Origin of the sequence: Lutibacter oricola (genome assembly GCF_900106565.1) — a bacterium.
Taxonomy (GTDB): domain Bacteria; phylum Bacteroidota; class Bacteroidia; order Flavobacteriales; family Flavobacteriaceae; genus Lutibacter; species Lutibacter oricola.
Map to the genome: position 1 here is coordinate 173,014 of NZ_FNNJ01000003.1, position 115,343 is coordinate 288,356.

The 115,343-nt window shown below is 29.6% G+C and carries 113 protein-coding genes (2 of these 113 only partly in view); 50 read left to right on the top strand and 63 right to left on the bottom strand.

The genetic code is table 11. The features are described 5' to 3' along the window. From eno to BLU40_RS08490, 5 genes are all read left to right on the top strand, one after another. Nucleotides 1-916: the 3' portion of a phosphopyruvate hydratase gene (gene eno, locus BLU40_RS08470; protein WP_090122335.1), read on the top strand. 374 nt of this gene lie to the left of the window's left edge; 916 of the gene's 1,290 nt are visible here — the last part of the coding sequence; the start codon falls outside the window, past its left edge; the stop codon is at nucleotides 914-916. A gap of 176 nt (nucleotides 917-1,092) precedes the next feature. Further along, a complete protein-coding gene (locus BLU40_RS08475) occupies nucleotides 1,093-2,379 on the top strand; it encodes a citrate synthase (protein WP_090122339.1) in 1,287 nt (428 codons plus the stop codon). Between the two features lie 82 nt (nucleotides 2,380-2,461). After that, nucleotides 2,462-3,376, top strand: a complete 915-nt coding sequence (locus BLU40_RS08480; RefSeq protein ID WP_090122342.1) for a dimethylarginine dimethylaminohydrolase family protein — start codon at nucleotides 2,462-2,464, stop codon at nucleotides 3,374-3,376. A gap of 1 nt (nucleotide 3,377) precedes the next feature. Beyond that, nucleotides 3,378-4,313: a citrulline utilization hydrolase CtlX gene (ctlX, locus tag BLU40_RS08485; RefSeq protein WP_090122344.1), complete on the top strand. Its 936-nt coding sequence runs from the start codon at nucleotides 3,378-3,380 to the stop codon at nucleotides 4,311-4,313. A gap of 29 nt (nucleotides 4,314-4,342) precedes the next feature. Continuing rightward, the gene (locus tag BLU40_RS08490; protein WP_090122345.1) at nucleotides 4,343-4,765 is read left to right on the top strand and encodes an RrF2 family transcriptional regulator; all 423 of its coding nucleotides are present in this window, start codon (nucleotides 4,343-4,345) and stop codon (nucleotides 4,763-4,765) included. A gap of 58 nt (nucleotides 4,766-4,823) precedes the next feature. Here the strand turns inward: BLU40_RS08490 and BLU40_RS08495 are convergent, their stop codons facing one another. The 5 genes from BLU40_RS08495 to BLU40_RS08515 all read right to left on the bottom strand — a co-directional run bounded on the left by BLU40_RS08495 (nucleotide 4,824) and on the right by BLU40_RS08515 (nucleotide 10,131). Beyond that, a complete protein-coding gene (locus BLU40_RS08495) occupies nucleotides 4,824-6,629 on the bottom strand; it encodes a hypothetical protein (protein WP_090122347.1) in 1,806 nt (601 codons plus the stop codon). 172 nt (nucleotides 6,630-6,801) lie between these two features. Next, a complete protein-coding gene (locus tag BLU40_RS08500) occupies nucleotides 6,802-7,536 on the bottom strand; it encodes a head GIN domain-containing protein (RefSeq protein ID WP_090122349.1) in 735 nt (244 codons plus the stop codon). 91 nt (nucleotides 7,537-7,627) lie between these two features. Beyond that, the gene (locus tag BLU40_RS08505; RefSeq protein ID WP_090122351.1) at nucleotides 7,628-9,385 is read right to left on the bottom strand and encodes a PspC domain-containing protein; all 1,758 of its coding nucleotides are present in this window, start codon (nucleotides 9,383-9,385) and stop codon (nucleotides 7,628-7,630) included. Then, the gene (locus tag BLU40_RS08510) at nucleotides 9,378-9,722 is read right to left on the bottom strand and encodes a PadR family transcriptional regulator (RefSeq protein ID WP_090122353.1); all 345 of its coding nucleotides are present in this window, start codon (nucleotides 9,720-9,722) and stop codon (nucleotides 9,378-9,380) included. The genes BLU40_RS08505 and BLU40_RS08510 overlap by 8 nt, the downstream gene beginning before the upstream one ends. Nucleotides 9,723-9,753: 31 nt before the next feature. After that, nucleotides 9,754-10,131, bottom strand: a complete 378-nt coding sequence (locus BLU40_RS08515; protein ID WP_090122354.1) for a DUF4870 domain-containing protein — start codon at nucleotides 10,129-10,131, stop codon at nucleotides 9,754-9,756. 156 nt (nucleotides 10,132-10,287) lie between these two features. Here BLU40_RS08515 and BLU40_RS08520 point away from each other — a divergent pair, with 156 nt between their 5' ends. Further along, nucleotides 10,288-10,749, top strand: coding sequence for a DUF4442 domain-containing protein (locus BLU40_RS08520; protein WP_090122356.1), 462 nt, complete (start codon nucleotides 10,288-10,290; stop codon nucleotides 10,747-10,749). Nucleotides 10,750-10,751: 2 nt separating this feature from the next. Further along, nucleotides 10,752-11,552, top strand: coding sequence for a TIGR00266 family protein (locus BLU40_RS08525; RefSeq protein ID WP_090122358.1), 801 nt, complete (start codon nucleotides 10,752-10,754; stop codon nucleotides 11,550-11,552). A 41-nt stretch (nucleotides 11,553-11,593) separates the two neighbouring features. Here BLU40_RS08525 and BLU40_RS08530 read toward each other — a convergent pair whose 3' ends face one another. The 4 genes from BLU40_RS08530 to BLU40_RS08545 form a co-directional block, all read right to left on the bottom strand. Further along, the gene (locus BLU40_RS08530; RefSeq protein WP_090122361.1) at nucleotides 11,594-12,235 is read right to left on the bottom strand and encodes a hypothetical protein; all 642 of its coding nucleotides are present in this window, start codon (nucleotides 12,233-12,235) and stop codon (nucleotides 11,594-11,596) included. 2 nt (nucleotides 12,236-12,237) lie between these two features. Beyond that, a complete protein-coding gene (locus tag BLU40_RS08535; RefSeq protein ID WP_090122714.1) occupies nucleotides 12,238-12,732 on the bottom strand; it encodes an RNA polymerase sigma factor in 495 nt (164 codons plus the stop codon). A 113-nt stretch (nucleotides 12,733-12,845) separates the two neighbouring features. Next, nucleotides 12,846-13,547 (bottom strand): DUF4369 domain-containing protein, encoded by a 702-nt coding sequence (locus BLU40_RS08540; RefSeq protein ID WP_090122364.1) that lies wholly within the window; start codon nucleotides 13,545-13,547, stop codon nucleotides 12,846-12,848. Nucleotides 13,548-13,600: 53 nt separating this feature from the next. Beyond that, a complete protein-coding gene (locus tag BLU40_RS08545; protein WP_090122368.1) occupies nucleotides 13,601-14,920 on the bottom strand; it encodes a DUF819 family protein in 1,320 nt (439 codons plus the stop codon). 155 nt (nucleotides 14,921-15,075) lie between these two features. On the opposite strand from BLU40_RS08545, the gene BLU40_RS08550 reads away from it, so the two are divergent. Further along, the gene (locus BLU40_RS08550; RefSeq protein ID WP_245729922.1) at nucleotides 15,076-17,217 is read left to right on the top strand and encodes a S46 family peptidase; all 2,142 of its coding nucleotides are present in this window, start codon (nucleotides 15,076-15,078) and stop codon (nucleotides 17,215-17,217) included. A 28-nt stretch (nucleotides 17,218-17,245) separates the two neighbouring features. Then, nucleotides 17,246-19,414 carry a S46 family peptidase gene (locus tag BLU40_RS08555; protein ID WP_090122375.1) on the top strand — a complete coding sequence of 723 codons (2,169 nt, stop codon included), beginning with the start codon at nucleotides 17,246-17,248 and terminating at the stop codon, nucleotides 19,412-19,414. Nucleotides 19,415-19,609: 195 nt separating this feature from the next. Here the strand turns inward: BLU40_RS08555 and BLU40_RS08560 are convergent, their stop codons facing one another. The 3 genes from BLU40_RS08560 to BLU40_RS08570 are packed head-to-tail and all read right to left on the bottom strand — an operon-like array spanning nucleotide 19,610 to nucleotide 20,882. Continuing rightward, entirely contained in the window at nucleotides 19,610-19,786 is a 177-nt protein-coding gene (locus tag BLU40_RS08560; protein ID WP_090122377.1) for a type II toxin-antitoxin system antitoxin, read from the bottom strand. A 42-nt stretch (nucleotides 19,787-19,828) separates the two neighbouring features. Next, on the bottom strand, nucleotides 19,829-20,002 hold the full coding sequence (locus BLU40_RS08565; protein WP_090122380.1) for a DUF4177 domain-containing protein: 174 nt from the start codon (nucleotides 20,000-20,002) through the stop codon (nucleotides 19,829-19,831). A 19-nt stretch (nucleotides 20,003-20,021) separates the two neighbouring features. Further along, a complete protein-coding gene (locus BLU40_RS08570; RefSeq protein WP_090122382.1) occupies nucleotides 20,022-20,882 on the bottom strand; it encodes an SPFH domain-containing protein in 861 nt (286 codons plus the stop codon). A gap of 116 nt (nucleotides 20,883-20,998) precedes the next feature. Here BLU40_RS08570 and BLU40_RS08575 point away from each other — a divergent pair, with 116 nt between their 5' ends. Beyond that, on the top strand, nucleotides 20,999-21,784 hold the full coding sequence (locus BLU40_RS08575; protein WP_090122385.1) for a S1/P1 nuclease: 786 nt from the start codon (nucleotides 20,999-21,001) through the stop codon (nucleotides 21,782-21,784). Here the strand turns inward: BLU40_RS08575 and BLU40_RS08580 are convergent, their stop codons facing one another. The 3 genes from BLU40_RS08580 to htpG all read right to left on the bottom strand — a co-directional run bounded on the left by BLU40_RS08580 (nucleotide 21,785) and on the right by htpG (nucleotide 25,408). Then, nucleotides 21,785-22,624 (bottom strand): RluA family pseudouridine synthase, encoded by an 840-nt coding sequence (locus BLU40_RS08580; RefSeq protein ID WP_090122388.1) that lies wholly within the window; start codon nucleotides 22,622-22,624, stop codon nucleotides 21,785-21,787. It abuts the gene before it with no gap. A 96-nt stretch (nucleotides 22,625-22,720) separates the two neighbouring features. Beyond that, on the bottom strand, nucleotides 22,721-23,395 hold the full coding sequence (locus BLU40_RS08585; RefSeq protein WP_090122391.1) for a hypothetical protein: 675 nt from the start codon (nucleotides 23,393-23,395) through the stop codon (nucleotides 22,721-22,723). A gap of 123 nt (nucleotides 23,396-23,518) precedes the next feature. Beyond that, a complete protein-coding gene (htpG, locus tag BLU40_RS08590; RefSeq protein ID WP_090122393.1) occupies nucleotides 23,519-25,408 on the bottom strand; it encodes a molecular chaperone HtpG in 1,890 nt (629 codons plus the stop codon). Nucleotides 25,409-25,544: 136 nt separating this feature from the next. On the opposite strand from htpG, the gene BLU40_RS08595 reads away from it, so the two are divergent. After that, complete coding sequence (locus BLU40_RS08595) at nucleotides 25,545-26,234, top strand: nitroreductase family protein (protein ID WP_090122395.1); 690 nt, start codon at nucleotides 25,545-25,547, stop codon at nucleotides 26,232-26,234. A 68-nt stretch (nucleotides 26,235-26,302) separates the two neighbouring features. Here the strand turns inward: BLU40_RS08595 and BLU40_RS08600 are convergent, their stop codons facing one another. Next, nucleotides 26,303-28,720, bottom strand: a complete 2,418-nt coding sequence (locus BLU40_RS08600) for an alpha/beta hydrolase family protein (RefSeq protein WP_175454761.1) — start codon at nucleotides 28,718-28,720, stop codon at nucleotides 26,303-26,305. Between the two features lie 310 nt (nucleotides 28,721-29,030). Here BLU40_RS08600 and BLU40_RS08605 point away from each other — a divergent pair, with 310 nt between their 5' ends. Beyond that, on the top strand, nucleotides 29,031-30,038 hold the full coding sequence (locus BLU40_RS08605) for a 3-oxoacyl-ACP synthase III family protein (protein WP_090122716.1): 1,008 nt from the start codon (nucleotides 29,031-29,033) through the stop codon (nucleotides 30,036-30,038). Here the strand turns inward: BLU40_RS08605 and BLU40_RS08610 are convergent, their stop codons facing one another. From BLU40_RS08610 to BLU40_RS08620, 3 genes are all read right to left on the bottom strand, one after another. Next, on the bottom strand, nucleotides 30,039-31,010 hold the full coding sequence (locus tag BLU40_RS08610; RefSeq protein ID WP_090122399.1) for an early set domain-containing protein: 972 nt from the start codon (nucleotides 31,008-31,010) through the stop codon (nucleotides 30,039-30,041). Beyond that, complete coding sequence (locus BLU40_RS08615) at nucleotides 31,007-31,981, bottom strand: pepsin/retropepsin-like aspartic protease family protein (protein WP_090122402.1); 975 nt, start codon at nucleotides 31,979-31,981, stop codon at nucleotides 31,007-31,009. Before BLU40_RS08615 ends, BLU40_RS08610 begins: the two co-directional genes overlap by 4 nt. Nucleotides 31,982-32,099: 118 nt before the next feature. Beyond that, on the bottom strand, nucleotides 32,100-34,472 hold the full coding sequence (locus BLU40_RS08620) for a TonB-dependent receptor (protein WP_090122404.1): 2,373 nt from the start codon (nucleotides 34,470-34,472) through the stop codon (nucleotides 32,100-32,102). Between the two features lie 108 nt (nucleotides 34,473-34,580). Here BLU40_RS08620 and BLU40_RS08625 point away from each other — a divergent pair, with 108 nt between their 5' ends. Next, the gene (locus BLU40_RS08625) at nucleotides 34,581-34,943 is read left to right on the top strand and encodes a CoA-binding protein (protein WP_090122406.1); all 363 of its coding nucleotides are present in this window, start codon (nucleotides 34,581-34,583) and stop codon (nucleotides 34,941-34,943) included. Here the strand turns inward: BLU40_RS08625 and BLU40_RS08630 are convergent. The 7 genes from BLU40_RS08630 to pyrR all read right to left on the bottom strand — a co-directional run bounded on the left by BLU40_RS08630 (nucleotide 34,940) and on the right by pyrR (nucleotide 39,467). Further along, nucleotides 34,940-35,254, bottom strand: coding sequence for a DUF7677 family protein (locus BLU40_RS08630; RefSeq protein ID WP_090122409.1), 315 nt, complete (start codon nucleotides 35,252-35,254; stop codon nucleotides 34,940-34,942). The genes BLU40_RS08625 and BLU40_RS08630 overlap by 4 nt on opposite strands. Nucleotides 35,255-35,486: 232 nt before the next feature. Further along, entirely contained in the window at nucleotides 35,487-36,257 is a 771-nt protein-coding gene (locus BLU40_RS08635; RefSeq protein ID WP_090122412.1) for a response regulator transcription factor, read from the bottom strand. A gap of 111 nt (nucleotides 36,258-36,368) precedes the next feature. Then, on the bottom strand, nucleotides 36,369-37,277 hold the full coding sequence (locus BLU40_RS08640; RefSeq protein ID WP_090122414.1) for a ribonuclease Z: 909 nt from the start codon (nucleotides 37,275-37,277) through the stop codon (nucleotides 36,369-36,371). A 2-nt stretch (nucleotides 37,278-37,279) separates the two neighbouring features. Next, nucleotides 37,280-37,639 carry a T9SS type A sorting domain-containing protein gene (locus BLU40_RS08645; protein ID WP_090122416.1) on the bottom strand — a complete coding sequence of 120 codons (360 nt, stop codon included), beginning with the start codon at nucleotides 37,637-37,639 and terminating at the stop codon, nucleotides 37,280-37,282. Nucleotides 37,640-37,654: 15 nt separating this feature from the next. Continuing rightward, complete coding sequence (locus tag BLU40_RS08650; protein WP_090122420.1) at nucleotides 37,655-37,987, bottom strand: hypothetical protein; 333 nt, start codon at nucleotides 37,985-37,987, stop codon at nucleotides 37,655-37,657. Between the two features lie 3 nt (nucleotides 37,988-37,990). Next, a complete protein-coding gene (locus BLU40_RS08655) occupies nucleotides 37,991-38,923 on the bottom strand; it encodes an aspartate carbamoyltransferase catalytic subunit (RefSeq protein WP_090122424.1) in 933 nt (310 codons plus the stop codon). 4 nt (nucleotides 38,924-38,927) lie between these two features. Continuing rightward, nucleotides 38,928-39,467 carry a bifunctional pyr operon transcriptional regulator/uracil phosphoribosyltransferase PyrR gene (gene pyrR, locus BLU40_RS08660; RefSeq protein WP_090122718.1) on the bottom strand — a complete coding sequence of 180 codons (540 nt, stop codon included), beginning with the start codon at nucleotides 39,465-39,467 and terminating at the stop codon, nucleotides 38,928-38,930. Nucleotides 39,468-39,601: 134 nt separating this feature from the next. Between pyrR and BLU40_RS08665 the strand changes: the two genes are divergently transcribed. From BLU40_RS08665 to BLU40_RS08685, 5 genes are all read left to right on the top strand, one after another. Then, nucleotides 39,602-40,999: a tetratricopeptide repeat protein gene (locus BLU40_RS08665; protein ID WP_175454762.1), complete on the top strand. Its 1,398-nt coding sequence runs from the start codon at nucleotides 39,602-39,604 to the stop codon at nucleotides 40,997-40,999. A 31-nt stretch (nucleotides 41,000-41,030) separates the two neighbouring features. Next, on the top strand, nucleotides 41,031-41,960 hold the full coding sequence (locus BLU40_RS08670) for a polyprenyl-phosphate transporter (protein ID WP_090122426.1): 930 nt from the start codon (nucleotides 41,031-41,033) through the stop codon (nucleotides 41,958-41,960). 8 nt (nucleotides 41,961-41,968) lie between these two features. After that, on the top strand, nucleotides 41,969-42,994 hold the full coding sequence (locus BLU40_RS08675; RefSeq protein ID WP_090122427.1) for a DUF368 domain-containing protein: 1,026 nt from the start codon (nucleotides 41,969-41,971) through the stop codon (nucleotides 42,992-42,994). Next, nucleotides 42,984-43,733 carry a shikimate dehydrogenase family protein gene (locus tag BLU40_RS08680; RefSeq protein WP_090122429.1) on the top strand — a complete coding sequence of 250 codons (750 nt, stop codon included), beginning with the start codon at nucleotides 42,984-42,986 and terminating at the stop codon, nucleotides 43,731-43,733. The genes BLU40_RS08675 and BLU40_RS08680 overlap by 11 nt, the downstream gene beginning before the upstream one ends. 117 nt (nucleotides 43,734-43,850) lie before the next feature. Then, complete coding sequence (locus BLU40_RS08685; protein WP_090122430.1) at nucleotides 43,851-45,821, top strand: DUF349 domain-containing protein; 1,971 nt, start codon at nucleotides 43,851-43,853, stop codon at nucleotides 45,819-45,821. Between the two features lie 48 nt (nucleotides 45,822-45,869). Here the strand turns inward: BLU40_RS08685 and BLU40_RS08690 are convergent, their stop codons facing one another. The 7 genes from BLU40_RS08690 to rsfS form a co-directional block, all read right to left on the bottom strand. Then, entirely contained in the window at nucleotides 45,870-46,484 is a 615-nt protein-coding gene (locus BLU40_RS08690; RefSeq protein WP_090122432.1) for a YceI family protein, read from the bottom strand. Between the two features lie 17 nt (nucleotides 46,485-46,501). Continuing rightward, nucleotides 46,502-46,783 (bottom strand): acyl-CoA-binding protein, encoded by a 282-nt coding sequence (locus BLU40_RS08695; protein ID WP_245729918.1) that lies wholly within the window; start codon nucleotides 46,781-46,783, stop codon nucleotides 46,502-46,504. A gap of 1 nt (nucleotide 46,784) precedes the next feature. Then, nucleotides 46,785-47,435 (bottom strand): phosphatidylserine decarboxylase family protein, encoded by a 651-nt coding sequence (locus BLU40_RS08700; RefSeq protein ID WP_090122435.1) that lies wholly within the window; start codon nucleotides 47,433-47,435, stop codon nucleotides 46,785-46,787. Nucleotides 47,436-47,437: 2 nt separating this feature from the next. Then, nucleotides 47,438-48,253: a phosphatidate cytidylyltransferase gene (locus BLU40_RS08705; protein WP_090122437.1), complete on the bottom strand. Its 816-nt coding sequence runs from the start codon at nucleotides 48,251-48,253 to the stop codon at nucleotides 47,438-47,440. Between the two features lie 3 nt (nucleotides 48,254-48,256). Next, nucleotides 48,257-48,844 (bottom strand): LUD domain-containing protein, encoded by a 588-nt coding sequence (locus BLU40_RS08710; protein ID WP_090122439.1) that lies wholly within the window; start codon nucleotides 48,842-48,844, stop codon nucleotides 48,257-48,259. A 67-nt stretch (nucleotides 48,845-48,911) separates the two neighbouring features. After that, complete coding sequence (ftsH, locus tag BLU40_RS08715; RefSeq protein ID WP_090122442.1) at nucleotides 48,912-50,885, bottom strand: ATP-dependent zinc metalloprotease FtsH; 1,974 nt, start codon at nucleotides 50,883-50,885, stop codon at nucleotides 48,912-48,914. A 34-nt stretch (nucleotides 50,886-50,919) separates the two neighbouring features. Next, the gene (gene rsfS, locus BLU40_RS08720) at nucleotides 50,920-51,291 is read right to left on the bottom strand and encodes a ribosome silencing factor (RefSeq protein ID WP_090122446.1); all 372 of its coding nucleotides are present in this window, start codon (nucleotides 51,289-51,291) and stop codon (nucleotides 50,920-50,922) included. 86 nt (nucleotides 51,292-51,377) lie between these two features. Here rsfS and BLU40_RS08725 point away from each other — a divergent pair, with 86 nt between their 5' ends. Then, a complete protein-coding gene (locus BLU40_RS08725) occupies nucleotides 51,378-52,115 on the top strand; it encodes a biotin--[acetyl-CoA-carboxylase] ligase (protein ID WP_090122450.1) in 738 nt (245 codons plus the stop codon). A 14-nt stretch (nucleotides 52,116-52,129) separates the two neighbouring features. On the opposite strand, the gene BLU40_RS08730 is transcribed toward BLU40_RS08725, so the two are convergent. After that, nucleotides 52,130-52,519, bottom strand: a complete 390-nt coding sequence (locus BLU40_RS08730) for an orotate phosphoribosyltransferase (protein ID WP_090122452.1) — start codon at nucleotides 52,517-52,519, stop codon at nucleotides 52,130-52,132. Between the two features lie 16 nt (nucleotides 52,520-52,535). Further along, nucleotides 52,536-53,177 (bottom strand): orotate phosphoribosyltransferase, encoded by a 642-nt coding sequence (gene pyrE, locus BLU40_RS08735; protein WP_090122454.1) that lies wholly within the window; start codon nucleotides 53,175-53,177, stop codon nucleotides 52,536-52,538. Nucleotides 53,178-53,184: 7 nt separating this feature from the next. Between pyrE and BLU40_RS08740 the strand changes: the two genes are divergently transcribed. Beyond that, a complete protein-coding gene (locus BLU40_RS08740) occupies nucleotides 53,185-53,766 on the top strand; it encodes an NUDIX hydrolase (RefSeq protein ID WP_090122721.1) in 582 nt (193 codons plus the stop codon). 92 nt (nucleotides 53,767-53,858) lie between these two features. Beyond that, complete coding sequence (locus BLU40_RS08745; RefSeq protein ID WP_090122456.1) at nucleotides 53,859-55,481, top strand: SulP family inorganic anion transporter; 1,623 nt, start codon at nucleotides 53,859-53,861, stop codon at nucleotides 55,479-55,481. Nucleotides 55,482-55,530: 49 nt separating this feature from the next. Here the strand turns inward: BLU40_RS08745 and BLU40_RS08750 are convergent, their stop codons facing one another. The 4 genes from BLU40_RS08750 to BLU40_RS08765 all read right to left on the bottom strand — a co-directional run bounded on the left by BLU40_RS08750 (nucleotide 55,531) and on the right by BLU40_RS08765 (nucleotide 61,159). Next, nucleotides 55,531-57,711 (bottom strand): xanthine dehydrogenase family protein molybdopterin-binding subunit, encoded by a 2,181-nt coding sequence (locus BLU40_RS08750; protein WP_090122459.1) that lies wholly within the window; start codon nucleotides 57,709-57,711, stop codon nucleotides 55,531-55,533. Between the two features lies 1 nt (nucleotide 57,712). After that, nucleotides 57,713-58,171 (bottom strand): (2Fe-2S)-binding protein, encoded by a 459-nt coding sequence (locus BLU40_RS08755; protein ID WP_090122462.1) that lies wholly within the window; start codon nucleotides 58,169-58,171, stop codon nucleotides 57,713-57,715. Nucleotides 58,172-58,299: 128 nt separating this feature from the next. Continuing rightward, on the bottom strand, nucleotides 58,300-58,884 hold the full coding sequence (locus BLU40_RS08760) for a pseudouridine synthase (RefSeq protein WP_090122464.1): 585 nt from the start codon (nucleotides 58,882-58,884) through the stop codon (nucleotides 58,300-58,302). Next, nucleotides 58,871-61,159, bottom strand: a complete 2,289-nt coding sequence (locus BLU40_RS08765) for a type IA DNA topoisomerase (RefSeq protein ID WP_090122465.1) — start codon at nucleotides 61,157-61,159, stop codon at nucleotides 58,871-58,873. The genes BLU40_RS08760 and BLU40_RS08765 overlap by 14 nt, the downstream gene beginning before the upstream one ends. Nucleotides 61,160-61,292: 133 nt before the next feature. On the opposite strand from BLU40_RS08765, the gene BLU40_RS08770 reads away from it, so the two are divergent. Further along, on the top strand, nucleotides 61,293-61,772 hold the full coding sequence (locus BLU40_RS08770) for a hypothetical protein (RefSeq protein ID WP_090122466.1): 480 nt from the start codon (nucleotides 61,293-61,295) through the stop codon (nucleotides 61,770-61,772). A gap of 1 nt (nucleotide 61,773) precedes the next feature. Here the strand turns inward: BLU40_RS08770 and BLU40_RS08775 are convergent, their stop codons facing one another. Together BLU40_RS08775 and BLU40_RS08780 are read right to left on the bottom strand one after the other, a co-directional pair. Then, a complete protein-coding gene (locus BLU40_RS08775; protein ID WP_090122467.1) occupies nucleotides 61,774-62,565 on the bottom strand; it encodes an alpha/beta fold hydrolase in 792 nt (263 codons plus the stop codon). A gap of 68 nt (nucleotides 62,566-62,633) precedes the next feature. Beyond that, on the bottom strand, nucleotides 62,634-63,452 hold the full coding sequence (locus BLU40_RS08780; RefSeq protein ID WP_090122468.1) for a DUF1853 family protein: 819 nt from the start codon (nucleotides 63,450-63,452) through the stop codon (nucleotides 62,634-62,636). Nucleotides 63,453-63,578: 126 nt separating this feature from the next. Between BLU40_RS08780 and BLU40_RS08785 the strand changes: the two genes are divergently transcribed. The 7 genes from BLU40_RS08785 to BLU40_RS08815 are packed head-to-tail and all read left to right on the top strand — an operon-like array spanning nucleotide 63,579 to nucleotide 68,757. Then, a complete protein-coding gene (locus tag BLU40_RS08785; protein ID WP_090122469.1) occupies nucleotides 63,579-63,914 on the top strand; it encodes an arsenosugar biosynthesis-associated peroxidase-like protein in 336 nt (111 codons plus the stop codon). Between the two features lies 1 nt (nucleotide 63,915). Beyond that, a complete protein-coding gene (gene arsS / locus BLU40_RS08790) occupies nucleotides 63,916-64,971 on the top strand; it encodes an arsenosugar biosynthesis radical SAM (seleno)protein ArsS (RefSeq protein ID WP_090122470.1) in 1,056 nt (351 codons plus the stop codon). Nucleotides 64,972-64,986: 15 nt separating this feature from the next. After that, on the top strand, nucleotides 64,987-65,487 hold the full coding sequence (locus BLU40_RS08795; RefSeq protein WP_090122471.1) for a rhodanese-like domain-containing protein: 501 nt from the start codon (nucleotides 64,987-64,989) through the stop codon (nucleotides 65,485-65,487). Further along, entirely contained in the window at nucleotides 65,477-66,079 is a 603-nt protein-coding gene (locus BLU40_RS08800) for a TIGR04282 family arsenosugar biosynthesis glycosyltransferase (RefSeq protein ID WP_090122472.1), read from the top strand. Before BLU40_RS08795 ends, BLU40_RS08800 begins: the two co-directional genes overlap by 11 nt. Beyond that, a complete protein-coding gene (locus BLU40_RS08805) occupies nucleotides 66,072-66,884 on the top strand; it encodes a purine-nucleoside phosphorylase (protein WP_090122473.1) in 813 nt (270 codons plus the stop codon). Before BLU40_RS08800 ends, BLU40_RS08805 begins: the two co-directional genes overlap by 8 nt. Further along, complete coding sequence (gene arsM / locus BLU40_RS08810; protein WP_090122474.1) at nucleotides 66,884-67,852, top strand: arsenosugar biosynthesis arsenite methyltransferase ArsM; 969 nt, start codon at nucleotides 66,884-66,886, stop codon at nucleotides 67,850-67,852. The genes BLU40_RS08805 and arsM overlap by 1 nt, the downstream gene beginning before the upstream one ends. 23 nt (nucleotides 67,853-67,875) lie before the next feature. Beyond that, nucleotides 67,876-68,757 carry a sterol desaturase family protein gene (locus BLU40_RS08815; RefSeq protein WP_090122723.1) on the top strand — a complete coding sequence of 294 codons (882 nt, stop codon included), beginning with the start codon at nucleotides 67,876-67,878 and terminating at the stop codon, nucleotides 68,755-68,757. On the opposite strand, the gene BLU40_RS08820 is transcribed toward BLU40_RS08815, so the two are convergent. The 4 genes from BLU40_RS08820 to BLU40_RS08835 form a co-directional block, all read right to left on the bottom strand. After that, nucleotides 68,754-70,019, bottom strand: a complete 1,266-nt coding sequence (locus BLU40_RS08820; RefSeq protein WP_090122475.1) for a POTRA domain-containing protein — start codon at nucleotides 70,017-70,019, stop codon at nucleotides 68,754-68,756. The two genes, BLU40_RS08815 and BLU40_RS08820, sit on opposite strands and share 4 nt — an antisense overlap. Then, nucleotides 70,019-70,759: a hypothetical protein gene (locus tag BLU40_RS08825; RefSeq protein WP_090122476.1), complete on the bottom strand. Its 741-nt coding sequence runs from the start codon at nucleotides 70,757-70,759 to the stop codon at nucleotides 70,019-70,021. Before BLU40_RS08825 ends, BLU40_RS08820 begins: the two co-directional genes overlap by 1 nt. Before the next feature lie 99 nt (nucleotides 70,760-70,858). Then, nucleotides 70,859-71,725 (bottom strand): hypothetical protein, encoded by an 867-nt coding sequence (locus BLU40_RS08830; RefSeq protein ID WP_090122479.1) that lies wholly within the window; start codon nucleotides 71,723-71,725, stop codon nucleotides 70,859-70,861. A gap of 30 nt (nucleotides 71,726-71,755) precedes the next feature. Beyond that, nucleotides 71,756-72,472: a DUF547 domain-containing protein gene (locus BLU40_RS08835; protein ID WP_090122482.1), complete on the bottom strand. Its 717-nt coding sequence runs from the start codon at nucleotides 72,470-72,472 to the stop codon at nucleotides 71,756-71,758. 160 nt (nucleotides 72,473-72,632) lie between these two features. Here BLU40_RS08835 and BLU40_RS08840 point away from each other — a divergent pair, with 160 nt between their 5' ends. From BLU40_RS08840 to BLU40_RS08865, 6 genes are read left to right on the top strand one after another with little or no spacing between them, the layout of a single operon-like run. Further along, on the top strand, nucleotides 72,633-73,931 hold the full coding sequence (locus BLU40_RS08840; protein WP_090122484.1) for an NAD(P)/FAD-dependent oxidoreductase: 1,299 nt from the start codon (nucleotides 72,633-72,635) through the stop codon (nucleotides 73,929-73,931). A 9-nt stretch (nucleotides 73,932-73,940) separates the two neighbouring features. After that, entirely contained in the window at nucleotides 73,941-75,353 is a 1,413-nt protein-coding gene (locus BLU40_RS08845) for a 4Fe-4S binding protein (RefSeq protein ID WP_090122486.1), read from the top strand. A 4-nt stretch (nucleotides 75,354-75,357) separates the two neighbouring features. After that, nucleotides 75,358-75,819 carry a toxin-antitoxin system YwqK family antitoxin gene (locus BLU40_RS08850; protein WP_090122489.1) on the top strand — a complete coding sequence of 154 codons (462 nt, stop codon included), beginning with the start codon at nucleotides 75,358-75,360 and terminating at the stop codon, nucleotides 75,817-75,819. Beyond that, nucleotides 75,819-76,505: a glycosyltransferase family 2 protein gene (locus tag BLU40_RS08855; protein WP_090122492.1), complete on the top strand. Its 687-nt coding sequence runs from the start codon at nucleotides 75,819-75,821 to the stop codon at nucleotides 76,503-76,505. The genes BLU40_RS08850 and BLU40_RS08855 overlap by 1 nt, the downstream gene beginning before the upstream one ends. Then, on the top strand, nucleotides 76,505-77,995 hold the full coding sequence (locus BLU40_RS08860) for a cellulose synthase family protein (protein ID WP_090122493.1): 1,491 nt from the start codon (nucleotides 76,505-76,507) through the stop codon (nucleotides 77,993-77,995). Before BLU40_RS08855 ends, BLU40_RS08860 begins: the two co-directional genes overlap by 1 nt. Before the next feature lie 10 nt (nucleotides 77,996-78,005). Beyond that, nucleotides 78,006-79,361: an MptA/MptB family glycosyltransferase gene (locus tag BLU40_RS08865; RefSeq protein WP_090122495.1), complete on the top strand. Its 1,356-nt coding sequence runs from the start codon at nucleotides 78,006-78,008 to the stop codon at nucleotides 79,359-79,361. Here the strand turns inward: BLU40_RS08865 and coaD are convergent. Together coaD and BLU40_RS08875 are read right to left on the bottom strand one after the other, a co-directional pair. Then, nucleotides 79,342-79,797 (bottom strand): pantetheine-phosphate adenylyltransferase, encoded by a 456-nt coding sequence (coaD, locus tag BLU40_RS08870; RefSeq protein WP_090122496.1) that lies wholly within the window; start codon nucleotides 79,795-79,797, stop codon nucleotides 79,342-79,344. The genes BLU40_RS08865 and coaD overlap by 20 nt on opposite strands. A 1-nt stretch (nucleotide 79,798) precedes the next feature. Continuing rightward, a complete protein-coding gene (locus tag BLU40_RS08875; RefSeq protein WP_090122499.1) occupies nucleotides 79,799-80,779 on the bottom strand; it encodes a D-alanine--D-alanine ligase in 981 nt (326 codons plus the stop codon). 167 nt (nucleotides 80,780-80,946) lie between these two features. On the opposite strand from BLU40_RS08875, the gene BLU40_RS08880 reads away from it, so the two are divergent. The 3 genes from BLU40_RS08880 (at nucleotide 80,947) to BLU40_RS08890 (ending at nucleotide 83,115) form a co-directional block, all read left to right on the top strand. Continuing rightward, a complete protein-coding gene (locus BLU40_RS08880; protein WP_090122504.1) occupies nucleotides 80,947-81,537 on the top strand; it encodes a PASTA domain-containing protein in 591 nt (196 codons plus the stop codon). Continuing rightward, nucleotides 81,537-82,559, top strand: a complete 1,023-nt coding sequence (locus tag BLU40_RS08885) for an RluA family pseudouridine synthase (protein ID WP_090122508.1) — start codon at nucleotides 81,537-81,539, stop codon at nucleotides 82,557-82,559. The genes BLU40_RS08880 and BLU40_RS08885 overlap by 1 nt, the downstream gene beginning before the upstream one ends. 175 nt (nucleotides 82,560-82,734) lie before the next feature. Next, on the top strand, nucleotides 82,735-83,115 hold the full coding sequence (locus tag BLU40_RS08890; RefSeq protein ID WP_090122512.1) for a hypothetical protein: 381 nt from the start codon (nucleotides 82,735-82,737) through the stop codon (nucleotides 83,113-83,115). 272 nt (nucleotides 83,116-83,387) lie between these two features. Here the strand turns inward: BLU40_RS08890 and BLU40_RS08895 are convergent, their stop codons facing one another. Further along, entirely contained in the window at nucleotides 83,388-83,939 is a 552-nt protein-coding gene (locus BLU40_RS08895) for a hypothetical protein (protein ID WP_090122516.1), read from the bottom strand. Nucleotides 83,940-84,191: 252 nt separating this feature from the next. On the opposite strand from BLU40_RS08895, the gene BLU40_RS08900 reads away from it, so the two are divergent. After that, entirely contained in the window at nucleotides 84,192-85,376 is a 1,185-nt protein-coding gene (locus BLU40_RS08900) for a carboxypeptidase-like regulatory domain-containing protein (protein ID WP_245729919.1), read from the top strand. A 17-nt stretch (nucleotides 85,377-85,393) separates the two neighbouring features. Next, nucleotides 85,394-85,801, top strand: a complete 408-nt coding sequence (locus BLU40_RS08905) for a DUF2721 domain-containing protein (protein WP_090122522.1) — start codon at nucleotides 85,394-85,396, stop codon at nucleotides 85,799-85,801. On the opposite strand, the gene BLU40_RS08910 is transcribed toward BLU40_RS08905, so the two are convergent. Next, nucleotides 85,802-86,203 (bottom strand): hotdog domain-containing protein, encoded by a 402-nt coding sequence (locus BLU40_RS08910; RefSeq protein ID WP_090122524.1) that lies wholly within the window; start codon nucleotides 86,201-86,203, stop codon nucleotides 85,802-85,804. It lies immediately after the preceding gene. 106 nt (nucleotides 86,204-86,309) lie between these two features. Between BLU40_RS08910 and BLU40_RS08915 the strand changes: the two genes are divergently transcribed. From BLU40_RS08915 to BLU40_RS08940, 6 genes are all read left to right on the top strand, one after another. Further along, the gene (locus BLU40_RS08915) at nucleotides 86,310-86,939 is read left to right on the top strand and encodes a CatA-like O-acetyltransferase (RefSeq protein ID WP_139170936.1); all 630 of its coding nucleotides are present in this window, start codon (nucleotides 86,310-86,312) and stop codon (nucleotides 86,937-86,939) included. A 79-nt stretch (nucleotides 86,940-87,018) separates the two neighbouring features. Further along, complete coding sequence (locus BLU40_RS08920) at nucleotides 87,019-87,672, top strand: VOC family protein (RefSeq protein WP_090122530.1); 654 nt, start codon at nucleotides 87,019-87,021, stop codon at nucleotides 87,670-87,672. A gap of 25 nt (nucleotides 87,673-87,697) precedes the next feature. After that, a complete protein-coding gene (gene yaaA, locus BLU40_RS08925) occupies nucleotides 87,698-88,456 on the top strand; it encodes a peroxide stress protein YaaA (protein ID WP_090122533.1) in 759 nt (252 codons plus the stop codon). A 317-nt stretch (nucleotides 88,457-88,773) separates the two neighbouring features. Further along, a complete protein-coding gene (locus BLU40_RS08930) occupies nucleotides 88,774-90,171 on the top strand; it encodes a type III PLP-dependent enzyme domain-containing protein (RefSeq protein WP_090122536.1) in 1,398 nt (465 codons plus the stop codon). Then, on the top strand, nucleotides 90,164-91,102 hold the full coding sequence (speB, locus tag BLU40_RS08935; protein ID WP_090122541.1) for an agmatinase: 939 nt from the start codon (nucleotides 90,164-90,166) through the stop codon (nucleotides 91,100-91,102). The genes BLU40_RS08930 and speB overlap by 8 nt, the downstream gene beginning before the upstream one ends. Beyond that, nucleotides 91,095-92,069: a deoxyhypusine synthase family protein gene (locus BLU40_RS08940; protein ID WP_090122725.1), complete on the top strand. Its 975-nt coding sequence runs from the start codon at nucleotides 91,095-91,097 to the stop codon at nucleotides 92,067-92,069. The genes speB and BLU40_RS08940 overlap by 8 nt, the downstream gene beginning before the upstream one ends. 62 nt (nucleotides 92,070-92,131) lie before the next feature. Here BLU40_RS08940 and BLU40_RS08945 read toward each other — a convergent pair whose 3' ends face one another. Beyond that, a complete protein-coding gene (locus BLU40_RS08945; RefSeq protein ID WP_090122544.1) occupies nucleotides 92,132-92,467 on the bottom strand; it encodes a DUF2853 family protein in 336 nt (111 codons plus the stop codon). Nucleotides 92,468-92,544: 77 nt separating this feature from the next. Then, nucleotides 92,545-93,969 (bottom strand): L-serine ammonia-lyase, encoded by a 1,425-nt coding sequence (locus BLU40_RS08950; RefSeq protein ID WP_090122548.1) that lies wholly within the window; start codon nucleotides 93,967-93,969, stop codon nucleotides 92,545-92,547. Between the two features lie 233 nt (nucleotides 93,970-94,202). Here BLU40_RS08950 and dnaK point away from each other — a divergent pair, with 233 nt between their 5' ends. From dnaK to BLU40_RS08965, 3 genes are all read left to right on the top strand, one after another. Next, nucleotides 94,203-96,107, top strand: coding sequence for a molecular chaperone DnaK (gene dnaK, locus BLU40_RS08955; RefSeq protein WP_090122551.1), 1,905 nt, complete (start codon nucleotides 94,203-94,205; stop codon nucleotides 96,105-96,107). Nucleotides 96,108-96,225: 118 nt separating this feature from the next. Continuing rightward, nucleotides 96,226-97,176, top strand: a complete 951-nt coding sequence (locus tag BLU40_RS08960; protein ID WP_090122555.1) for an NAD(P)H-dependent flavin oxidoreductase — start codon at nucleotides 96,226-96,228, stop codon at nucleotides 97,174-97,176. A gap of 98 nt (nucleotides 97,177-97,274) precedes the next feature. Next, on the top strand, nucleotides 97,275-97,751 hold the full coding sequence (locus BLU40_RS08965; protein ID WP_090122558.1) for a hypothetical protein: 477 nt from the start codon (nucleotides 97,275-97,277) through the stop codon (nucleotides 97,749-97,751). 27 nt (nucleotides 97,752-97,778) lie between these two features. Here the strand turns inward: BLU40_RS08965 and BLU40_RS08970 are convergent, their stop codons facing one another. Next, nucleotides 97,779-99,215 carry a hypothetical protein gene (locus BLU40_RS08970; protein ID WP_090122560.1) on the bottom strand — a complete coding sequence of 479 codons (1,437 nt, stop codon included), beginning with the start codon at nucleotides 99,213-99,215 and terminating at the stop codon, nucleotides 97,779-97,781. A gap of 128 nt (nucleotides 99,216-99,343) precedes the next feature. On the opposite strand from BLU40_RS08970, the gene BLU40_RS08975 reads away from it, so the two are divergent. Beyond that, nucleotides 99,344-100,633: an NAD(P)/FAD-dependent oxidoreductase gene (locus tag BLU40_RS08975; protein WP_090122562.1), complete on the top strand. Its 1,290-nt coding sequence runs from the start codon at nucleotides 99,344-99,346 to the stop codon at nucleotides 100,631-100,633. Here BLU40_RS08975 and BLU40_RS08980 read toward each other — a convergent pair. The 11 genes from BLU40_RS08980 to uvrA form a co-directional block, all read right to left on the bottom strand. Next, nucleotides 100,630-101,526 (bottom strand): TIGR01777 family oxidoreductase, encoded by an 897-nt coding sequence (locus tag BLU40_RS08980; RefSeq protein WP_090122565.1) that lies wholly within the window; start codon nucleotides 101,524-101,526, stop codon nucleotides 100,630-100,632. The two genes, BLU40_RS08975 and BLU40_RS08980, sit on opposite strands and share 4 nt — an antisense overlap. 65 nt (nucleotides 101,527-101,591) lie before the next feature. Beyond that, the gene (locus tag BLU40_RS08985) at nucleotides 101,592-102,497 is read right to left on the bottom strand and encodes a hypothetical protein (protein ID WP_090122566.1); all 906 of its coding nucleotides are present in this window, start codon (nucleotides 102,495-102,497) and stop codon (nucleotides 101,592-101,594) included. A gap of 4 nt (nucleotides 102,498-102,501) precedes the next feature. Then, nucleotides 102,502-103,758, bottom strand: coding sequence for a hypothetical protein (locus tag BLU40_RS08990; RefSeq protein ID WP_090122568.1), 1,257 nt, complete (start codon nucleotides 103,756-103,758; stop codon nucleotides 102,502-102,504). 167 nt (nucleotides 103,759-103,925) lie between these two features. Continuing rightward, complete coding sequence (locus BLU40_RS08995; RefSeq protein WP_090122569.1) at nucleotides 103,926-104,492, bottom strand: 2-oxoacid:acceptor oxidoreductase family protein; 567 nt, start codon at nucleotides 104,490-104,492, stop codon at nucleotides 103,926-103,928. 6 nt (nucleotides 104,493-104,498) lie between these two features. Further along, nucleotides 104,499-105,272 carry a thiamine pyrophosphate-dependent enzyme gene (locus tag BLU40_RS09000; protein ID WP_090122570.1) on the bottom strand — a complete coding sequence of 258 codons (774 nt, stop codon included), beginning with the start codon at nucleotides 105,270-105,272 and terminating at the stop codon, nucleotides 104,499-104,501. Further along, on the bottom strand, nucleotides 105,226-106,353 hold the full coding sequence (locus BLU40_RS09005) for a 3-methyl-2-oxobutanoate dehydrogenase subunit VorB (protein ID WP_217633393.1): 1,128 nt from the start codon (nucleotides 106,351-106,353) through the stop codon (nucleotides 105,226-105,228). The genes BLU40_RS09000 and BLU40_RS09005 overlap by 47 nt, the downstream gene beginning before the upstream one ends. 14 nt (nucleotides 106,354-106,367) lie before the next feature. After that, nucleotides 106,368-106,598: a 4Fe-4S dicluster domain-containing protein gene (locus BLU40_RS09010; RefSeq protein WP_090122574.1), complete on the bottom strand. Its 231-nt coding sequence runs from the start codon at nucleotides 106,596-106,598 to the stop codon at nucleotides 106,368-106,370. Between the two features lie 193 nt (nucleotides 106,599-106,791). Next, complete coding sequence (locus BLU40_RS09015) at nucleotides 106,792-109,242, bottom strand: alpha-ketoacid dehydrogenase subunit alpha/beta (RefSeq protein ID WP_090122576.1); 2,451 nt, start codon at nucleotides 109,240-109,242, stop codon at nucleotides 106,792-106,794. A 158-nt stretch (nucleotides 109,243-109,400) separates the two neighbouring features. Continuing rightward, complete coding sequence (locus BLU40_RS09020) at nucleotides 109,401-112,211, bottom strand: gluzincin family metallopeptidase (protein ID WP_090122579.1); 2,811 nt, start codon at nucleotides 112,209-112,211, stop codon at nucleotides 109,401-109,403. A 10-nt stretch (nucleotides 112,212-112,221) separates the two neighbouring features. After that, entirely contained in the window at nucleotides 112,222-112,932 is a 711-nt protein-coding gene (locus tag BLU40_RS09025) for an LOG family protein (protein ID WP_090122583.1), read from the bottom strand. Between the two features lie 49 nt (nucleotides 112,933-112,981). Then, on the bottom strand, nucleotides 112,982-115,343 hold the 3' portion of the coding sequence (gene uvrA, locus BLU40_RS09030; protein ID WP_090122587.1) for an excinuclease ABC subunit UvrA. The gene runs 464 nt beyond the window's last position; the window shows 2,362 of its 2,826 coding nt (coding positions 465-2,826); its start codon lies beyond the right edge, outside the window — the gene reads right to left on this strand; the stop codon is at nucleotides 112,982-112,984.

Consider the following 115,343-nt stretch of genomic DNA (forward strand, 5'->3'; position numbering starts at 1 on the left):
AGAAATGCCGTTATACCGTTACGTTGGTGGTGTAAGTGGAAACACTTTACCAGTTCCAATGATGAACATAATTAATGGTGGATCTCACTCTGATGCTCCTATTGCATTCCAAGAGTTTATGATTATGCCTATTGCTGCTAAAAACTTCACTGAAGCTTTAAAAATGGGTAGTGAAATATTTCATAACTTAAAATCTTTAATTCACGGTCGTGGTTTAAGTACTGCTGTTGGTGATGAAGGTGGATTTGCTCCAACTTTTGATGGAACTGAAGACGCTATTGAAACTGTATTAAAAGCAATTGAAAATGCAGGTTACAAGCCAGGTGATGAAGTTAAATTAGCTTTAGACTGTGCTTCTGCTGAATTCTTTAAAGATGGTGTATACGATTATACTTTATTCGAAGGAGATAAAGGTGTAAAAAGATCTTCAAAAGAACAAGCTGAATATTTAGCTGAATTATCTGCTAAGTACCCAATTATTTCTATTGAAGATGGTATGGACGAAAATGACTGGGAAGGTACTAAATACCTTACTGAGTTAATTGGAGATAAAGTACAATTAGTTGGAGATGATTTATTTGTAACTAATGTTGAGCGTTTAGCAAAAGGTATTGAAGAAGGTATTGCTAACTCAATTTTAATTAAAGTAAACCAAATTGGTTCTTTAACTGAAACTATTGCAGCTGTAAATATGGCTCATAATGCAGGTTATACTTCTGTAATGTCTCACCGTTCTGGTGAAACAGAAGATAATACAATTGCTGATTTAGCTGTTGCATTAAACTGTGGTCAAATTAAGACTGGTTCAGCTTCTCGTTCTGATAGAATGGCGAAATACAACCAATTATTAAGAATTGAGGAAGAATTAGGAAGCGTTGCTTACTACCCTCAAGAAAAAGCTTTTAAAGTTTTATAAAAAATAACTATATATTTTTTTTAAAAGCCGAGTTTTTACTCGGCTTTTTTGCTTTTATAATAATATATAGCTAATTAGCAAATGAAAAGGTAATTTCTTTTTAAATAAGGTTAATTTTGATTAAATTCGCTATAGCTATAAATAATAATTAACAATCAAAAATATACATTTAAACTATGTCAAAAACAGCAATATTAGAAATTGATGGTAAAAAATATGAATTTCCTGTAGTAAAAGGATCTGAAAATGAAGTAGCCATTGATATTAGTACTTTAAGGTCTGTTACAGGTGGTGTTACAACTATCGATGCAGGATTTAAAAATACAAGCTCTTGTAAAAGTGCAATTACTTTCTTAGACGGAGAAAAAGGTATTCTACGTTATAGAGGGTATGCAATAGAAGAACTTGCTGAAAAAGCTGATTTTTTAGAAGTATCTTATTTATTGATTTTTGGAGAGTTACCTACAAAGGCACAAAACGACAAATTTCATAGAGATATTCAAAAACAATCTTTAGTTGATACTGATGTAAAGAAAATTTTAGATGGTTTCCCAAAAACAGCTCATCCAATGGGTGTTGTTTCAGCTTTAACTAGTGCATTAACAGCTTTTAATGCTAAAAGTGTAAATGTTGATTCTGAAGAAGAAATGTACGATGCTGTTGTTAAAATTTTGGCTAAATTACCTGTACTTGCTTCTTGGGCATACAGAAAAGAAGAAGGATTGCCATTAGAATATGGTGATAGTTCATTAGGTTATGTTGAGAACTTCTTAAAAATGATGTTTGATTTACCAAATGAAGAATATAAATCAAATCCTGTGATTGTTGAAGCTTTAGACAAGTTATTAATATTACACGCAGATCACGAACAAAACTGTTCAACTTCTACAGTTAGAGTTGCAGGTTCATCTCACGCTGGTTTATTTGCGTCTATATCTGCAGGTATTTCTGCTTTATGGGGACCATTACATGGTGGTGCTAATCAAGCTGTAATTGAAATGCTTGAAGCTATTAAAGAAGATGGTGGTGGATATGAAAAATATATTGAAAAAGCAAAAGATAAAAATGATCCTTTCCGTTTAATGGGATTTGGGCATAGAGTTTATAAAAACTTTGATCCAAGAGCAAAAATAATTAAAGTTGCTGCAGATGAAGTTTTAGCTGATTTAGGAATTGAAGATCCAGTATTAGATATTGCTAGAGGTTTAGCTGATGTTGCTCTAAACGATGAATACTTTAAATCTAGAAACTTATATCCAAATGTAGATTTCTATTCTGGAATTATTTACCGTGCATTAGGTATTCCAATTCCAATGTTTACAGTTATGTTTGCAATTGGTCGTTTACCAGGTTGGATTGCTCAATGGAGAGAAATGAGATTAAACAAAGAACCTATCGGAAGACCAAGACAAGTTTATGTTGGAGCTACTGAAAGACCTTTTGTTGACGTAGAAAAAAGATAGATAAAATAGTATATAAATAGAATATAAAAACCTCGTATTAATTTACGAGGTTTTTATATTTTAGACCCCTAATTTTAAAAATATGATAAAACTAAATGTTCATAATGAAACCTCACGCTTAAGAGCAGTGGTGTTAGGAACAGCTATTAGTAATGGATCTACACCAACTATTGAAGAGGCTTACGATCCAAAATCTATAGAACATATAAAAGCAGGAACGTATCCTTTAGAGAAAGATATGGTTTTAGAAATGGAAGCTTTAGCTAAAGTTTTTGAAAAGCATAGTGTAAAGGTCTATAGGCCAGAAGTTATTGAAGATTGTAATCAAATTTTTGCTAGGGATATTGCATTTGTAATTGGTGATAAGCTAATAAAATCTAATATTTTACCAGATAGAGAAAAGGAAATTGATGCTATTCAATATATTATTGATGAAATTTCACCAGAAAATATTATTTCAACAACTGACGATGTTCATTTTGAAGGTGGTGATGTAATGTTATGGAACGACTATATTTTTATTGGTACTTATAAAGGTAAAGATTACTCAGATATTATTACGGCAAGAACTAATATGAAAGGAGTTGAATTTATTAGAAATTTATTTCCAAATAAAATAGTTAAAGAGTTCGATTTATCAAAATCAAATACCGTAGCTCGTGATAATGCCTTGCATTTAGACTGTTGTTTTCAACCAGTAGGAAAAGATAAAGCTATAATTCATAAAGAAGGTTTTACAAGTGAGCAAGACTATAATTACCTAGTAAATTTGTTTGGGAAAGAAAACTTGTTTCATATAAGCAAAGATGAAATGTATTATATGTTTTCTAATGTGTTTTCAATTTCTGAAGAAGTAGTTGTTTCAGAAAAAAACTTTACTCGTCTTAATAATTGGCTAAGAGAATGTGGTTTAACTGTTGAAGAAGTACCATATGCCGAAATAGCTAAACAAGAGGGATTATTACGTTGTTCAACTTTACCTTTAATAAGAGATTAATATGAAACAAATAACAAATAATATTTTAATGGTTCGTCCTGTTTCATTTAGAATGAATGAACAAACAGCTGTAAATAATTATTACCAAAAAGAGTTAGAAAACCTTAATCCAGAAACTATTCAGTTTAAGGCATTGCAAGAGTTTGATGCTTTTGTAGAAAAACTTAGAAGTGTTGGAGTTAATGTAGTTGTTGTAAATGACACTAAGGAAAATGATACGCCAGATTCTATTTTTCCAAATAACTGGATGAGTTTTCACGCAGATGGTACTGTAGGTATTTACCCAATGTTTGCTGAGAATAGAAGGCTTGAAAGAAGGGAAGATGTTTTTGAAACGCTAGAAGAAAACGGTTTTCAGATAGATAATTTTGTAGATTATACTTCTGCGGAAGAAGAAGAACTATTTTTAGAAGGAACAGGAAGTTTGTTATTAGATAGAGTTAATAAAAAAGCTTACTGTGCATTGTCTCCAAGAGCAGATGAAGATTTATTTATTGAATTTTGTGAAGATTTTGAATATTCGCCAGTTTCATTTATTTCGAACCAAACAGTTGGAGACAAGCGTTTACCTATATATCATACAAATGTTATGATGGCTTTAGCTGAAAATTTTGCTGTTATTTGCTTGGATAGTATAGATGATAAGAAAGAAAGAAAAAACATTGTTAAACATTTAAAAGAAGATGGTAAAGAGGTTATAGCTATTTCTGAAAAGCAGGTTAATTGTTTTGCAGGTAATATGTTACAACTTTTGGGAGCAAATAATGAACCATATATGGTAATGTCTCAAGCTGCTTTTGATAGTTTAAATAAAGATCAATTAAACAAGATAAATAAGCATTGTAAAATTGTTTCAAGTCCGTTAGATACTATTGAAACTTGTGGTGGTGGTAGTGCAAGGTGTATGATTGCAGAAGTTTTTCTTCAAAAGAATTAAAAATCATATAGAATTTAGTACTTTTATATATGCTATCAAAGAAAACAAAATACGGCCTTAAGGCATTAAGCTATTTGGCAAAACAAGAACCTAATAAACCTGTATTAATATCAGAAATTTCTGAATCTGAGAATATTTCAAAAAAGTTTTTAGAGAGTATTTTATTAATACTTAAAAAAAATGATTTTCTTGGTTCTAAGAAGGGTAAAGGTGGTGGATATTTTTTATTGAAATGTCCAACCGAGATTAAAATTTCTTCAGTTATTAGAGTTTTAGAAGGTCCTATAGCAATGTTACCTTGTGTTAGTTTAAATTACTATGAAAAATGTGATGATTGTAAAACTGAAGCAAAATGTAGCTTAAATAGATTAATGGCTGAAGTTAGAGATAGCACATTAAAAATATTGGAAAATAAAACGCTTGCCAACTTTCATTGTGGAGAGGATGAATAGCAAATAGATATTATTAAAATAAAAAAAAAACACTGCCCGAGAGCAGTGTTTTTTAGTTTTATACCTTTTCAAAAACAGGAACTTTAATTTCGAAAAGATCACTTTTCAATTTTTCAAGTTCTGTTAGTAACACTTTATTGTTAATTTCGAAATAGTCTTTAGTAGATGAAAACATGTTTTCATAGTACGCTATACCATTATTTAAATTAGTTTTAAAAGTCTTTAAGTATTTTTCATTTTTAAATGTTAAAGTATCTTTAAACTCATTAACTTTATTAGAAAAATAATCTACATACATAGATAATTCTTTAATAAACATATGTGGTCTATGCGTTACTTCAATAACATTATTTTTACCGTAAATGTGACCTACCATTTCTTTTAAAGAAACTTCTTTTGTATAATAAGCCATATTTGGACCAGGACATATTGCTACTCCTTGATCTTCTCCCTTACGTTCTACACCATATTCAATTAATGATGAATTAGCAAGACCTTCACATAAACAAGTTTTATCTGTTATTTTAGTGAATTTCTCGTTGTAAGTTTCTTCGTCTAAATTTTCTGCTTTTAATTCTTCAATTCTTTTCGATTGCATTTTTTTAGAAGCAGTACAAATAGGCATCCCTTTTTCATCTAAGCTTAATGCTAAGAATTTTTTTGGACAAGGACTTCCAGGTTTACCATTAGCAATTTTGGCGTTTCTAATTTGATCGTTAGAGCTACCTTTTAAGCTATTAAAAGGAACTCCAAGAGGAGAAACATTGCTTAAGAATAAATCTTTTTCTTTAGCTTTAATAAGTGTTTGAAGCGTATTAGGCTCAACAGTTGTTGCTTCAGGAACCAATAAAAATGGTGTTCCCCAACCAACAGAATCTACATTGTAGTTGTCTAATAAAAACTCATGTTCTTTAGAGTTTCCAACACCACCTTGTACTGTTACACTTAAATTTAAGTCGTTTGGAACCGTTTTTCCTTTGCTTTCTAGTGCGTTTTTAAGAATTCCAAAAACATCAGTTTTTAATGCTTCCTTATTCTCTTTAAACTCCTCTAGAATTGGGCCAATTAAGTACCCATCTGAAGCAAAAGCGTGGCCACCACAGTTTAGGCCAGATTCAATTCGATATTCAGAAACCCATAAACCTTTTTTAGCTAAAAACTTACCTTGGATAATAGCTGATCTATAGTCACTTACTTTTAAAATTATTTTCTTTTTAAGGTATCCTTCTATATTTGGAAAAAAGTCTTCAAAAGCTTCAAAATAACTATATAATCTTGGGTTCATACCGGCCGATAATATAATTGAAGATTCTAAATTACTATTTGCAAAACCTCTTAATGCTGCATGAGCATCATTAAATTCTGTTCCTAGTTTTTCTTTACCTTTAAAATTAGCTTTGTCAAGTTTTGTCATAATATTCACGTCAATACTTCCAGGAGTTAAGTGATTGTGAATCCAATTATGGACTTCATCTTTCAACTTGTTATCATGTAAAGTTTTTGTGAAATTTTGTTTAAGCTCAGAAAAATCAGGAAGCATTTCCATATATTTCTCTAACTCACCACTTTTAGTTTCAAAACTTTGTTTAAGATTTTCGAACTTGTCTTTTACTATAGTATCTACTGTGTTTAAATACGAAGTAATACGCTTAGCTCTATAATCTTCAACTTTGTTTGAAATTCCTTTAAAAGGAAGTTCAAATTTGTTTGAATAATATTCATTCATTTTTTCAATGATGACATCGTCAACAATTGAAATAACAGATGAAATACCATACTTTGCCACCTTTATTGGACTATCTAAGGTAAAAGAAAGTCCCATAACCGGTATATGAAAAGTATGCGGATTATTTGTTTTGGGCATAATATATATATTAGTTATTATTTTAGTCTATATCCAATTGAGACAAAAATAGTTAAGTAAAACAAATAAACTACTTTTCTTACCAATATTTAACGTATTTGTTTGGTTTAGTAATAAAAAAGCCAGCTCAAATTATTGAACTGGCTTAAACAATTTAATATATAAATTGAAGTTAGCTTCCTGATACACTTCCTCCTGAAGAGGTTTCTTTATTAACTTCTGAAGGGTTTCCTTCAAAATCAATATCACCACCACTACTTGCTTTAGCGGTTAATTTTCCAGTTACGTTAACATCTATATTTGCACCACTACTTACTTTTGCATAAGCATCCGTAGATTTTAATTCGTCTGCATCTATAGAGCTTCCGCTACTTGCCTTTGCAGAAAATGTTTTTGTTTTTCCAAAGATATCAATATCTGCACCACTAGAACAACTGCTGTCAACATTATTAGCATCTATTGTAGCTCTTATAGAACTTCCACTGCTAGATTTTAACGTAATGCTTTCTGAACGAATTGTATTTTCAGTTTTGGCATATGCTCCGCTAGAAGTTGAAATAGCCGCAATGTTACTTGTTGTTAAGTATACGTTTCTAGCTTTAGCTTTGTACACATTTTTGTCGAAGTATATTTTTAATTCGTTATTGTTTACTTCGGTAACTAATAAGTCCATAATATTCTCATCAGCTTCTACTTTAACAGTTGTAGTTTCTCCTTGAGTTAAATATAAGTGAATACCTTGTTGTACTTTAATGTTTTCAAAATTAGAAGAAATACTTCTATCTTCTGAAATTACATTTCTGTTTCCTTTAATTCCTGTAAATCCTTCAACCATACAAGATGTGGTTGTAAAAAGAGTTAGAATTAATAATGTAATAAATACTGTAATTTTAGTTAATGTGTTCATAGTAAGGTTGTTTTGTTGGTTCAAAAGTATGCTATGTTATAACGTTTATATAATTTAATTTGATGAATTGTAGAATTTTAATGCTGAATTGTTAATCTATTGTAATTCCAGTTTCATCTATATTAACTTCGGCTTTTTTATTTTTGTCGTTGACCTTTATATTAATACCATTTTCATCAATTTTTAAATTGAATTCATCCTGCTTTTTTTTGTAATCTTCACCAAAAATAGCTGGGTTACAGTCTAAACATTCAAGCCCTTTTTCTGTCATTTTATAATATTGTTTTGGCATATCTCTATCGTATATGTTCTGTACATTATCAATATCATTTAAAAATGTTTTGGTAGACTTGTCTAAAAATATAATTGAATTTTTAGGTAAATAAACCGTAATATCAATTTGTTGATTTTTGTATTTATTTTTGTATTCAGATAAAAAATAACCGTTTAAATTTAAATTAGAGTCAGTAAGTTTAAATTCATACTCTATTGATTCTGCATCGTTATTAGCGGTTAATCGATTAGACCCTTGCGACTCTTTTCTAATTTTTACAAATGCCGTATTGTTATCAGTTGATTTAATGTCTACATAAATTCTATTAGAATACAGCTTTTTAATATCGTTATCAAAAACAGTTTCAAAATTATATTGTCTTCTTAATTCTTTTCTGTTCGAAAGGTTTTCATCACCAATCATTTTAATATTTAAAGTATCTGTACTAACTAAGTTTAAATCTTCAGTTTGTTTATAAACTCCGTTGTGAGCAGTTTGTGTAGCAAAGTTTAAACCGGCAAAACCTAAACCTAATAATGAAATTATCCAAATACCTAAAAGTGATAGTTTTGTGGTTGTGCTAAATGATTTAATATTGTTAGATAAAATTTTTAACCCTAATAAAAATAACACTACAAATGGTATTGCTACCGCAAAAAATAAAAATAAAGCTAATAACCAACTTGGTAATACAGAGTCCATCATAAATGGAGGTAAATCTATAAATGCTGAAGAGTCGTTAAAACCTCCGCCAAAATCGAACAAACCAATACTACCTATAGAAAGTAAAAGTAGCACTCCAATTATAATCATTACTGAAGAAATTAGAATTAGTATAGCTCCAATAAATTTACCAAACACATTAAATATTGCAGTAATTATTTTAGCAATAACGTCTATTAACTCTTGAAAACCCGATTTGGCTTTATTTTGAATATCTTTTTTTTTTATTTGATCGGTTACATTGTTAACACCATCTTTAATATTTTCAGAAACATCGTTAAATTCTTCACGAATTTTTTTCTCAATGTTAGAAATATTAACTGGTTCACCTTTCATTTGTAACTTTTCTGTAGTTGTTTCAGCAACTGGAATAAGTATCCATAATAAAGGATAAATTAAAAATCCAACACCAAAACCAAAAGCTATTACAAGCCATATAATACGCATCCATATTACATCTTGGATACCAATATAATGAGCTAAACCAGCGCAAACACCACCAAGAAACTTATCTTCACCGTCTCGAAACATTTTTTTACTAGTTGTTCTTTTTCTGTAGATTGGTTCATCTTCAAAAATTTCTTCATCAACTAAATAATCTTCAGGTTTACCCATAATTTTGGTAACCTCTTCAATATCACTTTCGTTAACAACTTGTCTAGCATCCTTAACTCTTTCAGAAAGTAGTTCGCTAATTCTATGCTCAATGTCATTAATTATTTCATCTCTACCTTGAGGATCGTCACTTAAAGATCTTCTAATTGCATCTAAATATCGTTTTAGTTTTTGATATGCTATTTCATCAATATGAAAGAAGATGCCTCCTAAATTTATGTTTATAGTCTTATTCATTTTCAGTTGGTTTATTGGTAGTTACAATGTTTACAGCTTGTACTAAATCGCTCCAAGTTGTATTTAATTCTTTTAAAAATAGTTTTCCAGTTTCGGTTAATGCATAATATTTTCTAGGTGGTCCAGATGTTGATTCTTCCCAACGGTAGCTTAATAAACCTGCATTTTTTAGTCTAGTTAGTAAAGGATAAACAGTTCCTTCAACAACTAATAATTTTGCATCTTTTAATTGCGATAATATTTCAGAGGTATAGGCATCTCCATGTTGTAAAATGGATAAAATGCAGAATTCTAAAACTCCTTTTCGCATTTGTGCTTTTGTATTTTCAATCTTCATAAGTTGATGTTTTTATTATAAAAGCTAATTGCTACTTTATAAATTCTATAGTTAGTGGGTATTTAAAAAATTCGTTTCTATTTGCTTTAATAGCGGCCTGTAATATTAAAACAAAGCGAATAATACCTAGAATAATTACAAAAGATATACCTCCAAAAACTCCTGTAAAACTAGGTAAGTGAAATAAGGCAATAGAACCAATACTTAAACCAACTACAAAATTGTATAGTAAAAAACTTAAGTTAAAGTTTACTGCTTGTTTACCATGTGCATCTAAATTTGCACTTTCATCTTTTTTTAATTGCCAAAAAATTAATGGTATTAAAACTCCTCCCAAAGGAAATACATAACTAGCAAAAGCTGAAATATGTATTAAAAATGCGTTGTTCGATTCTGTTTTTGTTGTCATAATAGTGTATAACCTTTTATTGTTCTATGCAAATATATGTATAAAAAATAGTATTATGCAAAACATAGTACTGTAATTTAACAATTTATTAACAAAATAATTCTTTTTTAAAGATTGAAAAATTTGAGTAAATTGTAGTCTAAAAAAAACTACTAAATGAAAGTAACAGTAAGTAAATTAAATAAATATTTAATGTTTAAACTGCCTTCTGCATATTTATGTGGAGTTAAGTTAAAAGCGTTAAATGATGCAAACGCTAAAGTAACAGTTCGTTATAAATGGATTAATCAAAACCCGTTTAGATCTATGTATTTTGCAGTACAATCAATGGCTGCAGAGCTTAGCACAGGAGCTTTAGTTGTAGCTAAAATACAAGAGAGTAACCAAAATATTTCTATGTTAGTTACACATCATGAGGGAACATTTACCAAAAAAGCTGTTGGTAAAATTACTTTTGTTTGTGAAGATGGTTTGTTAATAAATGAGGCAATTAAAAATACAATAGAAACTGGTGAGGGACAAACTATTGCAATGAAGTCTATAGGGAAAAATGAAGAAGGTGAAACAGTTTCAGAATATAAATTTGAATGGGGTATTAAACTAAAAACAAAAAAATAATTATGAATGCACACGAGATAGATTATAAAATTAATGGTGAAGAAATGCAATATGTGGAGATTGAATTAGATCCACAAGAAGGTGTAGTTGCAGAAAGTGGTAGCTTTATGATGATGGATGATGGTATTAAAATGGATACTATTTTTGGAGATGGTTCTAATCAAGAAGAAGGAATTTTAGGTAAGCTTTTTTCCGCAGGTAAACGATTATTAACTGGAGAAAGCTTATTTATGACAGTTTTTTCTAATATTGGTCAAAATAAAAAGCATGTATCGTTTGCAGCTCCTTATCCAGGGCAAATTATACCTATAGATTTAAGTGAATTAGGAGGTAAGTTTGTTTGCCAAAAAGATGCTTTTTTATGTGCTGCAAAAGGTGTTACAGTTGGTATAGAATTTTCTAAAAAATTAGGTCGTGGTCTATTTGGAGGTGAAGGTTTTATTATGCAAAAGTTAGAAGGCGATGGTTTAGCATTTGTTCATGCAGGTGGAAATATGAGTAAAAAGGTATTAAAAGCAGGTGAGGTTATAAAAGTTGATACAGGTTGTGTGGTCGGTTTTACTAAAGATGTACATTATGATATCGAATTTGTTGGAGGTATTAAAAATACTGTGTTTGGTGGTGAAGGCTTGTTTTTTGCTACCTTACAAGGGCCAGGAACTGTTTATGTACAATCGTTACCATTTAGTCGTTTAGCAGGAAGAGTATTGGCATTAGCACCTCGAACTGGAAACAAATCTAGAGGAGAAGGAAGTATTTTAGGTGGTATTGGAGATATATTAGATGGAGATAATAGAATCTAGTGCAATAAAAAAAAAAGCCGAAGCATTTGCTTCGGATTTTTTTATATCTCTAGCGACGCTAGTTCTTTATAATTCTTTTTTAATCGTCTTAATAATATGCCATATACAACTCTGTAAAACAAGCATAAGAGGGCTACCATTATAATAAAAACAATTATTTGAGTAACTAACATAATGTTAAACATAAGTGCTTCGTTAACGTTTTTAGTGTGCTCTGGGTCAACAAGCTCCATTAATATTTCACTGTTAGAAAACATAACTATATTAAAAATTATAGTTAATATAACATACAGTCCAATATTGTAATAAATGTAGTAATTAACAGTTTTTCGAGTTTTTAAAATCTTCTTCATTAAAACTTTTGTATTATCAATTACAGATATTGATTTAAAATTTTTATAAAATAAATATAAAAAGACAGCAACTACAATGTAGTGAATAACTTGTGAAACATGTAAAAATGTTTTTAAATGAAATTTCTCATAAATTTCAATATAACTATCTGGCACAAGTAAATTAAGTAATGCCCAAAAAGCAAATTCAGCAATACAAATAATAAAAATCCATTTTACTATTGACGATGACCTTTTATGAATCATCTTATATATTTCGTCAAAACTTAATGTAGGGTATTTTGACTCTTGTTTTTTCCAGTCCTTTTTCAGTAAATCTAATTCGTCCATACCTAAGGATTTAATATTTTTTTAAGTCGTGTTTTAATTCTATTCATTTTAACACGAGCATTTACCTCTGAAATACCAATTGTTTCTGATATTTCTTTATAGTTCTTATCTTCTAAATATAAAAAGACAAGCGCTTTGTCAATATCTGATAATTGATGAATAGCTTTGTACATAACTTTTAGTTGCTGCTCTTCAGTATCATCATAATCAGTTGCTTCAATTTTATGTAAAACGGTGTCAAAATCTTGAGTTTTAACTGTTCTTTTAGACTTTCTGTATAATGTAATAGCTGTGTTTAAGCCAATTCTATACATCCACGTACTAAGTTTCGAGTCTCCTCTAAATTTTGGATATGCTTTCCATAATTGAATGGTTATTTCTTGAAATAAATCATTGTGAGCGTCTTGGTTTGTAGTATAAATTCTACAAACTTTATGTATTATATTTTGGTTCTTTTGAAACTCAGATATAAATTTATGTTCAAGCTCTTTGTTCACGGTTAGATTTAATTTCAATTATAGGTATACTTACTTATAAAAATGTTACACTTTTTATTAAAAATAAAAAAAGCAACTCTTAGTGAGTTGCTTTTAAAGTTATTTTATTGTTGCTATTTTTTTTCAAGTTCTTTTATTCGTTCTATAAACTTATTAAGTTCAATACCATATTTAGATTTTTTCATTTTTTTTGATAATGATTTATTTATGGTATCTAAAAGTTTTACGTTGGCATAATTTAATTGTGACAATGCAAGAAAAGGAGCAATTTCATTTTTGTTATGCGTTAAAGCATAATTAACAGTGTATAAATACTTTCTACGAGTTAAACTATTTTCTTGTTTTTCAATATTAGCTACTACATCTAAACTATCTGCTTTGTGAGCTTCAAACCTAGCTTTGATTAAATCAAGTTGCTTATCGCTAAATTTTTTAATCATTTGGTTATGCTCTTCTAACAATTCTTGGTTTTTAGATCCGGTAATTTTAGCTGAAGTAGTAAATTTGTCTAGTTTTGTGTTTATAGTAATTTCACCTTTTTCACCAAAAAATGAAAGAGATTTACCCTCTAAATTATCTAATTGAATCGCATACATTTCAGGGCTATCTACGTTATCTACTAAAGTAAAAACACTTTCTCCGTTTACTTCAACAGAATCGATACTTACTATAATAGAGTCGTTAAACTTTTGTAAATAAACAGTTCCTTTTTTTAATCCATCAATAGTTCCTGTAACTGTCATATTACCCGATTTATTTCTTCCACAAGAAAATAAAATAGTAACTAAAACAATACAACTTATTAGTTTTTTCATTCTTTATTATTTATAAAGCAAATATCAATCAAAAAATCCATTAATAAAAGAAATTATACAGCAACTATTTCCGAAACAATTCTCATTAATTCGGCAGTTAACATAGCTCCGTAAGTTCCAACAACATAGCCAAAAACAGCTAATAATACACCCACAGTAGCTAAAGATGGGTGAAAGGCTGCTGCAACAACAGGTGCTGATGCCGCACCTCCAACATTTGCTTTACTACCAATTGCTAAAAAGAAATATGGAGCTTTAATTAGTTTAGCCATAATTACAAGTAATAATACGTGTGTAGCCATCCATACTAGTCCAACAACTAACAAACCAGGATTGTCTAATATTTTAGTTAAATCCATTTTCATACCAATTGAAGCTACTAAAATGTAAATAAATACACTTCCTATTTTACTTGCACCTGCACCTTCATAAGTTTTTAATTTAGTAAAAGATAAAATAATACCTAAAAAAGTAGCAATACTAATCATCCAAAAGAATTTTGAGCCAAAAGATGACATTGCTGATTTTGGGTTTGCAACAGATTCGATGTTTTCTTTTAAAAAGGTAGACATACCTTCAGCTCCCCAATGAGAAATTCCAACTACGGTAAAAGCAATTCCTAAAATAACCATAAGGTCAGTTAATGAAGGGTTTCTTGAAATTTTAGCACCATAGCTAGAAACTTTTTCTTTTAACTCTTCAATAGCAGATGTATCTGCCTTTAACCATTTGTCAATTTTCTCTTTTTTTCCAATACCAAAAAGTAAAATAGCCATCCAAATATTAGCAACAACAATATCAACAATTACAAAACTTGCATAATTTGCTTGGTTAAATTTATAAATTTCTAGCATTGCAGCTTGGTTTGCACCACCTCCAATCCAACTTCCTGCCAATGTTGCTAAACCTCTCCAAACAGCATTAAAATCGGCACCTCCAACAGTTTCAGGAGAAACTAAAGACACTAATAAAATAGCAATAGGTCCACCAATAATAATACCTGCTGTACCTGTTAAAAACATTATTAAGGCTTTAGGTCCCAAGTTGAAAACAGCTTTTAAATCAATACTCAATGTCATTAAAACCAATGCGGCTGGTAAAAGAAATCTACTGGCAACATAATATGCCTGTGATTTACCTAATACTTCAATTAATTCTCCTTGTTCATTTTCTATTCCCCATTCAGGAGAAATAATTCCTAAAGTAGTAAATAATGCAGGCAACATATAGGCCATTAATAATGCAGGAATAATTTTATAAAACTTTTTCCAAAACTTGTTGTCACTATTTGAAGTGTAAAAAACAAAACCAAGGCAAAGCATTAATATTCCAAAAACAATTGTGTCTTGTGTAAAAAAGGGTGTAGTATCCATAAAAAAATTAGATTTCGGCTAAAATACATTTTTTTAGGAAGTTTTTAAGATTAAAATTTTTAGGTTTATGTATCTTTGGAAGATTAAAAACTTATCAAATGAAATTTATAAAAATTTACTTTTTATTGGCACTAGTTATAGTTTCTTGTAATACAATGCAAGACACTACGAAAGTTGCTAAAAACAAAACTCAAAAAGTTGATACTCGTGAAATTCAAGGAGGAATGTGGATTCCATCATTATTAAAAGGAATGAATGAAGAGGAAATGAAACTTTTAGGTAGCAAAATGACTGCTGAAGATATTTATTCGGTAAATAATTCAAGTTTAAAAGATGCTATTGTGCATTTTAATGGAGGTTGTACTTCTGAAGTAATTTCTCCAAACGGATTGTTACTTACAAATCACCATTGTGGTTATGGTGTAATTCAATCACATTCTAGTGTTGAACACGATTATTTAAAAGATGGTTTTTGGGCAAAAAGTTATGCTGAAGAATTACCAAACGAAAATTTTTCGGTAACATTTATTAAAAGAATAGATGATGTAACTGAGGCTGTTTTTGTTGGTGTTACTGATGAAATGGATGAAGCTGCCAAACAAAAAATAATTAGCCAGAATATTGATAAAGTTGCAAAAGCAGCTCAAAAGGAAACTTGGCAAAAAGCAAACATAAAATCTTTTTACAAAGGAAATCAGTATATATTATTTGTAACGGAAGAATTTACAGATGTGCGTTTGGTTGGTGCGCCTCCAACATCTATTGGTAAATTTGGTTCAGATACAGATAACTGGATGTGGCCAAGACATACTGGAGATTTTTCTATGTTTAGAATTTATGCAAATAAAGATAATAAGCCTGCAGATTACTCTAAAGATAATGTTCCTTATAAACCAGCGCATCATTTACCAGTTTCTTTAGACGGAGTTGAAGAAGGTGATTTTACATTAGTATTTGGTTTTCCAGGAAGAACAAATGAATATTTACCAGCTGTAGCAGTTGATCAAACTGTGAATGTTTTAAATCCTGCTAAAATTGAAGTACGAGAAAATGCTTTAAAAATTGTTGATGGATTTATGAGAGCTGATCAAGCTGTAAAAATTAAATATGCTTCAAAATATGCTTCAATTGCAAATTATTGGAAAAAATGGATTGGTGAAAATCAAGGAATTGAAAAATCAAAAGCAATTCAAAAGAAAAGAGATTTAGAAACAGAGTTTTCTAAAATTGTAAACGAAAAAGAATTAGTAGGTTACAAAACGTTATTGTCGGATTTTGAAACTTTATACAAAGAAGTTGAAGCTGTTTCTTTAGCTAGAGATTACTGGATTGAAGTTGCCTACAGAAATACAGAATTATTAAATGCATCGTTTAGAGCATTTCAATTAGAACAAGCATTTTTACGTGGTGGAGATAAAGCATTTGAAAGTGCAAGAACATCATTATTAAATAGATATAAAGGTTTTTATAAAAACTATAGCGCAAAAGTAGATAAGCCAGTTTTTGAAAAATTAGTCAGTTTATATGCTAAAAAAGCTCCTAAAGATTACGTTCCTGCTTCTATGCAAAATGTAAATATTTCAGAAATTACAAATAATATTTATACAACATCTAAATTAACTAGCTTGGTTGGTGCTGAAGAATTATTAAGCGGTACACCAAAAGAAGTTATTGAGAAATTAAATGCTGATGCTGGATATAAATTTGGTAAAGATTTACATAGTACTTTCTACTTTAAAATAGAACCAAAATTTCAAGAAGCGAATTTAAAAATTGCAGCAGTTCAAAAAGAATATATGAAAGCTTTAATGGAGGTATTTCCAAACAAAAGATTTTTTCCTGATGCAAATAGTACATTGCGTGTAACTTACGGACAAGTTAAAGGTTATGCTCCAAAAGATGGAATGCGTTATGGAAATACTACTTACTTAAAAGGTGTAATTGAAAAATTTGTTCCAGGAGATTATGAGTTCGATGTACCTCAAAAATTAATCGACTTATACAATGCGAAAGACTATGGACAATATGCAGATAATGGTAAAATGCCAGTTTGTTTTATTGGAACAAATCATACAACTGGAGGAAACTCTGGAAGTCCAGCAATTGATGCTGAAGGAAATTTAATTGGATTAAACTTTGATAGAGTTTGGGAAGGGACAATGAGTGACCTTAATTACGATGCAGATATTTGTAGAAATATTATGGTAGATGTTCGTTATGTTTTATTTATTGTAGATAAATATGCTGGAGCAACTAACTTAATTAATGAAATGACTTTAGTGCATCCAAAAAAATAGAATTCAAACAATTATTAATTATATACAAATGAGAAATTTTAAATCGTATTTATTACTTGCTATTGCATTTATTTCAATTAGTGCATTTGCTCAAGTAGATACAAAAAAAATCCAAGGAGGAATGTGGATTCCTTCTTTGTTGGAAGGAATGAATGAAGATGAAATGCAGTTACTAGGTAGTAAAATGACTGCAGAAGACATTTATTCAGTAAATAAATCTAGTTTAAAAGATGCTATTGGGCATTTTGGAAATGGTTGTACTTCAGAACTAATTTCTTCAAAAGGATTGTTACTTACAAATCACCACTGTGGTTATGGTAGAATTCAATCACATTCTAGTGTTGAACACGATTATCTTAAGGATGGTTTTTGGGCAAAATCTATGGAAGATGAATTACCAAATGAAGGTTTAACAGTTACATTTATTAAAACAATTAATGATGTAACTAGTGAAGTTATGGCTGGTGTAACTGAAGATATGGATGAAGCAGCTAAAGCTAGTTTGGTTAATAAAAACATTCAAAAAATTACTAAAGAAGTACCTAAAGAAGAATGGCAAAGTGCTTATATTAAAGAGTTTTATAAAGGAAACCAATATTTAATATTTGTTGTAGAAACATTTAAAGATGTTCGTTTAGTAGGAGCACCTCCAACATCTATTGGAAAATATGGTTCTGATACAGATAACTGGATGTGGCCTAGACATACTGGAGATTTCTCAATGTTTAGAGTATATGCAGATGCTAATAATAGACCGGCTGAATATTCTAAAGATAACAAGCCTTACAAACCGGCTTATCACTTACCAATTTCTTTAGATGGTGTTGAAAAGTATGATTTTTCTATGGTATTTGGTTTTCCTGGAAGAACAAATGAATATTTACCTGCAGTTGGTGTAGACCAAATTGTAAATAAATTAAATCCTGCAAAAATTGAAATTCGCGAAAATGCATTGGAAATTATCAATGAGTTTATGAGAGCGGATCAAGCAATAAAAATTCAATACGCATCTAAATATGCAAGTGTTGCAAATTATTGGAAAAAATGGATTGGAGAAAGTCAAGGTATTCACCAAACAAATGCTATTGAGTTAAAACGCGAATTAGAAGCTGATTTTACAAAAGCTGTAAAGGAAAAAGATTTGGTTGGTTATAGTACTTTATTAGCTGATTTTGAAACATTATATAAAGAAATAGAGAGTGTTTCTTTAGCTAGAGATTACTGGATCGAAGTAGCATACAGAAATGTTGAGTTATTAGGAAATACATTTAGTGCATATCAATTAGAGCAGGCTTTTACTCGTGGAGGTGAAGCTGCTTTTGAACAAACTAGAACTAGAATATTAGATAGCTATAAAGGAAAATTTAAAAATTATAGTGCTAAAGTAGATGAGCCTGTTTTTGCAAGGCTTGTTAGTTTATATGCTGAAAAAGCTCCAAAAGAGTATGTGCCGGAAAATATGAAAAATGTTGATATTAATACTCTAACTAAAGATATTTTTGCATCTTCTAAATTTACAAGCTTACAAACTGTTGAAGAATTATTAAGCGGTTCTGGTGAAGAGGTAATGAAAAAATTAAATGCTGATAAAGGATATGCTTTTGGGAAAGAATTGCATACTATATTTTATACTCAAATTGAGCCAAAGTATCAGCAATTAAATTTACAATTGGCAGCTGTTCAAAAAAAATATATGAAAGCCTTAATGGAAGTTTTTCCTAACAAACGTTTTTTTCCAGATGCTAATAGTACGTTACGTGTAAATTATGGTAGAGTTGAAGGATACCAGCCTAAAGATGGTGTTTTCTATACCACTTCAACAACGTTAAAAGGTGTTATGGAAAAATACAAAGCTGGAGATTATGAGTTTGATGTACCTCAAAAATTAAGAGACTTATACAAAGCTAAAGATTATGGTCAGTATGGAGAAAATGGAACTATGCCAGTAAACTACTTGTCTACAAACCATATGACAGGTGGAAATTCTGGAAGCCCAATAGTTGATGGTGAAGGAAATATGACAGGTTTAGCATTTGATACTACTTGGGAAGGTACAATGAGTGATTTATATTTTGATGCTGATATTGTACGTAGTATTGCAGTAGATGTACGTTATGTTCTTTTTATTATTGATAAGTATGCAGGAGCAACTAATTTAATTGATGAAATGACTTTAGTTCACCCAAAGAAAAAATAGAAACGTTTTTCTGAACTTGATTTAGAATCTCAACAACTTTGAGTTTTTTTACAAAAATTAAAAGTTGATATAAAAAACAAAAAAGCCAAACGTTAACGTTTGGCTTTTTTTATATCTTGTAATTTTGAATTGAGTGAAACAGATTGAAGAATCTATATTTTAAGATCTTTTCTTTGTTTTGACTCATGTTTTTATTTATTCTTTAGTATCCGTATCTTTTTTTGTTGGTAGTCTTTTAGCTTCTTTTAAACATTTATTTAGCATCCATTCTAATTGGCCGTTAGTGGAACGAAATTCATCAGCTGCCCATTTTTCAACAGCTTTTAGCATGTCTTCGTTTATGCGTAATGCAAAAGCTTTCTTTTTTGCCATAATTAGTTTAAATATCGTTTACAAAAGTACTAATACTTTTAATTATCCTCTATTTTTATTTTTTTCTAAAACAGCTTTAGTAAAATGCCCACTTTGATTAAAAGCTACACTTATAACTCTCCAACCTTGTGATGCATGTTTGTTAAATAAATCTTCCAAAACTGCATCTCCAGTTTTCCAAATACTTTCGGGTTTTATAATTTTATATTCGTACATATACTTATATTAAATAATTCTAGTGATTTAAAGTTCCTGTGTTTACTATTGGTGCTACATCTTTATCAGAACAAAGAACAACCATTAAATTACTCACCATTGCAGCTTTTCGTTCTTCGTCTAATTCAACAATATTATTTTTGTTTAGTTCTTCTAAAGCCATTTCAACCATACCAACAGCACCTTGAACTATTTTATGACGAGCAGCAATAATTGCAGTTGCTTGTTGGCGTTTTAACATAGCGTTTGCTATTTCTTGAGCATAGGCTAAATAACCAATTCTTGCTTCTAAAACTTCAATGCCAGCCATTTCTAATCTTTCAGAAAGCTCTTTTTCTAAAGCTTCGCTTACTTCATTCATACTTGCTCTTAAAGTAATTTCTTCGGCTTTACCTTCATCTTGAAAATTATCATAAGGATATAAACTAGCTAGTTTTCTAACAGCGGCATCTGATTGTACTCTTACAAAATTTTCGTAATTATCAACATCAAAAGCAGCTTTAAAAGTGTCTTTAACTTTCCATACAGCAATGGTGCTAATCATAATTGGGTTACCTAATTTATCATTAACTTTAACGCGTTCACTATCAAAATTACTGGCTCTTAATGAAATTCCTCTTTTATTGTAAAGAGGATTGGCCCAATAGAATCCATTTTCTTTTACCGTACCTATATATTTACCAAATAAAAGTAGCACTTTACTTGTGTTTGGGTTTACAAGAAAAAAACCTCGAATTGTAATTGCTGCTAAAACTACACTTAGAATCATAAACAGTACGGATTTGTTTAATAATCCTACAATTAACCCTACTATAAATAAGATTAATACGAATAACATGAGATAACCATTAGATACTTTTATTATTTTTTCTTCTGACATAATTAATTATTTATAGTGATATTAAAATGATATCATAAAGATATGTATATTTTTTTGGATAATCCAAGAGAAAGAGCAACTTTATTTTTATCTTAGCAGAAATTAATAAAAGTAAAATGAAAAAATATATACACGTTTTTATTGCTTGTTTTTTAGTAACACTAGCAGTTAATGCAACAAATAAAAAACCAGATTGGGGGCAAACTGGTCACCGTACTATTGGTGAAGTAGCTTCAAGCCACTTAAAAAATAGTGTAAAGCGAAAAATTAAAAAAATATTAGATGGGCAAACGCTAGTGTTTGTTTCTACTTACGCTGATGATATTAAGTCGGATAGATCTTATAGCAAATATTATTCTTGGCATTATGTAAATAAACCTTTTGATGTTAAGTATGAAGATGCGGAAAAAAATCCTAAAGGTGATTTAGTAACTGGAATTGAAGAATGTAAATCGGTTTTAAAAGACAAAAATGCGTCTAAAAAGGATAAAGCATTTCATTTAAAAATGTTGGTGCATTTAATTGGTGATTTGCATATGCCTTTACATGTTGGAAGAAAGGAAGATAAAGGGGCTAATGATATTCAAGTTCAATGGTTTGGAAATGGATCTAATTTACATAGAGTTTGGGATTCGAATATGATTAAAAGTTATGAGATGACATACTCGGAAATAGCAAAAAACATGAATGAATTTTCGAAAGCTCAAATTAAGGAAGTCGAAAAAGGAAACGTTGTAGATTGGGTTAATGAAACGGGGGATTTAGCTAAAGATATTTATGGTAAAGTAAAAAAAGGAGATAAATTAAGTTATAGGTATATGTATGATAACTTTAGTTTAGTATTGTCTCAATTACAAAAAGGTGGTATTAGACTGGCCAAAGTGTTAAACGAAGTTTTATAATTAATTAGCGTTTATAAATCTATCGATTTCTCTATTTATTAACGTAATAAATTTATTAGGTACATCTATTTTATAGTGTACCTTTTTTTGTGTTTTTGGGTGAAAGAATTCAATTTCAGTAGCATTTAAAAACAAACCTTTTCCTTTGTGTAAAGCTTCGGCAGTTCCATATAGTTTATCACCTAAAATAGGATGCCCAATTGAAGCCATATGAATTCGTATTTGGTGCGTTCTACCAGTTTTTGGATATACTTTTAAAAAGGATAGTTTACCAAATTTTAGTGAGTTTGTCACTTCGTTAATTTCAAATTTTGTTGTAGAAAGCTTACCTTCAATAGGCGTAGAAATATCTTCATTTTGTGTTACTTCACCAATAACAAGTGTACTATAAGTTTTTTGAATGGTTTTATTTTTAAACTGCTTATCTAATTCAATTTGTGCAGTTTTAGTTTTAGCTATAACTAATATTCCAGAGGTTTGGTTATCTAGCCTATGTACTGGCGTTGGCCAACTTAAAGCATCAATTTCAGTACTTTTAGTTAGGTTAAAAGGTAAAGCGTTATAAATAGTTTTAAATTGATTGCCACTTACAGTAATTCCTGCAGGTTTGTTAATTATAGCAATAGATTCATCTTCAAAAACAATGGGTAGATTAAACTCATAAACTTTTGGTTTATTAGTTTCATTTTCAATTAAATCTATAGTTTGTCCAGAAACCACCCAAGAACCAGTTTTAGCAGTTTCATTATTTATTTTGAAGAGCCCTTTTTTAATAGCTTTTTTAATTCCACTATTGGATGGAATGTACAAATTAAAAGCCTTTGGAGCATAATCTTGCATTCTAATATTGCTAACTCCTTTAGGAACCTTATGTGAATGTGTAATTTTAATAGCGTTATTATTTGTTGCTAAGGTAAAGCTAATAAATGAAATTTATTATTGTTTTTGAATAACACCTATGGTAGCGGTAGCGTTTGTAGTTAAATACCAGTTTTTTGCTGAAAGTTGATTTCCTTTTTCGTCATAAACTCTTAATTCAGCAGTATTGGCACCAGCCATACCTTGGTTCATTGCTTGAAAGTCTATTCTATTATAACCTTTTTCTAGCGTAACATAAAAAACAAAACTACTAGCTTTTAAAGCAACGCTAGAGCCAATATGTTTTTCGTTCAGGTAAATTTTAATAATATCACCATCAATAGCAGCGTGATCTCTACATTCAACACGAATAACTTTAGAATCTGTTGAAATAGTACCTAAACTCATACTACTTTTTAATTTTTGATGCGTAACATCTTTATTATTTAAATACTTACGGCCAATAATGTCTTTATCTTCTGGTCTTTCTTCTAATAGAAAACCAGAATGATCTTCACTTTTGGTTTTATTAATAGTATTAGCAATTGCTTTTTTATCAATTTTTGTATCTAAATTAAAATTGAAGTTGGTATTGTTTGGTGTTATTTTTTTTGTTGAAGTTTTGGCTTGAAATTGATTGGTACTTTTTGTTCCAGTAGTAGCGTTGTCAAACTTTTTTGTTTGAGAATATCCAAAAGATGTTACAAAAGTAACTATAACCAATAATATTATATTTTTTTGAAATGTGTTCATTTTCAATTTTAACTTACAAATAAAATGCCAAAATGTATTTTAATAGGTTGTAAAAATAATAAAAAAGCTTCAACCTTGGTTGAAGCCTTTTATAAATGTATGTTAAACCTTAAAGTTTAAGGATTATTTTACCATTTGAAAACTACGTTTAATAAACTCAGTTAAATCTTCACCTTGTAATAAACCTTGCGAAAGCTTAGCTAAATCAAAAGCTTGTTGAATTAAACGTTCTTGTTTCTTTTTAGTTTTAGTGTTTAAAATTTCACTAACTAATTCATTATTAGTGTTTACAACCAAGTTGTATATTTCTGGAAAATTACCCATTCCCATCATTCCACCACCACCTGTAGCTTGCATTTCTTTCATTCTACGCATAAACTCAGGTTGTGTAATCATAAAAGGATTTGCGTTAGAGTCCATTGCTTCTAATTGAACAGTGTATGTTTCTTTAGGAATAGCTTCTTCAATAATTGGTTTTAACGTTTCTTTTTCTTCATCGGAAAGTTTACTAATTACATCTTCATCTTTTTTAATTAAGTTGTCGATATGATCAGAATCTACACGTACAAATTGAATGTTTTCTTTACTACCTTCTAATTTTTGAATTAGGTGAGATACAATTGGAGAATCTAATAATAGAACTTCGTAACCTTTTGCTTTAGCAGCATCAATGTAACTATGTTGTGCTTCAGCATTAGATGCGTAAAGAACAATAGTTTTATCATCTTTATCTGTTTGTGCAGGTTTAATTTTTTCTACTAACTCATTAAAAGTAAAATACGTTTTATCTACAGTTGGGTACAATGCAAACTTGTCAGATTTTTCGAAGAATTTTTCTTCAGAAAGCATTCCGTACTCGATAATAACTTTAATATCGTCCCATTTAGCTTCAAAACCTTCACGATCATTTTTGAATAAACTTGTTAATTTATCTGCAACTTTACGTGTAATATAGCTAGATATTTTTTTAACAGCACCATCTGCTTGTAAGTACGAACGAGATACGTTTAATGGAATATCTGGAGAGTCAATAACACCACGCAACATTTGTAAAAAGTCTGGTACAATACCTTCAACATTATCAGTTACAAATACTTGGTTTTGGTATAATTGAATTTTATCTTTAGTTGGATCTACACTTTTACTTAATTTAGGAAAGTATAAAATACCAGTTAAGTTAAAAGGGTAATCAACATTTAAGTGAATATTAAATAAAGGTTCTTCAAACTGCATTGGATACAATTCTCTGTAGAACGTTTTGTAATCTTCATCATTTAATTCGCTAGGGCTTTTTGTCCAAGCTGGAGTTGGGTTGTTTACAATATTATCTACAGTAATTTTTTCAGCCTCAGCATCTTCAGCAGCACCTTCTGGTAATGGTAAAGTTTCTTCCTTAGTTCCAAATTTAATTGGAATAGGCATAAATTTATTGTATTTATTTAAAAGCTCAGTAATTCTGCTTTCTTCTAAAAACTCTAAAGATTCGTCATCTACGTGTAAAACTATTTCAGTACCTCTTTCAGTTCTGTCAGTTTCTTCAAGTGTATATTTAGGACTTCCATCACATTCCCAACGTACAGCTTTTGCATCGTCTTTAAAAGATTTAGAGAAAATTTCAACTCTTTCAGCTACCATAAATGAAGAGTAAAAACCTAAACCAAAGTGACCAATAATTCCAGAATCTTCAACTTTATCTTTGTATTTTTCAACAAATTCTTCAGCTCCAGAAAAAGCTACTTGGTTAATATATTTTTCAACCTCTTCACCGGTCATTCCAATTCCTTGGTCAATAATTCTAATTTCTTTTTTCTCTTTATCAACTTTAATTTCTAACATTGGGTTTCCAATATCTCCTTTAACTTCACCTAAAGTAGAAAGGTGTTTTAGTTTTAAAGTTGCATCAGTTGCATTTGAAATTAATTCGCGTAAAAATATTTCGTGATCAGAGTATAAGAACTTCTTAATAATAGGAAAAATATTTTCAGCCGTTACATTAATATTTCCAGTTGCCATATTTATATATTTTTTAATTTATTATTTACTGTTTATGCTTAGTCAAATAAAGTACCAAACTTATAACTGTGACATTATGGCATATTGGATTTTCAATGTAAATCTTTTTACTATTTTTAGCTTTTAATAAAAGAACATGGATACAACCGATTTTATTACCATTGATGGTTTTAAGCATATAAGGCATCAGCAAGAAGTTTTTTCTGAAGAAGAAATGATAAAGCGCTCGCAAGATTATTTTAATTACAATACTAAAAGACGTTCAATTAGAGATTTTTCTAATAAGGAAGTGCCTATTGAAGTTATTGAAAATATTATAAAAACGGCCTCTACAGCACCTTCAGGAGCAAATAAACAGCCTTGGACATTTTGTGTTGTAAAAAGCGCAGAAATAAAAGCACAAATTAGATTGGCTGCGGAAGAGGAAGAACGCAAAAGTTATAATGAAAGAATGAGCGATGAGTGGCTAGATGATTTAAAACATTTAGGTACCGATGCTAATAAACCTTTTATAGAAAAAGCACCTTATTTAATTATTGTTTTTAAAAGACCTTATGAAATTGATGAGGAAGGTAATAAACATCAAAATTATTATGTGAATGAATCGGTAGGTTTGGCTTGTGGTATGTTAATTTCTGCAGTTCATAATGCTGGTTTGGTAACTTTAACACACACTCCAAGTCCAATGCGTTTTTTAGAAAAAATATTAAAAAGACCTAGTAACGAACGCGCATTTTTATTGTTGCCAGTTGGTTATGAGGCAGAAAAAGCATACGTGCCAAATATTAAAAGGAAGGAACTTGAAGAAATTATGACTCTTTATTAAATACAAATTATATACAATTAAAAAAGGCAGCTTTAAGCTGCCTTTTTTAATAAATAAAATGTTACATATTATTTACTTTTTTTGTTTTTTACGTGTTTTTCTAACCAAGTATCTTGTTCCCAAAGCATATGCAAAACAGATTCTTTAGCTCTATATCCGTGGCTTTCTTTAGGTAGCATAACTAATCGAACCGGAGCGCCTAATCCTTTTAAGGCATTAAAATAACGTTCACTTTGCAAAGGATACGTTCCTGAATTATTATCAGCTTCTCCGTGAACAAGCAATAAAGGTGTTTTCATTTTATCTGCGTGCATAAAAGGAGACATATTGTAATAAATTTCAGGTGCTTCCCAATAGTTTCTTTCTTCACTTTGAAAACCGAAAGGAGTAAGTGTTCTGTTATAAGCACCACTTCGAGCAATACCTGCAGCAAATAAATTTGAATGGGAAAGTAAGTTAGCCGTCATAAATGCTCCATATGAATGCCCACCAACAGCAACTTTTTCACGATCAATATAACCTAAATTATCTACAGCATCAATAGCAGCTTTAGCATTAGAAACAAGTTGCTTAATAAATGTATCATTAGGTTCTTCATCTCCTTCACCAACAATAGGGAAAGAGGCATCGTCTAAGACTACGTAACCTCGAGTTACCCAGTAAATAGGAGAACCATACCAAGGGTAGGTAAACTCATTGGAATTAGAAGTGCTTTGTCCTGCACTACTTTTGTCTTTGAACTCTTCAGGATAAGCCCACATTACCATAGGGTATTTTTGCCCTTCTTTAAAGTTAGTTGGTAAATACAATGTTCCAGATAATTCTAAGCCATCTTCACGTTTATACTTGATTACTTCTTTATGTACATTTTGAATACTTTTGAAAGGGTTTTTAAACTGAGTAACAGGCGTTAAATTATTTTTCTTTTTAATATTTCGTATATAGTAATTTGGATATTCGTTTTTAGATTCAATTCTAACAAGAATTTCACCTTTTTTCATATCTACAGCATAAGAAATATCTTCAATTTTATCAGTTAATGAAGATTGGTAAAGCCTAACTTTTTTAGAAGATTTTAAATTTACCTTATCAATAAAAGGAAATTTACCTTCTTTACTAAAACCGTCACCCATTAAAAAAGCATTATCACCAACTAAATCAAGAACGTATTTACCATATTCATTTCTTTTTGAAACGAAATTTCCAGGGTCATTATATTTGTCTTGATAGTTTCTATCTGAAATAATTTTAGGTTTAACAGTATTTTTTGATGGATTGAAAAGGTATGTTTTTGTGTTTCTTGTATTCCACCAATAATCGTGAGCTATAGCTGTTTCATTATTTCCCCATTCAATAGTATAAAAACGTCCTATTGTTTTTAATAGAGAAGTTCCTTTTCCTTTAAATGGAGCATCTACTTCAAAAACTTCATCTCTAAAATCAACTTCTTTTGCTGGATCTCCTTCATCTAAAGCTTCACACCAAAATAGTGTTGAAGGCTTGTCATCTCTCCAAGAAACATTTCTTTTTCCTTTTCTAGTTGACATAAATCCTTTAGGTAAATCTTCTATTAAAGGAACTTCTAAAAATGTATTTATTAATTTTCCTTGAGAGTTGTAAATAGTTGTTTTTGAAGGAAATCTACTATAAGTTACTATGTATGAAAAAGGTTTATTAATGGTTGTAGCCATTACATATGTTCCATCAGGAGAAAATGAAATGTTTCTAAACATATCGCTTTCTTTCCAAAGTTTTGTATTACCATTAAGGGATATTTTATATAATTCTGAAAGTGTTAATTGTTCAAAATTATGCTCGTCATTTTTATTTTTTAATAAATCTTGATAGGTTCTATTTTGTGCTTTTTTCCCTAATTCACTTATAGATATTGTTGGCCCAGTTGGAGTCGCTGTTTTAGTGTCTATTAAAGGTTTTTTATTTTTTGAAATAGTCTTTACAAGCAGAGATTCACTATTTTTAAACCAAGAGAAAGGTTTGCCTATGTTTGCATTAAGGTTTGCTTTGGATATTTTTTTGGCAGATTTTGTTTTGATGTCTAACACCCAAAGTTCAACACCATTACTTACTGTATTTGTAAACGCCATTTTTTGTTGATCTGGTGACCAAGTGAAATAAGCAAACCTACCATTTAATGGTAAGCCACTAATTTCTTGTTCCCTTTCATTTCTTTTTAAACTAATTTTTACATTAGTATAATAACTTTGTCTACTTCCAATATTAGTAACAGGATTTATTCTAAGACCTCCCAAACGCATTTCGGTTTCAGATAATTCTTCAATTGTTTTATAGTTACTTCTGTATAAGTAAACAATAGTTTCTCCTTTTTTATCTATTCTAATTGATGGAGCTAAAGGAGCTTCAGCCAGTTCTAAAATTTCATTTGAAGGTTTTTGATAGGTCAAATTTTCTTGGGCAAATAAAATTCCTCCCCAAAAAAGCGCAATGACTAAAAGTAGATTTTTCATAATAATTAAGTTAGATTTAATTGAATTGTTATCAAAGCTATTAAAACTTGATTTTATAGTTACTAATATAATGTTAAAAACATTAAAAATAATAATGGAACAAACTGATTATGAGTGGTTTTTTTATTGTTGTAAATCGACAACTTATTATAAATAGCTTGTGTCTCTAATATTACAGGTAAAAGTATAGATAAGTGCTAAAAATGTATTAAATTCGAGGGAAATAAATATTGAAAGATTACTAATTATTGTATTGTTAAAATATATAGTTTTTAGTATGTTTGATTATAATAAAGTAAAATTAACATATATGTATAATTCGAGAATTACAGGCCTTGGTTACTATGTGCCAGATAATGTTGTAACAAATGATGATTTAGCCAAGTTTATGGACACTAATGATGAGTGGATTCAAGAAAGAACTGGTATAAAAGAAAGAAGATGGATAAAAGAAGGAAGCGATGATTCTTCTTCAGTAATGGGAGCAAAGGCTTCTAAAATAGCTATAGAAAGAGCAGGTTTAACTCCTAATGATATTGATTTTATTGTTTTTGCAACATTAAGCCCAGATTTATATTTTCCAGGTGGAGGTGTTCAATTACAAGAAATGCTTGGAATGAGAACAGTTGGAGCATTAGATGTAAGAAATCAATGTTCTGGTTTTGTTTACGCCTTGTCTGTTGCAGATCAGTTTATTAAAACAGGAATGTATAAAAATGTTTTAGTTGTTGGAGCAGAATATCATTCTTCAGGATTAGATAAAACTACTAGAGGTAGAGGAGTTTCAGTAATTTTTGGTGATGGTGCAGGAGCGGCAGTATTGTCAAGAAGCGAAGATCCAAAAAGAGGTATTTTATCATCTCATTTACATTCAGAAGGAAAACACGCAAAAGAATTAACAGTTTTAGCACCAAGTGCTAAACATTGGGTTCCAGAAATTTTAGAAAGTAATGATGAAAATGATGAGTCTTATTTCCCTTATATGAACGGTACTTTTGTATTTAAAAATGCAGTTGTTCGTTTTTCTGAAGTTATAATGGAAGGTTTAAAAACCAATGGTTTAGAAGCAACTGATATTGATATGTTTATTCCGCATCAAGCAAATTTACGTATCACACAATTTGTTCAAAAGAAATTTAGATTAAGCAACGATCAAGTACACAGTAATATTCAAAAATATGGAAATACTACGGCAGCATCAGTAATTATAGCTTTATCTGAAGCTTGGGAACAAGGTAGAATTAAAGATAATGATGTAGTTGTACTTGCTGCTTTTGGTAGTGGGTTTACTTGGGGAAGTGTAGTAATGCGTTGGTAATTATTTAATCATAATTACGGAGTTGATATTACCGTTTTCATCAAATTCTTTAACAGAATTAAACGGATCGGTAATCCAATTACCATCTACAATATACTTGTAGTGGTGTTTCCCAGATTTTAATAACATTGAAAATGTCCAGCCCTTTTGGGTTTTGGACATTTTTATTTCGTCTTCATTCCAATTATTAAAGCTACCACATAAAATAACTTCATTTGCTTCTTTACAATCATATAAATTAAAGGTAACTTTTTTACTTATATTTAGTATTGAATTTTTTGTGCCGTGCTCGTTATCTTTAAAATTTTTATTGTCAGGATCTGAAATCCAATCTCCATCAACAATAAATTTATATTCGTATATATCTGGTTTTAACTCTAAATTTAAAACCCAATCATCTCCTTGTTTTTTCATTTGAAAAACACGTTCATCCCATTTATTAAAAGTTCCTGAAAGAATTACTTTTTTTGCATTTGGGTAGCCTTTTAATTTAAATTTTGCATTTCCATTTTCTTTATGAAGAGATGTGAAAAGTTTTAAATTATAAACATATAATGGACGACCATCTTTTGAAGCAGGAATACTATTAATATCTTTTTTTGAAGGCTCAGCCCAATAATACTCATTAACAACAAACTTAAATTCCCAAGTAAAATTATTTGAAAAATTATTAATCTTTTTTCTTAATTCATAAATGTTTTCACTAACCTTCTTCATTTTCCAGTTTTTCATAGACCAATTATTGAAATTACCAGAAACTCCTACAGATTTAATATCTATATCTTCAAAGTTTTTAAATTTCCCAAAAAAAGGAAGCGTTTTTGAAGCTCTTTTATAATCTCTCTTGTCAAAAGTGAAAACAATTTCATCTCCATCTATTTTATAACCTTTTAATTCTTTAGTTTGAGAAAAAGAATGAAGGCTTAAAATGACTAAGCATATTGTGATTATATGTTTTATGGTGTTTTTCACATTCTAAATTTAGGATTATTTATAAAATAAAGCTTTTCTTTTTTATAATTAATAATAGTTCTTTTTCGTTTTAGAAATTCGTACCCTATAATACCATCTAAATTAGTGCCAAAGGCATTGTTCATTTTAGATAAATTCGTAATCATTGTTTTCATGGGACCTACAAAAACAGTTTCACTTAGTTTTAGTTTAATTAATGTACCAGACATAACTTCAATTTTTTTTGAACTAGCACCTTGTAACATTAATCTCTTTTTAGGTAAAAACAATTTATAAACTTTTTTGTTTAAGTTTTTATTTAATTGGTTGTATTCTGCTCCGGTATCTAAACCAAAACGTAAATTTTCTCCATTTACGTTAGAGTGTACAACAATAGTATGTTTTTTTAATTTAAAACTTACACTATCTGCAATTTTCTCTGCATAAACTTTATTAAATAGTTTATTACCCTTTTTATCAACTTTAGTTAATGTAATTTGGTTTAGGTATAGGTCTATAAATATTTCGTAATCTTTTAAAATGTTATAACCAATGATACCTAGAATCTTTATTTTTTTACTTTTTTCAATATGAGATAAATTGATAACGTCAGACGATTTATTTTTTAAGCTAAAGTGTTTTAGATTAAATTCCTTTAGCCTTTTTTCAACAGGGTTGTCTAAAGTATTTAAAACTCCAGAAGTTGTACCTTTTTTCTTTAAAGGTTTATATTTAATGGGGAAATGAACACTATTTAGTATTAAAGTTTCAGAACCAGTGTCAAAAATAAAATTACCTTTTTTATTTTGAATTTGAGCTTCTATAATTAATAGATGATCTACAATTTTTAGGGGAATCCTAACAGTGTGTTCATTTAAATATTTACTATTTGGAAACGTTATATCGTCTTTTTTACTTGCAAAAAGATAACAACTATGAACTAATATAATAATTAGTGTAAGTAATATTTTTATGTTGTTTTCTTTTTTCATTAATTGTTATTACAAAAAGCCTCTAATGTTTAGAGACTTTTTTATTTAGGTTATTATGGTTGGTTTGGCGAATAATTCAAACAATTATAATAATGCTTTATTACTTTTTGTTGGTGTTTTAGAAAAAACCACCACCTCCGTTAACTTCGTTATTATCTCTTCTTTTTCTATTTCGGGTTTTATTTTTTCCACCTCCAAATCTATAGTTAAATCCTATGTATGCATTTTGACTTTCCCAAAAGAATTCTCCTGTGCTTGGGTATGGTTTTTCTGAATCGAAATTAAAACTCATACTTTCAAAAATATCGCTAACTCTTGCAGTTACAGTTCCTTTTCCTTTTAAAACATTTAAGCTCGCACCAAAATCAATTTTCCACATTGGTTTAATATCCCATTGAATTGTTTGAACATTTCCTCTATACATACCAAAAAGTTGAAATTTTAAATTTTTAGACGCACTAAAATTATTGCTCATTCTTGTGTTCCAAGTTGTTGAGGTAACTTCAATGTTTTCTGTGCCAATTACACCTTGATCTTTTACACTGTATAAATCGAAACTTATATTTGTTCTCCACCAGCTATTTATTTTATAGTTTGAAGATAGTTCAACACCATATGAGCTATTTCCATCTGCATTTGCAAATGTTAATATAGTTTTGTTTGGGTCTGTAGGGTCTTCGAAGAAAAAACGTGAAATATTATTATTAATATCTCTATAAAAAGTACCAACTGTAACGGAACCATTTTTAAGCTGTTTTGTGTAATTTACTTCAAAAGAGTTGGTAAATTGAGGGTCTAATTCTGGATTTCCAAATGATGTAATTGTTGGTGTGCTCCATTCTCTAATTGGATTAACTTGCCCTAAATTTGGTCTGTCAACTCTTCTGCTATAACTAAGTTGAAATTGATTTTTTTCGCTTGGATTATACGTTAAAAATGCTGAAGGATATAAGGTTGTGTAATCATCTTCATATATTTTTGTTCCATTTTGTATAGCATCAACTTTATAATTTTCTAACCTTGCTCCAACTTGCATTGTTAATTTATTAAACTTGTGGCTGTAGTTGGCGTATAATGAGTTTATATTTCTATCGTATTGATAATCAGAGTTGTCAAAACTAGTACTTACATAGTTGTTATCTGTTTTTCTAATTCTAGTTTCAACGCCTAATTCTAGTTTTCCCTTTTCAGAAATTGGGTTGGTGTAATCTATATTAATTGTTGTACTTGTTCTGTCATTATCAACAATATCATTGTAGCTAGATAAAACAGCAGGATTTCCTATTGAAGTATTAAAAATTGAATTTTCGTCTCCGTTATTTTTATTGTAGTTAACTTCAAATTCAAGGTTATGATCTTCTTTGTCGAATTCAGTTTTATAATTTAAGTTATAAGTTTGAGATCTATTTTTGTTTATAGCTATGTTTTCTTGAAGAATATTATCAAAATCGTTATTGTTATAAACAACCGTAGAGTTTGAATTTGCATCGCCATCATATAAATTTTGTGTGGTAAATACAGATAATGTGTTTTTATCGTTAATATAATAATCTACTCCAGCTTTTATAAGGTGAGACTCGTTATCATTTAGTCCAACAAAATCTTGGGTGCTGTTGTTATCAAATCTAGAAACGCCACCATTATTACTGTTTTTACCTTTGTTAAAACCATAGTTTACAAAATAGTTAAGTTTCCCTTTCTTTAAATTCATATTTACTGAAGTATTGTAACGTGTATTTTTTCCGAAGGTAATACCTGAATTTATTGAACCATTAAAACCTAAGTTCGCATTTTTATGTAATACTATATTAATAATACCACTCATTCCTTCAGGGCTATATTTTGCTGAAGGATTTGTAATTAACTCTACACTTTTAATAGAAGTTGAAGGAATTTGTTTTAGCAATTGTTCTGTACTAATATTTGTAGGTTTACCGTCAACTAGTACTCTAACATTATCGTTTCCACGTAAACTTAAACTTCCAGTTTGACTATCTACAGAAACAGATTGTACATTATTTAACAGTTCAGATGCTGTTGCTCCAGCTGAAGTTAAATCTTTACCAACATTAATTACCTTTCTATCTATTTTTTGAGTTACCGTTGAGGTTTCAGCAATAATTTCAACTTCATTTAAAGATGTTGCTTCTTCAACAAGAGCAATAGTACCTAAGTCGACTCTAAAATTTGAACGACTTAACGTAACTTTTTTATGAACTGTTTTATACCCCATAAATTGAATTTCTATAGTAGTTTCACCTTCGGGTAATTTATGTATTGAAAAAAGACCTTCTTCGCTTGTAATAGTTCCATTAATAGTTTTGTTGTTAGTATCTTTTATTACAATAGAAACATAAGGCAATGCTTCATTTGTTTGTTGGTCTATTACCTTTCCAGACACAGTTCCAGATTTTGGCCCCGTATTTGAAGGAAGTTGAGCAAATGCAGTAAGTGAAATAAATAAACTGCAAATTAATAGTATGTTTTTCATTAGTTAGTAAATTTGAATTATTTGATTTTGTAAGTTTTGTTATGTTTAAAAGACTTTATAATGTAACAGATGTTACTCAGTTTAACATACTTTAACTATTTTTAACATATGAATAAGAAAACACTAGTTATTGGGGCATCAGAAAACCCTAAGAGATATTCTAATATTGCAATTAAACGGTTAGAAGATAATAATATAGAAGTTAAGGCTTTAGGTCGAAGAAAAGGAAGTGTAAATGGTATTGATATTGTTACAGAAAAAATTAATTTCGAAAATATAGATACTGTTACAATGTATGTTGGACCAAAAAATCAACCAGAGTTTTATAATTATATAATTGGGTTAAACCCAAAACGTGTACTTTTTAATCCTGGAACTGAAAATGTAACATTTGAAAATTTATTAACTGAAAATAATATTGAATTTGAAAGAGCTTGTACTTTAGTTTTGTTAGGCTTAAATGAGTATTAATTGTGCAACTCTAGTTCCCAGCATTCAAAAGCTGGTTCTACATTATACGTGTAATCTATTGCTTGTCTAATTTGTTGAGAGGCGCGTTTCATTGCATGCTCGTGATTTAGAACAATTCCATTAGCATCCATTTCAATATTATTCATGTAAATAGCAATTATAAGTGACATGTTAGAAGCGTCATTGATTAAAACTTCCTTATAAGCTATATCAATATCTAAAATATCACCAACTCTAAACTGAAGTGTTCCATTGGTGTAATAATACACAAAAAGTCTTAAGTGTTTTATAAAATCATTACTTAACTTCATAGTTGTAGTTTAATTTAGGGGCTTAATAATAAGGAGGTGAATTAAATAATAACTGGGGCGACAAATTTGTATTTATGTGTAAATAAAAACTAATGCGGGAATGCAAACGTCTACCCCAATTAAAAAATTGCAAAGATTCTCACTAATCACAGTCAATTTCCCAAAATCCTATATTTAGATTTTGTTAAAGTACTCTGTTCAATATTATATTACAATACTCAAAATGAGTAATTTAAATCAAATTAATGTTTCCTTTAAAATAGCTAATTAGCTCACCAGTAGAGGCTAAGTTGAATTTTTTTAAAATATTTCGCCTGTGGGTATCAACTGTGTGTCTACTAATATGAAGACTTTCTGCAATTTCTTTACTTGTTTTTTTAACTAAAAGCTGTCTTATAATATCTCGTTCGCGATTACTTACTGCACCTAATAAATTTTTGTTTGAAATATTATTAAAGTACAAAGTTTCATATTCGTTTTTGTCATTTAAATATTTTGCAGAAGCGCAAATATCCATTCTAATTTCATCTTCAAGAACGGTGTAATGTGCTAAACCAACAATAGGTTTGTTGGTTTTATCAAATTGAATTGGTGTTGTATTTTGAATAATTGTTACAAATTTACCTTGGGCATTTTTTATTCTATAATTCCAAGTATAACTCATTTTAGATCTTTTATCAGGGTCTAATTCATTCATTGTAAAATTCATTAAGCCTTGTAGGCATTGTAGCCAAAGATTAATATCATTTTCGTGGTATCTAGACCAAAAATAGTCCATTCCACCTTTTAGCATGTCTTCATTTTTTAGACCAGTACAAGCAGTAAAATTTTTGCTAATATATTCGAATTGTTTGGTTACGGTATTAGTAATACAGAAGAATGTAGAATTGTATGGATAGTAATAATCTAATTCGATTATTTTTTTAATATGCTCTTCAATTTCAACTTGAGGAAATGTTTTAAAAATCTCTTCATAAACAGAGTTAATGGAAAATGTATTCAACGTTAAGATAGGTTAGTTAGTTCTATAAATATAAAAATATTTATTTTAATAGAAAATCCCCAAATCTTAGCGTTTCAGTTTTGACATGTTAACTAGTTGTAAGATAAATGTTTAGATGTCGAATGTCTTACCGGTATCTGCAAGTAAAGTGTTGTTGAAAGTTGTTTTAGCCTCAGTTTTAAAATCTTCTGTGTTTTTATAGCGTCCACTATAATGTCCAATAATAAGCTGTTTTACATTTGCTTGTTTGGCTATTTTTGCAGCTTGTAAAGCTGTTGAGTGTTTAGTTTTTAAAGCCAAATCCTCTTTGTCATTTAAAAAAGTAGACTCGTGGTATAAACAAGTAGAATTCATAATTACATCAACAATTTCAGGGAAATATGAAGTATCACTACAATAAGAATAACTTTTTGGAGCAGGCGGGTCTAGTGTTAATTCACTGTTTTTAATAACATTTCCATTTTCTAAAACGTAATCTCTTCCATTTTTTAAATTTTGATAATCGCATACATCAATTTCTGGATATTCTTGAATAGGTCCCATGTTTAATTTTCGTTCTCCAAGTTTTTCTTTAAAAAGAAAACCATTTGTATAAACTCTATGGTCTAGTGGTATTGTATGAACTTCAACTTTAGTGTCTTCAAATATTAATTCACTTTTTTTAGAAGTTAGTTCGTGAAAAATTAATGGGTAATTAGTCCAAGAATTTGACAACTTTAATTGTAGCGTAATAACTTCTTTTATCCCTTTTGGTCCATAAACGTGTAATTCAGTTTCTCTATTTAATAATCTAAAAGTAGAAATTAACCCTACTAAGCCAAAAAAATGGTCACCATGTAAATGAGAGATAAATATGTGTTTTATTTTAGAAAATTTAACGTGATATTTTCTTAATTGTACCTGAGTTCCTTCACCACAATCTATTAAAAAGTTATGATTTTTTATTTCTAAAAATTGAGAAGTTGGGTGGGCGTTTACTCTAGGCGTAGCAGAGTGACAACCTAATATTGTAAGTTTCATGCTTATTTAATAACCATTCTTTTTGAAACAATTTCATTACCAGTTTTTAAAGAGTACAAGTACATGCCTTTGGTTAAATTGTTTCTAGTGTAGGTAAATATGTTTTTTCCTTTTCTAGCAGAAATTTTTTCAACAAACACAGTTTTTCCAAGTAAATTTTGAATAGTAAATACTACAGTTTGTTGTTTTGTAGATTTAAAACTAATATTTGTTCTAACATTAAAAGGGTTAGGGTAGGTTGTTATTATTGTAATAGAACTTGTTACTTTTTGCTTATCCACCAAAATATTATTATCACTAGTTTGTTGGGCAAACAAATGAGTTGAAATAATAAGTGTAATTAGTAAAAGTAATTTTTTCATCAATAAACGTCTATTTTAAAATCCTAAATCTCTTTCTATCGCTTCCATATCAATAGTGTCTTCAGCTTCGGTAATAGTTGGTACTACTATTAATTCTTCTGGTAAATCATCAATATCCAAGTTGTCATATATAAGCACAAAACTTGTGCCATTTTGTTTGTGAACTTCACTTAATTTCAAAAATAAAGCTATTTCTTCAATTTTAATGTTAAGGTTTTCTGAAAAATCAATTATTAGATGTTCTTCTTTTAATGAATTTAACTTGCCTTCTAGTTGTGTGTAAAACTCATTTACCGAGTTACTTTTAGGCGTAATAATTGTATATTTTTCTTTTTTTGAAATATTCATATGTTATTTGTGTTCTATTTGTTGAGCCAGTAAATAAATAACTGCCATCCTAACTGCAACTCCATTTTCAACTTGGTTTAAAATAATGGCTTGGTCAGCATCGGCAACATCACTAGTTAATTCTACACCACGGTTTATTGGCCCTGGATGCATTATAACAATTTCCTTGCCAAGAGAGTCTAGTAATTCTTTGTTTATTCCAAAAAGTTGAGAGTATTCTCTTGTTGAAGGAAAATAATTAATTGCCATTCGTTCGTTTTGAACTCTTAAAACGTTGGCAACATCGCACCATTGTAAAGCTTTCTTAATGTCGTATTCGACATCAACACCTAAGCTTTCAATATATTTTGGTATTAATGTTTTTGGGCCGCAAACTTTTACGTTTGCTCCTTGTAATTTTAAAGCGTAAATGTTAGATAGTGCTACACGAGAGTGTAAAATATCTCCGACAATTACTACGTTTTTACCTTCTACACTACCTAATTTTTCTCTAATAGAGTAGGAGTCTAATAAAGCTTGTGTAGGATGTTCATGAGTTCCATCTCCAGCATTTACAATTTTGGCATCTACATGTTTAGATAAAAAATCGCAAGCTCCAACGTTTGGATGTCTCATAACAATTAAATCAACTTTCATAGATAATATATTATTAGCTGTATCTATTAAAGTTTCTCCTTTTTTTACTGAAGATTGGCTTGCTGAAAAGTTGATAACATCGGCAGATAATCTTTTTTCGGCCAATTCAAAAGAGAGTTTTGTACGGGTACTATTTTCAAAAAATAAATTAGCAATAGTAATATCTCTTAGAGATGGTACTTTTTTAATTGGTCGGTTAATAACTTCCTTAAAATGATCGGCAGTTTTAAAAATTAACTCAATATCCGCTCTATTTAAGTGCTTTATACCTAATAAATGTTCTACGCTTAATTGACTCATTTTCTTAATCGTTTAAAATATATACAGCATCTTCACCTTCATTTTCTTTCCAATGCACGGTTACTCTTTCTTCGTTTATTACATCTACTTGTCTTCCTTTATATGTAGGTTGAATAGGTAAATGTCTGCTAAACCTTCTATCTATTAAAACTAGAAGCTCAACATTAGAAGGTCTTCCGTAAGATTGTAAAGCTGTTAGTGCAGCTCTAATACTTCTTCCAGAATATAAAACATCATCAATAAAAACCACGTTTTTATCTTCAACAATAAAATTAATGTCTGTTGAATTAGCAGATAAAGGTTCGTCCCTTCTTCGAAAATCATCTCTATAAAAAGTGATGTCTAATTTTCCCAATTTTAAATTGTTTATAGCATACTCTTCTTTTAAAATAGTTATTAAGCGTTCAGCTAAATAAATACCTCTTGGTTGCAGCCCAATTAAAACTGTATTTTCAAAATTGTTGTGATTTTCAATTAATTGACAGGCTAACCTGTGCAATATAATTTCAATTTCTTTAGAGTTAAGTAGTGTTTTTTTACTCATTGTTGTACCAAACATTGTTTGGAAAACAAATATAAAGCATTTTGTTAATTAATTTGTTAAAAAGATTTAGAAGTTATTAGAAAATTACAAATGAGTTGATGTACTTTTATTGAAGTTGAAATATTTACCCTTATATGTCATTAACGCCAAGAGAAAATAACATATCGCTTGCTAAATTCGAATCCATGTTGAAAACCAATAACGTGTATTTTTTCGACTCTGTTGAGTTTGAAGAAATTATACATTATTACATAGATTCGGGTAAAAATTCGCTAGCTAAAAAAGCGATAAAATTAGGTTTAAAGCAGCACCCTAATTCGGTGATACTTAGATTGCTTAAAGCTGAGGTTATGATTTTTGATGGAGAACTAGACAAGGCGTCTGTACTGTTAAAAGAGGTGCATGCAATAGAACCTACAAATGAAGAGGTTTACATTCAACAAGCCACAATTTTTTCAAAAAAAGATAAGCATAAAGAGGCTATTGATACTTTAAAAATTGCACTTAGTTTTACGGATGAAAAAGCAGATATTTTGTCTATGATTGGAATGGAATTTCTGTTTTTAGATAATTTTGACGATGCAAGATTAAGTTTTGCAAAGTGCCTTGAAGTAGATTTTGAAGATTATTCATCTTTATACAATGTAATTTATTGTTTTGATATGGAAGGCAAGCATACCGAAGCTGCTGAATATTTAAACAACTATATAAATAAAGATCCGTATAGCGAAGTTGCTTGGCATCAATTAGGGCGACAATATTTTGTATTAGAAAAATACGAAGAAGCATTAAAGGCTTTTGATTACTCAGTACTAATTGATGAGCATTTTGTTGGCGGTTTTTTAGAAAAAGCTAAAACATTAGAGCAATTAAAACGATATGAAGATGCTATTGAAAATTATAAAGCTACCATTGAGTTAGACGATCCAACTTCTTTTGCTTTTTTAAGAATAGGAGAGTGTTACGAGAAATTAAATAATAATATTTTAGCAATAAATTATTATAAAAAAGCTGTTCATGAAGATCCGCTTTTAGATAAAGCGTGGATTGCAATTACAAATATTCTATTAATTGAAAAAAAGTATACAAAAGCATTATATACTATTAATAAGGCCATAGAAATTGATGAGCAAAATGCATTGTACTGGAGAAAGTTTGCTCAAATAAATTTAAAATTAGAATTATTCGAAGAAGCCATAAAAGGGTTTAAGGAGTGTATTAAAAATAAAGATTTAAGTCTTGAAGTTTGGGTAGGTCTTGCAGATGTTCTTTGTTACGTAGGTAAGTTTGAAGAAGCCTTAAAGACATTGTTGGAAGCCAAAACTTATTTTACGGATTTTGCCGAAATAGAATATCGATTAAGTAGTATATATTTTATATTTGAAAATACTCATAAAGGTAAATTGCATTTAATACATGCAATAACTATAAATTATAAATTAATCTCAATTATTAAGGAGCAATTCAATGCTGTTTATTTGTTAGATGATGTGCAACAGATTATAAAAGAATTCAAAGAATCTTCTCTATAAAAATATTACATTTGTTTTTAAACTAAAACAAATGGGAAAAAGAAAATTTATTCATTATTTAATAATTTCTTTAAAAGGAATGGCTATGGGAGCTGCGGATGTAGTTCCAGGTGTTTCAGGAGGTACAATTGCTTTTATATCTGGTATTTACGAAGAATTACTTACTTCAATAAGTTCTGTAAATTTAAAAACTTTAAAGCAATTTAAAACAGGAGGAATACGAGCTGTATGGAATGCTGTAAATGGAAATTTTTTAGCATCATTATTAATAGGAATTTTTATAAGTGTAGTTTCTTTAGCTAAAATAATATCGTGGCTATTAGAAAATAAACCAATAATGGTTTGGTCTTTCTTTTTTGGATTGGTGTTGGCAAGTATTTTATATATAGGTAAACAAATTACTAAGTGGAATGTGTTGACCTTTGTTTTTTTAATTGCTGGGGCATTAGTTGCATATTATATTACAACTTTAGAACCAATGATTTCTGAAAATTCATCACCACTATTTATGTTTTTGGCAGGAGCAATTGCAATTTGTGCAATGATTTTACCCGGTATTTCAGGATCCTTTATTTTAGTTTTATTAGGTGCATATAAGCCTGTTTTAGAAGCAATACATGATAGAGACTTTAAAACAATTGCAATTTTAGGTGCTGGAGCAGTAGTTGGGTTACTTACATTTTCTAAAATTTTAAAATGGTTATTTAGTCATTATAAAAATTTAACATTAGCCATATTAACTGGTTTTATTTTAGGTTCATTAAATAAAATATGGCCTTGGAAAGAAACCCTAACTTGGAGAACAAATTCTCACGGAGAAAAAGTCGCTTTTAATGAACAAAGTGTGTCGCCATTTTCTTTTGAAGGAGATCCTCAGTTGGTATATGCTATAAGTATAGCTGTACTTGGGGTACTAGTAATTTTAGCATTAGAAAAAATAGCAAACGTATCGAATAAGTAAAATTAGTAATGGCAAGAGAAAGAACTTTTCTAGATAAATTTTTCCTTTTTGTGAAGGGATTGGCTATGGGAGCTGCAAATAAGGTTCCTGGAGTTTCTGGAGGTACGGTTTCTTTTGTACTTGGATTTTATGAAGAAATGATTTATTCATTTCAAAAAATAAATTACAAGGCTGTTTTATTATTGTTAAACGGAAGGTTTAAAAGTTTTTATTATTATGTAAATGCTCCGTTTTTGTTACTTGTTTTTGCTGGTAGTACTTTTAGTTATTTTAGTGTTTCATTAGTTTTAGATTATTTATTGACGCATTATGAACTCTATGTATGGAGTACCTTTTTTGGAATGATTTTAGGGTCGATCTACTATATTTCAAAAGAATTTAATGATTGGCGTACAAAAAATATTATATCAATTTTAATTGGAGCCATAATAGGTATTGCTATAAGTTTTATGAATCCGGCAAAAGAAAATGATAACCTTTGGTTTGTTTTTGTTTGCGGAATAATTGGTGTTTCTGGTATGACGTTGCCTGGCTTGTCAGGCTCATTTATATTAATATTAATGGGTAATTACGTACTTCTTTTAGTAGATTCTGTTGCAGAATTGTTTAAAACTATTACAGAAGTTGTAACAGGAGATTTTAGTTTTCAAAATAATGCAGAAAGAGTACAGTATCTTAAAGTAATTGCAACTTTTACTGCTGGTTCTGCTTTCGGTTTGGTAATTACATCGCATATATTAGGTTTTGTATTAAAACGTTGGCATCAAATTGTTACAGCTGTAATAATTGGTTTTATAGCAGGATCCTTAGGTATAGTTTGGCCTTGGAAAAGAGAGGTTTATAAAATGCAAGATGGTATCAATTTGTTAGATGCTAAAGGAAATAAAGTAATAGAAAATTATACAAGATATTTTCCAGATTTGTCAATTTCAGAAACTTGGATAGCCGTACTTTTTGTTTTAGTAGGTGTAGGTATAATTTTATTAGTTGATAAATATGGTGAAGACCAAAAAGAATTTATAAATGAAAAATAATAGAACAAAATTTGGGTTATTAGGGAAAGATATTTCCTATTCATTCTCAAGAAAATATTTTACTGAGAAATTTGAAAAGTTAGGATTAACTAATCTGAAGTATGTGAATTTCGATTTACCCGAAATTGAAGAATTTCCATTTATAACATATCAAAAAGAAGATGAGTTTGGTGGTATTAACGTTACTATACCTTATAAAGAATCTGTAATGAGGTATATGAGTGAGATTGATGCAGATGCTAAAGAAATAGGAGCTGTAAACACAATAAAATTTACAGAAGATAATAAAATGGTTGGCTATAATACAGATTATTATGGTTTTCAAAAAGCCATAGAACCTTTATTAAAAAATCATCATAAAAAAGCCTTAATCCTTGGAACTGGTGGAGCATCTAAAGCTGTTTTATTTGCCCTAAAAAATAAAGGGATTGAATGTAAATTTGTCTCTAGAAGAATTTCAGACAACAATTTTCTTTATTCAATTTTAAATAAAGAAATTATGGAAGAATATACAGTAATAGTAAACTGTACGCCTTTAGGGACACACCCAAATGTAACTGAAGCACCAAACATTCCGTTCGAATATATAACAGATAAGCATTTATTATTCGATTTAATTTACAACCCTGAAAAAACTAAATTTTTAGCTGAAGGAGAAAAAAGAGGAGCAACCATAAAAAATGGTTTAGAAATGTTAGAACTCCAAGCTGAGAAATCTTGGGAAATTTGGAATTTATAAAAAGCTTAGTGGTGTACGCAACTTATTATTGTAAAATGTATCTAATATTTACATAGTTATTGCATATATTTACTAGCAAAACAACAATATAATTAATTGAACCTTAAACATTTTAATATGTTAGATGAAACAAATGAAGTGCCTTTAGAAGAAACAAATGATTCGACACTTCCAACACCTGATAAAACAGCGCCTGTAATTAAAGAAAATGCTGAAATTAGTAACGAAGAACCTGTAAAAGAGGTTGAAGCTACTGATACAGTTGAATTTAATGATTTGGTTGAAGAAAAAGAAACTTCAACAGAAGACAAAGCAATTATTGAAATAGAAGATAAAATTGCTGAATCTTCAGAGCAAACAGCGCACGATAATGTAGAAATGGTGGATTATAGTTCTTTTTCTTTAGAAGAATTAGTTGAAGAATTAACTACGCTAATTAAAGATAAGCCAGTACAAAGTATTAACAATAATGTAAATAAGATAAAAAATACATTTAATGTTAAGTTTGGTGCACTGTTAAAAGCTGAAAAAGAAAAGTTTTTAGCTGAAGGTGGTAATATTATTGATTTTCAATATAAAAATCCAGTAAAAACTTCGTACAACAGTATATTATATGACTTTAAAATAAAAAGAAACGAGTTTTTTGCTAGTCAAGAAAAGCAATTAAATGAAAACTTAAAAAATAAGTTAGAAATTATTGAAGAGTTAAAACATTTAGTAGATACCGCTCATGGTGGTAATATGTATAATAGTTTTAAAGTTTTACAAGATAGGTGGAGAGCAATTGGTCCTATACCAAAAGCTAAATATAACGATGCTTGGAAAACGTATCACCATCATGTAGAAAGATTTTATGATCTTTTACATATTAGTAATGACTTAAGAGATCTGGATTTTAAACATAATTTAGAAGAAAAAATAAAACTTGTTGAAAGAGCTGAAGCTCTAGATAAGTTAGTAGATATAAATGAAGCGTTTAAAGAACTTCAAGTTCTTCATAAGCTATGGAAAGAAGATGTTGGGCCCGTTTCTCGTGAAAATAGGGAGGCAATTTGGAAAAAATTTAGCGATGCAACTAAAAAAGTGCACGATAAAAGACACGAATTTTATAGAGGTTTAAAATCTAAGTTTGAAGAAAACATAGATAAAAAGTTAGAAGTTGTTGCAAAAATTGATGCGTTAGATACTACAAGAAACAAATCTAGAGCAGATTGGCAAAAAAGTATTTCTCAAATAGAAGCTTTAAGAGAACAATTTTTTGCAATTGGCCAAGTACCAAGAGCAAAAAGCGATGAAATTTGGAATAAGTTTAAAAACGCAACTAAAAAGTTTAATAGTGCTAAAAACAAGTTTTTTAAAGATGTAAAAAAAGACTATTTAGACAATTTAAACAAAAAGAAAGCTCTTATCGAACAAGCCAACGCTGTTAAAGATAGCGAAGATTGGGATATGGCAACGGATATAATGAAGAAAATTCAGTCTGATTGGAAAAAAATTGGACACGTACCTAGAAAATATTCTGATAAACTTTGGAAAGAGTTTAAAGATGCTTGTAATCATTATTTTGATAGACTTCATGACAAGCAAGATGAAGGAAATAAAATTGAAATTGAAGTTTATAATAAGAAAAAAGAACTTATTGCTACAATAAAAAAGGAAGTTGAAGGTAAAGTAGAGTTTACTATAGATACTTTAAAAGGGTATGTAAATGACTGGAAAGCGTTAGGTAAAGTTCCTTATGATATGAGACATATAGAAGGAAAGTTTAACAAGCTAATTGATAAAATTGCAGAATCGAACTCAATGGATAAAGAAACTGTTGAAATGGTTAAGTTCGAAAACTTAGTAAACGGTTATTTAGAGCAAAAAAACTTTAGAAAACTAGATTCTGAAGCAATGTTTGTTAGAAAGAAAATTGATGAATCTGTTAAAGAAATTCAACAATTAGAAAACAATATTGGTTTTCTTTCTAATGTTACAGAAGACAATCCTTTAGTTAAAAATGTAAGAGTACAAATAGAAGGTCATAAAGAAACACTAGCTATTTGGAAAACAAAGTTAAGTTACTTAAGAAAATTAGAGTACTAAACTGAATATGAATAAAAAAAAAGCCAGCTAATTTAGCTGGCTTTTTTTTTATTCATATTTTAAATAGGTGGCTATATCAATTTTAACTTCACTCCAAGTTTTAGAAATACCATCGTCTCCTTTATGTAAATCTTCACAAACTTTGTTTAACGATTCTATTGCAGGTTGAGCTTTCCAGTTGTCTAAATCCATTAAAGCCTCTATGGTTACCATTTGATCGCTTACAACATATGTAATAGGTAATACTTGAGATATTCCATTCATAGTTAAATCTACTGTTCCAGAAGTTTCGTTATTCATATGTATAGTTCCAGAAAGTAATTCTGTATTATCCATAACACCAAAAAAGAATTTTTTTAGTTTACCATCTCTAATAGAATCTTTAGTAAAAAGACTACTAACAGGAATACTAAATTTAATTCCATTTAAAGCATCAATAGAATTGTTAGCTTTTTTTGCGTTTAACACATTTAATTTTGTGAATTGACCTTTTACAGGTGTTTTGCTTGTAGTTTTGTAAGCTGTCCAGTTTATTGAAGTTGTTTTAGCTTCAACAATATAGCTTTTTTCTTTAGTTGAATCTATTTTTTTAGATTCACTTTTACACGATGTCGATACTATTGTTAGCACCAATAGTATAGCAATTAATTGTAATTTTTTCATTAGTTATAGTTTGTAGTTTATTCTAAATATTGCTTAACAAGCTTAATATACTCAATTTTAGCTTCTTCCTCGGTTAAATTTCCTAATTGAATCCAAGCGTTTAGTTTAAAAGCATTTCTCAATTCAACATTGCCTGATGGTCTATGAAAACCGTGATGATTTCCTTTAGTTGCTTGCTTATAATACGCGTAAAACTGCAACATAATATCAGGAGGTAGTTTTATATCTGTAGTTGAAGAAACCTTGTAAGCTCTGTCAAATTCTTTATCAATATCAATTCCCATACAGCATTCTGTCATTTTATAAAGAAGCAATTACTTGTTCTCCTCCTTTAACCTTGTCGTCTAATTTAACATTAATTTTAGCATTCAAAGGTAAAAATAAATCTACTCTCGAACCAAATTTTATAAAACCAGCATCTTCACCTTGTATAACTTGCATTTTTGGTTCTGCATAATTAACAATTCGTTTTGCTAATGCTCCAGCAATTTGACGATACAATACTTCACCAAAAACGTTATTTTTAACAACAATTGTTGTTCTTTCGTTTTCTTCTGAAGCCTTTGGATGCCAGGCTACTAAATATTTACCTGGATGATATTTGCTAAATTTTACTTCTCCACTTGTTGCATATCTGGTTACATGCACATTTAAAGGAGACATAAAAATTGAAACTTGTAATCTTTTATCTTTAAAGTATTCGTTTTCCATTACTTCTTCAATAACAACAACTTTTCCATCTACAGGAGCAATTATATGGTTGTCATTTATAGGAGTATTTCTTTTTGGGTTTCTAAAAAATTGAAGAATAATAACATAAAATACAAGCAGTACAGCAGCTAATAATTTATTAAGCCAATTTATAGAAACAAAATTTTCTAATAATATAAATCCTAGTCCTACCAATAAAGTAGAAGCTATTATAATTTTATAACCTTCTTTATGAAACATAATTATTGTACAATTTGTAAATAAATAAAAATAAATGGTGCAGCGAATATAACACTGTCAAACCTATCTAAAAAACCACCATGGCCAGGAATTAAACTACTACTGTCTTTTACGCCTGCTTGACGTTTAAACATAGATTCTATTAAATCTCCTAATACACCAAAAATACTAACAATACCAGCTATTACTATCCACATTACTAAACTTAAAGTTTCAAAGTGTTGTGCAAGAAAATAGCTTACAATAAACGTAAATAACATTCCACCTATAAAGCCTTCAATAGTTTTATTTGGTGATATACGTTCTAGTAATTTGTTTTTTCCAATAAGGTTTCCTGTTAAATAGGCAAAAGTATCATTAACCCAAATAAGTATAAAAACACCTAAAATTGTTGTGTTTACATAATTAAATGTAGAATTTAAAAATGGTATTTGTACCATTAACGTAAATGGTACAACTATATATATTATGGTTAAAAATATTTTTCCTAAGTGGCTAATAACTTCTTCTTTTTTTGCAAATAGAATAGACGCAAAAGATATAAAAATTGTTAAAAAAAGTGCAACTCCAACGTATTCAAATATTAATTTTGAAGGAACATCTTCAACATTTAATATATTACCGAATACAAATAATAAGGAACCTATAACATATGGAAAAACACTATTTAATTTAATCATTCGTTTAAACTCGAACAAGCAAAATAGCATTAATACATAAAACAAAGCGATAAAGGTTATTTTGCTGTATAGTATCGAAAAGATTAATACACACACAAAAACCAACCCCGAAAGAGCACGTTTTAATAGTTTTTTCATAAATTATAAATCTTCAAATAGCAGCAAATATAAGTTTTTAGAATTAGTGTTACCATAATTCATAAAATCTTCGCTTTTACTACCTGGATTGTAATCTTTTATAGCACTTATGTTACTAGGTATATTTCCTTGATATCTAGATTTTATACCTGTTAAACTTTCGCCTTTAGATTTAACTAGTTGGCTAGTTGTTGCATAAACAATAAAGTTTTCAGAAAGATTGGAAATTTTATGCTCTTTAAGTTGATTTGAAGAGAATAAAATACTGCCATTTTCGGCTATTAAGTGTTCGCACCCAACAAAAACAGGAGTAGAATCGTCAAAATTATCTGTAATATTTATATTTAATGCTTTTACTAGCTTTACTAAGTCGTTATCTGTACAAACTATTGAATTCCAAGAGTTTTCTTTAGCTATGTTTTCTAAATTAACCGTTACTTCTTGTAAGCTTGTACAATACAAAAACTTACCATTCTTGTCAATAAATTTTTCTACAAAAATTTGATCAAGTGGTAAGTTTTTAAAATCTATAGAAGTTTCCTTCTTTTCCTTTGGTTTAGGAGAGTTAAAAAGATTTTTAAAAAAATTCATTATCAGTTTTGAATAAATTCAAAATTAAATAAAAGTTATGAATTTATTCAGTTGTTTTTAATGAATTTTAAATATTTCCTTCTTCTTTTTGCTCTTTTTCAATTTTTTCATCCTCTTTTGCAGGTTCAGCTTCAATTTCAAAAGGCCTTTTTCCAAATATGGTTTCTAAATCTTTTTTGAAAATAACTTCTTTTTCCAATAAGTGTTCGGCTAATGTAATTAACTTCTCTTTATTGGTATTAAGTATGTCAATTGCTCTTTGGTATTGTTCTTCAACAATATTAGATATTTCTTTATCAATAACTTGAGCTGTTTGTTCGCTATAAGGTTTTGTAAAGTTATAATCTTGTTGCCCTGTAGAATCGTAATATGTTAAGTTACCAATTTTATCGTTTAAACCATAAATAGTAACCATAGCTCTAGCTTGACGCATTACTTTTTCAAGGTCGTTTAGGGCTCCAGTTGAAATTTTGTTAAATATTAATTTTTCAGCAGCTCTACCAGCTAATGTAGCACACATTTCGTCTAACATTTGTTCTGCTTGAACTATTTGACGTTCTTCAGGTAAATACCAAGCGGCACCTAAACTTTGCCCTCTTGGTACAATTGTAACCTTAACCAAAGGAGCGGCGTGTTCTAACATCCAGCTTGCAGTTGCGTGTCCAGCTTCGTGAAAAGCAATAGTTTTCTTTTCTTTTGGAGATATTATTTTATTTTTCTTTTCTAATCCTCCAACAATTCTATCCACAGCATCTAAAAAATCTTGATGTTCAACAGATTTTTTACTACTACGAGCAGCAATTAAAGCAGCTTCGTTACATAAGTTAGCAATATCTGCCCCAGAAAAACCTGGAGTTTGTTGTGCTAAAAATTCAACATCTAAACCTTTATCTAATTTTAGAGGTTTTAAATGAACTTGAAAAATTTCTTCACGTTCTTTTAAATCAGGTAAATCAACATAAATTTGTCTGTCAAAACGACCAGCTCTCATTAAAGCTTTATCTAAAACATCTGCGCGATTTGTTGCTGCTAATACAATAACATTAGTATCAGTACCAAAACCATCCATTTCTGTTAATAACTGGTTTAAAGTGTTTTCGCGTTCGTCATTACCGCCTGTCATATTGTTTTTTCCACGCGCTCTACCAATTGCATCAATTTCATCAATAAAAATAATTGAAGGAGATTTTTGCTGTGCTTGTTTAAATAAGTCACGAACTCTAGAAGCTCCAACTCCAACAAACATTTCAACAAAATCTGATCCAGATAAAGAGAAGAATGGTACTTCAGCTTCACCAGCTACTGCTTTAGCTAATAATGTTTTACCAGTTCCAGGAGGACCTACTAATAAGGCTCCTTTTGGTATTTTACCACCTAAAGATGTATATTTTTCTGGGCTTTTTAAAAAGTCTACAATTTCTTGTACTTCTTCTTTAGCACCTTCTAAACCAGCAACATCTTTAAAGCTTGTTTTTACTTTTTGATCTTGGTCAAATAATTTAGCTTTAGATTTTCCAATATTAAATATTTGGCCTCCGCCACCTCCAGAGCCACCTCCAGACATACGTCTCATAAAATAAATCCACAAACCAATTAAAAATATAAAAGGTAAGTAAACAAAAATTTGCTCTAATATGTTTGTTTTTTCAACATTGGCTGTATCAAAATCTAAGCTGTTTGCAGTTTTACTTTCTTCAAGTTCTTTTTCAAAGTTTTGTAAATCACCAAAATCATAGTAATACATTGGTGTATTAGCAGAGTATAGAGAGCCTTTATTTTTTTTGTGTTTCTCTTTTTCTGAAGCATCACTTTTTATATAAATATCAGCTACATCTCTATTTACAATAACAATTTTATCTATATCATTGTCACTTAGAATAGTTTTAAACTCATTTTGGCTTAAATTTCTAGACGACATGCTTTCGCTATTGAAAAATTGGTATCCAATAAATAACGCGATAACAATACCATAAATCCAATAAAAATTGAACTTAGGTGTTTTTATGTTTTTACTTGAATTATTTTTTTTATCCTGACCCATTTAAAGTTTTCTTATTTCTTAGTTATGAATTTTTTTAATTGCTTGATGCAATAGTAGTAATTTTTGCATCTCCCCATAGACTTTCAATGTCGTAAAATTCGCGAATGTGTTTTTGAAATACGTGAACAACAACATTTACATAATCTAGAAGAATCCATTCAGCAGGACCTTCACCTTCAACATGCCAAGGTTTTTCTTTAACAATTTTACTAACTTGCTTTTGTACAATACCAGAAATGGCATTTACATGTGTGTTAGAAGTACCAGTACATACTATAAAGTAATCACAAACTGTATTTTCAATTTCTCTTAAGTCTAATATTTGAATATCTTCACTTTTTATTTCGTCAAGTGCTTTTATTACAGCCGCAATTAACTCGTCGGCACTTACTTTTCTTTCTGTCATTAATTATTTTTTTATTAGTTACAAAGTTATTATTTTTTTAGAATAAATAATGTTTTGAGTAACTTTGTTGAAATTTCAATATTTTAATGAATATAATCAAACTTAATGCCATTGATTCTACCAATTTATACTTGAAAAGGTTGGCGGATGATAATGAGCTAGAAAACTTTACTGTAGCGGTAGCTAGACAGCAAACTGCCGGTAGAGGTCAAATGGGTACAAATTGGGTTTCTGAGAAAAATAAAAACCTAACATTCAGTATGTTAGTTAATTTTGAAGCGCTTTCAGTTAATCATCAGTTTTATGTAAGTATGGCAGTTGCTATTGCTGTAGTAGAAGTATTAAAAGGTTTTGTTAATAATTCATTATTTATAAAATGGCCTAACGACATTTTGGCAGATAAACAAAAGGTATGCGGTATTTTAATTGAAAATAGCTTAAAAGGAGTTAATGTGAAGCATTCTATTATTGGAATTGGTTTAAATGTAAATCAAGAAATTTTCCCAACAAATATTGGAAAAGTTAGTTCAATGAAGCTTTTAAGTGGAAATGAATATAAAACAGATGATATATTGGTAAACTTAATAAATAAATTAAAGTATTATTTACAATTGGTAAATGAAGCTAAGTTTAAACAGTTAACCGAAATTTATTATGCTAATTTATTTAAACTAAATACACCAGCGTTATTTGAAGAGTCTTGTGGATCCCAATTTATGGGTAAAATTATAGGGGTTGAGGTAGACGGAAGGTTAATAATTGAGCTTGAAAATGAAAATACTCGCAAATTCAATCTAAAAGAGATAAAACTTGCAAGTATTTAATTAAGTTTTTAAAACTATAAATTCTCAGCGTTGCTAGATAAAGTATTTATAAAGTTTTGAAGCGGTTTTTTTACCATCATTGCCATCATAGGGTTAAAGTCTCCTTCAAATAATAATTGAGCTTCACAACTACTTTCAGTTACTTCAATAATATTTGCGGTTAATGTAAAGTTTAATTTACTACTTGCAGCACCTAAAATTATTTTATCAAACTCTTGTTTTTCTTTAACAACAAGTCTAATTTCTGGCATACCTTTTAAGCTAAATAGAAACGAGTCACCATCAACTTCGAACTTATCGGTGTTTTCTGGCATTATTTTTTCAAAATTATTAAGGTCAGTTAAAAACTCAAAAAACTCTTTTTGAGACTTATTTATAACTGTTTTTTTACTTTCTAAATTCATCATAATTTTTTAGGTGTTATTGATTCCAAACGCTTGGGTTTTTACGCCAATTTTTTAGAGTGTCTAATTCTTTTTCAGAAATATATTTATTGTCTAAAGCCAATTCTAATAAATGGTTATAATCACTTAAAGTATTAAGTTTTACGTTGGCTTCTTTAAAGTTTTCATCAGCTAACTCAAAACCATAAGAGAAAATAGCAACCATACCTTTAACGTTGGCTCCTTCTTCTTTTAAAGCTTTAACCGCATTTAAGCTACTTTTTCCAGTGCTAATTAAATCTTCAACAACTACAACATTTTTGTTTTTTTCTAGTAAGCCTTCAACCTGGTTTTTTCTACCGTGTTTTTTAGGTTCAGGTCTTACATATACAAAAGGAACATTTAAATGCTGAGCTACTAAAACTCCAATAGCAATAGCTCCTGTAGCTACCCCTGCAATTACATCTGGTTTACCATATTCTTCTTCAATAATATTTGCTAAGTTTTCTCGCAAATAATTTCGTATTTTTGGAAACGAAAGGGTGGTTCTATTATCACAATAAATTGGAGATTTCCATCCTGAAGCCCAAGTAAAAGGTTCGTTTGGTTGTAATTTTATAGCTTTAATCTGCAATAAAAGTTCAGCCGTTGTTTTAGCCACATTTTTGTTTAAAATCATAATGCAAATGTATAAAGTTTTTGTAAATGAATGTCCAATTATTTTAACCGATAATAAGAATTTTTCAACAAAATTAGATAAAGTATTATTCAATATAAAAGATATAGAAATCCTTATTTCAAAACTTTTTTTAAATGAAAGTAAAGGTATTTGTTTGGTATGTAGTGATTTAAAAAAGGATTTTAAACTTTTTAAAGCTCTATTTAAAAAACAAAAAGCAGCTGGTGGAAAGGTAATAAATGCCAAAAATGAAGTGTTATTTATTTATAGAATGAAGAAATGGGATTTGCCAAAAGGGAAATTAGAAAAAGGTGAAACCATAAAAGAAGCTGCCATAAGAGAAGTAGAAGAAGAATGTGGAATTAATGGTTTAACCATTAAAAGTAAACTGCCAACAACGTATCATATTTTTAGACGAAAAGGAAAAACTATTTTTAAAATTACGCATTGGTATTTAATGACAACTGAATTTATTGGAGATTTAACTCCTCAAATTGATGAAGAAATTGAAATTGCTAAATTTAAAAATGAAGTTGAGGTTAAAGAAGCGTTATTGAATACTTATGAAAATATTAAGTTGCTTTTTTAAAACACTTTAAACGATTTCGTTAAGTCCGTCATTTAAATTTAAAACAACTAACAAAAAGGCTTATATTTGCCGCTTTTTGAAAATAACTCATTATGACTAAATTTATTAGAAACAGAGTATCAAATGTTAGAAACGACGTTTTGTCGGGTATTACCGTTGCGCTTGCATTGGTGCCTGAAGCAGTTGCCTTTGCCTTTGTGGCAGGCGTAGATCCTTTAGTAGGGTTATATGCTGCATTTATGGTTGGTTTAATAACATCTATATTTGGTGGTAGACCAGGAATGATTTCTGGAGCAACAGGAGCCTTAGCTGTAGTTATGGTTTCACTTGTTTCTGAAGGAAATGCAATGGGAGAACCTGGAGAAAACTTAGGTTTATATTATTTATTTGCAACCGTTATTTTAATGGGAATTATTCAAATGTTAGCAGGTTTATTTAAGCTAGGTAAATTTGTAAGATTAATTCCTCACCCTGTAATGATGGGATTTGTAAATGGTTTAGCTATTGTAATTTTTCTATCTCAATTAGGTATGTTTAAAGAAACTGTTGGAGGAGAAAAAGTATGGTTACAAGGTAACTCTTTGTATTATATGATTGGTTTAGTTGCGTTAACTATGTTAATTATGTGGGGACTTCCAAAAATTAAACAAGCTAAAAAATTACCTGAAGCATTAATTGCTATTTTGGTTGTAAGTGGAATTGCAATTTTTGCAAAATTAGATGTAGCAACCGTTGGTTCTTTTATTAGAGATGGTGGTGGAGAAGGATTAAAAGGAGGTTTTCCAATGCTTAATTTAGAAACTTTTTCTAAAGTTCCTTTCACTATGGAATCTATTACATTTATATTGCCATATGCATTAATATTAGCTGCCATTGGTTTAATAGAGTCTTTGATGACATTAAATTTAGTGGATGATTTAACTGAAACTCGTGGAAATGGTAATAGAGAATGTTTAGCACAAGGAGGTGCAAATATTATTACTGGACTTTTCGGAGGAATGGGTGGTTGTGCTATGATTGGACAATCTATTATTAATATTAAAGGTGGTGGTAGAGGCCGTTTATCAGGTATTGTAGCTGCGGTTATGTTATTAATGTTTATTCTATTCGGATCATCTTACATAGAACAAGTTCCAATTGGAGCTCTCGTAGGTGTAATGTTTATGGTTGTTATAGGAACATTTGCTTGGAGTAGCTTTAGAATTATTGGAAAAATACCTAGAACAGATTTATTTGTATTAATTCTAGTATCTGCTTTAACAGTAATTTTCGATTTAGCTATAGCAGTAATAGCTGGTGTAATTGTTAGTGCATTAGTTTTTTCTTGGGAAAATGCAACAAGAATTAGAGCTAGAAAAAGAATGAAAGATGATGGTACCAAGATTTATGAAATTTGGGGGCCTTTATTTTTCGGTTCAATATCTGCTTTTAACGAAAAGTTTGACGTTAAAAATGATCCAGATAAAGTTGAAATAGATTTTATAGAGTCTAGAGTAAGTGATCACTCTGCATTAGAAGCAATTTTAAGTATTGTAGAAAAATACGAATCTGCTGGTAAAAGTTTACATTTAAAACATTTAAGTGAAGAATGTAAATTATTACTTTACAAAAGTAATCCTAAATTTAAGGAGGTAATTGTTGAAGATATTGACGATCCTCGTTATCATTTAGCTGCAAACCCAGAGAAGTTTCCGAAAGGATTATTAGAGAATTAGAAAATATACTATATAAAAAAAGCGACTTATTTAAGTCGCTTTTTTTGTTTTATACAGTAAAACCTTCATCAATTAAAGGTAATTTTCTAATCCTTTTTCCTGTTGCTGCAAATATAGCATTTACAATTGCAGGTGCTATAACAGGCACTCCAGGTTCGCCAACTCCTGTTGGTGGTTTAGTACTTTTAACAATTTCTACATGTATTTTAGGTGTTTGGTGTATACGGGCCATTTGATAATCGTGAAAATTACTTTGTTCAATTTCACCATCTTTAGCCGTAATTTTTCCATAAAAAGCTAAAGACATACCAAATATAGCAGAGCCTTCCATTTGAGCAATTACAGTATCTCTATTTACCACCAAACCACAATCTATGGCTATATAAACGTTATGTACTGTTACTTTATTATTTATAACAGAAACTTCAATTATTGAAGCTACATAAGATTGAAAGCTTTTGTGAATGGCAATTCCATAAGCATGACCTTCTGGTAATTTTTTACCATAATCAGCATTTTTTGCTACTATGTTTAAAACATTTCTAAGTCTATTTGTTTGTAGTTTTTTAGCTTTTTTATCTTTAGATAAAAAGTTTAATCTAAACTCGAGAGGATCTGTAGTTGTTTCGTGTGCCAGTTCATCTGTAAAAACATTAATTGCAAATCCGTGTGGTAGATTAATAACAGATCTTAACCAACCAATTCTAACATGAGCAGGAGCTTTACCAACTTCAACTCTTAAGTTATCTACGTTGTATGGTAAGTTTGAAGCGCTATTAATTTCCCATCCTCCAGGATATTCAACACCTTTTTGAAATGTTGAAGTAATTGATGGAAATGCAAAACGATGTAACCAGCCTGAAATTTTATTGTCTTTTGTAATTGAAGCTTTAAAATATTGTGCACTTACGGTATGTAAATAATCATGTTTAATATCATCTTCTCGTGTCCAAACAACTTGAATTGGGTTATTCGTTTCTTTAGATAATATTGCAGCTTCAGCAACATAATCTGGTTTAGATTTTCTTCCAAATCCACCACCAAGTAGCGTAACATTAATTGTTACTTTATCTAATTCAATTTGTAAGGCCTCTTTAACTTCTTCTCTAGCTGTTTGCGCTACTTGCGTAGGCGCCCAAACATCACAAACACCATTGCGATACCAAGCAACTGTATTCGGTACCTCCATAGGTGCGTGCGCTAAATGTGGTAATTGGTAAGTAGCTTCAATAGTTCTACTAGCATTTTTAAACGCATTGTTAATGTTGCCTTTATCTTTAGAAACTTTACCAGGTTTATGTACGTTTTTTGTAATTTCTTCCAAATAAATAGAAGAATTGTAAGATTTGTTTTCTCCTAAATCCCACTCAATAACTAAAGCTTCTTTACCTTTAATAGCAGCCCAAGTATTGGTCGCAATTACAGCAATACCACCTAAGGTTCCAAAAGGTCTATCAACAGGTTTAATTTCAATAACATTTTCTACACCAGCTATTTTTAAAGCTTCGGTTTTATCAAAAGATTTTACAGTTCCAAATGTTACTGGGCAATGTGCTATAGTCGCAAATTTCATATTTGGCAGCCTTTTATCCAAGCCATAAATAGCTGAACCATTCGAAATGTTTTCTGCATCTACACTTTGTAAACCTTTACCAATGTATTTATAATCTTTAGGGTTTTTAAATTTTAAACTATCTTCTGAAGGAGTTTCTAAAGTTTTTGCTATTTCAACTAAATCTCCAAAAGCTATTTTTTTTCCTGAAGTGTGTATTATAAAATGATTTTTTGCTAAACATTCGCTTTCAGGAACTTTCCATTTAATAGCAGCGGCTGAAATTAGCATGGCTTTTGCCATTGCTCCCATAGTTAACATTGGCTTAAAAAATAATCGAATACTTTTTGAACCATCAGTATTTTGGTTTCCGTATTTTTCGTCTCCGGTTGCTTGTTGTACAGAAACTCTATTCCAATCAGCTTCCATTTCATCTGCAATTACAGAAGGCAATGAGGTTCGAACTCCATTACCCATTTCCGATCTTGATGAAACTAATATTAAGCTTCCGTCAGAATTTAGCTGAACAAATAAGTTAGGATTAAAACTTGTAAAGTTTTCAGGTGCTTTTTCTTCATTAGAAAAAATAGAAGTGTTACATGCCAATACTAAACCACCAGATGCTAAACCTATACTTTTTACAAAACTTCTACGACTTATATTTTTTACAACTCCCATATTAGCTTTGTTTTTTTAATTCAACAGTTTTATGAATGGCTTTTTTTATACGTTGGTATGTACCACACCTACAAATGTTACCAGCCATGGCAGTTTCAATTTCTTCATCAGTTGGATTTTTATTTTTATCTAATAATGATGTAGCTGCTATTAATTGTCCTGGCTGACAAAAACCGCATTGTGCAACATTATCTTCTATCCAAGATTTTTGTAGTAATTGTAAATTTTTCGATTCTCCTTCAATAGTTAAAATTTCTTTTCCTTCAGCCATTGAAACAGGAATTTGACAACTTTGAACTGCAGAACCATCGAGTAGCACTTTACAAGCACCGCATAAACCTTTTCCACATCCATATTTTGTGCCTGTTAAACCAACAATATCTCTAATTGCCCAAAGTAAAGGCATATCTTTTGGAACGTCTATTTTGTGATTTTCTCCATTAATACGAAGAGTAGTCATAGTTAGTAGTAGTTTTAATGAGTTTTCAAGTTACTATTATTTTTGAATAATAAAAAAATAGCATTTTCTTTTAACTGTATGTTAACTAAAAATGTAAAGATGCTGTTTTGAAATTGTATTGGCTAAAGTTATTTTATCAAATTATTTACCTCAATTACCTCACCAGGCTGCATGTTATTGATAGAAAACTCACCAATTCTAACTCTAACTAAACGTAAGGTAGGAAAACCAACTGCAGCAGTCATTTTTCTAACTTGTCTGTATTTTCCTTCAGTAAGTGTTATAGAAACCCAACTTGTTGGTCCGTGGCGTTCATCTCTAATTTTTTTTGCCCTTGCCGGTAAAATTGGAGTTTTTTCTAAATTGTATACGCTACAGTTTTTTGTTATATATTTACCTGTGTCTGTACTTATTTCAACACCGTTTTTAAGATTTTTTAAAGCTTTGGAAGTAATTACACCATCAACTTGCGCGTAGTATTCTTTCTCAATTTTAGAACTTCTAATAAACTCACTTGCTTTACCATCAGTAGTTAAAAGTAATAAACCTTCAGATGGTTCGTCGAGTCTTCCAATAGCCATTGTTCCTTCAGGAAAACCGTGTAATTCGCCTAATAATTTTTTATTAGCTCGCTTTGTTTGGTTGTTAACAAACTGACTTAAATACCCATAAGGTTTAAATATTGCGAAATGTTTGTGATTAGATTTTTCCATTTAATATTTGAAAAACTAATTCTTTTGTTAATTGTTTGCCAACAGCCTTTTGTTTAATATTCTCGAACGTATACACAAAGTCACAACCGTTTTTGTATTCGCTACAACCATAAGCTGTTTTGCCTTTTAAAACAGTACCCTTTTTACATTTAGGACATTTAATTGTGTCTGGAATTTTAGCCTTTTTTTCTTCAAGTTTTAGGTTGAAATTCTCATCAAATCGAATAAGTCCTTCTACTTTACCAGCGTCCGTTTTAAAACCTTTTAAGTTAACGGTACAGTTTTTTTGAAGTAAACGAATGTATTGGTTTTCAGATATTTTTTTGTTCAAAAACGAAAAAGGGAGTTTAAAATCACAACCATTTTTGTAGTTGCTACACCCATAGGCAGATTTTCCTTTTAAAATAGCCCCTTGTTTACATTTAGGGCATTTTTCTGCTGAAATTCCTGCGCTTTTATTCTTTTTAGTTGAAGTTTTTTTAGTTGCTACGGCAGTATTTTCTGTATAAGATATATTGGCTCTTGTTTTTTCAGAGCGAACCTCGTACACCAAATGATCTACCATACTCTTCATGTTTTTTATAAAGCTACCAGCATTAAACTCTCCGTGTTCAATTTCTTTTAAACGTTTTTCCCATCTACCAGTAAGCTCGGCAGATTTTAATAATTCGTTTTGAATGGTGTCAATTAGTTGAACACCTGTAGTTGTAGGTAAAAGAAGTTTCTTTTTTCGCTGAATATATTTCCTTCTAAAAAGGGTTTCAATAATATTTGCACGCGTAGACGGTCTACCAATTCCGTTTTCTTTCATTAACTCACGCATTTCATCATCATCAACTTGCTTACCTGCGGTTTCCATAGCACGTAGTAATGTTGCCTCTGTAAAATTATTTGGTGGTTTAGTTTGTTTTTCTAAAAACGAAGGTATGTGAGGTCCTTTTTCTCCTTTTTCAAAAGTTGGTAAAATACCAGTTTCTTTTTTTGTTACACCTTCAGTTTCAAAAACAACTCTCCAACCTTTTTCTAAAATTTCTTTACCGGTAGTTTTAAAAGTAACATCATCTGCTTTACCAATTACGGCGGTGTTAGATACTTTACATTCATCATAAAAAACAGCAATAAAGCGTTTTGTAATTATATCGTAAACCTGTTGTTGGTTGTATTGTAAGTTAATTTGAACTCCCGTTGGTATAATTGCGTGGTGATCGGTAACTTTTTTATCGTTAAAAACCCTGCTCGATTTTTTTATTTTTTTTCCTAATAAAGGCTCAGTTAAAGAGCTATAATTTGTTAGGTTTTTTAAAATAGCTGGTACTTTTGGGTAAATATCATTAGGTAAAAATGTAGTATCTACTCTTGGGTATGTAACTACTTTTTGTTCGTATAACTTTTGAACAATTTTCAATGTTTCATCTGCTGAAAAACCAAATTTATTATTACAATAAACCTGCAAACCGGTTAAGTCGAATAATTTTGGAGCATATTCTTTACCAGCTTTTTTGGTAATTGAAACAATTTCAAAATCACTTTCTTTTACTTTGTTGGCAAATATTTCACCCTCTTCTTTTTTTAAAAAACGTCCTTCTTCACAATTAAATAAAGTATCTCTATATAACGTTTGAAGTTCCCAATAAGGCTGAGGTTTAAAATTTTCAATTTCTTTAAAGCGGTTTACAACCATTGCTAGTGTTGGTGTTTGCACTCTTCCAACCGATAATACTTGTTTGTAACCACCGTGTTTTACAGTATATAAACGAGTGGCATTCATACCTAATAGCCAATCTCCAATAGCTCTAGAAAAACCAGCATAATATAAATTATCATAATCTTCGGCAGGTTTTAAGTTTTGAAAACCTTCTCTAATAGCTTCTGTTGTTAAAGAAGAAATCCATAAACGTTCTACTTTACCAGTATATCCAGCTTCATTAATAACCCAACGCTGAATTAATTCTCCTTCTTGCCCAGCATCCCCACAGTTTATAATAACATCTGCTTTATCAAATAAACTTTTTACTATGTTAAATTGTTTTTTAATACCATCGTTACTAACCACTTTAACTTTAAACTTTTCGGGCAGCATTGGTAAGTTATTTAAATCCCAACTTTTCCAATGTGGTTTGTAATCATTAGGTTCAAAAAGTGTGCATAAATGCCCAAAAGTGTAGGTAACAGCGTAGCCATTTCCTTCAAAATAGCCATCGCGTTTAGTGCTAGCTCCTAATACAGTAGCAATTTCACGTGCAACACTTGGCTTTTCGGCAATACATACTTTCATTTAATACAATTTTGAAGTGTTGCAAAATACTAAAATTGATTGAACTTTTTACTTAATTAGTTAACATTTTATTCATAGTTTTTTGAAGTACTTACAAACATATTGAACTATCTTTGTCTATTAATTTTAGATTATGAAAGCAGCATTAAAAGAAATAAAACCAGGTTATGGTTTAGGTGTGTTAAAATTTGGTATGAGTAGAGCAGAGGTAAAACTAATTTTAGGAGAACCAACAAGTATTGATAAGTACTCATATACAAATAGTTTAACTGAGTTAACAGAATCTTGGGAGTATACCGAACTAAGTTTATCGCTTTCTTTTGATGAAGATGAAGATTGGAAATTAATGATGTTTTCTGTAACTAATAATTTTTATGAATTTGAAAATTTAGCGTTAATTGGTCTAAGTGAAGAAAAAGTAACTCAAAGTTTAGCTCAATTAAAATTTGAAGATTTGTATTTAGAAGATTTTTCTGAGCAAGATGATGAGGATCAAAAAATGCTTGAAATTGAAGACAAGTCCTTAAATTTTTGGTTTGTAGATGGAGCGTTAGACGAAATACAGTGGTCTCCGTTATTTATTGATGATGATACAATTGATTGGCCAAGCTAAATTACCTTAAAGCTTTAAGGTTTTTTATAAAGTTTATAGACGCGTTGTTAAAAGTTTGCGCTTGCTCTATATTTACTACGTGCCCACAGTTTTTAACTACCAATAATGTAGATTTTATATGTTGAGAAACTACTTTTTTTACTGCAGGTAAAAATAAATGATCTTCTTCACCCATTATATAAAATGTAGGTATTTCAATATCTTTAGCTCTAAAAAAACGTAAAAGTGGATTTATTTCTGAAGTTAATTTAAACCACCTAATAAATTCTTTTTGGTATAATTTTTTAGCTTCATTAACAAAAATTAATCTCGATTTTTTATGATTTTTTCTTGGCATTATTATAAAAGCAAAAAGCTTGTAAAGTAATAAATAAGGTACTATAGATTTGCATAAAACACCAACTTTCATTAAAACTTGCGATTTTAAGTTTAGCTGCATTATAGCGCCACCCATAATCATACTTAAAACTCTTTTTGGATGATTTTCTGCTAAATTTCTAATTAAAATAGTTCCTAAAGAAATTCCTGAAAAATGAGATTTTTTAATATTTAAATGGTTTAAAACTTCAACAATATCGTTTGTAATAGCATCAAAAGTATAATTGTCGTTAAAAGTGTCTTTTAGCCCAGGTTTACTATCTCCGTGGCCTCTTAGATCTAATACTAAAACATTAAAAAAGTGACTAAAACTTCTAACTTGTTTAAACCAAATAGAAGAACTCCCACCAGCACCGTGAACAAAGGTCACCCACTCGTTGGACGTATCATGTCTATATTCTGTATAATTAAGCATTGTGTTGTTAGTAGTTTGAGCAAAAGTAGTTAAAACAATTTAATTTACTGTTTTTTATTTTTTAGCCATTAATTCCACCAAACAATAAAGCATTTTTCAGTTTCTCCATTTGGATGTTTAATCCAGCAAAGTGGAGCAGTTTGTTGGTTTAGCAAAGGTTTTATTTTTGTTGAAAACACATTAAAATTTAACCAAGTTATATTTACCTTAATGTTTTGTAGCCAATTAATTTTAGTAGGTATGTAAAACTTACATTTTTTAAATTGTTGCAATTCAGAAAGATCTATGTAAAAACCTGTAATGCAAGTGTTGTTTATTAGTTTAAACTCTTTGTTTTTAAGCCTTAAAGGAACAAATAACTGAGCTTTAAAGTAAACACGTTGTTTAATTGTTGAAACGTTTAGATTGTATTTATCTAATAAAATTTTAGCCTCTTTTTTATAAAGTAAGGGTAATTGTTTGTTTTTTAGTTTAGTTAGTTTTTTTACTAAATTATCTTTTCTATTAGGTCCAATCCAATGCTCAATTTCTGTTGAACCAAAATTCTCATCATAAAGGTAAAATTTATAAATAGCTTCTAAATGTATAGGCTTTTTATTTTGTTGAAGTAAAAAATCGATTTCTCCAATTGTAATTTTACCATTTTGAATTTGAAAATTTTCAAACAATAATTTAATAGAATCTTGTTGTTGTAATTCAAAAGAAATAAAGCGTTCAACTCTTTTCCCTAAACGTGGTTGTTTTGTTACATTTCCTTCAAAAGTAGAGCAATTTTTTTCTTGAAATTCAAATTGTTTCAAACCAAATAATGGTTCTTTTCTCCAAAGAAAAGGCGTGTTTAAAAAGCCTTCGTATTGTAATTGAATATCTTTAGAATTGTGGTCCATTATTAATGCTTACTCAAATATATTTGAGATAATTTTAAATAAAATTTTAAATTTTTACAGTTAAGTTGTAAACTTATCAAAAAATCACGTACTAAAGTTAGTACAAAACCACAAAAAATAAATTATATGTCTAAGACTTATTACGATCCAAGCGATTTACGAAAGTTTGGAAAAATTACAGATTGGAGTAAAGATTTAGGAGAAAAGTTTTTTGAGTATTATGGGAAAGTTTTTGAAGAAGGAGCTTTAACTGCACGAGAAAAATCTTTAATAGCTTTAGCTGTAGCGCATACAGAACAATGTCCGTATTGTATAGATGCATATACAAAAGATGGTTTACAACGAGGGATTACAAAAGAAGAAATGATGGAAGCAATTCACGTTGGAGCGGCTATAAAAAGTGGAGCAACTCTTGTTCACGGTGTTCAAATGATGAATAAAGTGAATAAATTAGATATGTAGTATGGCATTAAAATCACTAAAAAAAAGAAATAATAGTTTAGCCAATAGTAAACGACAGTTAGAAATTCTTTCAAACGGAATTTTTAAAAGTGGTGAATTGCCAACTTTTAAAGAGTCGGTTTCAAGTACCAATCAGTTTCCAATAAAATCGAAGCCTTTAGAAATTTTGCAAATTAATTTAGGTTATATGTGTAATCAAGTTTGTGCACATTGTCATGTAGATGCTGGTCCGGATAGGCAAGAAATAATGACAAAAGAAACAATGCAACAATGTATTGATGTTATTAAAAAAACAAGTGCGCATACACTAGATTTAACTGGTGGAGCGCCAGAAATGAATCCTAATTTTGAGTGGTTTGTAGAGGAAGCTTCAAAAGTTGGTATTAAAGATTTTATTGTGCGATCTAACTTAACCATAATTACTTCAAATAAAAAATATAATCATTTACCTGAGTTTTTTAAAAAGCACAATGTTCACGTAGTTTCGTCAATGCCACATTGGACACAAGGTAAAACAGATAAACAACGTGGAAATGGCGTTTTTAGTAAATCTATTGAAGCGTTAGAAATGTTAAATGCTGTTGGTTATGGTATGCCAAATTCTAAACTGAAGTTAGATTTAGTTTACAATCCATCAGGTGCATTTTTGCCAGGTAATCAAATGGGATTAGAAACTAAGTTTAAAAAGGCTTTGAAAGAAGATTTTAATATTAAGTTTCATAATTTATTTGCCATTACTAATTTACCAATTAGCCGATTTTTAGATTATTTAATTGCTTCAGAAAATTATGAGGATTATATGACTGAATTGGTGGATGCTTACAATCCTGAAGCGGTAAAAAATGTAATGTGTACCAATACAATTTCAGTAAGTTGGGACGGTTGGTTGTACGATTGTGATTTTAATCAAATGTTGAATTTAAAAGTAGCAAGTGAATCAAAACACATAAGTACGTTTAATGAAGAATTATTGAGTAATAGAACCATTATTACATCACAACATTGTTATGGTTGCACAGCAGGTACAGGTAGTAGTTGCCAAGGAGCAGTAGTTTAATATAAAATTTTTAATATGAAAAAAGTAATAACTTTTATGGCTTTAGTTGTTTTAGTATTTCAATTTGGAAATGCACAAGAAACATTGCAAAAAGTGTTAGATAAACATAACGATCATAGTATTCCGTATATAAATGTTGAAGAATTGGCTAAAGATACCAATGTGGTGTTGTTAGATTCTCGTGAGCCAAAAGAGTTTAAAACAAGTCATTTAAACAATGCAGTTTTGGTAGGGTATGATCATTTCAATATAAAAAATGTTACAAAAACAGTAAAAGATAAAAATCAGAAAATTGTGGTGTATTGCTCTTTAGGAATTCGTTCCGAGACCATTGCCAAAAAAATTAAAGATGCTGGTTATACCAATGTTTATAATTTACACGGAGGTATTTTTGAATGGAGTAATAACGAAAAACCTTTGGTAAATTCAAAAGGAAAAGAAACAAAAAAAGTACACACGTTTAATAAAGATTGGAGTCAATGGTTGTTAAAAGGAGAGAAAATTTATGAAGAATAATTTACTGCTTGTTTTTACAAGAAATCCTGAATTAGGCAAAGTAAAAACTCGTTTAGCAAAAACTATTGGAGATAAAGCTGCTTTAAAAACTTATAAAATATTATTGGCACATACAGCAAAAATCATAGAAAATATAGATTGTGATAAGGCTATTTATTATTCCGTAAAAATTAGAAATAATGATGGTTGGAGTGAAGCTTATCAGAAATACCAACAAGAAGGTGAAGATTTAGGAATTAGAATGTACAACGCTTTTAAAAAAGGTTTTGAAAGTGGTTATAAAAAAGTGGTTATTGTAGGTAGCGATTTATTTGATTTAGAAGAAAAACATATAAATAAAGCTTTTGAAAAACTAACTGATAATGATGTTGTAATTGGCCCAGCAGAAGATGGAGGTTATTATTTATTAGGGTTGAAGAAAGAAAATAAAGCCATTTTTCAACATAAAAATTGGGGAACTTCAACAGTTTTAAATGATACATTGCAAGATTTAAAAGAACATTTAATTTCATTTTTAGATGTGCTAAACGATATAGATACTTATGAAGATTTGGAAAAGAATACAAAACTTAAACAGTTAATTAATGATTAATAAAATAAAAGAAACTGCAGATTATTTAATTCAAAAAGGGTTTGAAACTCCTGAAATTGGAATTGTTTTAGGTACAGGTTTAGGAAAATTAATTAATGAAATTGAAATTATTCACGAAGTTGAATATAGCAATATTCCGCATTTTCCAGAAGCTACTGTAGAGTTTCATAAAGGGAAACTTGTTTACGGAAATTTTGGAGGGAAAAAAGTAGTGGTAATGCAAGGTCGTTTTCATTTATATGAAGGCTATAATTTACAAGAAATTACTTATCCAATACGTGTGTTAGAAAAATTAGGAATTAAAACGTTACTAATGTCTAATGCTGCTGGAGCCGTTAATTTAAACTTCAAAAAAGGAGAATTAATGCTAATTGACGATCATATTAATTTACAAGGTGGTTCGCCATTGGCATTTAAAGGTGTTGAACAATTGGGTGAGCGTTTTGTAGATATGTACCAACCATATAATGTTGAAATTAATAAGAAGTTGGAAGTAATTGCTTCAAAAAATAACTTAAACCTGCACAAAGGTGTTTATGCTAGTGTAATTGGGCCTCAACTAGAAACACGTGCCGAATATAGAATGATAAAAATATTAGGTGCAGATGCTGTTGGAATGAGTACAGTACCAGAAATTATTGTTGCAAATCAATTAAAGTTGAAAGCAGTTGCAATTACAGTTTTAACAGATGAATGCGATCCTGATAATTTAAAGCCAATTAATATTCCTGAAATTATTGAGTTGGCAGGTAAGGCAGAACCAAATATGATTACACTTTTTAAAGAATTAATAACAGAACTATAATGAGCTATTTAGAAACTACACATAATGTATATAAGGAAGCTGCACTAACTCCTGATGTTGGTTTATGCTGCACAACAAATCCTATTTGGGAATTACCAGGATTGAAGATTCCTAAAATTATGCAAGAAATGAATTACGGTTGTGGAAGCACTGTTCACGCACGCGATTTATCTAACAATCCTAAAATGCTATATGTAGGTGTTGGAGGAGGTATGGAATTGTTGCAATTCTCGTATTTTAATCGTCAAAAAAATGGCGTTGTTGGTATTGATGTTGTAGATGAAATGTTAGAAGCTTCACGCAAAAATTTTAAAATTGCTGAAGAACAAAATTCTTGGTTTAAAAGCGAGTTTGTGGACCTTAAAAAAGGGGATGCTTTAAATTTGCCTGTTGAAGATAATTCAATTGATGTGGCAGCTCAAAATTGTTTGTTCAATATTTTTAAAGCTGAAGATTTAAAAAAGGCAATTGCTGAAATGTACCGAGTTTTAAAACCACACGGTAAATTGGTAATGAGCGATCCTACTTGCGAGCAGCCAATGAATGAAACGTTAAGAAATGATGATCGTTTACGTGCCTTATGTTTAAGTGGTAGTTTACCAATTGCAGAGTACGTTAAAATGTTAACAGATGCAGGCTTTGGAACTATAGAGATTAGAGCAAGAAAGCCTTATAGAATTTTGGATACTAAAAATTATGCTACAGACGAATTAATTTATATAGAATCTATTGAAGTTGCAGCAATTAAAGATCCAATGCCAGCAGATGGACCTTGTATTTTTACAGGTAAAGCAGCTATATATTTTGGAGATGAAGATTATTTTGATGACAAGTTAGGACACGTTTTATTAAAAAATCAGCCATTAGCTATTTGCGATAAAACTGCTGGTGATTTAAAAGCATTGGGTAGAGAGGATATTTATATTTCTGAATCTACATACCATTATGATGGTGGAGGTTGTTGCTAATTAACAATTAACTACAAATGAATATTGAAAAATATATAGACATTATTAAAAACTCGTACGTTGGGTATTGGAATTATATTCAGCAAGAAATACTGCTTCAAACTAATTGGGTAAACTATTTTTATGGTTTAATTTTAATTTCTTTGGTGGTATGGGTTTTGGAAATAATTTTTCCGTGGCGTAAAAACCAATCTATTTTTAGAAAAGGTTTTTGGCTAGATATTTTTTATATGTTTTTCAATTTCTTTTTGTTGAATTTAATTGTGTTAATTGCACTGTCTAACACTGTTGCTCAATTTTTTAACGATGCACTTTCAGTTGTTGGTTTAACATTAAATAGTTTTCAATTATTTGAAGTTAATACTTTACCTAAACCAATTAGTTTGTTGGTGTTTTTTGTAATAACAGATTTTGTACAATGGAATATTCATAAATTATTGCACAAGGTTAACTTTTTATGGAGTTTTCATAAAGTACATCATTCAATAAAAGAAATGGGTTTTGCAGGGCATTTACGTTATCATTGGATGGAACCTATTGTTTACAAATCTTTGTTATACATTCCGTTAGCAATTATTGGAGGTTTTAATGTTGAAGATGTTGCTATTGTTCACTTTTCGGCTTTAACAATTGGGCATTTAAATCATGCAAATCTTGGTTGGGATTATGGCTTTTTAAAATATGTATTTAACAATCCAAAAATGCATATTTGGCATCATAGTAAAACGTTACCAAGTAAATACGGTGTTAATTTTGGAATATCTTTAAGTATTTGGGATTATATTTTTAAAACAAATTATATTCCTTCCGAAGGGAAAAATATAGAATTAGGTTTTGAAGGCGATGAAGGTTTTCCAAAAACATTTATAGAACAAGAATTGTTTCCAATTCAAAAGAAAGATTAGAAGTATTGCCCTACACCAAATACAATTCCGTTTGTTCCATCACTTTTTAAACTATGTCCGTAATCTATTCTTAAAACTGCATTGTATATTTTTTTATGAATAAATCGTAAACCAACACCAGAAAATACTTTGATGTTTTTATGATTGGTAAAATCGTCTAATTTTCCTCCTGGATTTCGCCAAGAACCAGCATCTATAAATGCATTTCCTTGTAAGCAAAACCAATTTTTTTCAAGTAAAGCATAGCGGTATTCGCTATTTAAAACAATGCTTCCGGTTCCACGATCTACAATAATACCAACACCTCTAATATTTACGTTATTATCTAATGAAAAAGGAGCAAAAGGCGTTTTATTGTTTGTAGACAATCCCATACGTATTCTATTAGCCCAATTACCTCTTTCACCAACACGCTTAAAGTAAAAGAAATCGTTCCAGGCAATTAAAAAGTCTTTTTGATCTCCATCAGATTTTACCAATTGTCCATAAAACTGACTTTTAAATCCGTCTAAAAATTGATAATGATATTTTAAGTTTGAATAGTTGTAAACTAGTTTAAAAAGAAATTTATTGAGGTTTAATTGCTGTGGAATTTGGTTACTTGTTATACCATTTAAATAATTGTATTTTTCTTTAAATGAATTAAAACCTAGTTCAAAATTGTTTTTTGAATTTAATTTATACAACCCTAAAACTTCAAATGAAACATTGTTGTAAAGGTAATTTGCAGAACCAGAATCGAAATACAAAGGTTCTTCACTTTTCCAATTTTGATGATTAAAAGCTAATCCAAATTTTGGTGAAAATAGGTGAGGAGCTTTAAAATTAACAGCATAGGTATTATATCCGTTATTTTGATAAAAACCTCCAAAACCAATATTTCTACCTAAAAAATTATGGTCGTAAACACCAAATTTATAAGCAACATCACTTTTGTTATTTGTCCAAAAATTTACTTCAGGAATAATGGTGAAATTTTCTTCAACAGTAAAAATTACATTGAATTTATTTTTGCCTATATCTTTTTCAACCCTAAATGTTGCGTGTGCTATGGCCGCTAATCTTTTTAATTGATTTACATCATTAGCTAGTATTGTACTGTCTAAAACCATAGTTGGTTTAGACTTTAGTATTCGTTTTAAGTAATTAATACTTGTTTTTTTTGCTCCTTTTATTTCAATAGCTTGAATTGTTTTTTCTTGTGAAAAAGTTATTGAAGTAATTAATAAAAAGAAAACAGTAGTTAGCAATTTTGATTTCATTATTCTGCAGTAAAAGTTTTTTGAATTACTAAATTTACCCAATTATCTTCACTAACGGCCATTAAGGTAAAATTATATTCATTATTAACAATAAGGTTTGGTGGTGTAGTACGTGTAACGTTTAATACAGTATTTGATAAATTATAGTATTGAAACCATTTATCATACGTGTAAGTACCAGAAAGTAAATTGTTGTCTTCATCTGAAATTACTTCAAAATAAATTGCATTTTCTTTAATAGTACCGTCTTCCCAAGAAAATTTAGGCATTGTAGACTCTGTAAAATCTATGTTTACATTGCTAGTCCATTCTGTGGGTTTAGTTTGATGTTTTAATCTAATTGGATTTGATTTATGTAATTTTCCGTTAGTTATATAGGTAACAATGCTCCAAACTTCTTTGTCGCTATCGCGAACAAAACGTTCTAAATAACCATTAAAAACTGGTTCTTGTTGGTAATCTATAGGGAAATACTGAGAAAAATCGTTTGGATTTACTTCTAAAGTAGTAGTTTCAAAATATTGTATGTCTGTAGCTCCAGGAATTGGATAATAAAATATATATGAAATGTTGTTGTTAGTTTTATCACTTGCTGCACAGGCAATAACTTCATCTAATTCTAAAGTTGAATTAAGCTCTACATAAGTTTCAAGATTGTTATACAAAGCTGGTTCACCTTTGTCAGAACAAGCTGTTAAAAAAAGTACTGTTATTAGCGTAAAAATGAACCGTTTTTTCATAATAGATTTAATTAGTTTTAACACATTTATTTATATGCCGAAGCTTCATACAGATTTTTACATCTAAATGAAGCCTTTAAGTATGTTTTAATATTGATTTTAATTAAATAACCATCTTAACCCAATATTATAAGTTTGCCCTAACCCAGTATTGCTACCATCAACAAAGTTGGTGTATAAGGCTTCAATATTTAAAATAGTACTTAGTTGATATTTTGCACCACCACCTAAAGCTGTATAGTTTTGAGTAAATTCGTTACCTAAATCTAAACGTTGGTTGTGCTGTGCCAATACTAATAATGTGAACTTGTTACTAGGAAAATAACTTAAAAATACGCCTGGAGTTAAGCCTAAACTATTATTAGCAAAACTATCATCGCTTTTTCCAAAGTTAAATTCTGTATTTAATTCAGTAAATATTTGCCATTTATTTCCAGGGAATGTATAATCGTAGAAAAATCTATTTTGAAGAATAAATCCTTTTTGATCTAGAAAAACCCCATTTTCCGACTCATTATCTACTAACGGAATATGAAAAGCAGATTGAATTGTAAAGTTTCCTACATTTTTTATTGGGTTAAATTTAATTGCCGGTGCAAAAGAAGTTATACCAGAACGTGCAGAATTTCTTTCTCCGTCAAATTTAAAAACATCAAAAGCATCTCTTCCTCCAATAACATTTGATCTAAACTCTAATAATAAACCAATATTTAGTTTACTGTTTTCTGAAACTCCAGTAAAAATATCTAAACTAGAGGTAAAAAATGTTTCTCTTGGCTCCGTAGAATTCGTAAAAGTACTTTTTGTTTGCGTATATAAATTGTTAAACCATTTAATATCAATTTGACCTTTATCTAATAATTTTGAAGGTGTATATTCTTGAATATTACTTTTAGTTGTTGTTTCTTGAGCATACGTATTCAATGTAAAAGCAGTAATTAACACTGCAAATAGTAATTTTTTCATTCTTTAGTTTTTAATGTAGTAATTAGTAATTTATTGTTTGTTTAAATTCCAGTTATAAGTTGAGTATGTTAACTTATAGTTTGAAGGTATTTTTTCTGTTCTATACTTGTTAATAAAATCTATTTCTGAAGCTCCGTTCATAGTAAAATCTTCTTTATACCATTTTAATATTTCAGAACCAATCACCTTTTTTTTCTTAGCGTTTACAGTTATAAAGTAGTCTCCGTTTAAAGCTAATTTTGTTTGTTTTTCTAACTGTTTATTTACTGTTGAAGGCATATAAGCTTCAGCAATTAATGGCGGGCAGCCAATAGCGCCACATACTAATACAAAATGAAATCTAGCATCGTTAAAATTTCCTCTTAAAAATTGGTGTTCAATATTGTTAAGGGTAGTTTTAGTTGAACCTAATTCATATGTTGTTTTATCAAAAAAACCACCAATACTTAAAGGAGATTTTGTTGGGTAATTATCTATAATACCTTTAATTACAGTTAAGTTATAGGCATTAATCCAAAAAGCTTGGTATTCATTTTTAGTACTCTTATCTACCTTAATATTTTTTGCTAACATTAAAAGTTCATTTAACTCAGCTTGATTTTTGTGAATGCTGTTATAGGCAACTTTACCATTACTAACATTAGCTTTAAAAAAAGTATTTGCCTTTTTAAAAAAAACTGCTGTTTCTTGACTATTAACTTGTGTACTTATTATTAGTGCGAAAATTACGATGTAAATTTTTTTCATATTTATTGAGTATTGTGTAATATTTTGTTGATTACTGTTGTAATTGTCTAAAGTTTTTAATTGTCCTTACAGATAAATTTAATTTAGAATCATTCTAAATTAAATTTTATTTTTAAGTAATACGTTTTTATTTCGACCTAAAGTCCATATCAAACTAACTATGGAACATATTGTAATAATTGGAAATGGAATTTCAGGAGTAACTGCAGCTCGCCATATTCGAAAAAAATCAGATAAAAAAATAACTATTGTTTCGGCAGAGTCTGAATACTTTTTTTCGCGTACAGCTTTAATGTATGTTTATATGGGGCATATGAAATTTGAACACACACAACCTTACGAGAATTGGTTTTGGAAGAAAAATAGGATAGAGTTAAAACAAGGCTTTGTTCAGCAAATTGAAACAACTAAAAAGGAATTGATTTTTGAAAATGGAGAAACACTTCAATACGATAAATTAATTATTGCAACAGGAAGTAAACCTAATAAGTTTGGTTGGCTTGGTCAAGATTTAAAAGGTGTACAAGGTTTGTATAGTAAACAAGATCTTGAAAATGTAGGCAAGTATGCGCCAAATAATAAAGAATGTAAAAGAGCAGTAATTGTAGGCGGAGGTTTAATTGGTATTGAACTAGCAGAAATGCTTAGAAGTAGAGATATACCAGTTACATTTTTAGTTAGAGAAACAAGTTTTTGGAATGGAGTTTTACCTAAAGGTGAAAGTGAATTAATTAACAAGCATATTATAGAACACCATATAGATTTACGTTTAAACTCAAACTTGAAAGAAATAATTTCAGATGAAAATGGGAAAGCTAAAGCTATTGTAGTTGCTGAAACTGGAGAAATTATTCCTTGTGATTTTGTTGGGTTAACGGCTGGAGTTTCACCAAATATAGATTTTATAAAATCTTCGAAAGTTGAAATAAATAGAGGTGTTTTAGTAAACAGATTTTTAGAAACAAACATTGAAGATGTTTTTGCCATTGGAGATTGTGCCGAACAACGTGAAGCAATTGGAAATAGAAGGCCTATTGAGGCTGTTTGGTATACTGGGAGAATGATGGGCGAAACAGTTGCGCAGACAATTTGTGGTAATAAAATTGAATATAAGCCAGGGCATTGGTTTAATTCGGCAAAGTTTTTAGACATCGAATATCAAACTTACGGATGGGTTTGGGCACAACCACGTGAAAATGAAGCTCATTTTTATTGGGAACATTCAAACAAAAAAATATGTGTTAATGTAAACTATAATAAAACTACACGACAATTTATAGGCATTAACACCTTTGGAATTAGAATGCGACACGAAATTTTTGATAAGTGGCTAACCGAAAATAAAACTGTAGAATATGTGATTGAAAATTTATCTACAGCCAATTTTGATCCAGAATTTTTTAAAAAATACGAGAAAGAAATTTCAACAGCATTTAAAAACCAATTAGTAACAGCATAAAGAATTAATATGAGTAAGAATTCAAGTTTTTCGATATCAAATCCAGATAAATTAAAGTTAGATGCTGTTCAAAAAATAGGATTAATTGTTGCCTTATTAGGTGTTTCAATACTATTTGTAGCTTGGTTTGGAATTACATTTCCATATCCTGCAGTATTTTTAAGTATTTCAGCATTATTTATTTTTATAGGTACAGTTGTGTATGCGAAACAAACGTATTTAAAACAACCTGCTGGAATAAAAAACAACAATGTCTGGTTTAATTCATTATCAAACAGAGGTGTACTTGGTTGGTTTTTAGGTATTGTTTTAACCTTGTTTTATGTGTTGTTATATTGGTTTCCTTCATATTTAGGCTATGACCCAAGTGGAGCTCAAAATAGAGGTTTGGTAGCATTATTTGATCCTTTAAGTTTGTTTTTTAATGGCAAAATTGCAAGTCAATGGTTTGTATATGGAACATTGTATACATTATTAATTGCTTCTTTAGGTATTAAGTTTATGTATAAATATAGGCATAACAGATACCAATTAATACGTACTGTTGTTGTAATAGTTTCGCAATTGTTTTTAGCGTATTTAATTCCTGAAATTTTAGAAGGTTTAAATTCTGATACTCCATATTTTGCAAAAGATATTAAAAATATGTGGCCTTTAAATTACTACTTTTTTGAACCTTGGCATTTAGATAATATGATAAATGGAGGTACTTTGGGTATGCTTTATTTGGTAATAGGAATATTTATGTTTTTGGTATTTACACCTATAATCACCTATTATGTGGGTAAACGTTGGTATTGCTCTTGGGTTTGTGGTTGCGGAGGTTTAGCTGAAACTGCAGGAGATTCATTTCGTCAATTATCATCAAAAACAGTTTCATCCTGGAAAATTGAACGCTGGATGATTCATACTGTAATGGTGTTAATTTTTATAGTTACAGCAGTCGTATTGTATGGTTATTTTGCAAATTCAGGAGAATTTTTAGGCATTAGTATTTACAATTATTTCAGCAAGCCATATGGCTTTTTAATTGGAGCCATGTTTTCAGGCGTTGTTGGGGTTGGATTTTATCCAGTTTTAGGTAGTAGAGTTTGGTGTAGGTTTGGTTGTCCGTTAGCTGGTTATATGGGGTTATTTCAGCGTTTTAAATCTAGATTTAGAATTACAACAAATGGAGGGCAATGTATTTCCTGCGGAAATTGTTCTACATATTGCGAGCAAGGTATTGATGTTAGAGCTTATGCACAAAAAGGAGAAAATATTGTAAGAGCAAGTTGTGTTGGTTGCGGAATTTGTTCGGCAGTGTGTCCAAGAGGTGTTTTAAAATTAGAAAATGGACCAGAAGAAGGAAGAATAAATCCTACTGATGTATTATTAGGTAATGATATTGATTTAATGAATTATGTAAATAAAAAACAATAGAAGTATGAGGTTTATTTTGTTACTTTTTTTACAACTATCAGTAACTTCATTATTTGGTCAAACGGAATATGTAAAAACATATTATTCTAATGGTCAAATAGAGAGTGAAGGTTGGCTTCAGAATACTAAAAAAAATAAGTACTGGAAATATTATTATTTAAATGGTAATTTAAAAAAAGAAGGTAGATATGTAAAAGGTAAACCTCATAAATATTGGCATTTTTATAATGAAGATAAATCGAAATTAGAAGAAGGTCATTTCGAAAATGGATATAAAACTAAATGGTGGATTTTGTATGAAAACAATAAGGTTGCACATAAAATTCAATTTAATTTCAATAAAAAAAATGGGTATTGTTTGTGTTATGCAAACGGTAAAATATTTAAAGTAGAACGGTACAATAACGACCAAAAAGAAGGAGAGTGGACCGACCTAAAAAAATTCAAAAAAGAAAATAAATTTTAATGATTGTAAAAGTTATTATTCCTGCTTTTAATGAAGAAGATTCCATTGGAAGCGTAATAAATGAAATACCTATGTTGGTTGATGAGGTTATTGTGGTTAACAATAATTCAACAGATAATACTGTAAATGCAGCAAAAAATGCAGGTGCAAAAGTTTTAAGTGAATCAAAAAAAGGGTATGGTTATGCTTGTTTAAAAGGATTGGAATACATTTCAAAACAAGAAGTAAAACCAGACATTATTGTTTTTTTAGATGGTGATTATAGCGATTATCCAGAAGAATTAACAAAGTTAATAAAGCCTATTGTTGAAGATGATATAGATTTTGTAATTGGCGCACGTGTTAAAGAACTTAGAGAACAAGGCTCAATGACTCCGCAACAGGTTTTTGGAAATTGGTTGGCAACCTTTTTAATGAAATTGTTTTTTGGAGCAAAGTTTACAGATTTAGGTCCATTTAGAGCCATAAAATATGATAAACTGTTGAGCTTACAGATGGGAGATAAAACCTATGGTTGGACTATAGAAATGCAATTAAAAGCATTAAAACAAAAAATGACATATATCGAAATTCCTGTAAATTATAAAAAACGAATAGGAGTTTCGAAAGTATCAGGAACCGTAAAAGGTTCTATACTAGCAGGAGTAAAAATATTAGGATGGATTTTTAAATACAGCTTTAAATAATGATTTTAGAAACTACAATTATCACCATTTATTCAATAGCATTAATATTAATTTTTTTATATGCTTTGGCGCAGTTAAATTTGTTATTTAATTATTTAGCAGCACAAAAAAAAGAAAGTAACAGCCCTAAATTCGATTTCTCTAATCCAGATGAAATTCCTTTGGTAACCATACAATTACCAGTTTATAATGAGTTGTATGTTATGGAGCGTTTATTAGAAAATATTGCTAAAATTGATTATCCAAAAGATAAATTAGAAATTCAAGTTTTAGATGATTCTACGGATGAGTCTGTAGAGTTAACCAAAACAATTATTGAAAAATTATCGAGTACAGGGTTAGATATAAAACAAATAACACGTGTTGATAGAGTTGGTTTTAAAGCAGGAGCATTAAAAGAAGGTTTGGCAATTGCAAAAGGAGAGTTTATTGCCATTTTTGATGCTGATTTTTTACCACAAAAAGAATGGCTAAAAAGTACAATACCTTATTTTAAAGATGAAGAAATAGGTGTTGTTCAAACACGTTGGGGACATATAAATAGAGATTATTCCGTATTAACTAGAATACAAGCTTTTGCTTTAGATGCTCATTTTTCGTTAGAACAAGTTGGTAGAAACAGTAAGGGGCATTTTATAAATTTTAACGGTACTGCAGGAGTGTGGCGTAAGCAATGCATTTTAGATGCTGGAAACTGGGAAGGAGATACACTTACCGAAGATTTAGATTTAAGTTACCGAGCTCAGCTAAAAAACTGGAAATTCAAGTATTTAGAAAATGTTGAAACTCCAGCAGAATTACCTGTGGTTATTAGCGCTGCAAGATCTCAACAATTTAGATGGAACAAAGGTGGAGCGGAAAACTTTAGAAAAATGTTTGTTCGTGTAGTAACAAGTAAAAATATTTCAGCAAAAACAAAAATTCACGGTTTATTGCATTTATTAAATAGTACTATGTTTTTAAACATATTTTTAGTGGCTATTTTAAGTATTCCAATGTTATATATTAAAAATGAATATGCACATTTGGCGCCTTATTTTTATGTAATGAGTTTCTTTATTATAAGCACCATAATTTTCTTTATTTGCTATTGGTTTATGTATAGAAAATACAATGGAGGTGGTTTTGTAAGTTTTATAAAATATATAGGAATGTTTTTTACATTTTTTTCTGTTGCAATGGGGTTTTCATTGCACAATACCATTGCAGTTTTAGAAGGTCACTTAGGTAAGGCTAGCGAGTTTGTACGTACACCAAAATTCAATATAAATAATTTGAAGGATAGTTGGAAAGGCAATAAATATTTAAAGAAAAAATTATCAATTAACGTTTTGTTTGAAGGTGTTTTAATGCTTTATTTTGCTTTTGGAATGTATAGTGCATTTATTGTTGGAGATCAAAGTGGTGATTTTGGTTTGTTTCCTTTTCACTTAATGTTGTTTATTGGTTTTGGTTATGTGTTTTTTAAATCCATAACTTCAAAAGCTTAAATTTAGGCGAATGTTAAGTTGGTTAAATTTTTATAAAAAATCTTTATTGCTAGCATTAGTAGCTGTAATAAGTTACGTGTTGTTTGCATATAAAATTGTTCGAACCGATTATACGCAGCTAATAGCTTTGTATACGCTGTTGTTTGTTGCTTCATTTTATTTGCTGAAGCTAAACAAGAATAACCTTAGTTTTTTAGTAGTAATAGCAGTAGTGTTTAGATTGTTATTTCTATTTGCTATTCCAAATTTGTCGCAAGATTTTTATCGGTTTATTTGGGATGGAAGAATGATTTTAGAGGGTTTCAATCCGTATTTATTTACACCAGAATCATTTATTTTAAAAGGCGAATTTCCCGTAGCACAAGCACAAGAGTTGTATGCAGGAATGGGAACATTAAACGGAAGTCATTTTACAAATTATCCGCCAATAAATCAGCTTTGTTTTGTAATTGCAGGTTTGTTTGCAGGGAAAAGTATAGTGGGTTCGGCTTTGGTAATGCGCTTGCTTATTATTTTAGCAGATGTAGGTATATTTTACTTCGGAACAAAATTATTAAAAAACTTAAAGTTACCGCTTTATAACATATTCTTTTACTTTTTAAATCCGTTTATAATAATTGAACTTACAGGAAACCTTCATTTTGAAGCAGTAATGTTGTTTTTTGTGGTTTGGAGTTTGTATTTATTACATAAAAATAAGTGGCAATTGGCAGCGGTAATTTTTGCATTTTCAGTATCTGTTAAGTTAATACCGTTATTATTTTTACCGTTGTTTTTTCAGAAGCTTGGATTTAAAAAAAGTGTTGGTTTTTATGGTGTTGTTGGAGTTGTAAATGTGTTGTTGTTTTTACCTTTTATTTCTTCGGAATTTATAATAAATTATACAGAAACTGTTGGCCTTTGGTTTCAAAATTTTGAGTTTAACGCAAGTATTTATTACATAGCTCGTGAAATAGGTTATTTGTTTAGAGGCTATAATGAAATTGCTGTAATAGGTAAAATTTTACCTTTAGTTGTAATTATTTTTATTGTAATTATTACATTTTTCAGAAAAAATAAAACAACAATAGAATTAATTACCGCAATGCTTTTTGGTTTGTCTTTCTATTATTTTACAAGTACAACAGTGCACCCTTGGTATATTTCAACACTGTTATTGCTTTCGGTTTTTACAAAGTATAAGTTTCCTTTAGTGTGGAGTTTTATAATAATTATTAGTTATTTAGCATACGCAAATAGTAATAACACCGAAAACTTTTGGATAATTTTTATTGAATATTTAGTTGTTTATGGTGTGCTTATCTGCGAGTTGTTTCAGCAAAAAAGAACAGTAAAAAGCTGCCCAGTTATTTACCTAAAACACTAGGAGGTACCAAACCAGAAATATCACCACCGTGTCTGTGAACATCACGTACAATACTTGAGCTTATAAAGGCAGTATCTGCCGAAGTTAATAAAAACACAGTTTCAATTTTAGTAAGCTTTCTGTTAGTTTGCGCAATTGCTTTTTCAAACTCAAAATCAGCTGGATTACGTAAGCCACGTAAAATAAAATCAGCATCAATTTGTTTGCAATATTCAGTAGTTAAACCTGTGTATGTTGTAACCGTTACTTTAGGCTCATTTTCGTAATATTTTTCTATAAACTGCTTGCGTTGTTCTAAAGAAAACATATATTTTTTATCTGAATTAACACCAATTGCAATCACAATTTCATCAAATAAAGGTAAACCACGGTTAATAATATCTACGTGTCCTAAAGTAATTGGATCAAATGATCCTGGAAATATTGCTCTTCTCATTTTAGTTAGTTTTTAGTGCTGTTTCAATAGCGTTTTCAAATAAATTAGCTAGTGAAATTCCAGCTTTTCCTGCTTGTTGAGGTATAATACTTTCCGTAGTTAAACCAGGTACAGTATTCATTTCTAAAAAGTGAGGTTCACCGTTTACAATAATATATTCAGTACGTGAAAAACCACTCATATTTAAAGCTTTGTATGCTTTGACAGCTACCTTTTCTAGTTTGGTTTGTAATTCATTACTAAGATTTGCAGGTGTAATTTCTTCCGATTTTCCTTCGTACTTAGCTTCGTAATCAAAAAAGGCGTTATCTGTAATAATTTCAGTAATAGGAAGCACTTTTGTGTTACCTTCAAAATTAATAACTCCAATAGTAACTTCTCGTCCGTCTAAAAAGGCTTCAATTAATATTTCTGAATCTTCTTTAAAAGCCTTTTCAATAGCAGGAATTAATTCATTCTCGGTTTTAACTTTAGAAATTCCAAAACTTGAACCAGCATTATTTGGTTTTACAAAACAAGGTAAACTTACTTTTTTAATAATTTCAGAAGTATTAATAGTATCTCCTTCATTTAAAAAATATGATGTTGCGGTTTTAATGCCATAATTTTTAACAACGCTTAAACAATCTCTTTTATTAAAAGTTAAAGCCATTTGGTAAAAAGGAGCTGATGTATGTTTAATACCCAATAACTCTAAGTAAGCTAGTATTTTACCATCTTCGCCAGGTGTTCCGTGGATAGCGTTAAAAACACAATCAAACAGTATAGTTTTTCCTTCTAGTTTAAACGAAAAATCATCTTTGTTTATAGAATACTCATTATTGTTATTATCTAATGCTACCCATTTTTCTGGTAAAATGTGCACTCTATAAGCTTGGTACTTTTGTGTATCTAAATTTTTATAAACTACATTTCCACTTTTCAATGAAATATTTACTTCAGACGAGTACCCGCCCATTATAATGGCAATATTTTTTTTCATACTTAATTAACTATCAATAAGTACAAACTTACATAATTTATATGTTACAAATAAAGCTTTAAAGCTTAAAAATATGACCATTATTAAATGTACTTATAAACAATAAGTTGTTAATTTGTTAGTTGATATTTATAAAGTATCTTTGCTTCAAAATTAAAAAAATTAAAATGAGTCTTATTCAATTTGTTAAATCAAAAACTTTTTTAGTACAAATAGCAATTGCAGCTGTAGGTTTAGTATTATTTGCGTTTGGTGTTATGAAATGGTTAGATATTTCTACCAATCACGACCAAAAAATAGAAGTGCCTAATTTAGAGAAAATGAGTTTGCATAAAGTTAAAACTACTTTAGAAGATTTAGATTTAAATTTTGTTGTTTTAGACTCTGCAAGTTACAATCCAAATTTTCCACCAAAATCGGTTATTGAGCAAAGTCCAGAACCTGGAAATTTTGTAAAAGAGAACCGAAAAATATATTTAACGCTAAATCCAGCGAGCTATAAAAATGTTAAGATTCCTAATTTATTTGGAAGAACAAAAAGACAAGCAACTTCTCAATTAAGAGCAATTGGATTTAGAATAAGTTCGAATGAAATTTATGTGAGCGATATTGCTAAAGATGTGGTGCGTGGATTATTATTTAATGGTAAAAATTTAAAAGCGGGTGATAAAATTCCAAAAAACTCTTCAATTACTTTAAAGTTAGGAGATGGAAATGGTAGTGGACGTTATTCAGAAAAAACTTCAGAAGAAAACTAATGAGTAAAGTTGAAGAAATAGAAAACGAAGAATTATACGAGCATTTTAGATATGTTGCACACGAAGGTCAGGAACCTTTGCGTGTAGATAAATTTTTAATGAATTTTGTTGAAAATGCAACACGTAATAAAATTCAGCAAGCCGCCAAAGCAGGTAACGTTTTGGTAAACGATATTCCTGTAAAATCTAATTATAAGGTAAAAGGCAATGATGTGGTTAGAGTAGTTTTAGCGCATCCACCTCATGAAAATTTATTAGTTGCAGAAGATATTCCTTTAGATATTTTATTTGAAGACGACCAAGTTATTGTTGTAAATAAACCAGCCGGAATGGTTGTACATCCTGGGCACGGTAATTATAGTGGCACATTGGTTAATGCTTTAATTCATCATATAGAAAATTTACCAACCAATTCTAATGAACGTCCTGGATTGGTGCATAGAATTGATAAAGATACTAGTGGTATTTTGGTTGTTGCAAAAACGGAGTTTGCAATGGCACATTTATCTAAACAATTTTTTGATAGAACAACTGAGCGTTTGTATTATGCGTTAGTTTGGGGGAATGTTGAAGAAGAGGAAGGACGTATAGAAGGTAATATTGGTAGAAGTTTAAAAAATCGTTTACAAATGAATGTATTTCCAGATGGAGATTTTGGAAAACACGCAGTAACACATTATAAGGTTATAGAACGATTTAGTTACGTTACTTTGGTACAATGTAAACTAGAAACCGGTAGAACTCATCAAATTAGAGCACACTTTAAGCATATTGGTCACACATTATTTAACGATGAACGTTATGGAGGTGATGCTGTTTTAAAAGGTACAACATTTACTAAATACAAGCAGTTTGTAGATAATTGTTTTAAAGCATTACCAAGACAAGCACTACATGCCAAAACTTTAGGTTTTGAACACCCAACTACTGGTGAATTTTTAAGATTTAATTCTGAAATTCCACAAGATATAGTTGATTGTTTAGAGAAATGGAGAACATACACAATTAACCAAAAGGAGTAACGTATTTTTGTTAGTGTTTATTGGATTGGGTTTGATAAAACAATTTAATTGGCTTTAACCAAAGTTGGCAAACATTTTATTATTGATTTTTTTACAATAAAAATCATAAATATTAAGTTTTTTCCTATATGTTTGCGCCTATAACTACATTTTAACCAATAAAAACTACTAAAAAATGAAAAAAACACTATTAATTATAACCTTATTCATTGGGCTTGCAAATGTAAATGCTCAAAAAATGGTTGGCTACATAACAGTCAATAATGGTTTTCTTGGCAAAGAAGGAGTTTTTATGACAACAGTTAGATATTGTAATTTCTCTGAAGATTATATGACACGAAAACAGGAGCAAACTCAAGCATTAATTTCTTTTAATAAATTTTTAAAAGAAAAATATGGGGTTACTGATCCAAGAACTAGAGAAATTCTTTGGAGTGAATTGAAGCTTGAAAAATATACGAAACCTGGCTGGGATACAGCAAAAGAATATACAGAGTTAAGCCGTAAAGTAACTATAATTAGTAGTGAAGAATTTAAATTTGATCTAGAAGAATGAAATTAAATTAATATTTATTTTTAATGTTACAATTAACATTCATCTCTATGCTGTTAAATGTATGAAGGTGAAGTAATATCCAAAACATTAAAAAACAATTTGCCAACAACGTACAAAATTAATTCCTTGATTAGATCTTACTTACGAAAGTCCTCACGGACTTTCTTTGCTTGGGAATCATTTACTAAATTTATAGCATAAACACGCAACGAAATCTTGTACAAGACCGATAAACAAATTTCACCTTTTTTAAATTATGAAAGCCAACGGTTTTAATTCACTGTAATTAATTGACCTTTGTAGTTGCCAGTTAAAAAAATATTGTCATTTTCTAACTCGAAATTGATTATATAGTCGTCATTATTTTTTGAAATTGAAACATTTCCATATTTCCATGTTTTTATTATTTTCTCTTCATTAGATTCTCCATCTACATAGGTAATATTTCTTCTTAAGGTTCCTCGAGATAAATAAGGTTTTGGATTATTATAAAAATCATTTACACCTATAAAAATGAAAGGGTATTCATTCTCAATAGTTGTAGGATTAAGTTCTAATCCGTCTAGGAAAAGACTTATTGAAGCTTTTGTATTATTACTATGTTTTACTATTCCATCTTCAAATAAAATAGGTTTGTCCGAGAAGTATAATTCAATATTTTGATATTCAGATCCTAAAGAAAAATATATTATTAAGTATGCGTAATTTAAATCGGTAATCTCGTTATTTACAGATAATTGGCCTTTAGGCTTAGAAATGTTGCTGTCATCATTAGAGCAAGATATAAGTGTAAAAATAGCTATTAGAATAATAAATTTTCTCACAATAATTTAATTTTTATTTTAAAGTTAATAATTAAATAACAGAGGATACAATTTTTTTTAACTAATTGTTTGATAACGTGGAGAACTTGCGCATTTAAACTAAAAAGGAGTAAGATTGTGAGGTGTTTTTGGATACGAATAGTTGATTTATATAATTTAAAAGTTTAACAGTAATTAGTTTTAAATAGGTTTGTTTAAATATTGTGAAAAATTTGATTATATTTATTTTTTTACGAATTAAATAAAATTTTTATGAGCATATTTTCGAATAAGAAAATGTTTTTTTTTAAAAACATTATTTTTATATTTTTAGTTTCTTTTTCTTTATCGGCACAAGTTAAAAACGTTGTTGTAAGTGGTTTAATTACAGATGGTACCGACTTTCCTTTACCGTATGTTGCTGTAGGAATTGTAGGTAAAAATATAGGAACCACCACTACGGAAGATGGACAGTTTTTATTTAATGTATCTAAAAGTGAATTACAAGATAGTTTATATGTTTCTTACTTAGGTTTTCATTCACATAAAGTAAAAATTGAAGACTATTTAGCGCTTGAAGAAAAAAAAATAATTCTTAAAGAAGATGTAGTAGCGTTAGATGATGTAGAAATTTTAGCGCCAATTACATATATTACCAATGCATTAAAAAGGCTTAAAGAAAATACGCTATATCAACCTCATTTAACTGAGTTTTTATTTAGAAGAGCAGCAACTGAAGAAGGTAAATCGAAATTTTTTGTAGAAAACTATATAAAAGTAAAAGATCGTGGGCCAGCTTCTTTTCCTGGACAAATTCAAGTTGTAGAAGCTAGAAAATCTGCAGATTACAGAAGTTGGAAAAGAGAGCAGTGGAGACACTCAATATTGAGTATGTATGATGTAAATCCATTACGTCCACAGGAATCTATGCATAAAAGAAATTTAAAAAAATTTAATTGGAAAAAAGTTGATGATACATCATACGAAGGTGAAGATGTTGTAATTTTAGAAGGTAGAAATCCAAAAGTTAACTGGGAACGTATTAAACTATATATTGGAATTGACACCTATAAGGTTTATAAAATAGAACGTGGTAGAGCAGTTTTTATTTATAAAAAACATAAAAGTGGAAAATTGCATTTAAGTTATTTCCGTAACCACTGGAGTTTTCCAAAAGATAAAATTCCTAAACATCTTTTAGGTACAACTGCAGAAAGCCTAAATTACCGTTTAGAAGCCTTTGTTTATAATGTAGAAACCGAAGACAAGAAAAAAATGAGAGTTAGAGAATATGGAAAGGAAAAAGATATGGGAACGTTAGATTTACCGTACAATCCTGATTTTTGGAAAAACTTAAATTTACCACCTGATACTAAATTCTACAAACGAATAAAGTCAGAACTAGAAGGCTTATTTGGTGTTTCATTAGAACTTCAATACGAACTTTCTAATAAATAACAAGGGATAAATTAAATATGGAAGAACTTACGTTAACTACTCCAGCACTTTTATTTTCTGCAATATCATTAATAATGCTAGCATATACTAATAGATTTTTGGCGTATGCAGCTGTTATTAGAAATTTACATGCAGTATACTTAGAAAGAAAAGACAAATCTATTTTACCACAAATTAAAAACCTTAAATTAAGAGTTAATTTAACTCGTTGGATGCAAATATTTGGTATTTCCAGCCTGCTTTTATGTGTGTTAACAATGTTTCTTATATACATAAATCAACACATTGTAGCAGTTTGGATTTTTGGAACAGCTTTAATATTTCTTATAATATCATTAGCCCTGTTAATAAAAGAAATTCAAATTTCAGCACAAGCATTAAATTTTCATATCAGTGATATTGAAAATCATTTAAAGAAAAAATAACTAATTTTTATCTAAAATATGCTTATCTAAAACAAAACAAGTAAAATTACCTTCAAAAACTAGTTCGCTTTTTTGATTTGTAACATTTACAAGTACAGTTGTTTTTTTGCCACTTGTTTCATTAACTTCGGCAATAGCTGTTAATTCATCGTTAAGTATTACAGGTTTTAAGTACTTAGTTTCTGCTTTTCCTAAAACAACAGTAGGTTCATTAATAGCTACCATTGCAGCATAATCTGCCAAACCAAAAGTAAAACTGCCGTGAGCTAAATTATAAGTATCAACAACCATATCTTCAGTTATTGTTAAAGTTACTTTAGCACTTTTTTCTGAAATTGATATAACCGTACCAACTAGTTTTTTTGAAGCTAACAAATGTGTATTTTGTTTTAAAGAAGTCATTATTATAAAGCCTTATTTTAGAATTGAATTGCGAATTTCTTTTTTTTTGAATTAAGAATGAAACTAAATTAATTTGTTTGTATTTTTAACTTTTGAAACTAAACTTATGAAAGAAATTAATATTGAAAATTGGAATAGAAAAAATCAATTTGAATTTTTTAAAAATTACGAAGATCCTTTTTTTAATGTTACAGCAACTTTAGATGTAACCAATTTATACAACCACTGTAAAAAGAATAATTTATCGTTTTTTTTGGCAGGTTTGTATACTGCAAACCAAGCAATGAATTCAATTCCTGCTTTTAGACTACGTTTAAAAGAAGGAAAAATTGTTCAGTTTGATAAAGTTCATATCGATTCTACAGTATTAAATGAAGACAATACTTTTTCATTTTGTCATTTTGAAACAGCACCAACTTTTTTGGAGTTTATGCAAAACGGAGAAAAAGTATTATTTGATCATAAAAATGGAATTGTAGAAAATTCTCACGTATACGATTTAGATGTGGCGCACAGTACAACAATACCTTGGATATCTATTACAAGTATAAAACATGCACGTAATGGAAACGAGAAAAATATTGGGATTCCTAAAATTGTATTTGGTAAATATTACCAAGAAAACGACCAAAAGATAATGCCTTTTTCTGTTGAAGTGCACCACGCATTAATGGATGGAATTCATGTTGGGTTATTGTTTCAAAAAATGCAAGAATTTATAAATGAACTAGAATAGATTTCTTTTATTTAAGAATAATTTTATAGTATTAATAAATTATAGTTTTCTTACTATGTTGTGTTAAATTTACATTGTAATGAAAATTAAAGAACTCATAATTTATACTAGTAAACTAAATCTACAAATAGATTTTTATACAACTGTTTTAGAATTACCTATAACAATTTCAACACCAGAATCTACAAGTTTTAAAATAGGAGAGTCTATACTTACTTTAAAGTACAGGAAAAACACAACACCATATCATTTTGCATTAAACATTCCATCAAATAAAGAGAAAGAAGCATTATATTGGTTAAAAGAGCGTGTAGATATTTTAGGTTTTGATACTAAAGAAATTATCGACTTTTCTAGTTGGAATGCCAAGGCAATTTATTTTTACGATTTAGATAACAATATAGTTGAATTTATAGCTCGAAAAAATTTAAACATAAATTCAGAAGAAAAATTTACAGCAAAATCTATACTAAATATTAGTGAAGTTGGTATAGCCTCAACAAATATTGAGTCTACTTTTAATAAAGTAAATTTAATTGATAATATTGAAGTTTATAGTGGCGATTTTATAAAGTTTTGTGCTTTAGGAAACGAAAATGGATTGTTTATTTTATCGAATAATAAATTGAGAAAATGGTTTCCTACGGGAGATCAAATTTATCAATCTGACTTTGTAGTAAAGGGAGACTTTAATTTTGAGTTTAAAAATGGAGAAATAATTGAAATAATGTAAATTTGTTTCATACAAAAAATAGAATATGAAGATTGTAATATCACCAGCCAAATCATTAGATTACGAAACAAAAGTTCCAACAACAGAATTTACTGAAGGAATATTTTTAAATGAAGCTGAAAAGTTAAGCGGAGTTTTAAAAAAGAAATCACCAAAAAAGTTATCAGAATTAATGCATATTTCTGATAAATTAGGAGAGTTAAATTGGCAAAGAAATCAAGATTGGCAATTACCATTTACAATAAATAATGCTAAGCAAGCAGTATTTGCTTTTAAAGGCGATGTATATGTTGGATTGGATGCATACTCACTTTCAGAAGAAAAAATTAAGCAACTTCAACAAAAATTAAGAATATTATCTGGACAATACGGAGTATTAAAACCTTTAGATTTAATGCAACCATATCGATTAGAAATGGGAACAAAATTAAAAGTTGGTGCTAAAGAAAACTTATACCAATATTGGGGTACTAAAGTTACCGATGCTTTAAATGAAGAATTAGAAGAAAATGAAGTTTTTGTAAACCTAGCAAGTAACGAGTATTTTAAAGTTGTAAAACCAAAACAATTAAATGCAGAAATTGTAACTCCAGTTTTTAAAGATTATAAAAATGGAAAATTAAAGGTTATTTCATTTTTTGCAAAAAAGGCAAGAGGTTTAATGGTGCGCTATATAATAGATAATAATATTGAAAACACTGAAGATTTAAAAAAGTTTAATTACGATGGTTATGCCTTTGATGATAACCTTTCTAAAGGGCACGAGTTAGTTTTTACCCGTTAATATAAATTTTTTAAAATTGTATTGTTTTTTTATATATGTTTGTAGCGTTATTTTTAATTAGCGTTGAAAAGTATATGTTTTTTCGGTCGTAACTTTTTTATTAAGAAGTTTTTAGGTTACTATGTGTTTTGGAAGCACAACGAAAAATTAAGACAAAAGACAACTTCTAACAACTTCATGTTTAAAATTTATAACCCACTTCAGGTTGTAAGTTTACGCAATGTGTATTTAGATTTACGAGTTTAGATATTTATTTAAAAAATAGATGTCAGTCTAACTATAGACTGTTTTTTTATGTTTTTAAATAAATATTTGAAATGAATACTAAGTATATAGATTTAATAAATCAAACATTCGATTTTCCACAGGAAGAATTTAAAATAGACAAAAGCAAACAATTACATTTCCATAATATAAATACTATGGAATTAGTAAAACAATTTGGTACGCCTTTAAAGTTTACTTATTTACCTAAAATTAGCGAGAATATTCAATTAGCAAAAAGTTGGTTTAAATTCTCAATGAAAAAACATAAGTATAAAGCTAAATACCATTATTGCTACTGTACAAAAAGTTCTCATTTTAAACATGTTTTAAATGAAGCTTTAAATAATGAGATTCATATTGAAACATCATCTGCAATTGATATAGATATTGTTGAAAATTTAAAAAATGATGGTAAAATAACAGAGAAAACGTACATACTTTGTAATGGTTTTAAAAGAGATGAATATGTTCAAAAAATTCAAGGTTTAATTCAATCTGGACATAAAAACTGTATTCCTATTATAGATAATTATGAAGAAATAGGTTTGTTAACTTCAGGAATTAGAAAAAAAATTAATGTTGGAATTAGAATTGCTTCAGAAGAAGAACCAAAATTTGAATTTTATACTTCAAGATTGGGCATTGGTTATAAAAATATAGTAGATTTTTATAGAAGAGATATCAAAGAAAATAAAAAAGTAAACTTAAAAATGTTACACTTTTTTATAAATACAGGAATAAAGGACAATGCCTATTATTGGAATGAACTGAATAAATGTTTAAAGGTGTATATAAACCTTAAAAGAATTTGTCCAACATTAGATAGTTTAAATATTGGTGGAGGTTTTCCAATAAAAAACTCATTAGGTTTTGATTATGATTATGAGTATATGATTGATGAAATTATATCTCAAATAAAATTAGCTTGTGATGAAGCAGAAGTTCAAGTACCACATATTTTTACAGAATTTGGAAGTTACACAGTAGGTGAAAGCGGTGGGGCATTATACAAAGTTTTATATCAAAAAAAGCAGAACGATAGAGAGCGTTGGAATATGATTAACTCTTCATTTATTACAACTTTACCAGATAGCTGGTCGATAAATAAACGTTTTGTAATGCTCCCTTTAAATAGGTGGGATGATACTTACGAGCGTGTGTTGTTAGGTGGTTTAACTTGCGATAGTGATGATTATTATAATTCAGAACAGCATATGAATGCCATTTATTTGCCAGTTTATAAGGAAGAAAAACCGCTTTACATAGGTTTTTTTAATACAGGTGCATACCAAGAAACAATAGGAGGTTATGGAGGTTTACAACATTGTTTAATTCCTCAGCCAAAACATATTATTATTTCAAAAAATAGTGAAGGTAATTTAGAGTATAAAGTATTTAAAGAAAAGCAAACACCAACCGATTTTTTAAAAATATTAGGTTATGAATAATAAAACTTATGCAGGAATACCTGCTGATTACGCAAAAATAGAAACATCTAAGGTTGTTTTAATTCCAGTTCCTTATGATGGAACAAGTACCTGGCAAAAAGGAGCTGATAAAGGTCCAAAAGCATTTTTAGAAGCTTCTGAAAATATGGAACTATATGATATAGAAACAAATACTGAAGTTTATAAAAACGGTATTTATTTGGCTAATGAAGTTATTGAAAATGAATCGCCAGAAAAAATGGTAGATGCTGTACACAAAATAACAAAATCATATATTCAAAAGAATAAATTTGTTACTCTATTTGGAGGAGAACATTCAATATCAATAGGTTCAATTAGAGCTTTTAATGAATGTTTTGATAATTTAACAGTGGTGCAAATTGATGCTCATGCAGATTTAAGAAAAGAATACGAAGGTTCAACTTGTAATCACGCATGTGCTGTTTATGAAGCTAGTCAAAACACAAACCTAATACAAGTTGGTATTAGAAGTATGGATGTTATTGAAACTACTGTAATGGATAAAGAAAAAGTGTTTTTTGCTCATGATCTTGCAACTGATGATTATTGGATGGATAATGCAGTTGACTTGATGACAGGAAATGTTTTTTTAACTATAGATTTAGATGCTTTTGATCCTTCTATAATGCCTTCAACAGGTACACCTGAGCCAGGAGGACTTTTTTGGTACGAAACCCTAGAGTTTTTAAAGAAGATTTTTGACGAAAAAAACGTTGTAGGTTTTGATATTGTTGAATTGTGTCCAAATGAAAGTGAAAAATCATCAGATTTTCTAGCTGCAAAATTATACTACAAAATGTTAAGCTATAAATTTAGTAATAATGAAGATGATTCAGATTTTGATGAAACTGATAATAGGTTAGTGTCAAAAAGTAAAAACTCAAAATTTCAAGATGAAGATTATGAATAATAAAGGAGCAATTTCTCAATTTATAGAAAAGTATTACCTGCATTTTAACTCAGCAACAGTTGTTGATGCTGCAAAGGCTTACGAAAGTCAATTAGCTAACGGGTCAAAAATGTTAGTTTCTTTGGCAGGAGCAATGAGTACAGCAGAAATAGGTAAAATATTTGCTGAAGTAATTAGACAAGATAAAGTGCATATAATATCTTGTACAGGAGCAAATTTAGAGGAAGATATCATGAATTTAGTGGCGCATTCTCATTATAAAAGAGTGCCAGAATATCGTGATTTAACACCTCAAGATGAATGGAAACTATTAGAAAAAGGGTTAAATAGAGTTACAGATACCTGTATTCCTGAAGAAGAAGCATTTAGACGTTTACAAGATCATATTTTTGAAATATGGAAAGACGCTGAAAATAAAGGAGAGCGTTATTTTCCACATGAATTTATGTATAAATTATTACTTTCAGGAGTTTTAGAGCAGTACTATGAAATTGATCCAAAAAATAGTTGGATGTTAGCCGCAGCTAAAGCCAATTTACCAATAATTGTTCCAGGTTGGGAAGATAGTACTATGGGAAATATTTTTGCTTCATATGTATTAAAAGGAGAGTTAAAAGCTTCTACAATGAAATCAGGAGTTGAGTATATGACTTTTTTGGCAGATTGGTATACAAATAATTCAGAAAACGGAATTGGGTTTTTTCAAATTGGAGGAGGAATTGCTGGAGATTTTCCAATTTGTGTTGTGCCAATGCTGTATCAAGATATGGAAAGAACTAATACACCATTTTGGAGTTATTTTTGTCAAATATCAGATTCTACTACTAGTTATGGTTCCTATTCAGGTGCTGTTCCAAATGAAAAAATTTCTTGGGGGAAATTAGATGTTGATACCCCAAAGTTTATTATTGAATCTGATGCTACTATTGTGGCACCTCTAATATTTGCTTATTTATTGGATATGTAATTTTAAATAAAAAAAACCCGCAATTTGCGGGTTTTTATTTTTTAAGAAGTATTGTATACTAATTAGTATTTAGATTCTTGACCTAATTCTTTTACTAATAAATAATAAACAATAGCTCTATACTTGTTTCGGTTAGATTTTCCAACTTTTTCAATAACAGCTGCAATAGCTTCATCTAATTTAGGCCCGTTTTCTAAACCTAGTTTTTTAATTAAAAAGTTGTTTTTTACTGTGTCTAATTCTTTTTGATCAGATCCAGATACAGTTTCAGCATCAGCTTTATAGATAGATGGACCTAAACCTTTTGTAACTGCAGTTAATAAGTCTGCGTCAAAGCTTAATCCTAATTTGTCCATTTCAGCTTTATACTGTGCTAATTTTTCATCAAATTTACTCATGAGTAACGAATTTTTTTATTAATAATATATTCTATAATCCAAATATAAAGAAATTAAACAGGTAAAACCAAATAAATTTAACAATCTGAAATATTTACACTTACCGCTAAACCACCTTCCGAGGTTTCTTTGTATTTAGAGTTCATATCTTTAGCTGTTTCCCACATACTTGATATTACTTTGTCTAATGGAACTTTAGCATTGTTAGAATCAGAATCTAGGGCTAATTCGGCGGCATTAATTGCTTTAATAGCTCCCATTGCGTTACGCTCAATACAAGGTATTTGAACCAACCCACCAATAGGGTCGCAAGTTAAACCTAAATGATGTTCCATTGCAATTTCACTAGCTATTAAAACTTGCTCTGGAGTACCACCTAAAAGTTCGGTTAATGCTCCTGCTGCCATAGCGCTTGACACACCAATTTCAGCTTGGCAACCACCCATTGCAGCAGATATGGTTGCACCTTTTTTAAATATGCTTCCTATTTCGCCAGCTACAAGTAAAAATTGTTTAATTTGTTTAAAATCTGCTTCATGATTTTCTGTAACTAAATAATACATTAAAACTGCAGGTATAACTCCAGCACTTCCATTTGTAGGCGCGGTAACAACTCTACCTAAACTTGCATTTACTTCATTTACAGCCAACGCAAAACAACTTACCCACTTTAATATTTGTCTAAATTTTACTCTGGTACTTCTAATACTTTCAACCCATTCTTTAGAATTGTTGTAAGGCATTCCGCCTTTTAATTTTTGGTGCATATCAAAAGCACGTCTTCTAACGTTTAAGCCGCCCGGTAATACACCTTCTGTATGGCAACCAGTATACATGCATTCTAACATTGTTTGCCAAATTCTAAGTATTTCAGAATCTATTTCATTTTCGGTTCTAAGAGATTTTTCATTCTCTAAAACTATTTCTGAAATTTGCTTACCTTCATTTTTGCAATAAGTTTCAAGTTCTTTAGCATTTTGAATTGGGTAAGGAAATGCTTTTTGAATCTTACGATTTTCTTTAGCATTTGTGCGATCTTCACGAACAACAAATCCACCACCAATTGAATAGTAAGTTTCTGTTGCTATTTCCTTATTGTTTAAAAATGCTTTAAATGTAATTCCATTAGGGTGAAAAGGTAAAAATTCAGGGTTAAAAATAACATCATTTTCAGAACTGAAGTTGATAATTAAATCACCCCCTAAATTTAGTTGTTTTGAAGTTTGTATAACTTCAATAATTGTTGAAATTTCTTCAGTAGGAATTGTTTCTGGATCTTTACCTGCTAAACCTAAAATAACAGCTAAATCTGTAGCATGCCCTTTTCCAGTTAACGAAAGTGAGCCATATAAATCTATACTTATTGAAGTAACTTTTGAAAAAGTTTTTTCGTTTTTTAAATGTTGAATCCATCGCTCAGCAGCTCTCCAAGGTCCAAGTGTATGTGAACTTGATGGGCCAACGCCAATCTTCAACATATCAAAAACTGAAATACATTCCATTCGTTATCCTAATTTTTAAGGGCTGCAAATATATAATAAACCACAATACATAAGCTATAGACAGTCAATTTAGTATTAAAGTTAGCTTATAAATGACAATTTAAACCTTTTTAAAAAGTAGTTTATGACAACTTGGCATAAAATTTCTAATGGCATAATCATTGACTATTTGTAAATGTAAGATTTAAAAATCGAAATTAAAATATTAAAAATATAAATACATACTAATTATTATGAGCAAAATTATAGGTATAGATTTAGGAACAACAAACTCTTGTGTTTCAGTAATGGAAGGTAACGAGCCAGTTGTAATCCCTAATGCAGAAGGAAAAAGAACTACACCTTCAATTGTCGCTTTTATTGAAGGAGGCGAAAGAAAAGTTGGAGATCCAGCAAAAAGACAAGCAGTAACAAATCCATTAAAAACCATTTATTCAATTAAGCGTTTTATGGGTAACAAATATTCTGAATCTCAAATGGAGGCAGAACGTGTACCTTATAAAGTGGTAAAAGGAGATAATGATACTCCACGTGTTGATATTGATGGAAGATTATATACTCCACAAGAAATTTCAGCAATGGTACTTCAAAAAATGAAGAAAACTGCTGAAGATTATTTAGGAACAGAAGTTGCTGAAGCTGTTGTTACAGTACCAGCATATTTTAACGATGCACAACGTCAAGCTACTAAAGAAGCTGGTGAAATTGCAGGTTTAAAAGTTAGTCGTATTATCAACGAGCCAACTGCTGCAGCATTAGCTTACGGTATGGACAAAAAAGGTGAAGACCAAAAAATAGTTGTTTTTGACTTTGGTGGTGGAACGCATGATGTTTCTATTTTAGAATTAGGAGACGGAGTATTTGAAGTATTAGCTACAGATGGTGATACACACTTAGGTGGTGATGATGTTGATCAAAAAATTATTGACTGGTTAGCTGAAGAGTTTAAAGCAGATGAAAATATGGATTTACGTCAAGATCCAATGGCTTTACAACGTTTAAAAGAAGCTGCTGAAAAAGCAAAGATTGAATTATCTTCTTCTGCTTCAACAGAAATTAACTTACCATATGTAACTGCTACAGCTAGCGGACCAAAACACTTAGTAAGAACGTTATCTAAATCTAAATTTGAGCAATTAATTGACGATTTAGTAAAAAGAACTATTGAGCCTTGTAAAACGGCATTAAACAACGCTGGTTTATCAACTGGAGATATTGATGAAATTATTTTAGTTGGTGGTTCAACTCGTATTCCTGCTGTTGTAGAAGCTGTTGAAAAATTCTTTGGAAAAGCGCCTTCTAAAGGTGTTAACCCAGATGAGGTTGTTGCAATTGGAGCAGCTATTCAAGGTGGAGTTTTAACTGGTGATGTAAAAGATGTATTATTATTAGATGTTACTCCATTATCTTTAGGTATTGAAACTATGGGTAACGTTATGACAAAGTTGATTGACGCAAATACTACGATTCCTACAAAGAAATCTCAAGTATTCTCAACAGCTGCAGATAACCAACCATCAGTAGATATTCACGTATTACAAGGTGAAAGAGCAATGGCTGCGGATAACAAAACAATTGGGCGTTTCCAATTAACGGATATTCCACCAGCGCAAAGAGGAGTTCCTCAAATTGAAGTAACTTTTGATATTGATGCAAATGGTATTATTCACGTAACTGCTTCTGATAAAGCTACTGGAAAATCTCAAAACATTAAAATTGAAGCTTCTTCAGGATTATCTGATGCTGAAATTGAAAAAATGAAAGCTGATGCTGATGCTAATGCTGAAGCTGATAAAGCAGCAAAAGAAACTGCAGAAAAAATAAATGGAGCAGATTCTATGATTTTCCAAACAGAAAAGCAATTAAAAGAGTTTGGAGATAAATTATCTGCAGATAAAAAAGGACCAATTGAAGCTGCTTTAGAAGAGTTGAAAAAAGCTCACGAATCTAAAGATTTAGCTCAAATTGATGCTGCAATGGAAAAAATTAATGAAGCTTGGAAAGTTGCAAGTGAAGAAATGTACAAAGCAGAACAAGAAAGTCAAGCACAAGGTGCTCCAACTGGAGATGCTCAACAAGCAAAACCAGAAGGTGACGATGTAGAAGATGTTGACTTTGAAGAAGTAAAAGAAGAATAATTTTTTTACAAATAAATGTAAAAGCCACTCAAATTTTGAGTGGCTTTTTTTATTACTAAAATTAAGGTGTTATGCATGCATAATATTTATTTTGTTATATTTGAAGAAATTCAAAAGAATGAAAACTACTAAACTAACTGATTTATTACATATTAAATATCCAATTATACAAGCGCCAATGTTTCTGGTTTCAAATACAACAATGGTAATTGAAGCTATGAAAAGTGGTATTGCTGGCTGTATTCCAGCTTTAAATTATAGAACTTTAGATGAGTTAAGGGCTGCCATTAAAGAGTTAAAAGCTGCTAAAGTTGAAGGTGGTTCATTTGGGTTTAATTTAATAGTAAACAAGTCAAACCTTAAGTATAAAGAACAATTAAGAGTTATATGTGAAGAAGGAGCAGATTTTATTATAACATCATTAGGAAGTCCAGAAGAAACTATTAAGCAGTCTAAAAAAGCTGGAATAAAAGTTTTTTGTGATGTTGTAGATTTAAAATTTGCTAAAAAAGTTGAGGATTTAGGAGCCGATGCCGTTATTGCAGTTAATAATGAAGCTGGTGGACATCGAGGAGGTTCTTCACCTAAAGAATTAATTCCGCATTTGGTTAAAAATTGTAATATTCCCATTATTTCTGCGGGCGGTGTAGGTTGTAAAGCGGATATTGATAAAATGCTTGAATTAGGAGCAGAAGGTGTTTCTGTTGGTAGTCCATTTATTGCTTCGAACGAAGCGAGTGTAACTAATGAATACAAACAAGCTTGTGTAGATTATGGAGCAAAAGATATTGTTATGACCGAGCGTATTTCTGGTACACCTTGTACTGTAATTAATACACCATACGTTCAAAAAATAGGCACAAAACAAACCTGGATAGAAAACCTTTTAAATAAAAATAGAAAACTTAAAAAGTGGGTTAAAATGATTCGTTTTTCTATTGGTATGAATGCTACCAAAAATGCTGCAACTAAAGCAACTTATAAAACTGTTTGGGTAGCAGGGCCAAGTATTGAGTATACAAAAGAAATTTTACCTGTTAAAGATATAGTTGAGAAGCTTATTAATTAATACATTTGCCAAATATTTTGTAGAATTATAAATAGACGAAGGCATTGAAAAACTATCATAGTTTTAATTTTTTTAAGCATACCTATTGTGAGTTTGAAATGAAGGATATTAACTTTTTTAAAGGAAAATCTGCTCATTATCAAAGTAAATCTGGTAGTTTATATTTATATACAAAACAAGGTGTTTACCGCTATTCTAACCATTGGGGTAGGGTAGCAAATTGTCGTTGGAAAATTAGTGGAATTGAAAAGTATAGAAGTCAAGATTATTATGTTGGTTACGCTAATTGGAGTGATTTTTTTCCTTTAAATAATGCTGAAAAATCTTTTTATCTAGATGTTGATTATTCAGTAGGAAAGACAAAAATAATTAGAAGTAGAGAAGAAAATAATACTGCTCATTTTTTAATGACATCAGATTTTGCACATCAGCGTTTAAAACAAATTAACGCATTGTTTAAAGATTATAAATGGGCAAAGTATTTTGATGAGGATATTGATGAACTTAGAGTAAGGTTAATAGATAACTTAATAAGTTCAAATACTTCAATTCAAGAGTTAAAAAGAAATTTATAAAAAAAGCCTCAATACTGAGGCTTTTTTTTATTCTCTAAATTTTGAAGTTTTAATATAAAATTTCTTTAGTGTTTTTGAATAGTAAATATATCTAAATGAATCTTTTTGAAAAGAAGCTGTAATGTGTCTTAGTTTTGTATTTTCTTTTAAAGGATTTAGGTATTTGTCTCTATCAATTTCCTTAAATTTTGTTTTAGTAGAAGCATTTTTGTTTATTTTTAAGCCGCTATCTAGCACAAACGTAATTGATTTTTTAATACTCGAAGTGTACATGCTATCTCCGTAATCAAATACATTTGGACCAAAACTACTAAAGCTTTTCATTCTTTGGAAGTTTTGTGTATTAATGTTTATTTGGTTTTGCATCATATTCATCATTTGTTGTGTGTGCCATTGTTGCTGTTGCCACATCCAATGATGAAACCACCAATTGAAATGATAATTGTAAACTCTAGCATCTACATAATCTACATTAACCACCATTTTATTATTAATAGATTTATTAATTGTAATAGTTGGTTTGTTTTTTCCTTTAGAAGCTTTTTTTATAATGTTCTCAATTTTAGATTTGTCAATACTTTTTATTTCGTTTAAAAGTGATTTTTTTAATAATTCTTTCCCTTTATCTAAGTCGTTAATTTTTAATAAAGCATCTTTTTTACTTACCAAAATAGAAAACAATTTCTGATCGTGAATAAATGAGTTACTATCTTTATTGTCAATTAAATCATTATTCTCAAAATCATTGAATTTATACGAGTAATCTTCAAGGTTTATAGATATTGAATTAACAGTATTAGTTTTATTATTAAGTTTTATAAAGCGAAGTTTATTATTTTCTAAATATGATTGAAGGTTATTTATAGAACCATTTTTTACAAACTCATTGGTATTTACTACATCAGGTGAATTGTTTTTGAAAATTTCCTTAAACTTTTCTGAATTTGTAGGAGTTACTTGATGCTGATTAATTGTATTTGAGTTATCAATTCTTTGAATATTTAAGTATGTTTTTTGCGTGTTAACTATATAAGTACATTTAGGTTGTCTAATTGTAAAATCTTCATCTTTTTTTTCAATTTTCTTGGAAGTTTTTGTTAAGTTTTCAAGATTGTAGTCAATTATATGGTAAAATTGACTTGTTTTTTTCTCTTTTTCACTTAAAATTAGTGTAAGAGTATTCTTACTTAAATGGTATGAAACTATTCCAGGGCTTTTTTTAAAATTTATATTTTCCAGTTGTACAATTTTATCCATTTCATCCATATAGAAAGGGATTACTTCATATGTTTTGCTTGTTTTGTTATTAGCAAAAATTAAATGTACGGATTGTTTTTTGCTAATGTCTCCAGAAAAAGTACCTTCAATTTTTTGGTTTTTTGAAGGTGTAAACTCTATATTATTAGCATAATTATACTGAAAAGTAATAAAAGCTAAACCTAAAATAAGTAGGAATTTTTTCATAGTAATGTCAAATTTTTATTTTATATCTAAGTTAAGAATTTGAAGATAAATTATTATGATAAACATCAGTTTTAAAGGACTGATTTATGGTACAATTTTGTAAATTTACATTCTACTAAATAAAAAATATGAATATACCTCAAACTAGTTTTCCTAGAGTTGTAATTATTGGAGGAGGTTTTGCTGGATTGGCTGCGGCAAAAGGATTAGAAGATAAAGAGCTGCAAGTTGTTTTAATTGATAAACACAATTACCATACTTTTCAACCATTGTTGTATCAAGTTGCAACTGGAGGTTTAGAGCCAGACAGTATAGCGTTTCCTTTAAGAAAGCGATTTAATGATGTCGAAAACTTTTATTTCAGACTTGCTGAGGTTCAAAATATAAATTCAGAAACTAATTGTATTGAAACTACAATTGGAAACTTAGAATACGACGAGTTAATTATTGCCACAGGTTCAAAAACCAATTTTTTTGGAAATAAAACTATTAAAAAGTATGCTATGGAAATGAAATCTGTTCCGCAGGCATTAAATATTAGAAGTTTGGTTTTAGAAAATTTTGAGGAAGCTTTGCTTGAACGAAATCTAGAAAAACGTTTGGCACTTATGAATTTTGTTATTGTAGGTGGTGGACCAACAGGTGTTGAGTTAGCTGGTGCTTTAGCCGAAATGAAAAAAGGTATTTTACCTAAAGATTATCCGGATTTAGATATTAGACAAATGAAAATTAATCTAATTCAAAGCTCAGGAGAGTTATTAAAAGGTATGAGTAAAAATGCCTCTGAAAAAGCCGAAGATTACTTAATAAAACTAAATGTTGATGTTTGGAAAAACCTTAGGGTAACTAATTACGATGGAGAAACGGTAACTACAAATGGAGAAGATCATTTTAAAGCGCAAACTTTAATTTGGGCAGCAGGTGTAAAAGGTGAATCTATTAATGGTTTACAGCAAGAATGTTTGGTAGAAAGAGCAAACCGTTTTAAGGTAAATGAATTCAACAAAGTAGAAGGTTATAATAATATATATGCAATAGGAGATGTAGCTTGTATGCCTTCAGAAAATTACAAATACGGGCATCCAATGATGGCGCAACCAGCCATACAACAGGGTAAGTTGTTAGCTAGAAACTTACTAGCTAAATTAGAAAGTAAAAAGTTAAGAGCTTTCAAATATAACGACAAAGGTTCAATGGCAACCATTGGGCGTAATAAAGCTGTTGTAGATTTACCAAACTGGAAATTTCAAGGTGTTTTTGCTTGGTTTGTTTGGATGTTTGTTCACTTGTTTTCTTTAATTGGTTTTAGAAATAGGGCAGTGGTTTTCTTTAATTGGCTGTATAATTATATTCGTTTTGATCGAGAAACTAGGTTAATTATTAGACCATATAAAAAGAAAAATAGCAACTCTTTTTAAAGTAAGTTCTTTAAACACTTGTCTATTGAATTGTATTTAAAGTTGAAACCAGTTTCTATAATTTTTTTGTTAGAAATTCTACTTCCTTTTAGTAAAATTATTGCCATTTCACCAAATAATAGCTTTAGAATAAAAGAAGGAATTGGAGGTAGCCATATTTTTTTGTGAATAGCTTTGGCCATATTATGTGTTAGTTCTTTATTTGTAATATGCATATTTGACACTGCATTGTATACACCTTTAATCTTATGGTTATCTATTGCAGTAATGTACATTTCACATAAATCATCTATATGAATCCAAGGCATATATTGATTTCCTTTTCCTAAAGCGGCACCAACACCCATTTTAATTGGAGATATCATTTTTTCTAAAGCGCCACCTTTATTAGTTAATACAACTCCGGTTCTTAAAATAACAGTTCTAATATTTTTTTGTTGAAATTTTAAAGATTCGTTTTCCCAAAGTTTACAAATAGTTGCTAAAAAATCTGTACCTGACTCATCTTGCTCGTTATAAATTTTTTCTGAAGTATTAGCACCATAATAACCAATTCCAGAGGCAGCAATAAAGCATTTCAAATTAGGATTTAATTCTTCTGTTTTTTTTAAAAGCAATTTTGTTGAAAGTACTCTACTATTTATTAGTTCTTGTTTTCTTTTTTCGGTCCAGCGTTTATCGGCAATGCCTGCACCGGCTAAATGAATTATTGCATCTGCTTTTTTAATAGCTTCATTTTCAATAATACCTTTATTAATATTCCAATAATAGCTATTAGGACTTACGTTTTTAGAGCGACTTAGAATAATTACAGAAAAGCCTTTTGAAATAAGTTTATCCTTTAAAGCTTTGCCTATTAATCCAGTACCTCCAGTAATTAAAATTGTTTTCATAAAAAAATCGGTTCATGTGAATATAACACATTGAACCGATTTTTAAGAGATTTTAATTGAATTTATTAAATCATTTTTTTATGTAATAAATCATTTACCATATATTTTATTCGAGCAGTTACTGTTTCAGTTTTACTAATTTTGGTTTTTGTTGGACCAAATTCTTTATATGGATGATAAGTTTTGTAGGTTATAAATAAATATGAAGCCATTGGAACATGTTTAGTATTATAAACAACTAAACTATATCTACCTTTTGGGTTTGGTCTAGACTTACTATTTATTTGTTCTTGACTTTTCCATTCTACCTTAGCATAACCTATAAAGGTTTTAGAAATAAACTCATTAGTTTTAGGATCTTTAACTCCTTGATAAATATTGTATCTCGATTTAACAGCTAAATCTCTAAACCTAAAATCACTCTCACCAGATGTGGTTTTATCAAAAAACACATATACTTTGTCTGTTAAAACACGATCTACTTTGAATTTAGCGTAACTTAATGTTTCTTTTTCTGCTGTTATTATTTCAAGAATATTTTTAGGTAATAAGCCTTTGTTTGTAATAAGTTTAGAAACGGCTTCAATATTTTCACCTTCTTTATTTAATAAATTATTGGTTATTAAATATTTTGCCATTTGTTTTTCTGAAGGGTAATATTTAGGGTTTTGTACGGCCGCACGTTTTTTATCTTTTACATATTCTATAGTGTAATAATAGTAAGATTTATCATTCACTAAAAGTAACGATTTAGCATACTCACTTCTAAAATTAAAAACATGTTCACCATTATTGTCGGTTACTTTATAAAAAGTTTCTTTTATAGAGTCGTTTTTAATCTTCACTTTTTCAATATGGCCAAATTTTATTTTATCTACTAGAATATCTCCTTTTTTAACCTTAATTTTTTGAGCCTGAATATCAATTGTTCCTAAAAGTAAGAACAACAATAAATATAATTTAATTTTCATATTCTTATTTATAACTTTCTAGTAGTTTCCCTGTTTGTTTTAAATAAGGTTTAATAGCTCCTTTATCTTTTTTGAAAATTATTTCTTTTCCATCTTTAGTAACTATTTTTGTTTCCTCAGCAGAAATATGCTCAATAGGATTCTCAGTGTTTTCATACACATAAATAGTAGGTTTAACAGTTAAGTCTAATGATGCCATACCAGATTTTTTTGCAGGCACAAATCTATCAATTTCAATTTTTGAAAATTCAATATTTTTATCTTTATATGTAAAAGTACCTCCTTGATCTAACGTTATTTTGTATGCTGATTTAGGTGTTAAATTAACAGCAATTAATTCTTGACCTTTTAAGGCTTCTAAATCATCACGTTTTTTTAAAACATTTAAATAATCTCCTTTCCACAAATCAAACATTCCAGCGTTTTCTTTTACAGTTTTGTAATAGTTATTTGTATTCTCAATTTCATTTTTTAATAAAGAAACTGAAGCTAGATTAGCATAAATAACTTTACTTTTTATTTTGCTTTTAACTTTTTTACCAAAATCTACATCAATTTGAGATTTCCAATAAGCTGCTGCTTTATCAAGAGTTGCAGCATCTGTTGGGTTTGCTATTATTGATTCAATTAATGGTTTAGATTCTGTGTTAAAAGCTTCAGCAGCTCCACCTTTTGTTTTTTTAAATAGACCAAAAGGAAGTTTTTGTGTTGAAGTTTCTTTAAATAAGTGTTGAATTTCTCCTAAAAATTTTTGAGTGTAAATGGTAAGCATTCTTGCTTTTGTTTGATTGCGTTCACCACGAGTATTCATTGGGAATTTTTTAGGGTTTACAACCTGATTTAAAGTAACTGCTTCGTTGGTGTTGTATAGTAATTGGTTTTCTTTGTTAAGCAATAGAATACTATAAGTTCCGTGCATAGAAATCATTGCATTGTTTACAGCTAATTGATTTCCTATAAAACCAACTAAAATTTGTAAATCTGCATTTTCAGTAACGTTTTCTAGTCCACTTATTTGTATTCCATCGGTTAAAGATGCTAAATTAGGGTATTCATCTGCAGGATAATGTTCTGGAGAATTTTCATAATTCCAATATTCTCCTTCATCTTGAATTTCATAACTAAAAGTTTTTAAACCTTTTAAATGTGAAGGTATTTCAAATTTAATAAGAACTTCTTTACTAGAAACATCAGCCTTTTGGGCAAATAAGAGTGTGTTAGTAAATGCAATACATAAAATAGTAATAAATAATCGTTTCATTGTTTGTTAATTTTTTTGATTGATTTGTGTTTTACACCTATTTAATTATTAGTCGATAAAATAGAATTAAAGGCATAAAAATGAATTCCCTAAATATAAAAATATTTAGGGAATTATATAACAATGTTATGTTACTTTAATTACTGAAAGAACACATATATGTTAATTTAACTAAGAATACTTTTTTCTATAATATGTGCCTTAATATTGCTCATTCCTTTTTGAATAGCTTTTTCATTTAAAGGAATTAAATTGTGGTAACGTTCTGGAAGTGATTTTTTTAAACCGTCAATTACATTTTCTAAATTAACAATTGGTTTAATCTTTAAGAAGGCACCTAAAACAACCATATTAAATATTTTTTTATTTCCCATTTCGGTAGCAATCCTATTTGCTTCAATTTGATAAATATTAATATCTGTTCTTGTTGGGTGTTGGTGTATTCCGTTAGGTTCATACAATAACACACCTCCAGGTTTTACGCATTCTTCAAACTTATCCATACTTTGTTGATTCAAAATAATGGCAGTATCAAACACCTTTAAATATGGAGAGCTAATACGTTCATCGCTTAAAATAACGGTAACATTTGCAGTTCCTCCTCGCATTTCTGGTCCGTACGAAGGCATCCAGCTAACTTCTTGATCGTGCATAATTCCAGAATATGCTAAAATTTTACCCATAGATAGTACACCTTGACCACCAAAACCTGCTATAATAATTTCTTCTGTCATAATTTACTATTTTAATTTACCATTTACTTTAATATCACCTAAAGGGAAGTAAGGAAACATATTTTCTTCCATCCAAATGTTAGACTCATTTGGTGTCATTTTCCATCCAGAATTACAATTAGAAACAATTTCAATAAAAGAAATACCATTATTTAATCTTGTGTTTTCAAAAGCTTTTTTAATAGCTTTTTTTGCTTTTCTTACATGTTTATGTGTGTGTACTGCTTGGCGAGTTGCGTAATAAACACCAGGTAAATTAGCAACTAGCTCAGTCATTTTTATAGGCATTCCCATAGTTTTTACATCTCTTCCGTATGGAGATGTTGAGGACATCATACCTTCTAAAGTAGTAGGAGCCATTTGTCCACCAGTCATACCGTAAATACCATTGTTTACAAATATAATTACAATGTTTTCTCCTCTGTTACAAGCGTGAATAGTTTCTGCGGTTCCAATAGCGGCTAAATCACCATCGCCTTGGTATGTAAATACATATTTGTTAGGCCAAACTCTAGATATTGCTGTTGCAACTGCGGGAGCACGTCCGTGAGCGGCTTGCGTCATATCTATGTTCATAAAGTCATAGGCAAGTACCGAGCAACCTACTGGAGCTACTCCGATAGTGTCTTGAACAATACCCATTTCTTCAATAACTTCCATAGTAATACTATGTGCAGTTCCGTGACCACAGCCAGGACAGTAAGACAACGTAGTGTCTGTCAATAATTGTGTTTTACAGAATACTTGATTCTCGGGTTTTATGATATCTGATACTTCCATTTTCTTTAATAATTTTTTGTTCTAAAGCTTCTAATACTTCTTCAGGAGTGTGAATAATACCTCCAGTTCTACCAAAATGTTCTACAGGAACTTTATGTTCTACAGCTAGTTTAACATCTTCTACCATTTGACCTGCACTCATTTCTACACTAAGCATACCTTTTACTTGGTCAGCTAAATCGAGTAGCTGTTTTTTAGGGAAAGGAAATAAAGTAATAGGACGAAGAAGTCCAACTTTTAAACCTTTTTCTCTGCCTAATTCTACTGCCTTTTGTGCTATTCGTGCACTAGATCCATAGGCTACAAATAAATAATCTGCATCGTCGCACATTATTTTTTCAAAGCGAAGATCTTCTTCCTCCATTTTTTTATATTTCGCCATTAAGCGATGCACTCTAGCTTCCATTTTTTCAGAAACTAAATCTAAAGAAGTAATAATGTTACGTTCTCTATTTGTTTTTCCTGTAGTAGCCCAACTATCGTGTCTTTTTATAACTTCTTCATCGGTTAATCGTTCTTGTTGATCTTTTAGCTCAACCTTTTCCATCATTTGTCCAATTAACCCGTCAGAAAGAATTAAAACAGGAGCTCTATATTTAAAAGCAATATCAAAAGCATCTTCAACAAAATCTGCCATTTCTTGAACAGATGAAGGTGCTAAAACATATAAGTGATAATCTCCGTGGCCACCACCTTTTACAGATTGAAAGTAATCTGCTTGAGAAGGTTGAATAGTACCTAATCCTGGTCCGCCACGAACAACGTTTACTATTACTGCCGGTAATTCTGCTCCAGCTAAATATGAAATACCTTCTAGTTTTAATGAAATTCCAGGACTGGATGATGAGGTCATTACCTTTTTACCTGTACTTGCTGCTCCATAAACCATGTTAATTGCAGCAACTTCACTTTCTGCCTGAAGCACTACCATACCAGTTCTTTTTTCTGGTTGCTCTGTCATTAAATACTCAATAACTTCAGATTGTGGTGTAATAGGGTAACCAAAATAAGCATCGGCACCTGCTCTAATAGCGGCTTCAGCCAAGGCTTCGTTACCCTTCATTAATTTTAATTCGGACATAATAAGATAGTTTTTTAAGCTGAAACTTTTACTCTATAAACTGAAATTGCTCTATCAGGGCAAACAATTCCACAGTTTGTACAACCTGTACAAGCTTCAGGGTTTTTCATATAGGCATAATGATAGCCTTTGTGGTTCACTTCTTTGCTCATTGCAATCACATCTTCGGGGCATACAGGAATGCAAACTTCACAGCCTTTACATTTTTCGGTATCTACTACGATAGCTCCTTTTACTTTTGCCATTTTTATAATTTTTTACGTGAATAAACCCTTGTAATTTTGTTATTCTCAAAGTTATAGGTAATTTATTGTAAAAAGTATGATTTTTGTCATTTTTATGATATATGTCATACTTTTTTACCGAGAAAAAAAGTTTAGGCATAAAAAAAGCACTGTTTATAGTGCTTTTTTAGAATTTAGAATATTAAAATAAATTTTAATATAAGTTTTTATATTTTGAAGGGTTAACCTCGTGCATTAAATTGTATATAGTTTCAAAAATATCGTCTGCATTTGGTTTAGAGAAGTAATCTCCATCTGTTCCATAAGCTGTTCTGTGTTCTTTAGCTGCTAGAGTTATAGGTTTACTATCTAAATACTCGTAAGCATTTTGGTTTTCTAATATTTCATTTAATAAATATGATGTAGCACCGCCTGGAACATCTTCATCAATAATAATTAACCTATTTGTTTTTTGAATACTCTTAACTACATCGTGATTTAAATCAAAAGGCATTAAAGATTGTGCATCTATAATTTCAATATCAATGTCAACCTGATTTAAATTAGGAACTACATCTTCAACAATTTTAAGTGTAGACCCATAAGAAAGTACTGTAATATCTTTTCCTTCTTTTACGGTTTCTACAACACCAATTGGCGTTCTAAATTCGCCAAAGTTATTAGGTGCTTTTTCCTTTAATCTATATCCGTTTAAGTTTTCAACTATTAAAGCTGGTTCATCACTTTCTAAAAGAGTATTGTAGAAACCTGCAGCTTTGGTCATATTTCTAGGTACAAGAATATTAATACCTCTTAGCATATGAACAATGGCTCCCATAGGAGAACCTGCGTGCCAGATACCCTCTAATCTATGACCACGAGTACGTATAATTAATGGTGCTTTTTGTTTACCAACAGTACGGTAATGTAATGTAGCTAAATCGTCGCTCATTATTTGTATAGCATACAATAAATAATCTAAGTATTGAATTTCAGCAATTGGTCTTAAACCCCTTAAAGCAAGCCCAATTCCTTGTCCAATAATAGTTGCTTCTCTAATACCAGTATCGGCAACTCTTTGTTTTCCATATTTTTCTTGAAGTCCTACTAAACCTTGGTTTACATCACCAATATTACCTGAGTCTTCACCAAAAATAAATAGATCATCATTTTTAGAAAAAAGTGTGTCAAAATTGTCTTTTATAATAATTCTACCATCAACTAAATCAGCATTTTCATCATATGTAGGTAAAACCTCTTTAATATTGCTTGTTTTTTTGCTAGTTTCACTATATAAATGAGAGCTATATTTAGGTTGCTCCGAAGCACTAAAACTTTTAATCCATTGCTGTAATTGTTTTTTTTCTGAAGAATTTTCTTCTCGTACGTAAACAATTATTTTTCGAGCTGTAGAAAGTAAATCTTTTCTAAAAGGGTCTACTATTTCAGCTAATTCATTTCTAAGTTTAGTAATAAAAACTTTATTAGCACTTTTGTTAGCTAGGTTATCTAGTAGTAATAATAATTTAGCTTTATGTTCTTTAATTGGATTTACAAACTCTTTCCAAGCTTCTTTTTTAGCTGCAATTACTTCTTTTTTTGCATCTTTTTCAATGCGAATTAATTCTTCTTCAGAATCAATAAATTTAAGTTTATTACCTTCTTCATCTTCCAATTCAAATTCGAAAATCCAATCACGCATTTTTGCAAGACAATCGAATTGTTTTTCCCAAACTAACCGCTCTTTAGACTTGTATCGTTCGTGAGATCCAGAGGTTGAATGACCTTGCGGTTGTGTTAATTCCTCTACGTGAATTAAAACAGGAACATGTTCTTCACGAGCAATTTTTGCTGCTTTTGAATAGATATTAATTAGCTGAGGATAATCCCAACCGTTTGCTTTAAAAATTTCAAAACCTTTAGCATTATCATCTCTTTGAAAACCTTTTAAAATTTCTGAAATACTTTCTTTTGTTGTTTGGTATTTTGCTGGAACAGAAATTCCATAAGCATCATCCCAAACAGAAATAATCATTGGTACTTGTAGAACTCCAGCAGCATTAAATGTTTCAAAAAACACACCTTCACTAGTACTAGCATTACCAATGGTTCCCCAAGAAATTTCGTTTCCGTTGTTAGAAAATTTTGGGTTTTTTAATTCTGGTAATTCTCTAAATAGTTTAGAGGCTTGTGCTATACCTAACATTCTTGGCATTTGCCCAGCTGTTGGTGAAATATCACTACTTGAATTGTATTGCTCAGTAAGGTTTTTGAAATCTCCTTTTTCGTCTAAACTATGCGTAATAAAATGCCCACCCATTTGTCTACCTCCAGACATTGGGTCTGCCTTTATGCTAGGATTGGCATACAATGCAGAGAAAAATTGTTGAGGTGTTAGCTCTCCAATAGCCATCATAAAAGTTTGATCTCTATAATAACCAGATCTAAAATCACCTTTTTTAAAGGCTTTTGCCATTGCTAATTGAGGAACTTCTTTACCATCTCCAAATATTCCAAATTTGGCCTTTCCAGTTAAAACTTCTCTTCTTCCTAATAAACTACATTCTCGGCTAATTACTGCAACTTTGTAGTCTTGTAAAACTTCCTTTTTAAATTCTTTAAATGATAAATGTTCTTTGTTAGTAGAAGATGATTTTATTGGCATAAATTTTGAGTTTTTTAGTTGTGCAAAGGTACTGATTTTTGACGACAATTAAAAACTGTACTAATAATCAAATAATTAGCTGGTTTTAATTTGAATTAATTATAAAAAACAATAAAAGAATTAGGAATTAGAACTCTTTGTTGAAATTAATTTCATTATTAATAAAAGCCTCTTCTTATAAAATTGTAGATTCTTTTTGGTTTTATAACTAAAACAAATCTAATTTTTGAGCTATATTGAGCTTGAGAAACTTCCCAACCTAAATTAGAATGAACAGGAAAATATACTTCTAAAATATCTTGAATAAAGTTTAATCGAACTCCGTTTTCGTGGGCAAAGTATACTTTATTTCCTCTGTTTTTTACCAAACCAACATCGTTATAGATTTCGAGCCAGCGCCATAAGCCAATGCTTGTATTTGCTGTTGTCATCCATTGGTTTGCGAATGGAACACGAAGTTTAGATTTAAATCCACCTTCGTTAATAATAACTTGTTGGCTAAAAAAACCAGATGTTTCAGAACGGCCTAAATAATCATATTGAAATAAATAATCTGTTGGTCTATCAAGAGCAAAACTAAAATAATCTGTTTCTGTTTTATTGGTTAAAAATGCACCTGCAAAAAATCTGAAATCAAATTGCCTATTTGTATTTGTTAGCTTTCTATAGCGAGCTGTTAGTGATAATTTACTAAATTTATTAGAAACTTGTAAATTGGATGAAAACCTAAAATCGTTTATAATATTGGGTTTTGAAAAGCCATAACCTAAGTTAAATACATTGTATTTATTAGTTTCAATGTGTTCGGTTTGAGTTGGAGATTGTTCTCTGTTTATAGATGTGTATGACGCGGCAATAATATTACTGCTAACATCTCTCAAGCTTTTTCTTTTGAATTGCAATAATGCAAAAGGAGAAAACGTATTATATGTTAAGTTTTCTGCATAATGATAATTGCTTCCAACAAACCCAAATTGCAGTTTATTTACATTCTTATTTTCTGGTAAATACTCATAAAGAAAAGAGTAAGCACCAGAAAATGTTTGACTTTTTGTACTGTAAGATGGCGTTATTTTATAAGTAAAACTTCTATTTAATACAGTTTTATTAGAAAATGCCATTCCTAAAACAGCTCCATCATAGTAATTATATCTAAAAACGGGTGTGTAAAATATCTGGTTGTAATAAGGGTTTTCAATATCCTTTAAAAACTTTAATTGAAGCGGTCTATGAAGTAGTTTTTTACCAATATCTCGCCAATTGTTTTTTAAATTATTTTCAGGTAATAAAGATTCATAATTTAAAGATAACTTATCGTAACCATTTGTTGGGATTGTTATTTTAGAAATTGAATCGATACCAGAAATCCATTTTTTGAATTTTATTTTATCATTTTTTAATCCATATAATTGTATAGGAACCGTAATGTTACGTTTATTAGAAATACTAACTTCTAACGAATCATTTTTTTTGATAATTTTTTTAATGGTATAATCAACTTTTTTATTGGTTTTTAAAAAGTCGTTTTTAAACCAATCTATATTTTTTGAAGTTTCTATAAAGTTAAAAAACGAATTACTTTGTGTAAAAGTTTGGTTGTTAGTGTTTGAATATTTTTGAATTGCATTTTTAATAACTCCATTTTCTAAATAGGCTTCTAAATATTTTAAGCCAAGTCCTGCTTTGTATTTATTGGCAATTTTTCTATTGAAATTCGAAAGCGAATCGGTTGGTGTTATTAATGATTGATCTAGGTTTTTACGTGCTGCAAACTGATAAACAAAAGGGTACTTATCGTTAAAATTAATTTTTGCTAAATGAAGTTTTTTAACGCCCCAAAATTTAGAAAGTTCACCAATTGCCTTTACTTCAGGGTAATATTTTTCAACATATTTTATCATTAAATACGTTTGTAAACCATCGGCTAACCAAGTATCGTTCCTTGTGTCAAATAAAAATTTATTCTGAATAATTTTTTTACTTAAAATTTTAAACATTTTAATATCCCATTCAAAATTGTCTTTATATGAAGCTAAAAAAGAGGGAAGTTGATTAAATCCGTAAACAGGATTTTTATCGTATTCTACTTTGTTAATTAATAGTTTTTTTAAATGCAATTTGCCTAAATAATCTTCAATAAAAAGTAGTTCTCTGTTTAAAATATCAGTTTTAACTGTATTATTTAATCTTTCAGAATTAATATTAGAAATTATTTGAACAGGATTAGAGTTGTATGTGTAAAACTCATCAAACTCGGTAATGTTTAATTCTATATCAAGTTTTTGTTTTCCTTTTAAACTGTAAATTATGGTACTATCTAGTTGTTTAGATGTTGAAATTAAGTCGCTATTTAAAATGTATTTTTTGGGTACTTCAACAGAAATGGAATAATTGGCATAATCTATAAATATATCGTCCATATCTAGATTGCTATATAAATGCCAATTTTTAGTATGTATTGAAGGAATTAAATACCAATACCTTAAATTATATTGATATGAATTAGCGCCGTATTTAGTAAATTTTGCATTGGGTAATTTTACTTCATAAGTAGAAAAAATGTTAATTGAATCTAATGGTTTTAACTTTTTTTCTAAGTTTATTTTTATAAAATCAGGTTTATTTTTAGGGATTTCCCAAGTTGATTTTTTATTAACTGTATATAACTTTTTTATTGAAGTATTACCTCTGTGCTTTGTTTTTGTAAAGTGAAACGATTTAGAGTAATTCTCAACAAAACGCTTTGCTAACGGAGTTTTTTTGTTTTTGTAAGAGTTTGGCCAGTTGTATAAATAAACTTCATTTAAGCCTTTTAAAGTTTTATTATAAAAGGTTGTTTTTTGTTTTATTTGAAGTGTATTTGTTTTAGTGTTTAAAACAGCATTAATAGTTATACTATTTGTTTGAGCAATAATATTGCAGAAACAAATAGTACAAAATAATGTCGTTAATAAAACAATTTTTTTCAATAATTATTTATTAAAAGTTAGGGCTTAAACTGTATTTTTTATAGAATGTATTAATTACATCTAGTACTTCATCTTCAGTATCTACAATAGAAATTAAATCTAAATCTGAAGCGCTAATAGTACCTTCTTCAATTAAAGTGTTTTTAATCCAATCCATTAATCCAGTCCAAAATTTTCTACCAACTAATACAATTGGAAATTTACCAATTTTTTTAGTTTGTATTAAAGTAATCGCTTCAAAAAGCTCGTCCATAGTACCAAAACCACCAGGCATAACAACAAAACCTTGAGAGTATTTTACAAACATTACTTTTCTAACAAAAAAGTAATCGAAATCTAAGCTTTTGTCTTTGTCTATATAAGGATTGTCATGTTGTTCAAAAGGTAATTCTATATTTAAACCTACTGAAGTTCCTTTACCTCTATGAGCACCTTTGTTACCTGCCTCCATAATTCCTGGTCCACCACCTGTAATAACACCATAACCGTGTTGTGTTAATTCAAATGCAATGTTTTCAGCTAATTTGTAATGCTCGTGGTCTACTTTAGTACGTGCAGAACCAAATATACTTACACAAGGTCCCATTTTACTCAATCTTTCGTAACCTTCAACAAATTCAGACATTATTTTAAATATAGCCCAAGAGTCGTTTGTTTTTATTTCGTTCCAAGTTTTTTGCTTGAATTTTTCGCGTATTTTTCTATCTTCGTTTGGAGACATAATTGTTTTCTTTTTAATAATTATTGCTAATCAATTTTTTTATAGTGGTCTAATGTAATTCTTTTTTTAAGAATTTAGCTGTAAAGCTGTCTTTATGTTTGGCAACTTCTTCTGGTGTGCCTTTACAAATAAGCTCACCACCATTTTTACCACCTTCCATACCAATATCTATAATATAATCGGCTAATTTAATAACATCCATATTATGTTCTATAACTAAAATGGTGTTTCCTTTATTGGCTAGTTTGTTTAAAACTTCCATTAAAACTCTAATATCTTCGAAATGAAGTCCAGTTGTAGGTTCATCTAAAATATAAAAAGTATTTCCAGTATCTCTTTTAGAAAGTTCTGCAGCTAACTTTATACGTTGTGCTTCACCACCAGAAAGAGTTGTAGATTGTTGTCCAAGTGTTATGTACCCCAATCCAACATCATTAATTGTTTTAAGTTTACGGTGTATTTTCGGAATCAACTCAAAAAATTCTACAGATTCCTCAATAGTCATATTTAATATATCGGAAATGGATTTTCCTTTATATCTAATTTCTAATGTTTCTCTATTGAAACGTTTTCCTTGGCAAGTTTCACATTCTACTTGTACATCAGGTAAAAAATTCATTTCAATAACTCTTACACCGCCACCTTGGCAAGTTTCACAACGACCACCTTTTACGTTAAAAGAAAATCGACCAGGTTTGTAGCCTCTAATAGAAGCTTCATTAGTTTTTGCAAACAAACTTCTAATTTCGCTAAAAACACCTGTGTATGTTGCTGGGTTTGAGCGTGGAGTTCGTCCAATAGGAGATTGATCTATAGCAATAACTTTATCTATATGCTCTAAGCCTTTAATGCTTTTGTAGGGCATCGGTTTTTTTACACCATTATATATGTGTTTATTTAAAATAGGATATAGTGTTTCGTTAATTAGCGTAGATTTACCACTTCCTGAGACCCCAGTAACACAAATTAGTTTACCTAGAGGAAATTCTACAGTTACATTTTTTAAATTATTTCCGTTAGCGCCAGCTAAAACTATTTTGTTTCCGTTTCCTTCTCTTCGTTTTTTTGGAATTTCAATTTCTTTTGCTCCTGTTAAATAATCTGCTGTTAATGTGTTGTGTTGTTTTAGTTCGTTAAAACTTCCTTCACTAACAATTTCACCTCCGTGCACACCAGCTCCTGGACCAATATCTAATACAAAATCAGCGTGTTCTATCATATCCTTATCGTGTTCAACAACAATAACAGAGTTACCAACATCTCTTAGATTTATAAGAGATTTAATTAGTTTTTCATTATCTCTTTGATGAAGTCCAATACTTGGTTCATCTAAAATATATAAAACTCCAACTAGTTGAGAGCCAATTTGAGTTGCCAACCTAATACGTTGTGCTTCTCCACCAGATAATGACTTTGAACTTCTATCTAGTGCTAAATAATCTAAACCAACATCTAATAAAAATTGAATTCGAGTTCTAATTTCTTTTAGTATTTCTGAAGCTATTTTAAGTTGTTTTTCTGAAAGTTTAGATTCAATATTGTTAAACCAATTTGCAAGTTCACTTATATCTAGCTGAGCTAATTCAGATATGTTTTTTTTGTTTATTTTGAAATAAAGAGCTTGTTTTTTTAAACGGTTACCGTGGCACGATTCACAAACAACTTCGTCCATATAATCTTTAGCCCATCGTTTTATTGAAGTTGTTTCGCTGTGCTTGTATTGGTTTTCGATAAAATTGATAATACCTTCAAAATCAATTTCATAATTACGAGTTATCCCCATTGCTTTAGAAACTATTTCAAATTTTTCGTTACCACCATTTAAAATAATATCTAGCGCTTCTTTTGGTATTTTTGAAATAGGATCACTTAATTGAAATTTATAACGTTCAGCAATTAAAGCAAGCTGTTTAAATATCCAGCTGCTTTTTTGTTCTCCAATAGGTGCAATTCCTCCACTTTTAATTGAAGCTGCTTCAGAAGGAATAATTTTTTTAATATTTACCTTGTTGGTTCTACCTAATCCATTACAACTTGGACAAGCACCTTTTGGTGAATTAAATGAGAATGTATTTGGTTCTGGGTTTTGATATGAAATGCCAGTTTCTGGACACATTAAATCTCTACTAAAATATCTTGGTGTGTTACTTTCGTGTTCTAAAACCATTAAAATATTTTCACCCGAATATAGTGCTGTTGTAATAGTTTCTTCTAATCTTTTTTCTGAAGAAGAATTTACAGCTAATCTGTCAATAACAATTTCAATATCGTGCGTTTTATATCTATCTAAACGCATTCCTTTTTCTAAATCTCTAATCTCTCCATCTACCCTAACTTTAACAAAACCTTGTTTGCCAATTTGTTCAAAAAGTTCTCTATAATGTCCTTTTCTTGATTTTATTATAGGAGCA

Coding starts and splice junctions, on each gene's coding strand:
- BLU40_RS08945 (WP_090122544.1), bottom strand. CDS start 92,467: ATGAGTAAATTTGATGAAAAATTAGCACAGTATAAAGCTGAAATGGAC.
- BLU40_RS08685 (WP_090122430.1), top strand. CDS start 43,851: ATGTTAGATGAAACAAATGAAGTGCCTTTAGAAGAAACAAATGATTCG.
- BLU40_RS08640 (WP_090122414.1), bottom strand. CDS start 37,277: ATGAAACTTACAATATTAGGTTGTCACTCTGCTACGCCTAGAGTAAAC.
- ftsH (WP_090122442.1), bottom strand. CDS start 50,885: ATGGGTCAGGATAAAAAAAATAATTCAAGTAAAAACATAAAAACACCT.
- BLU40_RS08625 (WP_090122406.1), top strand. CDS start 34,581: ATGAATAAGAAAACACTAGTTATTGGGGCATCAGAAAACCCTAAGAGA.
- BLU40_RS08550 (WP_245729922.1), top strand. CDS start 15,076: ATGCAAGACACTACGAAAGTTGCTAAAAACAAAACTCAAAAAGTTGAT.
- BLU40_RS08985 (WP_090122566.1), bottom strand. CDS start 102,497: ATGAAAATTAAATTATATTTATTGTTGTTCTTACTTTTAGGAACAATT.
- BLU40_RS08840 (WP_090122484.1), top strand. CDS start 72,633: ATGGAACATATTGTAATAATTGGAAATGGAATTTCAGGAGTAACTGCA.
- BLU40_RS08780 (WP_090122468.1), bottom strand. CDS start 63,452: ATGGACCACAATTCTAAAGATATTCAATTACAATACGAAGGCTTTTTA.
- BLU40_RS08905 (WP_090122522.1), top strand. CDS start 85,394: ATGGAAGAACTTACGTTAACTACTCCAGCACTTTTATTTTCTGCAATA.
- BLU40_RS08775 (WP_090122467.1), bottom strand. CDS start 62,565: ATGCTTAATTATACAGAATATAGACATGATACGTCCAACGAGTGGGTG.
- dnaK (WP_090122551.1), top strand. CDS start 94,203: ATGAGCAAAATTATAGGTATAGATTTAGGAACAACAAACTCTTGTGTT.
- ctlX (WP_090122344.1), top strand. CDS start 3,378: ATGAAACAAATAACAAATAATATTTTAATGGTTCGTCCTGTTTCATTT.
- BLU40_RS08825 (WP_090122476.1), bottom strand. CDS start 70,759: ATGAAAAAACGGTTCATTTTTACGCTAATAACAGTACTTTTTTTAACA.
- BLU40_RS08900 (WP_245729919.1), top strand. CDS start 84,192: ATGAGCATATTTTCGAATAAGAAAATGTTTTTTTTTAAAAACATTATT.
- BLU40_RS08725 (WP_090122450.1), top strand. CDS start 51,378: ATGAATATAATCAAACTTAATGCCATTGATTCTACCAATTTATACTTG.
- BLU40_RS08920 (WP_090122530.1), top strand. CDS start 87,019: ATGAAAATTAAAGAACTCATAATTTATACTAGTAAACTAAATCTACAA.
- BLU40_RS08525 (WP_090122358.1), top strand. CDS start 10,752: ATGAATGCACACGAGATAGATTATAAAATTAATGGTGAAGAAATGCAA.
- speB (WP_090122541.1), top strand. CDS start 90,164: ATGAATAATAAAACTTATGCAGGAATACCTGCTGATTACGCAAAAATA.
- BLU40_RS08760 (WP_090122464.1), bottom strand. CDS start 58,884: ATGGAAAAATCTAATCACAAACATTTCGCAATATTTAAACCTTATGGG.
- BLU40_RS08675 (WP_090122427.1), top strand. CDS start 41,969: ATGGCAAGAGAAAGAACTTTTCTAGATAAATTTTTCCTTTTTGTGAAG.
- BLU40_RS08730 (WP_090122452.1), bottom strand. CDS start 52,519: ATGAATTTAGAAAGTAAAAAAACAGTTATAAATAAGTCTCAAAAAGAG.
- BLU40_RS08585 (WP_090122391.1), bottom strand. CDS start 23,395: ATGAACACATTTCAAAAAAATATAATATTATTGGTTATAGTTACTTTT.
- BLU40_RS08755 (WP_090122462.1), bottom strand. CDS start 58,171: ATGACTACTCTTCGTATTAATGGAGAAAATCACAAAATAGACGTTCCA.
- BLU40_RS08865 (WP_090122495.1), top strand. CDS start 78,006: ATGTTAAGTTGGTTAAATTTTTATAAAAAATCTTTATTGCTAGCATTA.
- BLU40_RS08930 (WP_090122536.1), top strand. CDS start 88,774: ATGAATACTAAGTATATAGATTTAATAAATCAAACATTCGATTTTCCA.
- BLU40_RS08605 (WP_090122716.1), top strand. CDS start 29,031: ATGTATAATTCGAGAATTACAGGCCTTGGTTACTATGTGCCAGATAAT.
- BLU40_RS09015 (WP_090122576.1), bottom strand. CDS start 109,242: ATGCCAATAAAATCATCTTCTACTAACAAAGAACATTTATCATTTAAA.
- arsM (WP_090122474.1), top strand. CDS start 66,884: ATGAGCTATTTAGAAACTACACATAATGTATATAAGGAAGCTGCACTA.
- BLU40_RS08630 (WP_090122409.1), bottom strand. CDS start 35,254: ATGAAGTTAAGTAATGATTTTATAAAACACTTAAGACTTTTTGTGTAT.
- BLU40_RS08975 (WP_090122562.1), top strand. CDS start 99,344: ATGAATATACCTCAAACTAGTTTTCCTAGAGTTGTAATTATTGGAGGA.
- BLU40_RS08515 (WP_090122354.1), bottom strand. CDS start 10,131: ATGACAACAAAAACAGAATCGAACAACGCATTTTTAATACATATTTCA.
- pyrR (WP_090122718.1), bottom strand. CDS start 39,467: ATGAGTAAAAAAACACTACTTAACTCTAAAGAAATTGAAATTATATTG.
- BLU40_RS08800 (WP_090122472.1), top strand. CDS start 65,477: ATGAAGAATAATTTACTGCTTGTTTTTACAAGAAATCCTGAATTAGGC.
- BLU40_RS08855 (WP_090122492.1), top strand. CDS start 75,819: ATGATTGTAAAAGTTATTATTCCTGCTTTTAATGAAGAAGATTCCATT.
- BLU40_RS09005 (WP_217633393.1), bottom strand. CDS start 106,353: ATGTCCGAATTAAAATTAATGAAGGGTAACGAAGCCTTGGCTGAAGCC.
- BLU40_RS08480 (WP_090122342.1), top strand. CDS start 2,462: ATGATAAAACTAAATGTTCATAATGAAACCTCACGCTTAAGAGCAGTG.
- BLU40_RS08690 (WP_090122432.1), bottom strand. CDS start 46,484: ATGAAAAAATTACAATTAATTGCTATACTATTGGTGCTAACAATAGTA.
- BLU40_RS08655 (WP_090122424.1), bottom strand. CDS start 38,923: ATGAGTCAATTAAGCGTAGAACATTTATTAGGTATAAAGCACTTAAAT.
- BLU40_RS08980 (WP_090122565.1), bottom strand. CDS start 101,526: ATGAAAACAATTTTAATTACTGGAGGTACTGGATTAATAGGCAAAGCT.
- BLU40_RS08750 (WP_090122459.1), bottom strand. CDS start 57,711: ATGGGAGTTGTAAAAAATATAAGTCGTAGAAGTTTTGTAAAAAGTATA.
- BLU40_RS08885 (WP_090122508.1), top strand. CDS start 81,537: ATGAGTAAAGTTGAAGAAATAGAAAACGAAGAATTATACGAGCATTTT.
- BLU40_RS08570 (WP_090122382.1), bottom strand. CDS start 20,882: ATGTCAGAAGAAAAAATAATAAAAGTATCTAATGGTTATCTCATGTTA.
- BLU40_RS09010 (WP_090122574.1), bottom strand. CDS start 106,598: ATGGCAAAAGTAAAAGGAGCTATCGTAGTAGATACCGAAAAATGTAAA.
- BLU40_RS08650 (WP_090122420.1), bottom strand. CDS start 37,987: ATGAATATTTCAAAAAAAGAAAAATATACAATTATTACGCCTAAAAGT.
- BLU40_RS08700 (WP_090122435.1), bottom strand. CDS start 47,435: ATGTTTCATAAAGAAGGTTATAAAATTATAATAGCTTCTACTTTATTG.
- rsfS (WP_090122446.1), bottom strand. CDS start 51,291: ATGACAGAAAGAAAAGTAAGTGCCGACGAGTTAATTGCGGCTGTAATA.
- BLU40_RS08520 (WP_090122356.1), top strand. CDS start 10,288: ATGAAAGTAACAGTAAGTAAATTAAATAAATATTTAATGTTTAAACTG.
- BLU40_RS08565 (WP_090122380.1), bottom strand. CDS start 20,002: ATGTACGAATATAAAATTATAAAACCCGAAAGTATTTGGAAAACTGGA.
- BLU40_RS08490 (WP_090122345.1), top strand. CDS start 4,343: ATGCTATCAAAGAAAACAAAATACGGCCTTAAGGCATTAAGCTATTTG.
- BLU40_RS08995 (WP_090122569.1), bottom strand. CDS start 104,492: ATGACAGAAGAAATTATTATAGCAGGTTTTGGTGGTCAAGGTGTACTA.
- BLU40_RS08845 (WP_090122486.1), top strand. CDS start 73,941: ATGAGTAAGAATTCAAGTTTTTCGATATCAAATCCAGATAAATTAAAG.
- BLU40_RS08510 (WP_090122353.1), bottom strand. CDS start 9,722: ATGAAGATTGAAAATACAAAAGCACAAATGCGAAAAGGAGTTTTAGAA.
- BLU40_RS08595 (WP_090122395.1), top strand. CDS start 25,545: ATGGATACAACCGATTTTATTACCATTGATGGTTTTAAGCATATAAGG.
- BLU40_RS08580 (WP_090122388.1), bottom strand. CDS start 22,624: ATGCAAGATTATGCTCCAAAGGCTTTTAATTTGTACATTCCATCCAAT.
- BLU40_RS08475 (WP_090122339.1), top strand. CDS start 1,093: ATGTCAAAAACAGCAATATTAGAAATTGATGGTAAAAAATATGAATTT.
- BLU40_RS08560 (WP_090122377.1), bottom strand. CDS start 19,786: ATGGCAAAAAAGAAAGCTTTTGCATTACGCATAAACGAAGACATGCTA.
- BLU40_RS08670 (WP_090122426.1), top strand. CDS start 41,031: ATGGGAAAAAGAAAATTTATTCATTATTTAATAATTTCTTTAAAAGGA.
- BLU40_RS08835 (WP_090122482.1), bottom strand. CDS start 72,472: ATGAAAAAAATTTACATCGTAATTTTCGCACTAATAATAAGTACACAA.
- BLU40_RS08740 (WP_090122721.1), top strand. CDS start 53,185: ATGTATAAAGTTTTTGTAAATGAATGTCCAATTATTTTAACCGATAAT.
- BLU40_RS08500 (WP_090122349.1), bottom strand. CDS start 7,536: ATGAACACATTAACTAAAATTACAGTATTTATTACATTATTAATTCTA.
- BLU40_RS08695 (WP_245729918.1), bottom strand. CDS start 46,783: ATGACAGAATGCTGTATGGGAATTGATATTGATAAAGAATTTGACAGA.
- BLU40_RS08530 (WP_090122361.1), bottom strand. CDS start 12,235: ATGGACGAATTAGATTTACTGAAAAAGGACTGGAAAAAACAAGAGTCA.
- BLU40_RS08805 (WP_090122473.1), top strand. CDS start 66,072: ATGATTAATAAAATAAAAGAAACTGCAGATTATTTAATTCAAAAAGGG.
- BLU40_RS08505 (WP_090122351.1), bottom strand. CDS start 9,385: ATGAATAAGACTATAAACATAAATTTAGGAGGCATCTTCTTTCATATT.
- coaD (WP_090122496.1), bottom strand. CDS start 79,797: ATGAGAAGAGCAATATTTCCAGGATCATTTGATCCAATTACTTTAGGA.
- BLU40_RS08495 (WP_090122347.1), bottom strand. CDS start 6,629: ATGCCCAAAACAAATAATCCGCATACTTTTCATATACCGGTTATGGGA.
- BLU40_RS08745 (WP_090122456.1), top strand. CDS start 53,859: ATGACTAAATTTATTAGAAACAGAGTATCAAATGTTAGAAACGACGTT.
- htpG (WP_090122393.1), bottom strand. CDS start 25,408: ATGGCAACTGGAAATATTAATGTAACGGCTGAAAATATTTTTCCTATT.
- BLU40_RS08960 (WP_090122555.1), top strand. CDS start 96,226: ATGAAAACTACTAAACTAACTGATTTATTACATATTAAATATCCAATT.
- pyrE (WP_090122454.1), bottom strand. CDS start 53,177: ATGATTTTAAACAAAAATGTGGCTAAAACAACGGCTGAACTTTTATTG.
- BLU40_RS09025 (WP_090122583.1), bottom strand. CDS start 112,932: ATGTCTCCAAACGAAGATAGAAAAATACGCGAAAAATTCAAGCAAAAA.
- BLU40_RS08950 (WP_090122548.1), bottom strand. CDS start 93,969: ATGGAATGTATTTCAGTTTTTGATATGTTGAAGATTGGCGTTGGCCCA.
- BLU40_RS08890 (WP_090122512.1), top strand. CDS start 82,735: ATGAAAAAAACACTATTAATTATAACCTTATTCATTGGGCTTGCAAAT.
- BLU40_RS08770 (WP_090122466.1), top strand. CDS start 61,293: ATGAAAGCAGCATTAAAAGAAATAAAACCAGGTTATGGTTTAGGTGTG.
- BLU40_RS08600 (WP_175454761.1), bottom strand. CDS start 28,720: ATGAAAAATCTACTTTTAGTCATTGCGCTTTTTTGGGGAGGAATTTTA.
- BLU40_RS08680 (WP_090122429.1), top strand. CDS start 42,984: ATGAAAAATAATAGAACAAAATTTGGGTTATTAGGGAAAGATATTTCC.
- BLU40_RS08880 (WP_090122504.1), top strand. CDS start 80,947: ATGAGTCTTATTCAATTTGTTAAATCAAAAACTTTTTTAGTACAAATA.
- BLU40_RS08710 (WP_090122439.1), bottom strand. CDS start 48,844: ATGAATTTTTTTAAAAATCTTTTTAACTCTCCTAAACCAAAGGAAAAG.
- BLU40_RS08765 (WP_090122465.1), bottom strand. CDS start 61,159: ATGAAAGTATGTATTGCCGAAAAGCCAAGTGTTGCACGTGAAATTGCT.
- BLU40_RS08785 (WP_090122469.1), top strand. CDS start 63,579: ATGTCTAAGACTTATTACGATCCAAGCGATTTACGAAAGTTTGGAAAA.
- BLU40_RS08830 (WP_090122479.1), bottom strand. CDS start 71,725: ATGAAAAAATTACTATTTGCAGTGTTAATTACTGCTTTTACATTGAAT.
- BLU40_RS08540 (WP_090122364.1), bottom strand. CDS start 13,547: ATGAAAAAACTAATAAGTTGTATTGTTTTAGTTACTATTTTATTTTCT.
- BLU40_RS08860 (WP_090122493.1), top strand. CDS start 76,505: ATGATTTTAGAAACTACAATTATCACCATTTATTCAATAGCATTAATA.
- BLU40_RS08665 (WP_175454762.1), top strand. CDS start 39,602: ATGTCATTAACGCCAAGAGAAAATAACATATCGCTTGCTAAATTCGAA.
- BLU40_RS08705 (WP_090122437.1), bottom strand. CDS start 48,253: ATGAAAAAACTATTAAAACGTGCTCTTTCGGGGTTGGTTTTTGTGTGT.
- BLU40_RS08820 (WP_090122475.1), bottom strand. CDS start 70,019: ATGAAATCAAAATTGCTAACTACTGTTTTCTTTTTATTAATTACTTCA.
- BLU40_RS08875 (WP_090122499.1), bottom strand. CDS start 80,779: ATGAAAAAAAATATTGCCATTATAATGGGCGGGTACTCGTCTGAAGTA.
- BLU40_RS08970 (WP_090122560.1), bottom strand. CDS start 99,215: ATGAAAAAATTCCTACTTATTTTAGGTTTAGCTTTTATTACTTTTCAG.
- BLU40_RS08795 (WP_090122471.1), top strand. CDS start 64,987: ATGAAAAAAGTAATAACTTTTATGGCTTTAGTTGTTTTAGTATTTCAA.
- BLU40_RS08615 (WP_090122402.1), bottom strand. CDS start 31,981: ATGAAAAAAGAAAACAACATAAAAATATTACTTACACTAATTATTATA.
- BLU40_RS09000 (WP_090122570.1), bottom strand. CDS start 105,272: ATGGAAGTATCAGATATCATAAAACCCGAGAATCAAGTATTCTGTAAA.
- yaaA (WP_090122533.1), top strand. CDS start 87,698: ATGAAGATTGTAATATCACCAGCCAAATCATTAGATTACGAAACAAAA.
- BLU40_RS08990 (WP_090122568.1), bottom strand. CDS start 103,758: ATGAAACGATTATTTATTACTATTTTATGTATTGCATTTACTAACACA.
- arsS (WP_090122470.1), top strand. CDS start 63,916: ATGGCATTAAAATCACTAAAAAAAAGAAATAATAGTTTAGCCAATAGT.
- BLU40_RS08545 (WP_090122368.1), bottom strand. CDS start 14,920: ATGGATACTACACCCTTTTTTACACAAGACACAATTGTTTTTGGAATA.
- BLU40_RS08915 (WP_139170936.1), top strand. CDS start 86,310: ATGAAAGAAATTAATATTGAAAATTGGAATAGAAAAAATCAATTTGAA.
- BLU40_RS08850 (WP_090122489.1), top strand. CDS start 75,358: ATGAGGTTTATTTTGTTACTTTTTTTACAACTATCAGTAACTTCATTA.
- BLU40_RS08575 (WP_090122385.1), top strand. CDS start 20,999: ATGAAAAAATATATACACGTTTTTATTGCTTGTTTTTTAGTAACACTA.
- BLU40_RS08645 (WP_090122416.1), bottom strand. CDS start 37,639: ATGAAAAAATTACTTTTACTAATTACACTTATTATTTCAACTCATTTG.
- BLU40_RS08555 (WP_090122375.1), top strand. CDS start 17,246: ATGAGAAATTTTAAATCGTATTTATTACTTGCTATTGCATTTATTTCA.
- BLU40_RS08910 (WP_090122524.1), bottom strand. CDS start 86,203: ATGACTTCTTTAAAACAAAATACACATTTGTTAGCTTCAAAAAAACTA.
- BLU40_RS08965 (WP_090122558.1), top strand. CDS start 97,275: ATGAAGGATATTAACTTTTTTAAAGGAAAATCTGCTCATTATCAAAGT.
- BLU40_RS08940 (WP_090122725.1), top strand. CDS start 91,095: ATGAATAATAAAGGAGCAATTTCTCAATTTATAGAAAAGTATTACCTG.
- BLU40_RS08620 (WP_090122404.1), bottom strand. CDS start 34,472: ATGAAAAACATACTATTAATTTGCAGTTTATTTATTTCACTTACTGCA.